The sequence below is a fragment of the Thauera sp. DNT-1 genome (genome assembly GCF_055393985.1).
The window spans coordinates 57672-167676 of the sequence record NZ_AP043752.1; the positions used below are offsets into that span (position 1 = coordinate 57672).

At 68.5% G+C, this 110005-nt stretch carries 105 protein-coding genes, 4 tRNA genes and 1 pseudogene (2 of these 110 only partly in view); 68 read left to right on the top strand and 42 right to left on the bottom strand.

Annotation, left to right across the window (positions count from 1 at the left end):
- Positions 1-1532, top strand: partial view of a DNA repair protein RecN gene (gene recN / locus ACZ5PP_RS00265; RefSeq protein WP_012585163.1) — the 3' portion only. Its footprint begins 124 nt before the window's first position; the window shows 1532 of its 1656 coding nt (coding positions 125-1656); its start codon lies beyond the left edge, outside the window; the stop codon is at positions 1530-1532.
- Positions 1533-1600: 68 nt separating this feature from the next.
- On the opposite strand, the gene fur is transcribed toward recN, so the two are convergent.
- Entirely contained in the window at positions 1601-2041 is a 441-nt protein-coding gene (fur, locus tag ACZ5PP_RS00270; RefSeq protein WP_004303488.1) for a ferric iron uptake transcriptional regulator, read from the bottom strand.
- A 249-nt stretch (positions 2042-2290) separates the two neighbouring features.
- On the opposite strand from fur, the gene ACZ5PP_RS00275 reads away from it, so the two are divergent.
- The 6 genes from ACZ5PP_RS00275 (at position 2291) to greA (ending at position 11171) form a co-directional block, all read left to right on the top strand.
- Positions 2291-2698, top strand: a complete 408-nt coding sequence (locus ACZ5PP_RS00275) for an outer membrane protein assembly factor BamE (RefSeq protein WP_004303486.1) — start codon at positions 2291-2293, stop codon at positions 2696-2698.
- 66 nt (positions 2699-2764) lie between these two features.
- Positions 2765-3571: a 4-hydroxy-tetrahydrodipicolinate reductase gene (gene dapB, locus ACZ5PP_RS00280; protein WP_004303484.1), complete on the top strand. Its 807-nt coding sequence runs from the start codon at positions 2765-2767 to the stop codon at positions 3569-3571.
- An 8-nt stretch (positions 3572-3579) separates the two neighbouring features.
- The gene (locus tag ACZ5PP_RS00285) at positions 3580-6081 is read left to right on the top strand and encodes a response regulator (RefSeq protein WP_464826571.1); all 2502 of its coding nucleotides are present in this window, start codon (positions 3580-3582) and stop codon (positions 6079-6081) included.
- A gap of 160 nt (positions 6082-6241) precedes the next feature.
- Complete coding sequence (gene carA, locus ACZ5PP_RS00290) at positions 6242-7384, top strand: glutamine-hydrolyzing carbamoyl-phosphate synthase small subunit (RefSeq protein WP_004303480.1); 1143 nt, start codon at positions 6242-6244, stop codon at positions 7382-7384.
- Positions 7385-7467: 83 nt separating this feature from the next.
- On the top strand, positions 7468-10698 hold the full coding sequence (gene carB, locus ACZ5PP_RS00295; RefSeq protein WP_004303478.1) for a carbamoyl-phosphate synthase large subunit: 3231 nt from the start codon (positions 7468-7470) through the stop codon (positions 10696-10698).
- On the top strand, positions 10695-11171 hold the full coding sequence (gene greA / locus ACZ5PP_RS00300; protein WP_004303476.1) for a transcription elongation factor GreA: 477 nt from the start codon (positions 10695-10697) through the stop codon (positions 11169-11171). Before carB ends, greA begins: the two co-directional genes overlap by 4 nt.
- 94 nt (positions 11172-11265) lie before the next feature.
- On the opposite strand, the gene yhbY is transcribed toward greA, so the two are convergent.
- On the bottom strand, positions 11266-11718 hold the full coding sequence (yhbY, locus tag ACZ5PP_RS00305; protein ID WP_043745282.1) for a ribosome assembly RNA-binding protein YhbY: 453 nt from the start codon (positions 11716-11718) through the stop codon (positions 11266-11268).
- Between the two features lie 82 nt (positions 11719-11800).
- Here yhbY and ACZ5PP_RS00310 point away from each other — a divergent pair, with 82 nt between their 5' ends.
- The 24 genes and pseudogenes from ACZ5PP_RS00310 to ACZ5PP_RS00425 all read left to right on the top strand — a co-directional run bounded on the left by ACZ5PP_RS00310 (position 11801) and on the right by ACZ5PP_RS00425 (position 34178).
- Positions 11801-12424 (top strand): RlmE family RNA methyltransferase, encoded by a 624-nt coding sequence (locus ACZ5PP_RS00310; protein ID WP_043745285.1) that lies wholly within the window; start codon positions 11801-11803, stop codon positions 12422-12424.
- 122 nt (positions 12425-12546) lie between these two features.
- Positions 12547-14439: an ATP-dependent zinc metalloprotease FtsH gene (gene ftsH / locus ACZ5PP_RS00315; protein ID WP_004304508.1), complete on the top strand. Its 1893-nt coding sequence runs from the start codon at positions 12547-12549 to the stop codon at positions 14437-14439.
- Between the two features lie 100 nt (positions 14440-14539).
- Positions 14540-15370 carry a dihydropteroate synthase gene (gene folP / locus ACZ5PP_RS00320; RefSeq protein ID WP_012585166.1) on the top strand — a complete coding sequence of 277 codons (831 nt, stop codon included), beginning with the start codon at positions 14540-14542 and terminating at the stop codon, positions 15368-15370.
- Positions 15371-15426: 56 nt separating this feature from the next.
- The gene (gene glmM, locus ACZ5PP_RS00325) at positions 15427-16779 is read left to right on the top strand and encodes a phosphoglucosamine mutase (RefSeq protein WP_004304504.1); all 1353 of its coding nucleotides are present in this window, start codon (positions 15427-15429) and stop codon (positions 16777-16779) included.
- Positions 16780-16928: 149 nt separating this feature from the next.
- A pseudogene (locus ACZ5PP_RS00330) lies at positions 16929-17171 on the top strand (phosphate ABC transporter ATP-binding protein); the annotation flags it as partial.
- Between the two features lie 122 nt (positions 17172-17293).
- On the top strand, positions 17294-18031 hold the full coding sequence (gene tpiA, locus ACZ5PP_RS00335; protein WP_043745288.1) for a triose-phosphate isomerase: 738 nt from the start codon (positions 17294-17296) through the stop codon (positions 18029-18031).
- 32 nt (positions 18032-18063) lie between these two features.
- Entirely contained in the window at positions 18064-18414 is a 351-nt protein-coding gene (gene secG, locus ACZ5PP_RS00340) for a preprotein translocase subunit SecG (RefSeq protein ID WP_004304499.1), read from the top strand.
- Between the two features lie 65 nt (positions 18415-18479).
- Positions 18480-18564, top strand: a tRNA-Leu gene (locus tag ACZ5PP_RS00345).
- A gap of 107 nt (positions 18565-18671) precedes the next feature.
- Entirely contained in the window at positions 18672-19046 is a 375-nt protein-coding gene (ndhC, locus tag ACZ5PP_RS00350) for an NADH-quinone oxidoreductase subunit A (RefSeq protein WP_004304497.1), read from the top strand.
- 3 nt (positions 19047-19049) lie between these two features.
- Positions 19050-19526, top strand: a complete 477-nt coding sequence (locus tag ACZ5PP_RS00355) for a NuoB/complex I 20 kDa subunit family protein (protein WP_002926530.1) — start codon at positions 19050-19052, stop codon at positions 19524-19526.
- A 14-nt stretch (positions 19527-19540) separates the two neighbouring features.
- Positions 19541-20146, top strand: coding sequence for an NADH-quinone oxidoreductase subunit C (locus ACZ5PP_RS00360; protein WP_043745293.1), 606 nt, complete (start codon positions 19541-19543; stop codon positions 20144-20146).
- On the top strand, positions 20139-21392 hold the full coding sequence (locus ACZ5PP_RS00365; protein ID WP_004304493.1) for an NADH-quinone oxidoreductase subunit D: 1254 nt from the start codon (positions 20139-20141) through the stop codon (positions 21390-21392). The genes ACZ5PP_RS00360 and ACZ5PP_RS00365 overlap by 8 nt, the downstream gene beginning before the upstream one ends.
- An 88-nt stretch (positions 21393-21480) precedes the next feature.
- Positions 21481-21960: an NADH-quinone oxidoreductase subunit NuoE gene (gene nuoE / locus ACZ5PP_RS00370; RefSeq protein WP_004363482.1), complete on the top strand. Its 480-nt coding sequence runs from the start codon at positions 21481-21483 to the stop codon at positions 21958-21960.
- An 11-nt stretch (positions 21961-21971) separates the two neighbouring features.
- Complete coding sequence (gene nuoF / locus ACZ5PP_RS00375; protein WP_004304489.1) at positions 21972-23276, top strand: NADH-quinone oxidoreductase subunit NuoF; 1305 nt, start codon at positions 21972-21974, stop codon at positions 23274-23276.
- A complete protein-coding gene (gene nuoG / locus ACZ5PP_RS00380; RefSeq protein ID WP_464826572.1) occupies positions 23270-25609 on the top strand; it encodes an NADH-quinone oxidoreductase subunit NuoG in 2340 nt (779 codons plus the stop codon). Before nuoF ends, nuoG begins: the two co-directional genes overlap by 7 nt.
- A complete protein-coding gene (gene nuoH / locus ACZ5PP_RS00385; protein WP_012585170.1) occupies positions 25609-26658 on the top strand; it encodes an NADH-quinone oxidoreductase subunit NuoH in 1050 nt (349 codons plus the stop codon). The genes nuoG and nuoH overlap by 1 nt, the downstream gene beginning before the upstream one ends.
- A gap of 7 nt (positions 26659-26665) precedes the next feature.
- A complete protein-coding gene (gene nuoI / locus ACZ5PP_RS00390) occupies positions 26666-27151 on the top strand; it encodes an NADH-quinone oxidoreductase subunit NuoI (RefSeq protein ID WP_004304483.1) in 486 nt (161 codons plus the stop codon).
- Between the two features lie 33 nt (positions 27152-27184).
- Complete coding sequence (locus ACZ5PP_RS00395; protein WP_004304481.1) at positions 27185-27790, top strand: NADH-quinone oxidoreductase subunit J; 606 nt, start codon at positions 27185-27187, stop codon at positions 27788-27790.
- Between the two features lie 62 nt (positions 27791-27852).
- Positions 27853-28158: an NADH-quinone oxidoreductase subunit NuoK gene (nuoK, locus tag ACZ5PP_RS00400; protein ID WP_004304479.1), complete on the top strand. Its 306-nt coding sequence runs from the start codon at positions 27853-27855 to the stop codon at positions 28156-28158.
- A gap of 12 nt (positions 28159-28170) precedes the next feature.
- Complete coding sequence (gene nuoL / locus ACZ5PP_RS00405; protein WP_004304477.1) at positions 28171-30198, top strand: NADH-quinone oxidoreductase subunit L; 2028 nt, start codon at positions 28171-28173, stop codon at positions 30196-30198.
- Positions 30199-30272: 74 nt separating this feature from the next.
- Positions 30273-31754: an NADH-quinone oxidoreductase subunit M gene (locus ACZ5PP_RS00410; RefSeq protein ID WP_273422096.1), complete on the top strand. Its 1482-nt coding sequence runs from the start codon at positions 30273-30275 to the stop codon at positions 31752-31754.
- A 48-nt stretch (positions 31755-31802) separates the two neighbouring features.
- Positions 31803-33272 carry an NADH-quinone oxidoreductase subunit NuoN gene (nuoN, locus tag ACZ5PP_RS00415; RefSeq protein WP_004304473.1) on the top strand — a complete coding sequence of 490 codons (1470 nt, stop codon included), beginning with the start codon at positions 31803-31805 and terminating at the stop codon, positions 33270-33272.
- Positions 33273-33279: 7 nt separating this feature from the next.
- Complete coding sequence (locus tag ACZ5PP_RS00420) at positions 33280-33612, top strand: DUF2818 family protein (RefSeq protein WP_012585175.1); 333 nt, start codon at positions 33280-33282, stop codon at positions 33610-33612.
- Positions 33609-34178: an NUDIX domain-containing protein gene (locus tag ACZ5PP_RS00425; protein WP_004304469.1), complete on the top strand. Its 570-nt coding sequence runs from the start codon at positions 33609-33611 to the stop codon at positions 34176-34178. The genes ACZ5PP_RS00420 and ACZ5PP_RS00425 overlap by 4 nt, the downstream gene beginning before the upstream one ends.
- 31 nt (positions 34179-34209) lie before the next feature.
- On the opposite strand, the gene ACZ5PP_RS00430 is transcribed toward ACZ5PP_RS00425, so the two are convergent.
- Positions 34210-35490 carry a GNAT family N-acetyltransferase gene (locus tag ACZ5PP_RS00430; RefSeq protein ID WP_276659212.1) on the bottom strand — a complete coding sequence of 427 codons (1281 nt, stop codon included), beginning with the start codon at positions 35488-35490 and terminating at the stop codon, positions 34210-34212.
- A gap of 296 nt (positions 35491-35786) precedes the next feature.
- Here ACZ5PP_RS00430 and ACZ5PP_RS00435 point away from each other — a divergent pair, with 296 nt between their 5' ends.
- Together ACZ5PP_RS00435 and ACZ5PP_RS00440 are read left to right on the top strand one after the other, a co-directional pair.
- The gene (locus tag ACZ5PP_RS00435; protein WP_004304465.1) at positions 35787-37415 is read left to right on the top strand and encodes an NAD+ synthase; all 1629 of its coding nucleotides are present in this window, start codon (positions 35787-35789) and stop codon (positions 37413-37415) included.
- Positions 37416-37431: 16 nt separating this feature from the next.
- Entirely contained in the window at positions 37432-37770 is a 339-nt protein-coding gene (locus ACZ5PP_RS00440) for a P-II family nitrogen regulator (RefSeq protein WP_004304463.1), read from the top strand.
- A 17-nt stretch (positions 37771-37787) separates the two neighbouring features.
- On the opposite strand, the gene ACZ5PP_RS00445 is transcribed toward ACZ5PP_RS00440, so the two are convergent.
- Both ACZ5PP_RS00445 and trxB read right to left on the bottom strand, forming a co-directional pair.
- Positions 37788-38894 carry a Smr/MutS family protein gene (locus tag ACZ5PP_RS00445; RefSeq protein WP_273422080.1) on the bottom strand — a complete coding sequence of 369 codons (1107 nt, stop codon included), beginning with the start codon at positions 38892-38894 and terminating at the stop codon, positions 37788-37790.
- Between the two features lie 8 nt (positions 38895-38902).
- A complete protein-coding gene (gene trxB, locus ACZ5PP_RS00450; protein ID WP_273422077.1) occupies positions 38903-39856 on the bottom strand; it encodes a thioredoxin-disulfide reductase in 954 nt (317 codons plus the stop codon).
- Positions 39857-40125: 269 nt separating this feature from the next.
- Between trxB and ACZ5PP_RS00455 the strand changes: the two genes are divergently transcribed.
- From ACZ5PP_RS00455 to ACZ5PP_RS00470, 4 genes are all read left to right on the top strand, one after another.
- Complete coding sequence (locus tag ACZ5PP_RS00455) at positions 40126-40797, top strand: Crp/Fnr family transcriptional regulator (protein ID WP_004304457.1); 672 nt, start codon at positions 40126-40128, stop codon at positions 40795-40797.
- Between the two features lie 110 nt (positions 40798-40907).
- The gene (locus ACZ5PP_RS00460; protein ID WP_004304455.1) at positions 40908-43199 is read left to right on the top strand and encodes a DNA translocase FtsK; all 2292 of its coding nucleotides are present in this window, start codon (positions 40908-40910) and stop codon (positions 43197-43199) included.
- Positions 43196-43855, top strand: a complete 660-nt coding sequence (lolA, locus tag ACZ5PP_RS00465) for an outer membrane lipoprotein periplasmic chaperone LolA (RefSeq protein ID WP_043745308.1) — start codon at positions 43196-43198, stop codon at positions 43853-43855. Before ACZ5PP_RS00460 ends, lolA begins: the two co-directional genes overlap by 4 nt.
- 70 nt (positions 43856-43925) lie before the next feature.
- The gene (locus ACZ5PP_RS00470; protein WP_004310060.1) at positions 43926-45350 is read left to right on the top strand and encodes a replication-associated recombination protein A; all 1425 of its coding nucleotides are present in this window, start codon (positions 43926-43928) and stop codon (positions 45348-45350) included.
- On the opposite strand, the gene ACZ5PP_RS00475 is transcribed toward ACZ5PP_RS00470, so the two are convergent.
- Positions 45322-45585: a hypothetical protein gene (locus ACZ5PP_RS00475; RefSeq protein WP_004310062.1), complete on the bottom strand. Its 264-nt coding sequence runs from the start codon at positions 45583-45585 to the stop codon at positions 45322-45324. The two genes, ACZ5PP_RS00470 and ACZ5PP_RS00475, sit on opposite strands and share 29 nt — an antisense overlap.
- Positions 45586-45826: 241 nt before the next feature.
- Here ACZ5PP_RS00475 and serS point away from each other — a divergent pair, with 241 nt between their 5' ends.
- Complete coding sequence (gene serS / locus ACZ5PP_RS00480) at positions 45827-47119, top strand: serine--tRNA ligase (RefSeq protein WP_004310064.1); 1293 nt, start codon at positions 45827-45829, stop codon at positions 47117-47119.
- A 109-nt stretch (positions 47120-47228) separates the two neighbouring features.
- On the opposite strand, the gene ACZ5PP_RS00485 is transcribed toward serS, so the two are convergent.
- Complete coding sequence (locus tag ACZ5PP_RS00485) at positions 47229-48227, bottom strand: DnaJ C-terminal domain-containing protein (RefSeq protein WP_004310065.1); 999 nt, start codon at positions 48225-48227, stop codon at positions 47229-47231.
- 196 nt (positions 48228-48423) lie between these two features.
- Between ACZ5PP_RS00485 and ACZ5PP_RS00490 the strand changes: the two genes are divergently transcribed.
- Complete coding sequence (locus tag ACZ5PP_RS00490) at positions 48424-49263, top strand: alpha/beta fold hydrolase (protein WP_012585182.1); 840 nt, start codon at positions 48424-48426, stop codon at positions 49261-49263.
- A 141-nt stretch (positions 49264-49404) separates the two neighbouring features.
- Here ACZ5PP_RS00490 and ACZ5PP_RS00495 read toward each other — a convergent pair.
- From ACZ5PP_RS00495 to ACZ5PP_RS00530, 8 genes are all read right to left on the bottom strand, one after another.
- Positions 49405-49481 (bottom strand) — tRNA-Arg (locus ACZ5PP_RS00495).
- A gap of 42 nt (positions 49482-49523) precedes the next feature.
- Positions 49524-49600 (bottom strand) — tRNA-Arg (locus ACZ5PP_RS00500).
- 62 nt (positions 49601-49662) lie between these two features.
- Positions 49663-49752: transfer RNA gene (locus ACZ5PP_RS00505), tRNA-Ser, on the bottom strand.
- Between the two features lie 140 nt (positions 49753-49892).
- On the bottom strand, positions 49893-50243 hold the full coding sequence (locus tag ACZ5PP_RS00510) for a carboxymuconolactone decarboxylase family protein (protein WP_187283041.1): 351 nt from the start codon (positions 50241-50243) through the stop codon (positions 49893-49895).
- 126 nt (positions 50244-50369) lie between these two features.
- A complete protein-coding gene (gene folE2 / locus ACZ5PP_RS00515; RefSeq protein WP_464826573.1) occupies positions 50370-51179 on the bottom strand; it encodes a GTP cyclohydrolase FolE2 in 810 nt (269 codons plus the stop codon).
- A gap of 114 nt (positions 51180-51293) precedes the next feature.
- Positions 51294-53162, bottom strand: a complete 1869-nt coding sequence (gene dxs, locus ACZ5PP_RS00520; RefSeq protein ID WP_464826574.1) for a 1-deoxy-D-xylulose-5-phosphate synthase — start codon at positions 53160-53162, stop codon at positions 51294-51296.
- A 48-nt stretch (positions 53163-53210) separates the two neighbouring features.
- Positions 53211-54119, bottom strand: a complete 909-nt coding sequence (locus ACZ5PP_RS00525; protein ID WP_464826575.1) for a polyprenyl synthetase family protein — start codon at positions 54117-54119, stop codon at positions 53211-53213.
- The gene (locus ACZ5PP_RS00530; protein ID WP_138860375.1) at positions 54116-54370 is read right to left on the bottom strand and encodes an exodeoxyribonuclease VII small subunit; all 255 of its coding nucleotides are present in this window, start codon (positions 54368-54370) and stop codon (positions 54116-54118) included. The genes ACZ5PP_RS00525 and ACZ5PP_RS00530 overlap by 4 nt, the downstream gene beginning before the upstream one ends.
- Positions 54371-54496: 126 nt before the next feature.
- Here ACZ5PP_RS00530 and ACZ5PP_RS00535 point away from each other — a divergent pair, with 126 nt between their 5' ends.
- Positions 54497-55603 carry an aromatic ring-hydroxylating oxygenase subunit alpha gene (locus tag ACZ5PP_RS00535; RefSeq protein WP_004310081.1) on the top strand — a complete coding sequence of 369 codons (1107 nt, stop codon included), beginning with the start codon at positions 54497-54499 and terminating at the stop codon, positions 55601-55603.
- A gap of 195 nt (positions 55604-55798) precedes the next feature.
- Here ACZ5PP_RS00535 and ispH read toward each other — a convergent pair whose 3' ends face one another.
- The 7 genes from ispH to tsaE form a co-directional block, all read right to left on the bottom strand.
- Complete coding sequence (ispH, locus tag ACZ5PP_RS00540) at positions 55799-56737, bottom strand: 4-hydroxy-3-methylbut-2-enyl diphosphate reductase (RefSeq protein WP_004310083.1); 939 nt, start codon at positions 56735-56737, stop codon at positions 55799-55801.
- Between the two features lie 32 nt (positions 56738-56769).
- A complete protein-coding gene (locus tag ACZ5PP_RS00545) occupies positions 56770-57198 on the bottom strand; it encodes an FKBP-type peptidyl-prolyl cis-trans isomerase (RefSeq protein WP_004310084.1) in 429 nt (142 codons plus the stop codon).
- Positions 57195-57731: a signal peptidase II gene (lspA, locus tag ACZ5PP_RS00550; RefSeq protein ID WP_464826576.1), complete on the bottom strand. Its 537-nt coding sequence runs from the start codon at positions 57729-57731 to the stop codon at positions 57195-57197. The genes ACZ5PP_RS00545 and lspA overlap by 4 nt, the downstream gene beginning before the upstream one ends.
- Before the next feature lie 13 nt (positions 57732-57744).
- Positions 57745-60573 (bottom strand): isoleucine--tRNA ligase, encoded by a 2829-nt coding sequence (gene ileS, locus ACZ5PP_RS00555; protein ID WP_004310088.1) that lies wholly within the window; start codon positions 60571-60573, stop codon positions 57745-57747.
- 44 nt (positions 60574-60617) lie between these two features.
- A complete protein-coding gene (locus ACZ5PP_RS00560) occupies positions 60618-61556 on the bottom strand; it encodes a bifunctional riboflavin kinase/FAD synthetase (RefSeq protein ID WP_004310090.1) in 939 nt (312 codons plus the stop codon).
- Positions 61557-61649: 93 nt separating this feature from the next.
- Positions 61650-63041 (bottom strand): N-acetylmuramoyl-L-alanine amidase, encoded by a 1392-nt coding sequence (locus ACZ5PP_RS00565; protein ID WP_464826577.1) that lies wholly within the window; start codon positions 63039-63041, stop codon positions 61650-61652.
- Positions 62981-63511: a tRNA (adenosine(37)-N6)-threonylcarbamoyltransferase complex ATPase subunit type 1 TsaE gene (gene tsaE / locus ACZ5PP_RS00570; protein WP_004310094.1), complete on the bottom strand. Its 531-nt coding sequence runs from the start codon at positions 63509-63511 to the stop codon at positions 62981-62983. The genes ACZ5PP_RS00565 and tsaE overlap by 61 nt, the downstream gene beginning before the upstream one ends.
- Before the next feature lie 15 nt (positions 63512-63526).
- Between tsaE and queG the strand changes: the two genes are divergently transcribed.
- Positions 63527-64627, top strand: coding sequence for a tRNA epoxyqueuosine(34) reductase QueG (gene queG, locus ACZ5PP_RS00575; RefSeq protein ID WP_012585184.1), 1101 nt, complete (start codon positions 63527-63529; stop codon positions 64625-64627).
- A gap of 36 nt (positions 64628-64663) precedes the next feature.
- On the top strand, positions 64664-64864 hold the full coding sequence (locus ACZ5PP_RS00580) for a SlyX family protein (protein ID WP_004317769.1): 201 nt from the start codon (positions 64664-64666) through the stop codon (positions 64862-64864).
- Positions 64865-64912: 48 nt separating this feature from the next.
- On the opposite strand, the gene ACZ5PP_RS00585 is transcribed toward ACZ5PP_RS00580, so the two are convergent.
- Together ACZ5PP_RS00585 and ACZ5PP_RS00590 are read right to left on the bottom strand one after the other, a co-directional pair.
- Positions 64913-65206 (bottom strand): cytochrome C oxidase subunit IV family protein, encoded by a 294-nt coding sequence (locus tag ACZ5PP_RS00585; RefSeq protein WP_004317766.1) that lies wholly within the window; start codon positions 65204-65206, stop codon positions 64913-64915.
- Between the two features lie 10 nt (positions 65207-65216).
- Positions 65217-65744 carry a cytochrome c oxidase subunit 3 family protein gene (locus ACZ5PP_RS00590; protein ID WP_004317764.1) on the bottom strand — a complete coding sequence of 176 codons (528 nt, stop codon included), beginning with the start codon at positions 65742-65744 and terminating at the stop codon, positions 65217-65219.
- A 320-nt stretch (positions 65745-66064) separates the two neighbouring features.
- Here ACZ5PP_RS00590 and ACZ5PP_RS00595 point away from each other — a divergent pair, with 320 nt between their 5' ends.
- Together ACZ5PP_RS00595 and ACZ5PP_RS00600 are read left to right on the top strand one after the other, a co-directional pair.
- Complete coding sequence (locus tag ACZ5PP_RS00595; RefSeq protein WP_464826578.1) at positions 66065-67513, top strand: tryptophanase; 1449 nt, start codon at positions 66065-66067, stop codon at positions 67511-67513.
- Positions 67514-67665: 152 nt separating this feature from the next.
- Positions 67666-68184, top strand: a complete 519-nt coding sequence (locus ACZ5PP_RS00600; protein WP_004317760.1) for a CreA family protein — start codon at positions 67666-67668, stop codon at positions 68182-68184.
- A gap of 100 nt (positions 68185-68284) precedes the next feature.
- Here ACZ5PP_RS00600 and ACZ5PP_RS00605 read toward each other — a convergent pair whose 3' ends face one another.
- From ACZ5PP_RS00605 to ACZ5PP_RS00625, 5 genes are all read right to left on the bottom strand, one after another.
- Positions 68285-68761 carry a thioredoxin family protein gene (locus ACZ5PP_RS00605; protein WP_374615906.1) on the bottom strand — a complete coding sequence of 159 codons (477 nt, stop codon included), beginning with the start codon at positions 68759-68761 and terminating at the stop codon, positions 68285-68287.
- Between the two features lie 117 nt (positions 68762-68878).
- Positions 68879-69148, bottom strand: a complete 270-nt coding sequence (locus ACZ5PP_RS00610; protein WP_004317758.1) for a hypothetical protein — start codon at positions 69146-69148, stop codon at positions 68879-68881.
- Positions 69149-69260: 112 nt separating this feature from the next.
- A complete protein-coding gene (locus ACZ5PP_RS00615) occupies positions 69261-71228 on the bottom strand; it encodes a peptidase U32 family protein (RefSeq protein WP_043745326.1) in 1968 nt (655 codons plus the stop codon).
- A 137-nt stretch (positions 71229-71365) separates the two neighbouring features.
- On the bottom strand, positions 71366-72244 hold the full coding sequence (locus ACZ5PP_RS00620; RefSeq protein WP_043745329.1) for an ATP-grasp domain-containing protein: 879 nt from the start codon (positions 72242-72244) through the stop codon (positions 71366-71368).
- Between the two features lie 62 nt (positions 72245-72306).
- On the bottom strand, positions 72307-72663 hold the full coding sequence (locus ACZ5PP_RS00625; protein ID WP_043745332.1) for a VanZ family protein: 357 nt from the start codon (positions 72661-72663) through the stop codon (positions 72307-72309).
- A 163-nt stretch (positions 72664-72826) separates the two neighbouring features.
- Between ACZ5PP_RS00625 and ACZ5PP_RS00630 the strand changes: the two genes are divergently transcribed.
- Complete coding sequence (locus tag ACZ5PP_RS00630; RefSeq protein ID WP_004317754.1) at positions 72827-74005, top strand: PQQ-dependent sugar dehydrogenase; 1179 nt, start codon at positions 72827-72829, stop codon at positions 74003-74005.
- A 48-nt stretch (positions 74006-74053) separates the two neighbouring features.
- Here the strand turns inward: ACZ5PP_RS00630 and ACZ5PP_RS00635 are convergent, their stop codons facing one another.
- Positions 74054-76429, bottom strand: a complete 2376-nt coding sequence (locus ACZ5PP_RS00635) for a protein kinase domain-containing protein (protein WP_464826579.1) — start codon at positions 76427-76429, stop codon at positions 74054-74056.
- A 123-nt stretch (positions 76430-76552) separates the two neighbouring features.
- Here ACZ5PP_RS00635 and ACZ5PP_RS00640 point away from each other — a divergent pair, with 123 nt between their 5' ends.
- Entirely contained in the window at positions 76553-76918 is a 366-nt protein-coding gene (locus ACZ5PP_RS00640) for a diacylglycerol kinase (protein ID WP_004317751.1), read from the top strand.
- 30 nt (positions 76919-76948) lie between these two features.
- On the opposite strand, the gene ACZ5PP_RS00645 is transcribed toward ACZ5PP_RS00640, so the two are convergent.
- The gene (locus ACZ5PP_RS00645) at positions 76949-77512 is read right to left on the bottom strand and encodes a peptidoglycan L,D-endopeptidase MepK (protein WP_012585192.1); all 564 of its coding nucleotides are present in this window, start codon (positions 77510-77512) and stop codon (positions 76949-76951) included.
- 43 nt (positions 77513-77555) lie between these two features.
- Here ACZ5PP_RS00645 and ACZ5PP_RS00650 point away from each other — a divergent pair, with 43 nt between their 5' ends.
- From ACZ5PP_RS00650 to ACZ5PP_RS00660, 3 genes are all read left to right on the top strand, one after another.
- Entirely contained in the window at positions 77556-79205 is a 1650-nt protein-coding gene (locus ACZ5PP_RS00650; RefSeq protein WP_082047843.1) for a L,D-transpeptidase family protein, read from the top strand.
- An 88-nt stretch (positions 79206-79293) separates the two neighbouring features.
- Positions 79294-80520, top strand: a complete 1227-nt coding sequence (locus tag ACZ5PP_RS00655; protein WP_004310660.1) for a glycosyltransferase family 4 protein — start codon at positions 79294-79296, stop codon at positions 80518-80520.
- A gap of 3 nt (positions 80521-80523) precedes the next feature.
- Positions 80524-81378: a UDP-2,3-diacylglucosamine diphosphatase gene (locus ACZ5PP_RS00660; protein WP_004310661.1), complete on the top strand. Its 855-nt coding sequence runs from the start codon at positions 80524-80526 to the stop codon at positions 81376-81378.
- A 152-nt stretch (positions 81379-81530) separates the two neighbouring features.
- Here ACZ5PP_RS00660 and ACZ5PP_RS00665 read toward each other — a convergent pair whose 3' ends face one another.
- Entirely contained in the window at positions 81531-81740 is a 210-nt protein-coding gene (locus ACZ5PP_RS00665) for a hypothetical protein (protein ID WP_004310662.1), read from the bottom strand.
- A 205-nt stretch (positions 81741-81945) separates the two neighbouring features.
- On the opposite strand from ACZ5PP_RS00665, the gene ACZ5PP_RS00670 reads away from it, so the two are divergent.
- From ACZ5PP_RS00670 to ACZ5PP_RS00695, 6 genes are all read left to right on the top strand, one after another.
- Positions 81946-83997 (top strand): TonB-dependent receptor plug domain-containing protein, encoded by a 2052-nt coding sequence (locus ACZ5PP_RS00670; protein WP_004310664.1) that lies wholly within the window; start codon positions 81946-81948, stop codon positions 83995-83997.
- A 1-nt stretch (position 83998) separates the two neighbouring features.
- The gene (locus ACZ5PP_RS00675) at positions 83999-85045 is read left to right on the top strand and encodes an ABC transporter substrate-binding protein (RefSeq protein ID WP_231570746.1); all 1047 of its coding nucleotides are present in this window, start codon (positions 83999-84001) and stop codon (positions 85043-85045) included.
- The gene (locus tag ACZ5PP_RS00680) at positions 85042-85833 is read left to right on the top strand and encodes an ABC transporter permease (protein ID WP_004310667.1); all 792 of its coding nucleotides are present in this window, start codon (positions 85042-85044) and stop codon (positions 85831-85833) included. The genes ACZ5PP_RS00675 and ACZ5PP_RS00680 overlap by 4 nt, the downstream gene beginning before the upstream one ends.
- Positions 85830-86744: an ABC transporter ATP-binding protein gene (locus ACZ5PP_RS00685; RefSeq protein WP_043745340.1), complete on the top strand. Its 915-nt coding sequence runs from the start codon at positions 85830-85832 to the stop codon at positions 86742-86744. Before ACZ5PP_RS00680 ends, ACZ5PP_RS00685 begins: the two co-directional genes overlap by 4 nt.
- Positions 86745-86851: 107 nt before the next feature.
- A complete protein-coding gene (locus ACZ5PP_RS00690) occupies positions 86852-88156 on the top strand; it encodes an NnrS family protein (protein ID WP_043745343.1) in 1305 nt (434 codons plus the stop codon).
- A gap of 156 nt (positions 88157-88312) precedes the next feature.
- On the top strand, positions 88313-88756 hold the full coding sequence (locus tag ACZ5PP_RS00695) for a bacteriohemerythrin (protein ID WP_004310670.1): 444 nt from the start codon (positions 88313-88315) through the stop codon (positions 88754-88756).
- A gap of 10 nt (positions 88757-88766) precedes the next feature.
- Here the strand turns inward: ACZ5PP_RS00695 and ACZ5PP_RS00700 are convergent, their stop codons facing one another.
- Positions 88767-89969 (bottom strand): MFS transporter, encoded by a 1203-nt coding sequence (locus ACZ5PP_RS00700; RefSeq protein WP_043745346.1) that lies wholly within the window; start codon positions 89967-89969, stop codon positions 88767-88769.
- 180 nt (positions 89970-90149) lie between these two features.
- Here ACZ5PP_RS00700 and ACZ5PP_RS00705 point away from each other — a divergent pair, with 180 nt between their 5' ends.
- Positions 90150-90626 (top strand): hypothetical protein, encoded by a 477-nt coding sequence (locus ACZ5PP_RS00705; RefSeq protein WP_012585198.1) that lies wholly within the window; start codon positions 90150-90152, stop codon positions 90624-90626.
- A gap of 5 nt (positions 90627-90631) precedes the next feature.
- Here the strand turns inward: ACZ5PP_RS00705 and ACZ5PP_RS00710 are convergent, their stop codons facing one another.
- The gene (locus tag ACZ5PP_RS00710; protein ID WP_052484438.1) at positions 90632-91417 is read right to left on the bottom strand and encodes a Mut7-C RNAse domain-containing protein; all 786 of its coding nucleotides are present in this window, start codon (positions 91415-91417) and stop codon (positions 90632-90634) included.
- Between the two features lie 98 nt (positions 91418-91515).
- On the opposite strand from ACZ5PP_RS00710, the gene ACZ5PP_RS00715 reads away from it, so the two are divergent.
- From ACZ5PP_RS00715 to ACZ5PP_RS00730, 4 genes are all read left to right on the top strand, one after another.
- Positions 91516-91767, top strand: a complete 252-nt coding sequence (locus ACZ5PP_RS00715) for a hypothetical protein (RefSeq protein ID WP_043745349.1) — start codon at positions 91516-91518, stop codon at positions 91765-91767.
- Between the two features lie 13 nt (positions 91768-91780).
- A complete protein-coding gene (locus ACZ5PP_RS00720) occupies positions 91781-92206 on the top strand; it encodes a VOC family protein (RefSeq protein ID WP_043745352.1) in 426 nt (141 codons plus the stop codon).
- 149 nt (positions 92207-92355) lie between these two features.
- Positions 92356-93564 (top strand): efflux RND transporter periplasmic adaptor subunit, encoded by a 1209-nt coding sequence (locus ACZ5PP_RS00725; RefSeq protein WP_464826580.1) that lies wholly within the window; start codon positions 92356-92358, stop codon positions 93562-93564.
- A 3-nt stretch (positions 93565-93567) separates the two neighbouring features.
- The gene (locus tag ACZ5PP_RS00730) at positions 93568-96639 is read left to right on the top strand and encodes an efflux RND transporter permease subunit (protein WP_043745356.1); all 3072 of its coding nucleotides are present in this window, start codon (positions 93568-93570) and stop codon (positions 96637-96639) included.
- Between the two features lie 61 nt (positions 96640-96700).
- Here the strand turns inward: ACZ5PP_RS00730 and ACZ5PP_RS00735 are convergent, their stop codons facing one another.
- The 5 genes from ACZ5PP_RS00735 to ACZ5PP_RS00755 all read right to left on the bottom strand — a co-directional run bounded on the left by ACZ5PP_RS00735 (position 96701) and on the right by ACZ5PP_RS00755 (position 99972).
- Positions 96701-96922 (bottom strand): YdcH family protein, encoded by a 222-nt coding sequence (locus tag ACZ5PP_RS00735; protein WP_004310683.1) that lies wholly within the window; start codon positions 96920-96922, stop codon positions 96701-96703.
- A gap of 214 nt (positions 96923-97136) precedes the next feature.
- Positions 97137-97682, bottom strand: coding sequence for a DUF1415 domain-containing protein (locus ACZ5PP_RS00740; RefSeq protein ID WP_004310685.1), 546 nt, complete (start codon positions 97680-97682; stop codon positions 97137-97139).
- A gap of 14 nt (positions 97683-97696) precedes the next feature.
- On the bottom strand, positions 97697-98680 hold the full coding sequence (gene miaA, locus ACZ5PP_RS00745; protein ID WP_012585201.1) for a tRNA (adenosine(37)-N6)-dimethylallyltransferase MiaA: 984 nt from the start codon (positions 98678-98680) through the stop codon (positions 97697-97699).
- Positions 98681-98893: 213 nt separating this feature from the next.
- Positions 98894-99457 (bottom strand): FlgO family outer membrane protein, encoded by a 564-nt coding sequence (locus ACZ5PP_RS00750; RefSeq protein WP_464826581.1) that lies wholly within the window; start codon positions 99455-99457, stop codon positions 98894-98896.
- Positions 99457-99972, bottom strand: coding sequence for a hypothetical protein (locus ACZ5PP_RS00755; RefSeq protein ID WP_464826582.1), 516 nt, complete (start codon positions 99970-99972; stop codon positions 99457-99459). The genes ACZ5PP_RS00750 and ACZ5PP_RS00755 overlap by 1 nt, the downstream gene beginning before the upstream one ends.
- A gap of 389 nt (positions 99973-100361) precedes the next feature.
- On the opposite strand from ACZ5PP_RS00755, the gene ACZ5PP_RS00760 reads away from it, so the two are divergent.
- On the top strand, positions 100362-100943 hold the full coding sequence (locus tag ACZ5PP_RS00760; RefSeq protein WP_004326584.1) for a YqaA family protein: 582 nt from the start codon (positions 100362-100364) through the stop codon (positions 100941-100943).
- Positions 100944-100985: 42 nt separating this feature from the next.
- On the opposite strand, the gene mutL is transcribed toward ACZ5PP_RS00760, so the two are convergent.
- Positions 100986-102872, bottom strand: coding sequence for a DNA mismatch repair endonuclease MutL (mutL, locus tag ACZ5PP_RS00765; protein WP_464826583.1), 1887 nt, complete (start codon positions 102870-102872; stop codon positions 100986-100988).
- A gap of 215 nt (positions 102873-103087) precedes the next feature.
- Here mutL and purN point away from each other — a divergent pair, with 215 nt between their 5' ends.
- The 5 genes from purN (at position 103088) to ACZ5PP_RS00790 (ending at position 107749) form a co-directional block, all read left to right on the top strand.
- Complete coding sequence (gene purN, locus ACZ5PP_RS00770) at positions 103088-103744, top strand: phosphoribosylglycinamide formyltransferase (protein ID WP_004329949.1); 657 nt, start codon at positions 103088-103090, stop codon at positions 103742-103744.
- Positions 103744-104481 carry a DUF3108 domain-containing protein gene (locus ACZ5PP_RS00775; protein ID WP_464826584.1) on the top strand — a complete coding sequence of 246 codons (738 nt, stop codon included), beginning with the start codon at positions 103744-103746 and terminating at the stop codon, positions 104479-104481. Before purN ends, ACZ5PP_RS00775 begins: the two co-directional genes overlap by 1 nt.
- 1 nt (position 104482) lies before the next feature.
- Positions 104483-105826 (top strand): RsmB/NOP family class I SAM-dependent RNA methyltransferase, encoded by a 1344-nt coding sequence (locus tag ACZ5PP_RS00780; RefSeq protein WP_012585204.1) that lies wholly within the window; start codon positions 104483-104485, stop codon positions 105824-105826.
- 49 nt (positions 105827-105875) lie between these two features.
- The gene (locus tag ACZ5PP_RS00785; RefSeq protein ID WP_004316714.1) at positions 105876-106430 is read left to right on the top strand and encodes a phospholipase D family nuclease; all 555 of its coding nucleotides are present in this window, start codon (positions 105876-105878) and stop codon (positions 106428-106430) included.
- Positions 106431-106579: 149 nt separating this feature from the next.
- Entirely contained in the window at positions 106580-107749 is a 1170-nt protein-coding gene (locus ACZ5PP_RS00790; protein ID WP_012585205.1) for a DesA family fatty acid desaturase, read from the top strand.
- Positions 107750-107775: 26 nt separating this feature from the next.
- Here the strand turns inward: ACZ5PP_RS00790 and queD are convergent, their stop codons facing one another.
- On the bottom strand, positions 107776-108219 hold the full coding sequence (gene queD, locus ACZ5PP_RS00795; protein ID WP_004316710.1) for a 6-carboxytetrahydropterin synthase QueD: 444 nt from the start codon (positions 108217-108219) through the stop codon (positions 107776-107778).
- 87 nt (positions 108220-108306) lie between these two features.
- Here queD and ACZ5PP_RS00800 point away from each other — a divergent pair, with 87 nt between their 5' ends.
- Positions 108307-109185 carry a radical SAM protein gene (locus ACZ5PP_RS00800; protein WP_464826585.1) on the top strand — a complete coding sequence of 293 codons (879 nt, stop codon included), beginning with the start codon at positions 108307-108309 and terminating at the stop codon, positions 109183-109185.
- Between the two features lie 17 nt (positions 109186-109202).
- Here the strand turns inward: ACZ5PP_RS00800 and ACZ5PP_RS00805 are convergent, their stop codons facing one another.
- On the bottom strand, positions 109203-109496 hold the full coding sequence (locus tag ACZ5PP_RS00805; RefSeq protein WP_004316704.1) for a helix-turn-helix domain-containing protein: 294 nt from the start codon (positions 109494-109496) through the stop codon (positions 109203-109205).
- A 254-nt stretch (positions 109497-109750) separates the two neighbouring features.
- On the opposite strand from ACZ5PP_RS00805, the gene ACZ5PP_RS00810 reads away from it, so the two are divergent.
- Positions 109751-110005, top strand: the start of a protein-coding gene (locus ACZ5PP_RS00810; protein WP_012585207.1) for an aspartate kinase. Its footprint extends 978 nt past the window's final position; the window shows 255 of its 1233 coding nt (coding positions 1-255); the start codon lies at positions 109751-109753; the stop codon falls past the right edge of the window.

The window sequence follows — 110005 nt, forward strand, 5'->3', positions numbered from 1 at the left end:
TCGGGCTCGCGCTCGGCGGGCGCGGCGAGGCAGCCATGGTGCGCAGCGGCCGCGAGCGCGCCGACGTGGCCGCCGAATTCGACCTGCCCGCCGGCGAGGGACTCGCTGCCTGGCTCGTCGAGCAGGAACTGCCCGCCGACGAGGGCATGCTGATCCTGCGCCGCACGATCGATATGGGCGGCCGCAGCCGCGCGTGGATCAACGGCGTGGCGGCCACGCTCGCTCAGCTGCGCGCCGCCGGCGAGTGGCTGGCCGACATCCATGGTCAGCACGCCCACCACGCGTTGCTGCGCACCGACGCGCAGCGTGCCCTGCTCGACGCCCAGGCGGGCGCGGGGGCGCTGGTCGCCGAGGTGGCCGCGCGCCACCGCGAGTGGCAGCGCCTGCTGCGCCTGCAGCGCGAAGCGGAGGCCGACTCGGCGAGCTCGGCGCGCGAGCGCGAGCTGCTCGCCTGGCAGCTGCGCGAGCTCGAGCAGGTCGGCTTCGACATCGAGGAATGGGCGGAGATCAATGCCGAGCACGCTCGCCTGGCCCACGCCGCGAGCCTGATCGAGGGGGCGGAGGCGGCGGTGGTGGCGCTCGGCGAGGGTGAACTTGCGGTGTGCTCCGTGCTGGGCCGCCTCGACGGCCGCATCGCCGCGCTGGCCGACTTCGACGCCGGGCTGGCGGATGTGCGCGAACTGATCTCCGCCGCCGCCATCCAGGCCGACGAGGCCCTGCACGCCCTGCGCCGCTATCGTGACCGGCTCGACCTCGATCCGGGACGTCTCGCCGAGCTCGAGCGCCGCATTGCCGCGGTCATGGAGGCGGCGCGCAAGTATCGCGTCCAGCCCGAGGAGCTGCCCGCGCTCGCGCAGCAGTGGCGCGAGCGCCTGGACACATTGGAAGCGACCGCCGATCCGGCGCGCCTTGCCGCGGCGGCGCAGGCGGCGCGGGCCGCCTTCGAGTCCGTCGCGGCCGAGCTCACCGCGGCGCGCCTCCCCGCCGCGCGCCGGCTGTCGGAGGAGATCGCCGCCGCGATGCAGGACCTGGCGATGGCGGGTGGCCGCTTCGAGGTCGCGCTCACACCTTGCGCACCCTCCGCGGCAGGCGTCGAGGAGGTGGAGTTCCGTGTTGCCGCGAATGCCGGCCAGCCGCTGCGCAGCCTCGCCAAGGTGGCTTCCGGCGGCGAACTGTCGCGCATCGGGCTGGCCATCCAGGTCATCACCAGCCGCGACAGCGCGGTGCCCACGCTGATCTTCGACGAAGTGGACGTGGGCATCGGCGGTCGCGTCGCCGAGATCGTCGGCAAGCTGCTCGCCCGCCTCGGGCAGGATCGCCAGGTGCTTTGCGTCACCCACCTGCCCCAGGTGGCGGCCTGCGCGGACTGGCAGTGGCGCATCGCCAAGCGCGAGCAGGGCGGCGAGACGCTGAGCGAGGTCGCGCCGCTCGACGACGCGGCGCGGGTGGAGGAGGTCGCGCGCATGCTCGGCGGCGTGAATATCACCGCGACCACCCGCGAACACGCGGCCGAGATGCTCGGCCGGCGCTGATTTTCGCGTCGTCCACACGCCCTCGGCGCTGGCGCGCATCCGTCGCGTTGCCTCGGTCTGGCGCGGCTTCAGTCCTTCTCGCGCCCGAGGTTGGGGCAGTTCTCGCGCTGGCAGTCGGCGTAGATGTAGAGCGCGTGCTCGCGGATCGCGAAGCCGCGTTCGAGCGCGATCTGGTTCTGCCGACGTTCGATCTCGGCGTCGAAGAACTCCTCGACCTTGCCGCACTGCATGCACACCAGATGGTCGTGATGGCCGCCTTCGGCGAGTTCGAACACCGCCTTGCCCGACTCGAAGTAGTGGCGCTCGAGCAGTCCGGCCTGCTCGAACTGCGTCAGTACGCGGTAGACCGTGGCCAAGCCGATGTCCATGCCTTCGTTCATCAACGTGCGGTATACATCCTCCGCGGTCAGGTGGCGCTGCTCCGAGCTCTGGAAGAGGTCGAGGATCTTCAGGCGGGGGTAGGTCGCCTTCAGGCCGATGCTTTTCAGGTTCCTGGAGTTGTCGGACATGGGCTCTGGATGAGGTTGACTTGCGGGAGATCGGGTTGCGGGAGCCTGCGAAGGCCGTTTGGCCGACCGTTGTCCAGGGACTCGCGGGAGGTCGATGCCAGCCCGTTACGGTGTGCGCCGCAGCAGGCAGGAGCCCCCGCGGGCAGTCTCCGGCAATGGCGGTCGAGCGCCGTCGATCGCGGCTATGTTATATTTTTTGCCCCTAACTGAGAACTGCGACCCCGGTCGCATCCCGGCGCCCACTCTCCCATGCGTTCCCTCCTCGCTGCGCTCATCGTCTCTTCCGGCCTGCTTGCAGGCTGCTCCTTCGACTCCGTTGTCGGCCTGGTCGACCCCTACCGGATCGACATCCGCCAAGGCAATTACGTCGACCAGGAGATGGTCGCGCAGCTTCGCCGCGGCATGACCCGCGACCAGGTGCGCTACGTGCTCGGCTCCCCCCTGGTGGTCGACATGTTCCGCAAGGACCGCTGGGATTACGTCTATCGCTTCCGCCCGGGCAGTGGCGAGGCGCAGCAGCGCGTGATCTCGCTGTTCTTCACGGGCGACGTGCTCGACCGCATCGAGGGCGACGTCGCTGCCGCCTCGGGTACGCCCGCCGCGGCGGCGCAGGAGCGCTCGCGCGTGGTCGAGATCCCCCCCGCCAGCGCGCGCTGAGGCGGCGCCCGGGTTCATCCCGGGTCGGCCGTCCGCGCCGGCCCATTGATGCAGGAAAACAATCCGATGTCCCAGATTCGAGTCGCGATCGCCGGTGCCTCCGGGCGCATGGGCAGAATGTTGATCGAGGCCGCGCTGAAGGAGGAGGGCGTCGTGCTCGCCGCCGCCTTCGATCGCAGCGACACCCCCTTCATCGGTCGCGATGCCGGCGAGATGGCCGGCGTGGCCACCGGCGTGCTCATCACCGACGATGCCGCCGCCGCGATCGGCGCGGCCGATTGCGTGATCGACTTCACCCGACCCGAGGGCACGCTCGCGCACCTCGCGCTCGCGCGTGCCGCCGGCAAGGCGATGGTGATCGGCACGACCGGTTTCGATGCCGCCGGCAAGACCGCGATCGCCGCCGCTGCCGAGCACGTTCCCGTGGTCTTCGCGCCCAACATGGCGGTGGGCGTGAACGCGGTGTTCCGCTTGCTCGAGGTCGCCGCGCGCATCCTCTCCGAGGGCTACGACGTCGAGGTCATCGAGGCCCACCACCGCTTCAAGGTCGATGCCCCCTCCGGCACGGCACTGCGCATGGGCGAGGTCGTCGCCCGCGAGCTTGGACGCGACCTCGAGACCTGCGCTGTCTATGGCCGCGAGGGCCACACCGGCGAGCGCAGCGCCGAGACCATCGGCTTTTCGACGATCCGTGGCGGCGATGTGGTGGGTGACCACACGGTGCTGTTCGCCGGCATCGGCGAGCGCATCGAGATCACCCACAAGTCGGGGAGCCGCATGCCCTATGCGCTCGGCTCGATGCGGGCGGCGCGCTTTCTCGCCGGTCGTGCGAAGGGGCTCTACGACATGCAGGACGTGCTCGGCCTGCGCTGAGGCCTGCCATGAGCGGCGCGGCCGAATCGCGCGGGAGTCCTCCCGATCCCGGTTCCGTCGAGGCGGAGCTCTCCCGCCTGCGCGCCGAGCGCGATGCGGCGCTGCGCAGCTTGGCGCGCGCGCGCCGGCACCTCGACCTGGTGTCGGCGAATGCGGGTGCCGGCGTGTGGTACATGGACCTGCGTGGCGGCTCGATCCGGCTCGACGAACGCTGGCGCAGGCTGCTCGGTTACGACGGAGGGGATGCGGGCGACTGGATGGCGCTGGTGGACGACGAGGGCAGGGCGGCGCTGCAGCAGGCGCTGCGCGCCCACCTCGGCGGAGAAGCGGCCGAGCTGCGCGCGGAGATCCGCATTCGCGCGCAGGACGCGAGCTGGCACTGGATCGAGGTGTGCGGCAACGCGAGCGGCCGCGGCGAGGACGGGCGCTGGGCGCGCGTCGAGGGCACCTACCGTGATGTCACCGAGCGCAAGCTGCGCGAGATCGAACTGCTCCAGGCCAAGGAGGCAGCCGAGGCGGCGAGCCGGGCCAAGGGCGACTTCCTCGCCAACATGAGCCACGAGATCCGCACGCCGATGAACGGCATCATCGGCATGACCGACCTGCTGCTCGACTCCACGATCGCGGGCGAGCAGCGCGAGTACCTGCAGACGGTCAAGTCCTCGGCCGAGGCCTTGCTGACCATCATCAACGACATCCTCGACTTCTCGCGCATCGAGGCTGGCCGCCTGAGCGTCGAGCAGATCGACTTCTCGTTGCACTCGGTGGTGTCGGAGACCTGTCGCGCGCTCGCGCTGCGTGCTTCGCAGAAGGGGCTGGAGCTCTACTATGACGTCGCGCCCGACGTGCCCTCGGTGCTGCGCGGCGACCCCACCCGGCTGCGCCAGATCCTGGTGAATCTCATCGGCAACGCGATCAAGTTCACCGAGCACGGCGAGGTCGAGGTGCGCGTGCGCTGCGTCCAGCGCAACGGCGGCGCGGCCAGCATCGAGTTCCTCGTGCGCGACACCGGCTGCGGCATCGCGCCCGACAAGCTCGAGGCGATCTTCGGTGCCTTCTCGCAGGCGGACAATTCGACCACGCGCAAGTACGGCGGCACGGGCCTCGGTCTGGCGATCTGCCGCCAGCTCACCGAGCTGATGGGGGGCCGGATCGGTGTCGATAGCGTGCCGGGTGCGGGCAGCCGCTTCGAGGTGACCCTGCCGCTGCGCGCGGTCGCCGACCCGACCCCGCTGCGCGTCGGCGCACTCGCCGGGACGCGGGTGCTGGTGGCGAGCGCGAACGCCGCCTTCGCCGATTTCCTGTGCGCGACCCTGCAGGAGGCCGCCCTGCGTGCCGAGGCGGCCTGCAGTGGCGTGGCGGTGGAGCAGGCGCTGGCGCGCGCCGCGGACGGCAGCGATCCCTTCGCGTTCCTGCTGATGGATGCGGACCTGCCGGAGCCGGGCGGCTTCGCGCTGGCGCAGCGCTTCGCCGCCGCGTGGCCGCGGCCGGACCGCATCATTCCGATGATGGCGAGCCACTCGCAGCGCAACGATGCCCTGCGCTGCGAGGAGCTCGGGCTCGGCTACCGCCTCGCCAAGCCCTTCTCGGCCGAGGACCTGCTGGCCGTGCTGCGCATGGCGCAGGGCGGCGAGCGCGAGGCTGCCGAGCCGCCGCCCTTCGAGCTCGCACCGGTCGAGCTGCGCTCCACGGTGGGGATGGAGCCGCCGGCGCGCGTGCTCGAGGTATTGGTGGTCGAGGACAACCCGGTCAACCAGACCGTGGCCAAGCGCATGCTCGAGCACGTCGGCCACAGCGTGACGGTGGCGAACAACGGTGAGGAGGCCCTCGAGGCGATCGACAACCGTCACTTCGACGTGGTGCTGATGGACGTGCAGATGCCGGTGATGGGCGGCATCGAGGCCACGCAGGCCATCCGCGCGCGCGAGGCGCGGCGCAGCTGGGTGCTCGCGGGCGACTGGAAGCCGGTGCCGATCATCGCGATGACCGCGCACGCGATGGAGGGCGACCGCGAGCGCTGCCTGCAGGCGGGGATGGACGACTACGTCGCCAAGCCGGTCCGCCCCGAGGCGCTGTTCGCCGCGATCGAGCGCGTGCTGGGTCCGGCGGATGCCGACGAGGCCGCCGGCGACATCACCCTGCTCGAGCTCGATCCTGCCGACCGTCGCCGCATCGCCTGCCTCGACGACGCGCGCGCGATGTTCGCAGGCGAGGACGGGGTGGTCGAGCAACTGGTCGAGGTCTTCCTGCGCGATCTGCCGCGCACGGTCGCCGACTTGCACAAGGGCGCCGCCGACATGGATTTCGCGCGCCTGCGCGAGCTCGGGCACATGATCAAGGGCTCGGTCGGGGTGTTCTCGGCGCAGCGTGCGGTGGATGCCGCGCGCCGTCTGGAGGAGCTGGCCGCGGCGGGCGATCCGCGCGCGCTGACCAGCCAGGCGGGCCTTGCGGCGCGCGAGATCGAGCTGCTCGGCGAGGTTCTGCGGGAAGAAACGGCCTGCGGCAGGTGAGCGGAGGTGCGCGGGCGATTTGCCTTGAATCCGCCGGAAATATACAATTGAAAGGTTTTCGAAGCGGGATCGGCCCGGAGGCCCGTCCCGCTTTTTGTACATATCGGGCGCGTCGTTCGCGTGCCCGCATGACTTCCCAAGCAGATTCCAGGAGCTTCTCGTGAGTGCATTCCCGCCCGCCCTTCTTGCGCTCGCCGATGGAACCGTCTTCCACGGCAAGGGTATCGGCGCGGTTGGCAGCACGGTCGGCGAGGTGGTGTTCAACACCTCGATGTCGGGGTATCAGGAAATCCTGACCGACCCGAGCTATTGCCGCCAGATCGTCACCCTGACCTATCCGCATATCGGCAACACCGGCATCAACCCCGAGGACATCGAGTCCTCGCGCGTGCAGGCGGCCGGTCTGGTCATCCGCGACCTGCCCATCCTGCCGTCCAACTTTCGCATGACCCAGCGCCTGGACGCCTACCTGCGCGCCGAGAAGGTGGTCGCGATCGCAGGCCTCGACACCCGCAAGCTCACCCGCGTGCTGCGCGAGAAGGGTGCGCAGGCGGGCTGCATCGTCACTGCGGCCGCGGGCCAGGCGCTCGACGCCGAGGCTGCCGTGGCCCAGGCGCGCGCCTTTCCCGGCCTCGCGGGCATGGACCTCGCCAAGGTCGTCAGTGTCGCCGAGCGCTATGAATGGAAGCAGGCCGAGTGGGCGCTCGGGAGCGGCTACAGCGACCGCGCCGACGGGCGCTTCCACGTCGTCGCCTACGACTTCGGCGTCAAGTACAACATCCTGCGCATGCTGGTCGAGCGCGGCTGCCGCCTCACGGTGGTGCCGGCGCAGACGCCGGCATCCGAAGTGCTGGCGCTGAATCCGGATGGGGTGTTCCTGTCCAACGGCCCCGGCGACCCCGAGCCCTGCGACTACGCGATCGCCGCGATCCGCGAGCTCGTCGCCGCGCGCATGCCGACCTTCGGCATCTGCCTCGGCCACCAGCTGCTGGCGCTGGCCTCGGGCGCGAAGACCATGAAGATGCCCACCGGTCACCATGGCGCCAACCATCCGGTCAAGGATCTCGACACCGGCAAAGTGCTGATCACCAGCCAGAACCACGGCTTCGCGGTCGATCCGGCGACCATGCCGGCGAACCTGAAGGTGACGCACGTATCCTTGTTCGATGGCACCAATCAGGGGATTGCGCGCACCGACGTGCCCGCCTTCTCCTTCCAGGGACACCCGGAAGCGAGCCCCGGGCCGCATGACGTCGCCTACCTGTTCGACCGCTTCATCGGTCTGATGGAAGCCGCCAAGTAACCCGGCCCGCGGCAGGCTGCGGCCTGCCCCCCAGTTTTTGACGCGCGACAGTCGCGGCGTCGAGGAATCATCGAGGCAAGACAATGCCGAAACGTACAGACATCAAGACCATCCTGATCATCGGCGCCGGCCCGATCATCATCGGCCAGGCCTGCGAGTTCGACTATTCCGGCGCCCAGGCCTGCAAGGCCCTGCGCGAGGAAGGCTACAAGGTCATCCTGGTCAACTCGAACCCGGCGACCATCATGACCGACCCGGAGACGGCCGACGTCACCTACATCGAACCGATCACCTGGCAGGTGGTCGAGCGCATCATCGACAAGGAGCGTCCCGACGCGATCCTGCCGACCATGGGCGGCCAGACCGCGCTCAACTGCGCGCTCGACCTCGGTCGCCACGGCGTGCTCGCCAAGTACGGCGTCGAGCTCATCGGCGCTTCGGAAGAGGCGATCGACAAGGCGGAGGACCGCCTCAAGTTCAAGGACGCGATGACCAGGATCGGTCTCGGCTCCGCGCGCTCGGGCATCGCCCACAGCATGGAAGAGGCGCTCCAGGTCCAGGGTGGCATCGGCTTCCCGGTGATCATCCGCCCGAGCTTCACGCTCGGCGGCACCGGCGGCGGCATCGCCTACAACATGGAAGAGTTCCAGGAGATCTGCAAGCGCGGCCTCGAGGCGAGTCCGACCAACGAGCTGCTGATCGAGGAGTCGCTGCTGGGCTGGAAGGAATACGAGATGGAGGTCGTGCGCGATCGCGCCGACAACTGCATCATCGTGTGCTCGATCGAGAACCTCGACCCGATGGGCGTGCACACCGGCGACTCGATCACCGTCGCGCCGGCGCAGACGCTCACCGACAAGGAATACCAGATCATGCGCAACGCCTCGATCGCGGTGCTGCGCGAGATCGGGGTGGACACGGGCGGCTCGAACGTGCAGTTCGCCATCAATCCCCAGGACGGTCGCATGATCGTCATCGAGATGAACCCGCGCGTGTCGCGTTCGTCGGCGCTGGCCTCCAAGGCCACCGGTTTCCCGATCGCAAAGGTCGCGGCCAAGCTGGCGGTGGGCTACACCCTCGACGAGCTGCGCAACGACATCACCGGTGGCGCCACCCCGGCGTCCTTCGAGCCTTCGATCGACTACGTCGTCACCAAGATCCCGCGCTTCGCGTTCGAGAAATTCCCCCAGGCCAACGACCGCCTGACCACCCAGATGAAATCGGTGGGCGAGGTCATGGCGATGGGCCGCAGCTTCCAGGAATCCTTCCAGAAGGCGCTGCGTGGGCTGGAGGTCGGCGTGTATGGCCTGGACGAGGTCGAGGCCGACCGCGAGGATCTCGAGCACGAGATCGCCAGCCCGGGCGCGCAGCGCATCTGGTACGTGGGCCAGGCTTTCCGCGAGGGTATGAGCCTCGAGCAGGTTTTCAACCTGTCCAAGATCGACCCCTGGTTCCTCGCCCAGATCGAGGACATCGTGCTCTCCGAGAAGGCGCTCGCCGGGCGCTCGCTGAAGGCGCTGCAGGCCGCCGAGCTGCGCGAGCTCAAGAAGAAGGGCTTCTCCGACCGCCGCCTGGCCAAGCTGCTCAATGCTGACGAGACCGCGGTGCGCCTGCATCGGCATACGCTGGGCGTGCGCCCGGTGTTCAAGCGCGTCGACACCTGCGCGGCCGAGTTCGCCACCTCCACCGCCTACCTGTATTCGTCCTACGAGGACGAGTGCGAGGCGATGCCGACCGAGCGCAAGAAGATCATGGTGCTCGGCGGTGGTCCCAACCGCATCGGCCAGGGCATCGAGTTCGACTACTGCTGCGTGCATGCGGCGCTCGCCCTGCGCGAGGATGGCTACGAGACCATCATGGTCAACTGCAACCCGGAGACGGTGTCCACCGACTACGACACCTCGGACCGCCTGTACTTCGAGCCGATCACGCTCGAAGACCTGCTCGAGATCGTGCACATCGAGAAGCCGGTCGGCGTGATCGTGCAGTTCGGCGGCCAGACTCCGCTCAAGCGCGCGCAGGCGCTCGAAGCCAACGGCGTGCCGATCATCGGCACCAGCCCCGACATGATCGACGCCGCCGAGGACCGCGAGCGTTTCCAGCAACTGCTCGTCGAGCTCGGTCTGCGTCAGCCGCCCAACCGCACCGCGCGGACGCCCGCCGAAGCCGTGCGCCTCGCGGCCGAGATCGGCTATCCGCTGGTGGTACGCCCGTCCTACGTGCTGGGTGGCCGCGCGATGGAGATCGTGCACGAGCAGAAGGACCTCGAGCGCTACATGCGCGAGGCGGTCAAGGTCTCGAACGAGTCGCCGGTGCTGCTCGACCGCTTCCTCAACGACGCCACGGAGGTGGACGTCGATGCGCTGTCCGACGGCAAGCAGGTGATGATCGGCGGCATCATGGAGCACATCGAGCAGGCCGGCGTGCATTCGGGCGACTCGGCCTGCTCGCTGCCACCCTATACCCTGTCGGCGAGGCTGCAGGACGAGTTGCGCCGCCAGACCGAGGCCATGGCGCGCGCGCTGAAGGTCGTCGGCCTGATGAACGTGCAGTTCGCGATCCAGGGCGAGGGCGACAATGCGGTCGTCTATGTGCTCGAGGTGAACCCGCGCGCCTCGCGCACCGTGCCCTTCGTCTCCAAGGCCTGCTCGCTGCCGCTGGCCAAGATCGCCGCGCGCTGCATGGCGGGTCAGAGCCTGGCCGAGCAGGGCGTCAGCGGTGAGATCGTTCCGCCTTACTACTCGGTCAAGGAGGCGGTGTTCCCGTTCGTGAAGTTCCCCGGCGTGGATACCATCCTCGGGCCCGAGATGAAGTCCACCGGCGAGGTCATGGGCGTGGGCCGCAGCTTCGCCGAGGCCTTCGTGAAGAGCCAGATGGGCGCGGGCGTGCGCCTGCCAACCGCGGGCACGGTGTTCATCAGCGTGCGTCCGACCGACAAGCCGGTCGCGATCGAGGTCGCGCGCGAGCTGCACGAGATGGGCTTCGCGCTGGTGGCCACCCGCGGCACCGCAGCGGCGATCGAGGCCGCCGGGATCCCGGTTGGCGTGGTCAACAAGGTCAACGAGGGCCGTCCGCACATCGTCGACATCATCAAGAACGAGGAGATCGTGCTGGTGATCAACACCGTCGATGAGAAGCGCCAGGCGATCGCTGACTCGCGCTCGATCCGCACCAGCGCGCTCGCCGCAAAGGTGTCGATCTTCACCACCATCGAGGGCGCGCGCGCCGCGTGCATGGGCATGCGCCACCTTTCGAACGGTCTCGAGGTGTATTCCGTGCAGGGCCTGCACGCCGAACTGAAGCAGCAAGCATGAACAAGACCCCGCTTACCGTCGCCGGCGCCGAGAAGCTGCGCACCGAACTCCATCGACTGAAGACCGTCGAGCGCCCCAACGTGATCGCCGCGATCGCCGAGGCGCGGTCGCACGGCGACCTCTCCGAGAACGCCGAGTACGAGGCTGCCAAGGATCGCCAGGGCTTCATCGAGGGCCGCATCATGGAGGTCGAGTCCAAGCTCGCCAACGCGCAGATCATCGATCCGACACTGCTCGATGCGGACGGTCGCTGCGTGTTCGGCGCCACGGTCGAGCTCGAAGACCTCGAGTCCGGCCAGGTCGTGACCTACCAGATCGTCGGCGACGATGAAGCCGACATCAAGGACAACAAGATCTCGATCAGCTCGCCGATCGCGCGTGCGCTGATCGGAAAATACGCGGGGGACATCGCCGAGGTGCAGGCGCCCGGCGGGGTGCGCGAGTACGAGATCCTGGACGTGCGCTACGTCTGATCTGCACCTTGCCGGCGTGGCGATGAAGAGGGCGGTGCGATGCACCGCCCCTTTGTTTGCAGCCTCGACGCAAGGCGAGCCGGGCGGGTGCGGCTCAGCGGCCGCGTGCGGCGCCGCGTCCGCGCGGGGCGGGCGCACGTGCCGGCGAGCGGCGCGACTCGGCGCTCGCCTTGGCGAGCGCGGCACGACGCGCGGCGGCGGCGAAGGCGGCGGCCGACTTGGCGGTGGAAGCGCGCACAGGCTTCTTCTCTGCGGGCGCGGAGCTCTTGTCGTCCTCGCGGCGCGCACGCCAGACGACGAGGATGCTGCCGATGTGCTGCACCGGGGCGGCGTCCACCGCGGCGCACAGCTCCTGCATCAAGGCCTCGCGCTGCTCGCGTTCGGCGCCCTGGACCTTGACCTTGATGAGCTCGTGCGCCTGCAGGGCGCGTTCGATCTCGGCGAGGACGGCCGGCGTGAGGCCGTTGCCGGCTACGGTCACGACGGGGTTCAGGTGGTGGGCACGGGCGCGCAGCTCGCTGCGCTCGGCCGGGGAAAGCTCGGTCATTGCAAATCTCTGGATGGGTGAAGCCCGGGACGCGGATTCTACCCCGTACGTGCCAAGGATGGCCGTCGCGGATGGAGCGAGGATGAAGAAGAACAAGACCAGCCGTGCCTGGGTGCACGATCATGTGAACGATCCCTGGGTGCAACGCGCCCAGGCCGAGGGTTATCGCGCACGCGCCGCCTTCAAGCTGCTCGAGATAGACGAGCGCGACCACCTGCTGCGTCCGGGCGCGGTGGTCGTCGACCTGGGAGCGGCGCCCGGCTCGTGGTGCCAGCTTGCGGTGAAGCGCTGCGGGCCCAAGGGACGCATCTTCGCGCTCGACCTCCTGCCCATGGAGCCGGTGGCGGGGGTGGAGTTCCTGCTCGGCGACTTTACCGAGGATGCCGTGCTCGAGGAGCTCGAAGCGCGCCTTGGTGGCGCGAGCGTGGATGTGGTGCTGTCGGATATGGCGCCGAACCTTTCAGGGGTTGCGACGGTCGACCAGGCACGTTCGCTACATCTTTGCGAATTGGCGCTGGACTTCGCGGTGCGTCATCTCAAGCCGGGTGGGCAGTTCGTGGTCAAGGTGTTCCAGGGCGAGGGCTTCATGGAGTATCGCAAGCAGATGGAGGCGGCGTTCGTCTCGGTGCAGGTGCGCAAGCCCAAGGCTTCGCGCGACCGTAGCGCCGAGGTCTATCTCGTCGGCCGGGGGCCGCGCCGGCCTTGAGTTCGCATGCGGGAGTGGCGATTGGGTTGCGCTATGTGCCCCATTGGTTTGCCCGTGGGAACAATCGCCACTAGAATCGGTCAGTCGCGTACAGGCCGGAATGGCTTTCGGGGAACAGAAAGTTGAACAATCTCTTCAAGAATCTCGCGATCTGGATGGTTATCGGCGTCGTGCTGATGACGGTATTCAACCAGTTCAACACGCGCCAGACGCCGGCCAGCACCATGGAGTATTCCCAGTTCCTGGAGGAGGCCAAGGCGGGACGGATCGCGCGCGCGACCGTCGATGGCCGCGTGCTCAAGGCCACCACCCAGGAAGGGCGCACGATCACGGTGTATACGCCGGGCGTGCAGGACATCTGGATGATTTCAGACCTGATGCGCTACGGCGTTCAGATCAACGCCAGCAAGCCCGAGGAGGAGCAGTCCTTCCTCGCCAGCGTATTCGTGTCGTGGTTCCCGATGTTGCTGCTGATCGGCGTGTGGATCTTCTTCATGCGCCAGATGCAGGGCGGGGGCAAGGGCGGGGCGTTCTCCTTCGGCAAGAGCAAGGCGCGCATGCTCGACGAGTCGGCCAATTCGGTGACCTTTGCCGACGTTGCCGGCTGCGACGAGGCCAAGGAAGAAGTTGCCGAGCTGGTCGAGTTCCTGCGTGATCCGTCCAAGTTTCAGAAGCTCGGCGGCCGCATTCCCAAGGGCGTGCTGATGGTCGGTTCGCCGGGTACCGGCAAGACCCTGCTCGCCAAGGCGATCGCCGGAGAGGCCAAGGTGCCCTTCTTCTCGATCTCCGGCTCCGACTTCGTCGAGATGTTCGTCGGCGTAGGCGCGGCGCGCGTGCGCGACATGTTCGAGCAGGCCAAGAAGCAGGCGCCCTGCATCATCTTCATCGACGAGATCGACGCGGTCGGCCGCCAGCGTGGTGCGGGTCTGGGCGGCGGCAATGACGAGCGCGAGCAAACGCTCAACCAGTTGCTGGTCGAAATGGACGGTTTCGAGGGCCAGACCGGCGTGATCGTGATCGCCGCGACCAACCGCCCCGACGTGCTCGACCCGGCTCTGCTGCGCCCGGGCCGCTTCGACCGCCAGGTGGTGGTGGCGCTGCCCGACATCCGTGGTCGCGAGCAGATTCTCAAGGTGCACATGCGCAAGGTGCCGATCGCGCCCGACGTCGATCCGCAGGTGCTGGCGCGCGGCACGCCGGGCTTTGCCGGTGCCGACCTCGCCAACCTGGTGAACGAGGCTGCGCTGTTCGCCGCGCGCGCCAACAAGCGTCTGGTCGACATGGAGGACTTCGAGCGCGCCAAGGACAAGATCATGATGGGCGCCGAGCGCCGCTCGGTGGTCATGCCCGAGGAGGAGCGCCGCAACACCGCCTACCACGAGTCCGGTCACGCGGTGGTGGCGCGTCTGCTCGACAAGACCGATCCGGTGCATAAGGTGACCATCATCCCGCGCGGCCGTGCGCTGGGCGTGACCATGCAGTTGCCGACCGAGGATCGCTACAGCCAGGACCGCGATCGACTGCTGCAGACCATCGCCGTGCTGTTCGGTGGCCGCATCGCCGAAGAGATCTTCATGAAGCAGATGACGACCGGTGCGTCTAACGACTTCGCCCGTGCCACTGACCTCGCGCGCCGGATGGTGACGCAGTGGGGCATGTCCGACACGCTCGGACCGATGGTGTATGGCGAGGAGGAGGGCGAGATCTTCCTCGGCCGCCAAGTCACCACGCACCGCAACGTGTCCGAGGCGACGATGCAGAAGGTCGACGCGGAGATCCGCCGCATCATCGATCAGCAGTACTCGCTGGCGCGGCGCTTGCTCGAAGAGAACAGCGACAAGGTCGAGGCGATGACGGCCGCGTTGCTGGAATGGGAAACCATCGACGCCGAGCAGGTGAATGACATCATGGCCGGCCGCCCGCCGCGTCCGCCGAAGCCGGCATCGGCGCCGTCCAGCCGTCCGAAGGACGACGCGCCGGGTGCGGCGCCCACCGCGCCAGCACCTGCCGCCTGAGTTCGACAACTTCCGTTTCAAGGGGCCGGCCGGACCGGCCCCTTTCCATTCCGGCGTCCGCGCGCCTGCGCCCGGACGCCTTGCTTTTCCCGAGGTCTCGATGTCCGTCCTGCAATGCGGCCGCTTCCGGCTCGATCTGTCCCAGCCCAGGGTGATGGCGATCATCAACCTGACCGACGACTCCTTCTCCGGCGACGGTTTGCGTGGCGACCTCGCCCGTGCGCTCGCGCGCGCCGAGCGTGCGCTGGAGGAAGGGGCGGAGATGCTCGATATCGGCGCCGAGTCGACCCGGCCGGGATCGGACCCGGTGCCCGAGGCGCAGGAGCTCGAGCGCGTGGTGCGCTTCGTCGAGGCCGCGCGCGGCTGGAAAGTGCCGCTCTCGATCGACACCCTGAAGCCGACGGTGATGCGCGCCGCGCTCGCGGCGGGTGCGGACATGATCAACGACATCAACGCGTTCCGCGCATCGGGTGCGATCGAGGCGGTTGCCGCGGGCGAGTCCGGCTTGTGCGTGATGCACATGCTCGGCCAGCCGCGTACGATGCAGCAGGATCCGCGCTACGCCGACGTGGTCGGCGAGGTGACCGGCTTCCTCGACGAGCGCGTTGCCGCCCTCGTGGCCGCAGGCGTGGCGCGCGAGCGCATCGTGCTCGACCCTGGCTTCGGCTTCGGCAAGAGCGTCGGCCACAACTATGCGCTGCTGCGCGAGCTCGCGCGTGTCGGCGTCGGCGGGTTGCCGGTGCTGGCGGGGCTGTCGCGCAAGTCCATGCTCGGCGCAGTCACCGGTCGCGCGGTCGGCGAGCGGCTTGCGGCCAGCGTCGCCGGGGCGCTGATCGCGGTGCAGAACGGCGCGCGTATCGTGCGGGTGCATGACGTCGCCGCCACTCGCGACGCGCTCGCGGTGTGGAAGGCGACCGTGACGGGATGCTGAGCAAGGCACCGCCCGCGGTGTCATAATCCGCGCTTTCGAAAGCTGCTGGAGCGAAGATGGCGCGCAAGTATTTCGGCACCGATGGTGTGCGTGGCAAGGTCGGCGATACGCCGATCACGCCCGAGTTCGTGATGAGGCTGGGCTATGCGGCCGGCGTGACCTTGGTCGCGCGCGAGAAGCTGCCCGCGGGCGAACACCCCGCGGTGCTGATCGGCAAGGACACGCGCATTTCCGGCTACATGCTCGAAGCCGCGCTCGAGGCCGGGTTCGCCGCGGCTGGTGTGGACGTGATGCTGGCCGGACCGATCCCCACCCCGGCGGTAGCCTATCTCACGCGCGCACTGCGCCTGCAGGCCGGCGTGGTGATCTCGGCCTCGCACAACCCCTTCTACGACAACGGGATCAAGTTCTTCTCCGCCGACGGCAGCAAGCTGCCCGATGCGGTCGAGGCCGAGATCGAGGCCCACCTCGACGAGCCGATGGGTTGTGTGGACTCCGCCCGCCTGGGCAAGGCGCGCCGCATCGACGACGCCGCCGGGCGCTACATCGAGTTCTGCAAGAGCACCTTTCCCAACGAGCTCGACCTGCGCGGCCTGCGCATCGCGGTGGATTGCGCGCACGGCGCGGCCTACCAGATCGCCCCCAAGGTCTTCCACGAGCTCGGCGCGGAGATCATCCCGGTGGGCGTCGAGCCCAACGGCCTCAACATCAACGACGGCGTCGGTGCGACGCGGCCGGAGAACCTGCGGCAGGCGGTGCTCAAGCATGGCGCGGACCTGGGCATCGCGCTCGACGGCGACGCCGACCGCCTGATCATGGTGGACCATCGGGGCGAGATCTACGATGGCGACAAGCTGCTCTACGTGGTGGCCTGTGCGCGCCACGCCGAAGGCCGGCTGGAGGGCGTGGTCGGCACGCTGATGAGCAACCTCGGCTTCGAGCACGCGATCCAGCGCCTCGGCACGCCCTTTGCACGCGCCAAGGTGGGCGACCGCTACGTGCTCGAGCTGCTGCAGGAGCGCGGCTGGAAGATTGGCGGCGAGAACTCCGGTCACATCATCTGCCTCGACCGCCACACGACCGGCGACGGCATCGTGTCGGCGCTGCAAGTGCTCGCCGCGCTCAAGCAGCGCGGACTTTCGCTGGCGGACGCCTGCGCGGATCTGGTGTTCTACCCCCAGCGCCTGATCAACGTGCGCATGCCTGCCGGCTTCGACTGGCGTGCGGACGGCTCGATCGCGAGCGCACAGGCCAGAGCCGAACAGACGCTCGGCGATAGCGGGCGCGTGCTGCTGCGCCCTTCGGGCACCGAGCCCCTGCTGCGCGTGATGGTGGAGGGCCGCGACGGCGAGCTGGTCGAGCGTCTCGCGCGCGAGATCGCCGGCGTCGTCGAGGAAGCGATCGCCTGATTCGGGCTGCATGAGATGGGAGGACGGGGCGCAAGGCTCCGTCCGGACGCGGGAAGAAGGCAGATCTGCCCGTTCGATGACACGCAGCGTGGCTGCGACAATCGCTGGCTACCTGACGGGCTCGGTCTTCAACCCCGAGGGGCATCCCGGCGGAGGAGCCGACTTCGGCGCTCGATCCGATCTCGACGGCGCGTATCGAAGAACTGATCGACGAACTGGAGGAAGAGTCCATCATCGTCGTCGTCACCCACAACATGCAGCAGGCGGCCCGGAGCTCGGACTACACCGCCTGCATGTACCTGGGCGAGATGGTGGAGTTCGACGTCACCGACGAGCTCTTCGTGAAGCCGAACAAGAAGGAGACCGAGGACGACATCACCGGTCGCTGCGGCCGAGCAACGATCCCGGGCGGAAGAGTGCGCGCCCCGCGCTGCGCGAGGCTTGGTCGCATTGCGGGTGATCGTCCGCAAGCCGTATAATCCTGCGGTTTATCTGCACGGATATTCCCTCTCCCATGACCAGACTCGTTGCCGGTAACTGGAAGATGAACGGCAGCCTCGCCGCCAATCGCGAGCTGCTCGACGGCCTCGTGTCGATCCCGGGCGTGGAAATCGCCGTGTGTGTGCCGTATCCCTATCTCGCCCAGGCGCAACAACGGCCCGAGGGCGTCGCCCTCGGTGCGCAGGACGTGTCGGAGTACGCGGCCGGCGCCTATACCGGCGAGGTGAGTGCGGCCATGCTCGCGGAGTTCGGCTGCCGCTACGCCATCGTCGGTCACTCCGAGCGCCGTGCCCTCTTCGGCGAGGAAGATGCCACGGTCGGGCGCAAGGCGCTCGCCGCGCTGCAGGCTGGCTTGGTGCCGATCGTGTGCGTGGGCGAGACGCTCGCCGAGCGCGACGAGGCGCGTGCGGTCGAGGTGATCGGCCGCCAGCTCGAGGCGGTGCGCGAGGTGCTCGGCGCCGCGGCGATGGGTGCGGTGGTGCTAGCCTACGAACCCGTGTGGGCGATCGGCACCGGGCGCTCCGCGAGCGTGGCGCAGGTGGCCGAGGTGCATGCTGCGATCCGCGCGTGGCTGAAGGTACACGGCGTGGCGGCGGGTGGCGTCCGCATCCTCTACGGCGGCAGCGTCAAGGCGGACAATGCCGCGGCGCTCTTCGCCGTGGAGGATGTTGACGGTGGGCTGATCGGCGGCGCCTCGCTCGTCGCTGCGGATTTCTTGGCCATCTGCCGCGCCGCGGCGGGTGGGGTCTGAGTTTCAACGATTCGTATCTTTCAGGATTCAAGATGGGTGAATATCTTTTCTCTCTCGTGCTTACCGTGCATGTGCTGGTGGGCCTCGGCGTGATCGGGCTCGTGCTCGTGCAGCACGGCAAGGGTGCAGACATGGGTGCAGCCTTCGGCAGCGGCGCATCGGGCAGTCTCTTCGGTGCATCGGGTTCGGCGAACTTCCTCAGTCGCACCACTGCGGTACTCGCCACGGTTTTCTTCCTGACCAGCCTCGGGCTCAGCTTCCTTGCCAGCAACAAGCCGGCGGCACCGGGCAGCGTGATGGAAGGGGCGCAGACTGCGCCCGCAACGAACCCGGCTCCGGCCGCGCCCGTCGAGTCCTCGCCGGCCCAGTCGATCCCGAAATAATTGGTTGCGAGCCCTTTGCGCAGTGCGGGAAAACACTTATAATTATCGCGCTGTCAGAACGAAGCGCCGACGTGGTGAAATTGGTAGACACGCTATCTTGAGGGGGTAGTGGCGAAAGCCGTATGAGTTCGAGTCTCATCGTCGGCACCACATTCCGGGAACGCCCGCAGAAGCGGGCGTTTCTACGCAGAGCTGAGCAATAACAATAATTGCGGCGCGCCAATGACGCCGCGGACTTCAAATGGGGGTTTCCGGACATGCTGGAAAATTATTTTCCCGTCCTGATGTTCATGCTCGTCGGCCTCGGCTTCGGCCTTGCGCCGGTCATCCTCGGGCGACTCCTCGCCCCCTATCGTCCCGATTCCGAAAAGAATTCTCCCTACGAGTGCGGCTTCGAGGCGTTTGAAGACGCCCGCATGAAGTTCGATGTCCGCTACTACCTGATCGCCATTCTCTTCATCCTGTTTGACCTCGAAATCGCCTTCCTCTTTCCGTGGGCGACGGTCTTCCAGGAGTTCATCGCCGCCGGCGAAATCGCTTGGTTCGTATTCGGCTCAGTGATGGTTTTTCTGGCGATTCTGGTCATTGGCTATATCGTCGAGTGGAAAAACGGCGCACTCGACTGGGAGTAATGCATGAGCATTGAGGGCGTCTTCCGCGAGGGGTTCGTCACCACCTCGCTCGATGCGGTCATCAACTGGACGCGCACCGGCTCGTTGTGGCCGATGACCTTCGGTCTGGCCTGTTGCGCGGTCGAGATGATCCACGCGGGCTGTTCCCGCTACGACTTGGATCGCTTCGGTGTTGTGTTCCGGCCGAGTCCGCGCCAGTCCGACCTGATGATCGTCGCCGGAACCTTGTGCAACAAGATGGCGCCGGCACTGCGCAAGGTCTATGACCAGATGTCGGAGCCGCGCTGGGTCATCTCCATGGGCTCCTGTGCCAACGGCGGTGGCTATTACCACTATTCGTACTCGGTCGTGCGCGGTTGTGACCGCATCGTGCCGGTCGACGTCTATGTGCCGGGCTGTCCGCCCACCGCCGAGGCGCTGATCTACGGCATTCTCCAGCTCCAGAACAAGATCAAGCGCACGAACACGATTGCGCGCTGACGGGTGTCCCAGACATGAGTGCCAAGCTAGAACGCCTCAGCCAGACCTTGCGCGACGTTTTCGGTAACCGGATCCAGTCGCTCGTACTCGATCGCGGTGAAGTGACGATCGAGGTCTCCGCTGCCGAATATCCCCGCGTCGCACGCCAGCTTCGCGACCATGCCGATTTGCGCTTCGAGCAGTTGATTGACCTTTCGGGTCTCGACTACTCCGCCTACGGTAACGCGATCTGGGAGGGCAAGCGCTTCGCTTCCGTCGCCCTTCTGACCTCGGTCAAGCACAACTGGCGCCTGCGTGTTCGCGTGTTCGCCGACGACGACGCCTTCCCGGTGATCGATTCGGTGGTCGATGTGTGGCCGAGCGCTAACTGGTACGAGCGCGAGTCCTTCGATCTGTACGGGATCCTGTATTCGGGCCACCCGGATCTGCGCCGCATCCTGACCGACTACGGTTTCGTCGGTCATCCGTTCCGCAAGGACTTCCCGGTTTCGGGGTACGTCGAAATGCGCTACGACCCGGAGCAGGGCAGGGTCGTCTATCAGCCGGTGAGCATCGAGCCGCGCGAGAACACGCCGCGCATCGTGCGCGAAGAGAAATACGGGGACGTCGGCCATGGCTGAGATCCGCAACTACACGATCAACTTCGGTCCGCAGCACCCCTCGGCGCACGGCGTGCTCCGCCTCGTGCTCGAACTCGACGGCGAAGTCGTCGAGCGCGCCGACCCGCACATCGGCCTCCTGCACCGCGGCACCGAGAAGCTCGCCGAGACGCGCACCTGGGTGCAGTCCGTGCCGTACATGGACCGTCTCGACTACGTGTCCATGATGTGCAACGAGCACGCCTACTGCATGGCGATCGAGAAGCTGCTCGGGGTCGAGGTTCCGCTGCGGGCCCAGTACATTCGGGTGATGTTCGACGAGATTACCCGCGTCCTGAACCACCTGCTCAACATCGGTACCCATGCCCTCGACATCGGCGCGATGACCATGGTGCTGTATACGTTCCGCGAGCGCGAAGACCTGATGGACGTCTATGAGGCAGTCTCGGGTGCGCGCATGCATGCGGCGTACTACCGTCCGGGCGGCGTCTATCGCGATCTGCCGGACCGCATGCCCAAATACGAGGTCAACAAGTTCAAGAACGAGAAGACGGTTCGCGAGCTCAACGCCAACCGCGAAGGCTCGATGCTCGACTTCCTCGAGGACTTCACCAACCGCTTCCCGACCTACTGCGACGAATACGAGACACTGCTGACCGACAACCGCATCTGGAAGCAGCGTACCGTCGGCATCGGCGTGGTATCGCCTGAGCAGGCGCTGGCCTGGGGTTTCACCGGTCCGATGCTGCGCGGCTCGGGCATCGCCTGGGATCTGCGCAAGAAGCAGCCCTACGAGGTCTATGATCGCGTCGATTTCGATGTGCCGATCGGCAAGAACGGCGACTGCTACGACCGTTACCTGTGCCGCATGGAAGAGATGCGCCAGTCGAACCGCATCATCAAGCAGTGCATCGACTGGCTGCGCAAGAACCCCGGTCCGGTCATCACCGACAACCACAAGGTCGCGCCACCTTCTCGCGAGGCGATGAAGACCAACATGGAAGAGCTGATCCACCACTTCAAGCTCTTTACCGAAGGCATGCACGTGCCAAAGGGCGAGGTGTACGCGGCGGTCGAGCATCCGAAGGGCGAGTTCGGCGTGTATGCGGTGTCGGACGGGGCGAACAAACCCTACCGGCTCAAGCTGCGCGCGCCGGGCTTCGCGCACCTCGCGGCCATGGACGACATCGCCCGTGGCCACATGATTGCCGACGTGGTCGCGATCATCGGCACGATGGACGTGGTGTTCGGCGAGATCGATCGCTGAGCGCGCCCGCGCGCAACAGCGGATGGGCGCCTGCGGGCGCCGCGGTATCAAACAAGAATCGGCAGGCTATCCGGAAGATCAAGACGACATGCTGAGCCAGGAATCGCTGCAACAGATCGATCGAGAGATCGCCAAGTATCCGCCCGATCAGACGCAGTCTGCGGTCATGGCCGCGCTGCGGATCGCGCAGGTCGAGAAGGGCTGGCTGCCCAAGGAACTCATCGAGTTCGTGGCCAGGTACCTCGGCATGCCGCCGATCGCCGCCTTCGAGGTCGCGAGCTTCTACAACATGTACGACCTCGCGCCGGTCGGACGGCACAAGATCACCGTGTGCACGAACCTGCCGTGCGCGCTGTCCGGCGGCGTCCATGCGGCGGACTACATCAAGGAAAAGCTCGGCATCGACTTCAACGAGACCACGCCCGACGGCAAGTTCACGCTGAAGGAAGGCGAGTGCATGGGCGCCTGTGGCGACGCCCCGGTGCTGCTGGTGAATAACCATCACATGTGCAGCTGGATGACCACCGAGAAGATCGACCAGATGCTGGCCGAGCTGGACAAGAAATGAGCACGCAAGGAATGATCCTCGCCGGCTGCGACGGCGACCGCACCTGGCGGCTCCAGGACTACGTCGCCCGCGGCGGTTATTCGGCGCTTCGCAAGATCCTCGCCGAGAAGATACCGCAGGACGCGATCATCGCCGAGCTCAAGACCTCGGTGCTGCGCGGTCGTGGCGGAGCAGGCTTCCCGACCGGACTGAAGTGGAGTTTCATGCCGCGCTCCTTCCCGGGCGACAAGTACCTCGCGTGCAACTCCGACGAGGGCGAGCCGGGGACCTTCAAGGACCGCGACATCCTGCGCTACAACCCGCACAGCGTCATCGAGGGCATGGCCATCGCCGCCTACGCGATGGGTGCCGCGCGGGGTTACAACTACATCCACGGCGAGATCTTCGAGACCTACTCGCGCTTCGAGGAGGCGCTTGCGGAGGCCCGCGAGGCCGGTTTCATCGGCCGCAACATCCTCGGCAGCGACTTCTCCTTCGAACTCTTCGCGCATCACGGCTACGGCGCCTACATCTGTGGCGAGGAGACCGCGCTGCTCGAGTCGATCGAGGGCAAGAAGGGCCAGCCGCGCTTCAAGCCGCCTTTCCCGGCGAGCTACGGCCTCTATGGCAAGCCGACCACGATCAACAACACCGAGACCTTCGCGTCCGTCCCGTTCATCATGAACATGGGCGGCGAGGCCTTCCTGAACCTCGGCAAGCCCAACAACGGCGGCATGAAGCTCTTCTCGGTCTCGGGCCACGTCAATCGCCCGGGCAACTACGAGATCCCGCTCGGCACGCCCTTCGCCGAGCTGCTCGAGATGGCTGGCGGCATGCGCGGCGGGCGCAAGATCAAGGCGGTCATCCCTGGTGGTTCGTCCGCTCCGGTCGTTCCCGGCGGCGTGATGATGGACTGCACGATGGACTACGACTCGATCTCCAAGGCGGGATCGATGCTCGGTTCCGGCGCGGTCATCGTGATGGACGAGACCACCTGCATGGTCAAGGCCCTCGAGCGACTGTCCTACTTCTACTTCGAGGAGTCCTGCGGCCAGTGCACGCCCTGCCGCGAGGGCACCGGCTGGCTGTACCGTGTGGTGCATCGCATCGAGCACGGTCTTGGCCGCCCGGACGACCTCGACCTGCTGAACTCGGTGACGACCAACATCATGGGCCGCACGATCTGCGCGCTCGGTGACGCCGCCTCGATGCCGGTGCAGAGCTTCGTGAAGCACTTCGGCAGCGAGTTCGAATACCACATCGAAAACAAGAAGTGCCTCGTGCCGCCCGAAGTGCAGCGCGCTGGCAGTCAAATCTACGTGAGCCCGTCATGCTAGAGATCGAAATCGACGGCAAGCAGGTCCAGGTCAACGACGGCAGCACGGTGATCGAGGCTGCAGCGGTTGCCGGGTCCTACATTCCGCACTTCTGTTACCACAAGAAGCTGTCCATCGCGGCGAGCTGTCGGATGTGCCTGGTGCAGGTCGAGAAGGCGCCCAAGCCGCTGCCCGCCTGCGCGACGCCCGTTACCAATGGCATGAAGGTATGGACGCACTCCGAGCTCGCCGTGAAGGCGCAGAAGGGGGTGATGGAGTTCCTGCTGATCAACCACCCGCTCGACTGTCCGATCTGTGACCAAGGCGGCGAGTGCCAGCTGCAGGACCTCGCAGTGGGCTACGGTTCGACCGCCTCGCGCTACCAGGAAGAGAAGCGCGTGGTGTTCAACAAGAACCTTGGCGCGCTGGTGTCGACCGACATGACGCGCTGCATCAACTGCACGCGCTGTGTTCGCTTCACCACCGAGATCGCCGGCGAGATGGAGCTCGGCCAGGCCTTCCGCGGCGAGCATGCGGAGATCATGCCCTTCATCGAGAAGACGGTCGATTCCGAGCTCTCCGGCAACATCATCGACCTCTGCCCGGTCGGTGCGCTGACCTCGAAGCCTTTCCGCTTCGCCGCTCGTACCTGGGAGCTCTCGCGCCGCAAGTCGGTGAGCCCGCACGACTCCCTCGGCGCCAACCTGATCGTCCAGACCAAGCACGACGTGGTGAAGCGCGTGCTGCCGTTCGAGAACGAAGACGTCAACGAGTGCTGGCTGTCCGACAAGGACCGCTTCTCCTACGAGGCCCTGTCCAGCGAGCAGCGCCTCGGCGCGCCGATGATCCGCCAGGGCGGGCAGTGGAAGCAGGTCGATTGGCAGGCCGCCCTCGAGTTCGTCGCCACCGGCCTGCGCGGCGTCGAGCGCGATCATGGTGCCGCCTCGATCGGCGCGCTGGCCTCGCCGCACGCCACGGTCGAAGAGCTCTACCTGCTGCAGAAGCTGATGCGCGGGCTCGGTAGCGAGAACATCGATTTCCGCCTGCGCCAGGTCGACTTCCGTGCCGACGGTAAGCGCGCCGGCGCTCCGTGGCTGGGGATGCCGATCGCCGGCGTCAAGGATCTGACCCGCCTGCTCGTGGTCGGCAGCTTCCTGCGCAAGGATGCGCCGCTGCTGGCGCAGCGCGTGCGCCAGGCCGCAAAGAAAGGCCTGCACGTCAGCGCCATCGGCCCGAACGCCGAAGAGTGGTTGCTCCCGGTGCGCAACCGCGCGCTGGTCGCGCCTTCGGCGATGGTGGCCACGCTCGGCCAGGTCGTGGTCGCGCTGGCGAAGGAGAAGGGCGCCGAGGTCAGCGTCGCGCTGCTCGGCAAACTGCCCGAGATAGTGAGCGATGAAGCGCTCGCCATCGCGCAGAGTCTCGCCAGCGGCCGCAAGGTTGCGGTTTGGCTCGGCAATCTCGCCGTCCAGCACGCCCGCGCTTCCGAGCTGCAGATGCTCGCGCAGGAGATCGCGCGCCTCACCGACGGTAGCTTCGGCTTCATCGGCGAGGCTGCCAACAGCGTCGGCGGCTATCTTGCCGGCGCGGTTCCCGGCGCGGGTGGCCTGAACGCCGCCGCGATGATCGAGCAGCCACGTGCGGCCTACGTGACCCTGAACCTTGAGCCCGATCTCGACCTTGCCAATCCGGCGGCGGCGATGGCTGCGCTCGACGGTGCCCAGCTCGTGGTGGCGCTCACGAGCTTCGACTCGCCGTCGCTGCGGCAGGTGGCCGACGTGATGTTGCCGATCGCCCCCTTCACCGAGACCTCGGGCACCTTCGTGAACTGCGAGGGCCGCGCGCAGAGCTTCACCGCGGTGGCCAAGCCCTTCGCCGATGTCCGTCCGGGCTGGAAGGTGCTGCGCGTGCTCGGTAACCTGCTCGCGCTCGAGGGTTTCACCCACGCCGACTCCGAGGCCGTGCGTGCCGAGGCGCTCGCGGGTGATCTCGCCAGCCGGTTGGACAATGGCGTGGAAGGTATCGTGGTCTCTTCGGCTACCGGTCCGGCAGGCGTGCTCGAGCGTGTAGCCGACGTGCCGATCCACTTCGCCGATCCGATCGCGCGCCGCGCCCCGTCGCTGCAGAAGACGCGCGACGCAGCGGCACCCACGGCGCGCATCGCGCCGGCAACGCTCGCGGCGCTCGGCCTCGCGGCCGGGGACCGTGTGCGCGTGGCACAGGGTACGGCGAGCGTGGAACTCGTGGCCCAGGCGGATGATGGATTGGCTGCAGGATGCGTGCGCGTCGCCGCCGCGCATCCCTCGACCGCGGCGCTCGGCGCGATGAGCGGTGATCTCAGCGTGGAGCGTGCGTGATGGAAGCGATGCTGCAACCCGTGGCGGATTTCTTCGGCCCCTCCTGGACGGCCATCTGGACGCTGCTCAAGATCGTCGCGATCATCGCGCCGCTGATGATTTGCGTCGCCTACCTGACGCTCGCCGAGCGCAAGGTCATCGGCTACATGCAGGTCCGCATCGGCCCTAACCGGGTCGGTCCGAAGGGCCTTCTGCAGCCGATCGCCGACGGCATGAAGTTGCTGTTCAAGGAGATCATCGTTCCGAGCGGGGCCAGCAAGGGCCTCTTCATCCTCGGTCCCATCCTGGCGATCGCGCCCTCGCTGGCAGCCTGGGCAGTGGTGCCCTTCGACGACGGCCTGGTGCTCGCGGACGTCAATGCCGGTCTGCTCTTCCTGCTCGCCATTACTTCGATGGAGGTGTACGGGGTGATCGTCGCAGGTTGGGCGTCGAACTCGAAGTATCCCTTCCTCGGCTCGATGCGTGCCGCGGCGCAGATGGTGTCCTACGAGGTGTCGATGGGTTTCGCGCTGATCTGCGTGCTGCTCATCTCGGCCAGCCTCAACCTCACCGACATTGTCATGTCGCAGAACGAAGGCCGCTTCGCTGACATGGGCCTGGGCGTCCTGTCGTGGAACTGGATTCCGCTTTTTCCCATGTTCGTGGTGTACGTGATCTCGGGCATCGCCGAGACCAACCGCGCGCCCTTCGACGTGGTCGAAGGCGAGGCCGAGGTGGTCGCGGGGCATATGGTCGAGTACTCGGGCATGACCTTCGCGCTGTTCTTCCTCGCCGAATACGCGAACATGATTCTGGTGTCGATCCTGACCTCGATCCTGTTCCTCGGTGGCTGGCTGTCGCCCGTGGGCTTCCTGCCTGACGGTTTCCACTGGCTGGCGGTCAAGACCGCGTTCATCCTGCTGCTGTTCCTGTGGGCGCGAGCCACCTTCCCGCGCTTCCGCTACGACCACATCATGCGTCTGGGCTGGAAGGTGTTCATCCCGGTCACCCTCGTGTGGCTGTTCGTGGTGACCGTGTGGATGATGTCGCCGCTGTCGATCTGGAGTTGAGAAGACCATGGGTGCCAAGGATTACATCGGCAGTCTGTTCCTGAAGGAACTTGTCAAGGGCATGGCCCTGACCGGACGGCATTTCTTTCAGCGCAAGATCACCATCCTCTTCCCGGAAGAGAAGACGCCGCAGAGCAACCGTTTCCGTGGCCTGCACGCGCTGCGCCGCTACCCGAACGGCGAGGAGCGCTGCATCGCGTGCAAGCTGTGCGAGGCGATCTGCCCGGCAATGGCGATCACGATCGAGTCCGATCAGCGTGACGACGGATCGCGCCGCACGACGCGCTACGACATCGACCTGACCAAATGCATCTTCTGCGGCTTCTGCGAGGAAGCCTGTCCGGTGGACGCGATCGTCGAGACTCGCGTGCTGGAGTACCACGGAGAGCAGCGCGGCGATCTGTACTACACGAAGCAGATGCTGCTCGCGGTGGGGGATCGACACGAGTCGCAGATTGCGGCAGACCGCCAACAGGACGCCAAGTACCGCTAAGGGGAGGGCGCCTCGGCGCCACGAGTCAAGAACATGGAATTCAAGACCTTCGTCTTCTACTTTCTCGCCGCGATCATGGTGCTCGCGGCGCTGAGGGTGATCACCGCGCGCAACCCGGTACACGCCGCGCTCTTCCTCGTGCTCACCTTCTTCAACGCTGGCGGTCTCTGGCTGTTGCTGCAGGCCGAGTTCCTCGCGGTCACGCTCGTGATGGTGTATGTCGGCGCGGTGATGGTGCTCTTCCTGTTCGTGGTCATGATGCTCGACATCAACCTCGACCGTCTGCGTGAAGGCTTCTGGAGCTATCTCCCGGTGGGAGCCCTGGTGGGCATCCTGATGCTGGTCGAGATGGTGATGGTGCTCGGCGGCGGCTACTTCGGTCTCGAGGCGATGCCTGCGCCTGCGCCGGTTGCCGCGGACTACAGCAACACCCGCGAACTCGGCCGCGTTCTCTACACCGATTATGTGTATGCCTTCGAACTCGCCTCGCTCGTGCTGTTGGTGGCGATGGTCTCCGCAGTGGCGCTGACCTTGCGCAAGCGCAAGGGGCTGAAGTCCATCCCGCCGTCCGAGCAGGTCGCCGTCAGGCGAGAGGGCCGGGTCGAGCTGGTGAAGATGCAGGCCGAGAAAGACGACTGACAACGTACGCGAACAAAACAAGAACCGCGCCGGCGGCAGCCGGCGCGATCAGGGGGTCACTGATGCTTTCGCTTTCCCATTTCCTCATCCTGGGCGCGATCCTGTTCGCGATCAGCGTGGTCGGGATCTTCCTCAACCGGAAGAACCTGATCGTGCTGCTGATGGCCATCGAGCTGATGCTGCTCTCGGTCAACATGAACTTCGTTGCGTTCTCGCATTACCTCGGCGACATCGCCGGCCAGGTCTTCGTTTTCTTCATCCTCACCGTGGCGGCGGCCGAATCGGCGATCGGCCTCGCGATCCTGATCGTGATGTTCCGCAACATGCGCACGATCCACGTGGATGATCTGGACAGCCTCAAGGGTTAAGGAAGCGTCACGATGTCGGACATGAAAGCAATCTATCTCCTCGTGCCGCTGGCGCCGCTGGCGGGAGCGATCCTCGCAGGCCTGTTCGGAAAGCAGATCGGGCGTGCCGGGGCGCATGTGGTCACGATCCTTGGTGTGGCGATCGCCTTCGTGGCCTCGCTCTTCATCTACCAGGATGTGGCGGCCGGAAACACCTTCAACGGCACCGTATATACCTGGATGCAGGCGGGTGGCATCGACTTCGAGGTCGGTTTCCTGATCGACTCGCTGACGGTGATGATGATGCTGGTCGTTACCTTCGTGTCGCTGATGGTGCACATCTACACCATCGGCTACATGTCGGAAGATCCGGGCTACCAGCGCTTCTTCAGCTACATCTCGTTGTTCACCTTCTCGATGCTGATGCTGGTGATGTCCAACAACTTCCTCCAGCTCTTCTTCGGCTGGGAGGCGGTTGGCCTGGTGTCCTACCTGCTGATCGGCTTCTGGTACGAGCGTCCGACGGCAATCTACGCCAACATGAAGGCCTTCCTGGTCAACCGTGTGGGCGACTTCGGCTTCCTGCTCGGCATCGGCCTCGTCGCCGCCTATGCCGGCAGCCTCGACTACGCTGAGGTTTTCGCCAAGGCGAAGGAACTCTCCGTGACCGAGATGGCGGTGACCGGCTGGCCGCTGCTCACCGCGATCTGCATCTGCCTGTTCATCGGTGCGATGGGCAAGTCCGCCCAGGTGCCTCTGCACGTGTGGCTGCCCGACTCGATGGAAGGCCCGACCCCGATCTCCGCGCTGATCCACGCGGCGACCATGGTGACCGCGGGCATTTTCATGGTGGCGCGCATGTCGCCGCTGTTCGAGCTGTCCGACACCGCGCTGTCCTTCGTCCTCGTGATCGGTGCGACCACCGCGCTCTTCATGGGCTTCCTCGGCATCGTGCAGAACGACATCAAACGCGTCGTGGCCTACTCGACGCTGTCGCAGCTCGGCTACATGACGGTCGCGCTCGGCGTCTCGGCCTACTCGGCCGCGGTCTTCCACCTGATGACGCACGCCTTCTTCAAGGCGTTGCTGTTCCTCGGCGCCGGCTCGGTGATCATCGGCATGCACCACGATCAGGACATGCGCAACATGGGCGGCTTGCGCAAGTACATGCCGATCACCTGGATCACCTCGCTCCTGGGTTCGCTTGCGCTGATCGGTTTTCCGTTCTTCTCGGGCTTCTACTCCAAGGACTCGATTATCGAAGCGGTGCATTCCTCGACGATCGCGGGCTCGGGCTATGCGATGTTCTGCGTGCTCCTCGGGGTGTTCATCACCGCGTTCTACTCCTTCCGGATGTACTTCCTCGTGTTCCACGGCGACGAGCGCTTCGGCAAGGCGCATGATCACGCACATCACGATCATCACGGCGACCACGACGACGAGGAACCCTCGGCGGATCATCACCACGGCCTGGCGCCGGGGCAGAAGCCGCACGAGTCGCCCTGGGTGGTGACCCTGCCGCTGGTGCTGCTGGCGGTGCCCTCGGTCCTGATCGGCTTCTTCACCATCGACCCGATGCTGTTCGGCGAGTGGTTCAAGGGTGTGATCCTCGTCGGCGACAACCACGTCGGCCTGCGGGAGCTCGCAGCCAACTACCATGGCCCGGTCGGCATGGCGATCCACGGTCTCCAGACGGCGCCGTTCTGGCTGGCGATGGGCGGAGTCGCGCTTGCCTGGTTCTTCTACATGAAGCGTCCGGATATCCCGGCGGCGATCCAGCGCACCTTCAAGCCGATCCACACGCTGTTGGAGAACAAGTACTACTTCGATCGCTTCAACGAGATCTTCTTCGCGGCAGGTGCGCGTCTGCTCGGACGCGGCCTGTGGAAGGCGGGCGATCAGGCCCTGATCGATGGTGTCGCGGTGAACGGCTCCGCGCGCCTGGTGGGCTGGGTGGCGCAGATGTCGCGCCTCTTCCAGACGGGTCACCTGTACCAGTACGCCTTCATGATGATCATCGGCGTGTTCGTGCTGCTCACCTACTGGTTCAACCGGGGCTGAGACGGGCACGCAGGGACGGAAACACATAACAAGATCGAACGCGCCGCTCGCGGCGCACTGAACGGAAAGCAACGATGACGGACATTCCTCTCCTCAGTCTGGCGATCTGGGTACCGATTATCGGTGGCCTGCTGGTGCTCGCGACCGGCTCGGATCGCAACGCTCCGCTGGCGCGCATGCTCGCCTTGGCGGTCGCCGTGGCTGGCTTCGTCGTGACGATTCCGCTCTACACGGGCTTCGACGTCGGAACCAGCGCGATGCAGTTCGTGGAACTGCAGTCCTGGGTGCCGCGCTTCAACATCAACTACCACCTCGGCGTCGATGGCATCTCGGTGCTGTTCGTGCTGCTCAACGCCTTCATCACCATCATCGTGGTGGCGGCGGGCTGGCAGGTGATCGAGACCAAGGTCGCGCAGTACATGGCCGCGTTCCTGATCATGTCGGGCCTGATGAACGGCATCTTCTCGGCGCTCGACGCGGTGCTGTTCTACGTGTTCTTCGAAGCCTCGCTGATCCCGCTCTACCTGATCATCGGCATCTGGGGTGGCGCCAACCGGGTGTACGCCGCGATCAAGTTCTTCCTCTACACGCTGTTCGGTTCCCTGCTGATGCTGATCGCGCTGCTCTACCTGTTCATGCAGTCGGGCGGTAGCTTCAGCATCCTCGACTGGCACCAGTTGCCCCTGCCGATCGAGCCGCAGATCCTCATCTTCCTCGCCTTCCTGATCGCTTTTGGCGTCAAGGTGCCGATGTGGCCGGTGCATACTTGGCTGCCCGATGCCCACGTCGAGGCACCCACCGGCGGATCGGTTGTACTTGCCGCGATCGCCCTGAAGCTCGGCGCTTATGGCTTCCTGCGCTTCTCCCTGCCGATCGTGCCCGACGCGGCGAACGAGCTCGCGCCGCTGGTGATCACCCTGTCGCTGATCGCGGTTGTGTATATCGGCTTCGTCGCGCTGGTACAGGCCGACATGAAGAAGCTCGTCGCCTACTCGTCGATCTCCCACATGGGCTTCGTGACCCTGGGCTTCTTCATGTTCAACAGCCTCGGCGTCGAGGGCGCTCTGGTGCAGATGATCTCTCACGGCTTCGTTTCGGGCGCGATGTTCCTGTGCATCGGCGTGCTCTACGACCGCCTTCACTCGCGCCAGATCGCCGACTACGGTGGCGTGGTGCACACCATGCCGAAGTTTGCAGCCTTCTTCATGCTCTTCACGATGGCCAACTCTGGCCTGCCGGCCACCTCCGGTTTCGTTGGCGAGTTCATGGTGGTGCTTGGGGCCGTGCAGTACAACTTCTGGATCGGCTTCGTCGCCGCCACCACGCTGATCCTCGGCGCTGCGTATTCGCTCTGGATGTACAAGCGGGTGGTGTTCGGCAAGGTGGCCAACCCCCATGTCGCCGAGCTCGAGGACATCAACGGCCGCGAGTTCGCCTTCCTTGCGGTGCTGGCGGCGTGCGTGCTGGCGATGGGCCTGTATCCCTTCCCCTTCACCGAAGTGATGCACGCCTCGGTCAATGAACTCCTGCGGCATGTTGCCGTGAGCAAGCTCTGAGCGCTGCCCGGCGCGAGCGCACGAGACACTTTACGGACTGGTCAGAAGATGAATTTCGTCGTCCCCGACTTCTACCCCGCAGCGGCCGAGATCTTCGTGGCCGTGATGGCCTTGGTGATCATGCTGGCGAGTACCTTCGCGCGCAGCGTCGCTCGCAACTTGGCTTATCTGCTTACTCAGGCGACCCTGATCGCCGCGGCCTTCATCACGATCTTCACGATGGAGGGGGAGGTGGTCCATACCTTCAGCAATCTGTTCATCAGCGATCTGCTGGGTGACGTGCTGAAGCTGATGATCTATTTCTCCACCGCGATCGCGCTGCTGTACGGGCGTGGCTACCTCGCCGACCGGAAGATCGACAAGCCCGAGTACTACCTGCTCGCGCTGCTGATGACGCTCGGCATGATGGTGATGGTCACGGCCAACCACATGCTGCCGATGTACATCGGCCTCGAGATGATGTCGCTAGCGCTGTATACGATGGTGGCGTTCGATCGCGACTCGGCGCGCTCGACCGAGGCGGCGATGAAGTACTTCGTACTCGGCGCGCTGGCTTCGGGCCTGCTGCTGTACGGCATGTCGATGGTGTATGGCGCGACCGGTACGCTCGAGTTCTCGGGTGTGGCGCAGGCGCTCTACAACCAGACCGCCAACCAGACCGTGCTGATGTTCGGCGTCGTGTTCCTGGTCGCGGGTATCTGCTTCAAACTCGGCGTTGTGCCCTTCCACATGTGGGTGCCCGACGTCTATCAGGGCGCGCCCACCGCAGTGACGCTGGTGATCGCCACGGCGCCCAAGCTCGCCGCGTTCGCGATGGCGGTGCGCCTGCTGATCTGGGCGCTGTTCGACATCGCCGAGGAATGGCAGATGATGCTGATGCTGGTGGCCGCAGCCTCGATCGTGCTCGGCAATCTGGCCGCGATCGCGCAGCAGAACATCAAACGCATGCTCGCCTACTCGGGTATCTCGCACATGGGCTTCATGCTGCTCGGCCTGCTCGCGGGCGTGGTCGAGGGCGACCGTCACTTTGCGCTCAACGCCTACAGTTCGGCGATGTTCTACGCGATCTCTTACGTGATCATGAGCCTGGCTTCGTTCGGCATGCTGATTCTGCTGTCGCGTGCAGGTTTCGAGGCCGAGAACATCGACGATTTCAAGGGGCTCAACAAGCGCAGTTCGTGGTACGCGCTGATGATGCTCTTCGTGATGTTCTCGATGGCGGGTGTGCCCTTCTTCATCGGCTTCTTCGCCAAGTTGTCGGTGCTGCAGGCGGTGGTCGCGGCCGGGTACTTCTGGCTGGCGGTGCTGGCGGTGGTGATGTCGGTGATCGGTGCCTTCTACTACCTGCGCGTGGTCAAGGTGATGTATTTCGACGAGCCGGTCGACTCCTCGCCGATTCATGCTGCGCCCGAAGTGCGTGTGATGCTCTCGGCCAACGGTCTTGCGATCGCGGCCCTCGGCCTCGCCCCGCAGGCGCTGATGTCCTTGTGCGCATTCGCGCTGCTGCGTTCGCTCTGATCCAGCGGTGGGTGCGGACGCCAGCGTCTTCCTGCTGTTGGCCATCGCCTTCACGATGGCCAACCTGCCCTTCGTCTTCGACCGCATCTTCCTCATCCGCAAGCCGCCAGCCGGGGTTCGCAAGGGGCTCGGCTGGCGGTTTGCCGAACTGCTCGTGCTGTATTTCGTGGTGGGTGGGCTCGCAGCATCGATCGAGGCGCAGTCCCACGGTCGGGTGTATGGGCAGGGCTGGGCGTTCTACGCGACCACCTTCTGTCTCTTTGTGGTGTTTGCCTTTCCGGGCTTCACTTGGGCCTACCTGTGGCGTTCGGCGCGCCGGACATCCGAGGTAGGTGCGTGAGCGGGCTCGAGCGGGACGCGCTACATGAGTACACCCTCGATAGCGAGTCGGTTTTCGACGGTGCACTGCTCAAGGTGTGGCGAGACCGCGTCGAATTGCCGGACGGCAGCCGCAGCGTGCGCGAGTACATCCGCCATCCCGGCGCTGTGGTCGTGGTCGCGCTGGAGGAGAGCGGGGCGCTGGTGTTCGAGCGGCAGTTCCGCTATCCGCTGCAACGCGCCTTCCTCGAGTTGCCTGCCGGGAAAATCGACGCCGGCGAGGACATCCTGGCCTGCGCGCAGCGCGAACTGCGCGAGGAAACCGGCTTCGCCGCTGCGAATTGGGAATATGTCGGGGTGATGCACCCGTGTATCGGCTACTCGGACGAGCGCATCGAAGTCTTCTTCGCCCACGAGCTCTCGCAGGTGGGGGGAGCGCTCGATGACGGCGAGTTTCTCGAAGTGCTGAGCCTGCGTGCGGACGAGGTGGAGCAGGCCATCCGGATCGGACGCATCACCGACGCGAAGACCATCACCGCTTATTACCTTGCGTTGCCGCATATCCAGGCGCGTCTGCGGGGACGCTAGCGCGCTTCGCCGCCGGGTCGCGCTTCTCTCTTCACTGCCGGCGCGAACCCCGCTGGGGCTCCGCGGCTCCTGCTGCGCCGGTCTCGATGCCGCCGGGTCCCTTCTCGCGAAGGAATGGGCTGTGCTCCGCCAGTTCGTCGAGATAGTGCCCCACGCCCGCACGCTCCCTTGCCAGCCAATCGTCGACCGCGCCGCGAAAGCGCGGATCCGCGAGCCAGTGCGCGGAGAAGGTACGCACCGGGAGCAGACCGCGGGCGAGCTTGTGCTCCCCCTGTGCGCCGCCCTCGAAGCGGGTCAGACCATGCTCGATGCAGTATTCGATGGCCTGGTAGTAGCACAGCTCGAAGTGCAGGAAGGGCAGGTCCTCGACGCACCCCCAGTAACGCCCGTACAGCGCCTCGCGATCGCACAGGAAGAAGGCGGCGGCGATCGGCTGGGTGTCGCGGCGAGCCACCAGCAGACGGACGGCCTCGGGCATGCTGTGCGCGAGCCGCACAAAAAAATCTGCTGCGAGATAGGGCGTGGAGCGGTGCTGCGCGTAGGTGTTGGCGTAACAGTGCGCGAAGAACGCCCAGTCCTCGTCCCGCGCTTCATGCCCGTCCAGCCACTGCAGATCCAGACCGTGTGCGGCTGCGCGGCGGCGTTCCTGGCGGATCTTCTTGCGCTTGGCGCCGGACAGGCTGGCGAGGAAATGCTCGAAGTCGGCCCAGCGCCGCTGCCGGACGGAGATAGGCGCGCTGGATTCCGCGGGCGTCGGCTCGGTCTCGGTGGAGGCGGGTGGATTTCTCCAATGGAACTGCACGTCCTCGCGGATCATTAGCCCGGCGGCCTCGAGCAGCGGGCGCTCGCGATCGAGCGGGAAAAGCAGGTGCAGCGACGACAGCCCGCTCTCCAGCGCCTTCGCGAGCAGGGCGGCGAGCAGTTCCCGGCGTGCGCCGTGGTCGTGGCCGAGCAGGCGTGGCCCGGGGATGGGCGTGAAGGGCACGGCCGCGAGCCACTTCGGGTAGTAGTCGAGGCCGTGGCGCTGGTAGGCCTCGGCCCAGGCCCAGTCGAAGACGTACTCGCCCCGGGAATGCGTCTTCACATAGAGCGGCATGGCCGCGCCCAACGTGCCGCCGCGCCACAGGGTGGCGTGCGCGGGCGTCCAGCCGCTGCGCCCGCCCACGCAGCCGCTCTCTTCGAGGGCGTGCAGGAAGGCGTGGCGGATACAGGGCGCGGCGCTTGCGCAGCTCGCGTCGACCAGGGCATCCCACTGGCGTGCGTCGATACGGGCGATGCGGGGGATGAAGTGGAATCCGTCGGGCTGGCTCATGGTGGCTGGGGCAGGGGGCACGGCTGCCTGTTTTTTGTGCAGTGCGACGATACGTTGCCGCGACAGCGACTTGCAAGCGCTATCCACGCCTTGTCCACAGGCTTGCGCACCCGGGCTGTGGGTTTGTACGCGGGCATCCACGGTCGCGCTTCGCTCGCGAGACGGCCGCACGGTTCGAGTCGGGGCAAACCATCGCGTAGCGGAGCGCGCTTGGGCGCGAGAGCGTGCTCAGGCGCGCGGTCCGGCGCACGCAGAGCCTGTCGTGGAGCTTCGCCGAAGCGGTATAGTTCCGCTCCATGAACGCACATGCCCAAGCCCCCGTTTCCATCGCTGTCGCCCAGCTCAACCTGACCGTGGGCGATCTGGTCGGCAACGCCGACCACATCATCGCCGCGCTCGACGACGCACGCGCGGCCGGCGCGCAACTGCTGCTCACGCCCGAGCTTGCGCTGTCCGGGTATCCGCCCGAGGACTTGCTGCTGCGACCGGATTTCTATCGCGCCTGCGCGCGTGAGGTCGAACGCATCGCCGCTGCTGCGCGGGGGGTCACGGTGGTGCTTGGCCACCCGGTGGAGGACGGCGGCGAGCGCTACAATGCGGCCTCGGTGTTGCGCGACGGCGCGGTGCTGACGCGCTATCACAAGAGCCTGCTGCCCAACTACGAGGTCTTCGACGAGGAGCGCTACTTCGAGGCCGGCGGCACGGCTTGCGTGTTCGAGTGCGCTGGCGTGCGCTTCGGGGTGAACATCTGCGCCGACGTCTGGGAGCGCGGTCCCGCGGAGGCCGCGCGGGCGGCCGGGGCGCAGGTTCTGCTGGCGCTCAACGCTTCGCCCTACCACATGAACAAGCAGGCTCAGCGCCTGGAGGTGCTGCGCGCGCGCGTGGCCGAGACCGGCCTGCCCGTGCTGTACTGCAACATGGTGGGCGGCCAGGACGAGTTGGTCTTCGACGGCGCCTCCTTCGCGCTCGACGCCGGCGGCGCGGTCGGGCTGCAACTCGGCAGCTTCGTCGAGCGCGTCGCGATCGTCGACTACGCCTCGGGCGGTTGGTCGGGCGGTGAGCACGTTCCTGCGCGGACGCTCGAGGCCGAGGTGTACGAGGCGCTGCGCATCGGGGTGCGCGACTATCTCGCCAAGAACCGTTTCCCGGGCGCGATCATCGGCCTGTCGGGCGGGATCGACTCGGCGCTGACCCTGGCGATCGCGGTCGATGCGCTCGGCGCCGACAAGGTGCGTGCGGTGATGATGCCTTCGCCCTACACCGCTCAAATGAGCCTCGACGACTCGCGCGACATGGTGGCGCGGCTGGGCGTGCGCTATGACGAGATCGCGATCGAGCCGGCGATGAAGGTCTTTGCCGAGCTGCTTGCCGACCAGTTTGCCGGCCTGCCCGCCGACACCACCGAGGAGAACCTGCAGGCGCGCATCCGCGGCATGCTACTGATGGCGCTGTCGAACAAGACCGGCGCGATCGTGCTCACCACCGGCAACAAGAGCGAGATGGCCACCGGCTACGCCACGCTCTACGGCGACATGGCCGGCGGCTTCGCCGTGCTCAAGGACCTCTACAAGACCTTTGTCTTCCGCCTGTCGAACTGGCGCAACACGGTGAGCCCGGTGATCCCGCAGAACATCATCGACCGACCGCCCTCGGCCGAGCTCAAGCCCGACCAGAAGGACCAGGACAGCCTGCCGCCCTACGACATGCTTGACGCCATCATCCAGGCCTACATGGAGCGCGACGAGTCGCCGCGCGACATCGTCGCCGCGGGCTTCCCCGAGGGCGAGGTGCGGCGCGTGGTGGGTATGCTCAAGCGCAACGAGTACAAGCGCCGCCAGGCCCCGGTGGGCATCCGTGTGACCCAGCGCGGTTTCGGCAGGGATTGGCGTTATCCGATAACATCCCGCTACCAGGACGAATTCTGAAAGAGGAGCAAGCCGGATGAAGAAGATCGAGGCGATCATCAAGCCGTTCAAGCTGGACGAGGTGCGCGAGGGCCTGTCCGAGGTGGGGATCACGGGCCTGACGGTGACCGAGGTCAAGGGTTTCGGCCGCCAGAAGGGCCACACCGAGCTCTATCGCGGTGCTGAATACGTGGTCGACTTCCTGCCCAAGATCAAGGTCGAGGTCGTGCTTGCCGATGACATCGTCGACCAGGCGGTGGAGGCGATCGTGAAGGCCGCGCACACGGGCAAGATCGGCGACGGCAAGATCTTCATCACGCCGGTGGAGCAGGTCATCCGCATCCGCACTGGCGAGACCAACGAAGCGGCGATCTGATATTCGGGCGGCGGCACTCAGGCGGGTAACGGCATTCGGGCGCGCGGCGCGGCGTTCTGCGCGCGCAGCAGCACCAGCAGGGCGCCGCCGCCGCCATCGTGGGGGCCGGCCTGGCAAAAGGCGAGGATCTCCTCGCGCTGCGCCAGCCAGCCGCGCGACAGCTGTTTCAGGATCGACACCTTCCCGGGCGAGCCGTGGCCCTTGCCGTGGATCACCCGGATGCAGCGCTTGCCCTGGGCAAGCGCGTCGTGCAGGAAGTTCGCCAGCGCGGCGCGCGCCTCGTCGCGGGTGAGACCGTGGAGGTCGATCTGGCCCTGCAGCACCCAGCGCCCGCGGCGCAGATCGGTCAGCACCCGGCGCGGCAGCCCGGTCCGCAGGAAGGCCGCCTCGTCGCCCATGTCCAGGCGATCCTCGAAGGTGAGCGGTGCGGCGAGCGATTCGCCGAGCGCCGCGCGCTCGTCCTCCTCGCGCTTGAGCGGCGCAGGTGCCGGCTGCGGGCGCTCCAGCTCCACGCGGTTGCGGTCGGCAACCGGGCGGGCATTGCCCACCACCGCAAGAAAGAGCGCTGCCGGATCGCTGACGTCGGCGTCCGCGGGCAGCACGATCGCGTCGGGTCGCAGCGCCGGCGCGGGATGCGTACCGCCTGCATGGCGGGCGTGGTGACGCAGCGGTGTGTCGAGCGCCACTCGGCCGGTATCCCTCAGCGGCATCACGCCCTCGTAGGCCGCGCGCAGCGGGTCGGTCTCGGGTCGCGCACGGACGGGCTCCTCGGTTTCCTCGTCCTCCACGGCTTGCGTGCGCGGCCGCGGGGCAGGGCGGGGGCGGTGGATCTCGACGCGGTCCGTGCCGCGCACCGGGCGCACCGCGCCGACGCTGCGCCGGAAGAGCTCGAGCGCCTCCGCGTCGGGCTCCTGTGCACGATCGGCACCGGCGCTGGAGGAGTCTTCCTCAAGCGGGTGGCGGATACGCCTCGCCGGGGCGGGCGACGACACGGGTGCCGGGAGCGCGCGCTGCTGCAGCTGCTTGCGCAGGGCTGCGAAGGGCGAGGCGGGCTTCGGCACCGCGCCCTGCGCGTCGCGTCCTGGGTTGCCGGCCGGACCCGGCGCGGGAGCGCGGCGGCTCATCGGCCTGCTCAGACGCCGAGGGCGTCGAGGTAGCGCTCGGCGTCGAGTGCGGCCATGCAGCCGGTGCCGGCCGAAGTCACCGCCTGGCGGTAAATGTGGTCCTGCACGTCGCCGGCAGCGAACACGCCGGGAACGCTTGTCTGCGTCGCGTTGCCGTTCCGTCCGCCCTGGGTGACGATGTAGCCGCCCTCCATCTGGAGCTGGCCTTCGAAAATGTCCGTGTTGGGCTTGTGGCCGATGGCGATGAACACGCCCTGCAGCGCCACCTCCCGGGTGGCGCCGTTGTTCACGCCCTTGATGCGCATCCCCGTCACGCCGGTGTTGTCGCCCAGCACCTCGTCGAGCGTGGCATTGAGCGCGAGCTCGATCCTGCCGGCGGCGACCTTCTCCATCAGCTTGTCGATCATGATCTTCTCGGCGCGGAACTTCTCGCGGCGGTGCACCAGGGTGACCTTTCTCGCGATGTTGGCGAGGTAGAGCGCCTCCTCGACCGCGGTGTTGCCGCCGCCGATCACCGCGACGTCCTGGTTGCGGTAGAAGAAGCCGTCGCAGGTGGCGCACGCCGACACGCCGCGCCCGGCGAATTTTTCCTCCGAGGGCAGGCCGAGGTACTTGGCGGTGGCGCCGGTGGAGATGATCAGCGCATCGCAGGTGTATTCGCCGCTGTCGCCGACCAGGCGGAAGGGCTTCTCGCCCAGCTTCACGGTGTGGATGTGGTCGAAGATCATCTCGGTGTTGAAGCGCTCTGCGTGCTTCTGGAAGCGCGCCATCAGGTCCGGACCCATCACGCCGTCTGCATCGGCCGGCCAGTTGTCGACCTCGGTCGTGGTCATGAGCTGGCCGCCCTGGGCGAGGCCGGTGATCAGCACCGGGTTCAGGTTGGCGCGCGCGGCATAGACGGCGGCGGTGTAGCCGGCGGGGCCGGAGCCGAGGATCAGCAGACGGGCGTGTTTGGTGGTCATGGACGAAGCTTCCTGCGGGTGGATTGCGAGGCGCCGATTATAGCGGAGGGGGCGGCGGGGGTTGGAGGTGGTCGCCGGAGTCCGGGCGTTCGCGCGTGATTCCGATGGGGAGACGCGCGTTCCTGTCTGTGGTGCAGCGATACGCATCGAATTCCCGCTGGATGCGGAAAGTGTGATCTCCGTCACGAAATCGAGAATAAGCCCGGGGTGATCGTATAAACTTGAAAATGCATGTTTCAACTGTTCCACTCCTCGTGCCTGGAGCGCGCATGACCCAAGCCACCGCCGTTTCCGTCGTCGCCCTGAAGACCTTCCCGCTGTTCCATGGCCTGTCCGACGAGTCGTTGGCCAGCATCGCGCGCGTGTCGATGATGCGTCGCTTCCCCCGCGGGCAGTCCGTGGTGTGCGCGGGCGACCGTCCCGACTACGTCTATCTCGTGCTCACCGGCAGCCTCAAGGTCGTGGTGAGCGACGAGGACGGCCGCGAGGTAATCCTGTCCATCCTCGGCCAGGGCGAGCTCTTCGGCGAGATGGGCATGTTCGACGAGCGGCCGCGCTCGGCCTCGGTGATCGCCGTGGTGCCGGCCGATCTGGTGCTGATCTCCAAGCAGGATTTCCGCCGCATCATGCAGGACAGCTTCGACGTGTCCTGGCGCATCATGTGCAACCTCGCCGAGCGCCTGCGCAACGCCGATCGCAAGATCGAGAGCCTCGCGCTCATGGATGTCTACGGCCGTGTTGCGCGCCTGCTGATCGAGATGGCCGAGGACGTCGGTGGCCAGTCGGTGGTGGTCCGGCGCATCTCCAAGCAGGACATCGCCAAGATGATCGGCGCCTCGCGCGAGATGGTGAGCCGGGTGATGAAGGACCTCGGCCAGCAGGGTCTGATCGAGGAAGGGCCCGACGGCATCCTGTTGCGTGAGCGCCTCAACGACGTGTGAACGCGCGCTCGCCGCTCGGCCGTTTGTGAGCATCCGCAAGCGCGGCGGCGGGGTGGGGACCGATCCCGTATAATCCGGGGTTGTTCCACTCTCCCTGCGGCCGCAACGCAATGCTGTCTCGTTCGTCCTCCCGTTCCCAGCCGCTGCCCGAAAAGATCTCGCTGTTGCTGCAGGAGGCCCGCTGGCTGATCCTCGGCGTGGTCTCGCTCTACGTCGGCATGATCCTCGTCGGCTACAGCGAGTCCGACCCGGGCTGGTCGCACGCCTCCGACGTCACCCGCGTTGCCAATCCGGGCGGGCGTTTCGGCGCTTGGCTGGCGGACCTCCTGCTCTATCTCTTCGGCATTTCCTCGTGGTGGTGGGTGGTCTTCCTCGGCTACAGCCTGCTGTGGGGTTTCCGCCGCCTCAAGAACAGGCTCGAGCTCGACCACCGCTCCTTCATCTTCGTGATGATCGGCTTCTTCGTGGTGCTGATCACCAGCAGCGCGCTCGAATTCCTGCGTTTCCACTCCCACGGTGCGGCGCTGCCGCTCGAGCCCGGCGGCTTGATCGGCATGGAACTCGCCCAGTTCGTGCGGCGCAGCTTCGGCTTCACCGGCGGCACGCTGCTGCTGCTCGCGCTGCTGGCCACGGGGCTGTCGCTGTTCACCGGGGTGTCGTGGCTGGCTCTGATGGAGCGCATCGGTCTTGGCATCGAGCAGGCGGTGCTCGGCGTGCAGCAGGCCTGGCTGCGCTGGCAGGACCGCCGTGTGGGTCGCGAGGTGGCGCACAAGCGCGAGGAGGTGGTGCAGACCCGGCGCAAGAAGGTCGAGAAGGCCGAGCCCGCGCCGCTGCGCATCGAGCCGGCGGTGGTCGCCGTGACCAAGTCCGAGCGGGTGGAGAAGGAGCGCCAGCAGACCCTGTTCCAGGATGCGGCCGAGGGCGTGATCCCGCCGGTGGCACTGCTCGATCCGGCCAGCGGTGGCGTGGAGCCGCCTTCGCCCGAATCCCTCGAGTTCACCTCGCGCCTGATCGAGACCAAGCTCGCCGACTTCGGCGTCGAGGTCAAGGTGCTCGCCGCCTACCCCGGCCCGGTGATCACTCGCTACGAGATCGAGCCGGCAACCGGGGTCAAGGGCAGCCAGGTGGTGAACCTTGCCAAGGACCTCGCGCGCGCGCTGTCGCTGGTGTCGATCCGCGTCGTCGAGACCGTGCCGGGCAAGTCCTGCATGGCGCTCGAGCTGCCCAACCCGAAGCGGCAGATGGTGCGCCTGTCGGAGATCATCGGTTCCAAGGTGTACCAGGACGCGCATTCGCCGCTTACCGTGGTGCTCGGCAAGGACATCGGTGGCCAGCCGGTGGTGGCCGACCTGGCCAAGATGCCACACCTGCTGGTGGCGGGTACGACGGGCTCGGGCAAATCGGTCGGCATCAACGCGATGATCCTGTCGCTGCTCTACAAGAGTGAGCCCGATCGGGTGCGCTTGATCATGGTCGACCCGAAGATGCTCGAGCTGTCGATCTACGAGGGCATCCCGCACCTGCTCGCACCCGTCGTCACCGACATGAAGCACGCCGGCAACGCGCTCAACTGGTGCGTGGCGGAGATGGACAAGCGCTACAAGCTGATGGCGGCGGTGGGCGTGCGCAACCTCGCCGGCTTCAACAAGGCCGTGCAGGAGGCGCGCAAGGCCGAGCAGCCGCTCACCAACCCATTCTCGATCAGCCCCGAGAACCCGGAGCCGCTCGAGCCCTTGCCCTACATCGTGGTGGTGGTCGACGAGCTTGCCGACATGATGATGGTGGTCGGCAAGAAGGTCGAGGAGCTGATCGCCCGCCTGGCGCAGAAGGCGCGCGCCGCCGGCATCCACCTCATCCTCGCCACCCAGCGCCCTTCGGTTGACGTGATCACCGGCCTGATCAAGGCCAACGTACCCACGCGTATCGCTTTCCAGGTCTCCAGCAAGATCGACTCGCGCACCATCCTCGACCAGATGGGCGCCGAGACCCTGCTCGGCATGGGCGACATGCTCTACCTCGCGCCCGGTACCGGGCTGCCGGTGCGCGTGCACGGTGCCTTCGTCGCCGACGACGAGGTGCACAAGGTGGTCGACCACCTCAAGAAGATCGGTCCGCCCGACTATATCGAGGGCATCCTTTCCTCGGCCGAGGACGATGTCGACGCCGCGCTCGGCAGTGGCGGGGAAGGCGATGACGGCGAGTCGGACGCGCTCTACGACCAGGCCGTGGAGATCGTGGTGAAGACGCGCCGGCCCTCGATCTCGCTGGTGCAGCGCCACCTGCGCATTGGCTACAACCGCGCCGCGCGCCTGATCGAACAGATGGAGCGCGCCGGCCTGGTGTCGCCGATGGGCAGCAATGGCAACCGCGAAGTGATCGTGCCGGCCAAGGAGAGCGAATGATCCAGTTCAACACGCGACCGGCCGCGCTGCTGCGCGGCGTGGCGGGCGTCGTGCTCGCGCTGGCGGCCCTGGGCGCCACGGCGGCGGGTGGCGTGCAGCAGCTGCGCGACTTCGTCGCCGGCGCGCGCAGCGCGGAGGGCGAGTTCGAGCAGGTCGTCACCGCGCAGTCCGGGCGCCGACCTCAGGAGGCCTCGGGCAGCTTCGCCTACGCCCGCCCGGGGCGCTTCCATTGGGAGTACGACCGGCCTTATCGCCAGGTGCTGGTGGGCGACGGCAAGACCCTGTGGTCCTGGGATCCCGACCTCAACCAGGTGACCGTACGCGCGATCGGCGAGGCGCTCGGCGCCACCCCGGCGGCGATCCTGTTCGGCAGCGGCGCGCTCGACGACAATTTCGAGCTCGCCGACGCCGGCGAGCGGGACGGTCTGGCCTGGGCCGAGGCGCGTCCGAAGCGCACCGAGAGCGGCTTCGAGTCGCTGCGCATCGGGCTGGCTGAAGGCCAGTTGCGGCGTATGGAGATGCGCGACCACTTCGGCCAGACCACGGTGATCCGCTTCACCCGCCTGCGCGCCAACCCGGTGCTCGCCGAGGACCGCTTCCGCTTCGAGCCGCCCGCAGGCGCCGACGTGATCGGCGAACTGCCCGGCGCGCGCTGACTCCCCACGCACGCGTGCGCACGCCGCAATCGATCCCCGAGTCCATGGGCCGTCTGCAAGGGGGCTCCGCATGACCGACCTGTTCGACGCCCTCGAGCCGCCGCAGGTGCCGCTCGCTGAGCGCATGCGGCCGCACACCCTCGACGAGGTCGCCGGCCAGTCACACCTGTTGGGACCGGGCAAGCCGCTGCGACTGGCCTTCGAGTCGCGCCGGCCGCACTCGATGATTCTGTGGGGCCCGCCCGGCGTCGGCAAGACCACGCTCGCACGGCTGATGGCGCGCGGCTTCGACGCCGAGTTCGTCGCCCTGTCCGCGGTGTTCTCCGGGGTCAAGGAGATCCGCGAGGCGATCCAGCAGGCCCAGGCCGCCAAGGCGCGCGGTCGCCACACCATCCTCTTCGTCGACGAGGTGCACCGCTTCAACAAGGCGCAGCAGGACGCTTTCCTGCCCTACGTCGAGCAGGGCCTGGTGACCTTCATCGGCGCCACCACCGAGAACCCTTCGTTCGAGGTCAACTCCGCGCTGCTGTCGCGCGCCGCGGTGTATGTGCTGGAGTCGCTCGACCACGATGCCATGCTGCGCCTGTTCGAGCGCGCGCACGCGATCGCCTGCCCGACGCTCGGCTTCGACGAGGATGCGCGCGAGCGCCTGATCGGCTTTGCCGACGGCGACGCGCGCAGGCTGATGAACCTGATCGAACAGGTCCAGGTTGCCGCCGAGACCGCCAAGGTCGATCCGGTGAGCGCCACCTTCGTCGACCAGGCCCTGTCGCGCAACCTGCGCCGCTTCGACAAGGGCGGAGAGGCCTTCTACGACCAGATTTCCGCCCTGCACAAGTCGGTGCGCGGCTCGGATCCGGATGCCTCGCTGTACTGGCTGTGCCGCATGCTCGACGGCGGCGCCGATCCGCTCTACCTCGGCCGGCGGCTGATCCGCATGGCGGTGGAGGACATCGGCCTGGCCGATCCGCGTGCGCTCGAGATCGCGCTCAATGCCTGCCACACCTACGAGCGCCTCGGTTCTCCCGAGGGCGAACTCGCGCTCGCCCAGGCGACGATCTTCATGGCCTGCGCGGCCAAGTCCAACGCCGCCTACAAGGCCTACAAGGCCGCGCGCGCCTTTGTCGCCCACGACGGCTCGCGTCCGGTGCCGCTGCACCTGCGCAACGCGCCGACCAAGCTGATGAAGGCGCTCGACTACGGCAAGGCCTACCGCTACGCGCACGACGAGCCCGAGGCCTATGCAGCGGGCGAGAATTATTTCCCCGAGGGAATGCAGTCGCCCGGGTGGTACCAACCCACTCCGCGCGGCCTCGAAGGCAAGATCGGCCAGAAGCTCGCTTGGCTGCGCGAACTCGACCGCAAGGCGGCGGAGGGCGGAAAACAATACGCGAGGCCGTCGCCATCTGCGGGCGGCGCCTCGCGCGAAGTCCCGGCGAGCAAAGGTACGCCGGGCGAGGAGAGAATCAGTGGGGGAGGGGATGATCCTTCATGAAACGCTCGCAGACGGAAGCCGCCAGTTTGGCCTTGCGCACGTCCCCGCATGCATTGGCACGCTCGATGAGTTCGCGCATGTAGTGCGTGAGTGCCAGCACGCCCTCCGGCGTCTGCACGAGCCCGCAGCAAAGCTGCGCGGCGGCGGCATCCGGGATGTCCTCATGCTCGGCAATCAACAACACCTCCTCGTCGGTGAGATCGCAGTAGTCCAGGCAGTCGCGAATGGATAGCATGCCGTTTCCTCCAGGTCCGGGCCGTCTGATGCGGCTTTGTTGTCAACTCAAGGATAGTGGACCGATCCGCTTTTACAAGTTCGATAGAAATTCAGAACCAGAACCAAGTCGTTGATTAAGAAAGCCGATTTTGCGAAGCGCGAGGTCTTGTCGCGCGACCCCGCCATGTAATCAGTCGCCTGCGACGGTTTTCCGAGAATCCGCATCAACTTTTGCCGATCGCTTTTCAGGAACGTTTCCGATGCTCGATATCCAGCTTCTCCGCACCCAGCTCGACCACGTCGCCGCACGCCTCGCCACGCGCGGGATGCAGCTCGACACCGCCGCCTTCCAGGCCCTCGAGGACGAGCGCAAGCAGTTGCAGACCCGCACCCAGGAACTGCAGGCCCGCCGCAACGCGCTGTCCAAGCAGATCGGCATGCTCAAGGGCAAGGGCGAGGACGCCTCCGCGGTGATGGCCGAGGTCGCCCAGCTCGGCGACGGGCTCAAGGCCTGCGAGCAGGCCCTGCCGATGCTGCTCGAGCGCATCAACGCCTTCCTGGCCACCCTGCCGAACCTGCCGCAGGACGATGTTCCGGCGGGCGCAGACGAGACCGGCAACGTCGAGGTGCGGCGCTGGGGTACGCCGCGCGCCTACGACTTCGAGGTGCGCGACCACGTGGACCTCGGCGCTCCGCTCGGCCTCGACTTCGAGACCGGCGCCAAGCTGTCGGGCTCGCGCTTCGCCTTCCTGCGCGGTCCGGTGGCGCGCCTGCATCGCGCGCTCGCGCAGTTCATGCTCGACACCCACACCCGCGAGCACGGCTACACCGAGTGCTACACGCCCTACATCGTCAATGGCTCGGCGCTCTACGGCACCGGTCAGCTGCCCAAGTTCAAGGAGGATCTGTTCTGGGTGCTGCGCGGCGGCGACGAGGAGGGCCTCGAGCAGTACCTGATCCCGACCGCAGAGATCACGCTCACCAACAGCGTGCGCGAGGAGGTGCTCGCGCTCGAGAGCCTGCCGATCCGTCTTACCGCGCATAGCCCCTGCTTCCGCTCCGAGGCGGGCAGCGGCGGGCGCGACGTGCGCGGCATGATCCGCCAGCACCAGTTCGACAAGGTCGAGATGGTGCAGATCGTCGAGCCGGCGAAGAGCAAGGAGGCGCTCGAACAGATGGTCGGCCACGCCGAGGCCATCCTGCAGAAGCTCGAGCTGCCCTACCGGGTGATCACGCTGTGCACCGGCGACATGGGCTTCTCGGCTGCGAAGACCTACGATCTCGAGGTGTGGCTGCCGGCGCAGAACACATACCGCGAGATCTCCAGCTGCTCGAACTGCGAGTCCTTCCAGGCGCGTCGCATGCAGGCCCGCTTCAAGAACGCGCAGGGCAAGAACGAGCTGGTGCACACGCTCAACGGGTCCGGTCTGGCGGTGGGGCGCACCCTGGTTGCGGTGCTGGAGAACCACCAGCAGGCCGACGGTTCGATCGTGATCCCGCGGGCGCTGGTGCCCTACATGGGTGGCATCGAGCGCATCGAAGCGCCGCTCTGAGCGGCGATCGGCGGTTGGCGCGGGTCCGACCTTGCGGCCCGCGCCAGCCGCCTCCTGGCGGGGCCGTGCCGTGTGCGATGCCGTCCCGCTCCGCCGCTTGCACCCGCGCTCAGTGCTCGTCCAGCCACACCGACTCCCAGCGCGCGAGCTCGGGGAAGTGGTGCTCGGCGCGCGCGGCGAGCGCGCGGTCGAGTTCGTCGATCAGGCCGTGCAGCGAGCGTTCGGGGGCGTGGGGGAGTTCGGGCTCGAACTCCACGACGAGGTCGCCACGTGCGCGCCGGCCGTGCGCCGGAAAGCCGGCGCCGGGTACGCGCAGGCTGCGCGGATGGGCGAGGCCGGGCTCGAGTTCGATGCTGCGCACGCCCGTCGGGTGGGGCACGCGCAGGGTCCCGCCGATCAGCAGGCGCAGCGCGCTGACCGGGCGGCGCAGCACCAGGTCGCGGCCCTCGCGGCGAAACAGCGGATGACTGGCGAGGCGGATCTGCAGGTGCAGGTCGCCAGCGCGATGGCGCGGCTCGGGGTGCGCCTCGCCCTCGCCGGCGAGACGCAGTTCGTCGTCGTCCACCACCCCGGGTGGAATGAGCACCTCGAGATGACGAGTCTGCATTTGTTCCCCGCTGCCGCCACAGCCGCCACACGGTCCCGTGTTGCGATAGCCCCGCCCCTCGCAGTCCGGGCAGCGCTCCAGCCCCGCAGGTCCGTGCAAGCGGCCCGAGCCTCGGCAGGGTGTGCATAGGCGGCTCACGCTGAGCTTCTCGATGCCGCTGCCGCCGCACAGCACGCAGGGGCTGCGGCGCTCGACCTCGACCGTCCGCCGCGCCCCGGTGAAGCTCTCCTCGATGCTGATCTCCAGTGTCTGCCAGCGGTCCGCGCCGCGCTGCGGCGGAGGCTGGGTGGCAGCCGCGTCCTCGTGTGCCTTCTCCTTGCCTTCGAGCAGGGCGGCGAGCAGGCGGTCGTGCGCATCGCGCAGCCGCCTGAACTGATCGGCGGCGGCGGGGTCGGGATTGCGATCGGGATGCCATCGCATGGCGAGCTTGCGGAAGGCGCGCTTGATCTGTTGCGCGCTCGCGCCGGCTGGCAGGCCGAGCAGTGCGTGGGTGTCGGACATGGACGAATGGGTGAGGACCGCGAGGGCATCAGCTTAACCGAGCTTGCCCGCGGATGCTGCGCCCGCACTTGACGGATCTCCCAAGGATGAAAGAATGTGGCGCCGTGTTCAATACGGAATCGTATGGCCTGGTGCTCCGGCAGAACTCGCCGGAGCGCGAACACGCGGAAAATGAATACATGGAGACGACGAAACGATGAGCCCAAGCCGAGCTTCCGAAACCCAGCCCCGCGACTCGTGGGTGCATCATCCGCAGGGGCGCATCTTCGCGCGGGAATGGACCCCGTCCGGGGCGGCCGGCGAGCGGCCGGCGAGCCCGATCGTGCTGCTCCACGACTCGCTCGGCTGTGTCGAGCTGTGGCGCGACTTCCCGGCGGAGCTGAGCGCCGCGAGCGGGCGCCGGGTGATCGCCTACGACCGCCTCGGGTTCGGCCGCTCGGATGCGCGCGAGGCGCTGCCGGCGCTGGACTTCATCGCCGAGGAGGCGCAGGCGTATTTTCCGGCGGTGCGCGAGCAGCTCGGCCTGGAGCGCTTCGTGGTGTTCGGCCACAGCGTCGGCGGCGGCATGGCGGTGAATTGCGCGGCTGCATTTGCCGGGGCCTGCGACGCCCTGATCACCGAGTCGGCCCAGGTCTTCCCCGAGGACCTCACCCTGAGCAGCATCGCCGAGGCCAAGGAGCAGTTCGTCGATGAATCGCAGCTGCAGCGCCTGGCGCGCTATCACGGCGACAAGGCGCGCTGGGTGCTGGATGCGTGGACCGAGAGCTGGTTGCATCCCGGCTTCGCGGCCTGGTCGCTGAGGTCGGTGCTGCCGCAGGTGCGTTGCCCTGTGCTGGCCATCCATGGCATGCATGACGAGTACGGCACGAGCGTGCACCCCGAGACGATCGGCGAGCTCTCCGCGGGCCCGGCGCAGGTGGCGATCCTGCCGGACACCTTCCACGTGCCGCATCGCGAGCGTCCGGCCGCGGTCATCGAACTCGTCTGCGCCTTCCTCGAGCCGGTGCGGCAGGGCGGGGCGGTGTGCGTGTCCTGAGCGGTCGGCGCGGTGCATCCGGGCGGGTCCCGGATGGGCCGCTCGGGTATCGGGCGGGGGCGCGCCGATGCGACGAGGAGGGACGGAAAAGGAGGACGAAAAAAAACGCCGACCCGGTGAAGAGTCGGCGTTTTTCGAAACTGGCGCGCCCGGAAGGATTCGAACCTCCTACCCCCTGGTTCGTAGCCAGGTACTCTATCCAGATGAGCTACGGGCGCGTTGCCGAAATCGTTTAGAGCCCGAAATCGGAAGGCTTTTTTTGGCGCGCCCGGAAGGATTCGAACCTCCTACCCCCTGGTTCGTAGCCAGGTACTCTATCCAGATGAGCTACGGGCGCTTCTTGCTGCACTGCGAAGAACCGGGATTATAACGACTGTTCCCGCAACTTCAAGTTTAAATTGGCGGAGAGGGTGGGATTCGAACCCACGGTAGGCTTGCACCTACGCCTGATTTCGAGTCAGGTACATTCGACCACTCTGCCACCTCTCCGCTCGAAGGTCGGCATTATAGTGTTTTTTTCCGGGAAGTGAACAGTTTTTTGCGGGGGGTAAAGTGAAGAGACCCCGTCGCCGGCCCCGACCCGGCGCATCGGGACGGGCAAGGCGGCCGCGGTCGGGCCCGGGCTGCGCTCACCTGGCCTGCGGCAGCATCTCCTCGTAGGCGCGCACCGCTTCCGCGGCGTACATCAGGGCCGGGCCGCCGCCCATATAGGTGCACACGCCCAGGGTCTCCATGATCTGCTCGCGGGTCGCGCCGAGGCGGATCAGCGCCTTGATGTGGAAGCCGATGCAGGCGTCGCAGCGCTGGGTGACGGCGATCGCGAGTGCGATGAGTTCCTTCTGCAGCTCGCTCAGCACGCCGTCCTGCAGCGAGCTCTTGGCCATCGCGCCGAAGCCCTGCATGGTCTCGGGGATCTCCTTGCGCAGCGTGGCGAGCGCCTTGGAGACATCGCTCACGATCTGGACGTGGGACTTGGACATCATGCGTTCTCCTATTTCAGAAAACGCTTATCTTACTCCGCCGACGCGCTTGCGACCATCGCGTCGCGGCGCCGGGCGTGCGTGCCCGAGCGCACCCGCGACACGGCCCCGCTAAAGGGGCGGGGGTCAGGCCCCGCCGCGCTTGTCGCGCTCGATCAGCGCGTAAGCGGAGTGGTTGTGGATCGACTCGAAGTTCTCGGACTCGACCACGTAGGCGTCGATGCGCGGCTCGCGGTTCAGCTGGCCGGCGACGTCGCGCACCATGTCCTCGACGAACTTAGGGGTGTCGTAGGCGCGCTCGGTGACCCACTTCTCGTCGGGGCGCTTGAGCAGGCCGAAGACCTCGCACGAGGCCTGGGCCTCGACCATCTGCACCATCTCCTCGATCCATAGGTGGTCGTTGAGCACCGCGGTGACGGTGACGTGAGAGCGCTGGTTGTGCGCGCCGTACGCGGAGATCTTTTTCGAGCATGGGCACAGGCTGGTCACCGGCACCACGACCTTCATGGTGAACTCGTAGGCGCCGCCCTCGCCGATGCTGCCGATGAAGCAGACCTCATAGTCCATCAGGCTCTGCACGCCGGACACCGGCGCCGTCTTGTTGATGAAGTAGGGGAAGCTCATCTCGACGTGGCCGGTCTCGGCCTCGAGGCGCTCGACCATGGTGCGCAGCATGGGCTCGAAGTTCTCCACCGAGATCTCGCGCTCGCGGCCGTTGAGGATCTCGATGAAGCGCGACATGTGGGTGCCCTTGAAGTTGTGGGGCAGACCAACGTACATGTTGAAGCTGGCCACCGTGTGCTGCACGCCGCCGCGCTTGTCGGCGACCTTGATGGGGTGGCGGATCGACTTGATGCCGACCTTGTCGATCGCGATCCGGCGGCTGTCGGCGCTGCTCTGCACGTCCGGGATGGCGATTGCGTTGGGGGTGTTCATGGGCAGGTTCCCTGCGGGTGGTCGGGGGAATGGGCGTGCCGGAGCCGCCAGCAAAGTGCAATCGTGTTGCACTTTGCTGGCGATCTTATCTTTCCCGACAAAAATGCTCAACCTTTAGGCGCGCTCCGGGGCTCCGGTCGCGCGTGCGATGCTGGCGAGGATGCCGTCCTGATCGAGGCCGACCGAGGCGAGCAGTTGTGCTTGGTCGCCGTGGTCGATGAAGTGGTCGGGCAGGCCCAGGCGCAGCACGCGTGGGCGCGTGGCGAGGCCGTCGACGAGCCGTGAGACCTCGGCGCCGGCGCCGCCGATCACCGCGTTCTCCTCGAGGGTGACGATGAGGTCGTGGCTGGTGGCGAGTTCGGCCACCAGCTCGACGTCGAGCGGCTTGACGAAGCGCATGTTGGCCACCGTGGCGTCGAGCGTCTCGGCGACCTCGCGCGCCACTCCGAGCAGGCTGCCGAAGGCGAGCAGGGCGATGCCGCGGCCACGGCGCACGACCTCGCCCTTGCCGATCGGCAGGGCGCGCATCTGTGCCCGGGGCGCGGTGCCGTTGCCGCCGCCACGCGGATAGCGCACCGCGCTCGGGCCCGCATGCTGCACCGCGGTGTAGAGCATCTGGCGGCATTCGTCCTCGTCTGAGGGCGCCATCACCACCATGTTGGGCACGCAGCTGAGGAAGGAGAGGTCGAAGGCGCCATGGTGGGTCGCGCCGTCGGCGCCCACCAGGCCGCCGCGGTCGATCGCGAACACGACCGGCAGGTTCTGCAGCGCGACGTCGTGGATGAGCTGGTCGTAGGCGCGCTGAAGGAAGGTCGAGTAGATCGCCACCACCGGCACGAAGCCCTCGCAGGCCAGCCCGGCGGCGAAGGTGACCGCGTGCTGCTCGGCGATGCCGACGTCGAAGTAGCGCTCGGGGAACTCCTGCGCGAAGCGCACCAGGCCCGAGCCCTCGCGCATCGCCGGGGTGATGCCGACGATGCGCGGATCGGCCTTGGCCATGTCGCACAGCCAGTCGCCGAACACCTGGGTGTAGGTGAGCTTGCCACCGCCCTTGGCGGCCTGGATGCCGGCGGTGTGATCGAACTTCGACACCCCGTGGTAGAGCACCGGGTCGGCCTCGGCGAGCTTGTAGCCCTGGCCCTTGCGGGTGATCACGTGGAGGAACTGCGGTCCCTTGAGCTTGCGCAGGTTCTGCAGGGTCGGAATCAGTGCGTCGAGGTCGTGGCCGTCGATCGGACCGTAGTAGTGGAAGCCGAACTCCTCGAACAGCGTGCCCGGGCCGATCATGCCCTTGGCGTACTCCTCGACCTTGCGCGCGAGCTCGGCCACCGGCGGGGCGACGCCGAGCACCTTCTCGCCGACCCGGCGCGCGGTGTTGTAGGTCGAGCCCGACATCATGCGGGCGAGGATCTTGGTGAGCGCCCCCACCGGTGGCGAAATCGACATCTCGTTGTCGTTGAGGATCACCAGCAGGTTGAGGTTCTCCATGTCGCCGGCGTTGTTGAGGGCCTCGAAGGCCATGCCGGCCGACATCGCGCCGTCGCCGATCACCGCGATCGCGTGGCGGTCCTCGCCGCGTGCGCGCGCCGCCACGGCCATGCCGAGCGCAGCCGAGATCGAGGTGGAGGAGTGTGCGGTGCCGAAGGTGTCGTACTCGCTCTCGCAGCGCCGCGGGAAGCCGGAGATGCCGCCGAAGTGGCGCAGCCCGGTCATCGCCTCGCGGCGGCCGGTGAGCACCTTGTGGCCGTAGGTCTGGTGGCCGACGTCCCACACGATGCGGTCGTGAGGGGTGTTGAAAACGTGGTGCAGCGCGATCGTCAGCTCGACGGTGCCGAGGTTGGAGGACAGATGGCCGCCGGTCTTCGATACCGACTCGATCAGGAAGGCGCGCAATTCGGAGGCGAGGGCGCCGAGTTCGCGGCGATCGAGTGCACGGACGTCGGCGGGACAGCCGACGCGTTCCAGGTTCGGGTAGGGGGCCATGGGGGATCCGGCTTTTGGGTTGTTCTTGGGGGCCGCAGTCAGGCGCGATCAGAAGGCGCGATGCACGATGTAGTCCGCGAGCTGCTCAAGGCGCAGCGCACGCGCGCCGAAAGGGCGCAGGCTGGCGCGCGCCTCGTCGAGCATCTCCTCGGCGAGGCGGCGGGCGTCGACCAGGCCGAGCAGGCTCACGTAGGTCGGCTTGTCGTTGTCGGCGTCCTTGCCCGCGGTCTTGCCCAGCGTGGCGGTGTCGGCCTCGGCGTCGAGGAGGTCGTCGACCACCTGGAAGAGCAGGCCCACGACCTTGGCGTAGTGGTCCAGGCGTGCGTGCTCGTCGGCACCCAATGTGCCGCCGGCACGCGCGCCGAGCAGCACCGCGGCGCGGATCAGCGCCCCGGTCTTGTGGATGTGCATGAACTCGAGCTCTTCGCGCCCCAGCCGCTTGCCCACCGAGGCGAGGTCGATCGCCTGGCCGCCGGCCATGCCGCGCGAGCCTGACGCGATGGCGAGCTGGTTCAGCATCGCGAGCTGGTTCGCGGGGTCCGTGCCGAGCGGACGCTCGGCGAGCACCTGGAAGGCCAGCGTCTGCAGCGCGTCGCCGGCGAGCAGGGCGGTGGCCTCCTCGAACTCGACATGCACGGTAGGCTTGCCGCGACGCAGCACGTCATCGTCCATGCAAGGGAGATCGTCGTGCACCAGCGAATAGGCGTGGATCAGCTCGACCGCGCAGGCGATGCGGTCGAGGTCCTCGGCAGCGGCGCCGGCGAGTGCGCCGGCCGCATGCGCGAGCAGCGGACGCACGCGCTTGCCACCGCCGAGCACCGCGTAGCGCATCGCCTCGTGCAGGCGATGCGGGGCGATCGCGGCATCGGGCAGCACGCCGGCGAGCGCGACCTCGGTGCGCTGCTGGATCTGCGCCGTCCATTCGGAGAAGGAGGGGAGCTTGCTGTCTGTGTTCATGCGCCTGCCTCGTCGCCGTCGCGGGTCGGTTCGGTCGGGAAATCGGTGAGGCCGTCGCCTTCGAGCATGCGCACGCGCTGCTCGGCGTCGCCGAGCGTGGTCTGGCAGTGACGCAGCAGGCCGACGCCACGCTGATAGCGCGCGAGGGCATCCTCGAGCGGCAGATTGCCGGATTCCATTTCCTGGACAATGGCCTCGAGCTCGGAGACCGCCGCTTCGAACGACTTGGGGGAGGATGCCGACTTTGGCATGGATCGATATCTGGCGCGGCAAAAGCGGAAAAATAACCGAAGGCGGGTATGGCGGTCAAACGGGGGGTGTCTTACACTAAACCCTTTATTTTTCCGGATTTCTTGTCCGCAAGAGGAGGTTCGGGGATGTCCGACATCGCTTCCAAGGCTCGACTGGCCCAGGCAGCCTCCCAGCTGCCTGTCTCGTGGTACTTCGACCAGCAGGTTTTCGAACTGGAGAAGAAACTCCTCTTCGATGCCGGTCCGGGGTACGTCGGCCATGAGCTGATGGTTCCCGAGGTCGGCAACTACCGCTCGCTGGAGTGGCTCGACCACGCCAAGCTGCTGTTCCGCACCGAGGCGGGTGTGCACCAGATGTCCAACGTCTGCCGCCACCGCCAGGCGATCATGCTGCAGGGCAGCGGCACGACCAAGCTCGTGGTCTGCCCGGTGCACCGCTGGACCTACGACCGCCAGGGCAACCTGCTCGGCGCACCGCACTTCCCCGAGAAGCCCTGCCTGGGCCTCAGGCGCGACGAGCTCGAACGCTGGAATGGCCTGCTTTTCAAGGGCCCGCGCTCGGCGAGCGCCGACCTTGCCGGGATGCAGGTGGCGGGCGAATTCGATTTCTCGGGCTACAAGCTCGACAAGGTCGAGGTCCACCATTGCAATTACAACTGGAAGACCTTCATCGAGGTCTATCTGGAGGACTATCACGTCGTGCCCTTCCACCCCGGACTGGGCAACTTCGTGACCTGCAAGGACCTGAGCTGGCAGTTCGGCGACTGGTATTCGGTACAGAAGGTGGGCATCACCTCGCTCGCCAAGCCGGGCTCGGAGACCTACGCCAAGTGGCACAAGGCGGTGATCGACTACTACGGCGAGAAGAAGCCGACGCATGGTGCGATCTGGCTCACCTACTACCCGAATGTGATGGTGGAGTGGTACCCGCACGTGCTAGTGGTGAGCACGCTGATTCCGACGGATGTGGATAAGACGACCAACGTGGTGGAGTTCTACTACCCGGAGGACATCGTCGAGTTCGAGCGCGAGTTCGTCGAGGCCGAGCAGGCCGCCTACATGGAGACTGCGATCGAGGACGACGAGATCGGCGAGCGCATGGATCGCGGCCGCAGGGCGCTGCTGAAGGAGGGGCGCAACGAGGTCGGCCCCTACCAGTCGCCCTTCGAGGACGGCATGCAGCATTTCCACGAGTTCTACCGGCGCATCATGGAGCCGCACATCGGCGGGTGAAGCGGAGAGAAGCGAGGCGCGACTTGCGGCTCGCGCATTCCATCACGCGCGGCGCCGATTCAAGGCGCCACGATCGCGACTTGCGTCGCTCCCACAGGAAAGTACACGCGACTCGACCGCCAAGTACACGCGACTCGACCGCCGCCTTGCAGAAGCGACGCAAGGCGCGATTCTCTCCCGCCTTGCGCCGAAGCTTCAGCGCGGGTCCTGCAACTCCTTGGGCAGCGCGAAGGTCACGCGCTCGGGCACGCCGTCGAGGTTGCGCACCGCGCCGCCGCTCAGTTCTTCCAGGCGCGCGATCACCTCGGCCACCAGCACCTCGGGCGCCGAGGCCCCCGCGGTCACGCCGATGCGGCGCTTGCCCTCGATCCAGGCGGGGTCGATGCCGGCGGCGTTGTCGATCAGGTAGGCGGGCACGCCGCGCAGCGCGGCGACCTCGCGCAGGCGGTTGGAGTTGGAGCTGTTCTTCGACCCGACCACGAACACCACGTCCGCGTATGGGGTCATGAACTTCACCGCGTCCTGGCGGTTCTGCGTGGCGTAGCAGATATCGTCCTTCTTCGGGCCGACGACCCGGGGGAAGCGGGTGCGCAGGGCATCGACGATCGCGGCCGCGTCATCCACGGACAGCGTGGTCTGGGTCACGTAGGCGAGCTGTTCTGGGTCGGCCACCTGCAGGCCGGCGACGTCGGCCGGGGTCTCGACCAGATGGATGCCGCCGTCGACCTGGCCCATCGTGCCCTCGACCTCGGGGTGGCCCTTGTGACCGATCATGACGATCTCCTTGCCCTGGTCGCGCATGCGCGCCACCTCGACATGGACCTTCGTCACCAGCGGGCAGGTGGCGTCGAAGACGCGCAGCCCGCGGCGCTCGGCTTCCTCGCGCACCGCGAGCGAGACGCCATGGGCCGAGAAGATCACCGTATTGCCGGTAGGGACCTCGTCGAGTTCGTCGACGAAAATCGCACCCTTGGCGCGCAGGTCGTCCACGACGAACTTGTTGTGCACGACCTCGTGGCGCACGTAGATCGGCGCGCCGTAGCGCTTCAGGGCGCGTTCGACGATCTCGATCGCGCGCTCGACCCCGGCGCAGAAGCCGCGCGGGTTGGCGAGCAGGATTTCCTTGTCGTTCATCTTTCGTCTCTGTGGGGTGTCGCGGGCGGCGCTCAGGAGATCCCGATCACCTGCACCTCGAAGCGGATCGCCTTGCCCGCCAGCGGGTGGTTGAAGTCGATCAGCGCCGACTGCGCGTCGATCTCGCGCACCAGGCCGGAGTAGCGTGAGCCATCGGGTGCGGTGAACTCCATGATGCTCATCGCTTCGATCTCCTCGTCGGGCATGTGTTCGCGCTTGACGCGCTCGACCAGCTCGTCGCGATAGGGGCCGAAGGCTTCGTCTGCCGCCAGTTCGAAGATGTGGTGCGTGCCCGGCATCAGGCCGATCAGCAGCCGCTCCATCGCCGGCAGCATTTCGCCTGCGCCCAATTGCAGCGTGGCGGGGGTGGCGTTGAAGGTGCTGATCAGCGGCTGACCGCTCGGCAGCGAGATGCGGTAGTGCAGGGTGACGAGGCTGTTGGCCTGGATCGCTTCGCTCAAGATGGTGCTCCCGGTCGGGGCGGGTCGCCGGCTTTGGGACCAAAGAACTGGCCCCAGAGCATCATCGCGACACCCACGGTGATGGCCGAGTCGGCCAGGTTGAACGCCGGCCAGCTCCAGCCGGCGTAGTGGAAGTGCAGGAAGTCGACCACCGCGCCATGCACGAGGCGGTCATAGACGTTGCCGAGCGCACCGCCGATGATCAGGGCGAAGGCGGTCGGCAGCAGCTTTTCGTGGCGATGGTGGTGCATCAGCGTCAGCAGCCAGGCGCTGATGCCGAAGGCCAGTATGGTGAAAAACCAGCGTTGCCACCCGCTGTGGTCGGCGAGAAAGCTGAACGCGGCGCCCGTGTTGAACACCAGCACCAGATCGAAGAAGCCTGTGATCGGAATCAGCTCGCCGAGGCGCAGATTCGCCATCACCATCTGCTTGGTGACCTGGTCGAGCACGCCGACCACCACGGCGAGGATCAGCCAGGGCAGCATCAGAGACAGCGCACTGCGCGCGTGCGGCGTCGGGTAAGGTGTCGTCATCGTGCGGACTGCCTCAGGCATGGGCGCGGGTTTCGCCTTCGCCGAACAGGTTGCTCGCACAGCGCCCGCACAGGGTGGGGTGCTCGGCGTCGCTGCCGACCGTGTCGACGTAGTGCCAGCAGCGCTCGCACTTCTGCGCCGCGCTCGGGGTGGCGACGACGCGCTCGTCCTCGGCGCGGGCCACCTCGGACAGGGTGGCCGCCGAGGTCATGGTGACGAAGCGCAGGTCCTCGCCCAGGCTGGCCATCGCGGCGAACTTGTCGGCGGTGAGCGCGAGCTCCAGTTCCGCCTGCAGCGAGGCGCCGACCTTGCCTTCGGTGCGCAGCGCCTCGATGACCTTGAGGCCTTCTGCACGCACGGCGCGGATGGTCTCCCAGCGCGCGATCAGCCCGGCTTCGCCTTCCTGCGCGGGAAGGGCGTGGAAGGTGTGCAGCATCACGCTATCCTGCGTACCCTCGTCCTTGCCGGGGTGGATCACCGTCCAGGCCTCCTCGGCGGTGAAGGACAGGATCGGCGCCATCAGTTTCAGCAGCGTCTGCGTGATGTGCCACAGCGCGGTTTGCGCGGCGCGACGCGGCAGGCTGCCGGCGGCGGTGGTGTACAGGCGATCCTTCAGGATGTCGAGGTAGAAGGCGCCCAGGTCCTCGGCGCAGAACACCTGCAGCGCCTGCACGACGCGATGGAACTCCATCTTCGCGTAGTCGGCCTCGGCCTGCTGCGCGAGCTGGCGGGTGAAGGCGAGCGCGTAGCGGTCGATGTCCAGCCACTGTTCGAGCGGCACCGCGTCCGTGGCGATGTCGAAGTCGGCGGTGTTGGCGAGCAGGAAGCGCAGGGTGTTGCGCACGCGGCGATAGACCTCGACCACGCGGTCGAGGATTTCCTTCGAGATCGACAGCTCGCCGGAATAGTCGGTGGACGCGACCCACAGGCGCAGGATCTCGGCGCCGAGCTTGCCGGTGACCTCCTGCGGCACCACCACGTTGCCGAGCGACTTGCTCATCTTGCGGCCGGCCCCGTCCACCGCGAAGCCGTGGGTGAGCAGGCTGCGGTAGGGGGCGTGGCCGTCGATCGCGCAGCCGGTGAGCAGCGAGGAGTGGAACCAGCCGCGGTGCTGGTCGGAGCCTTCCAGGTACATGTCGGCACGCGGGCCTTCGGGGTGGCCGTCGTTGTGCGAGCCGCGCAGCACGTGCTTGTGCGTGGTGCCGGAGTCGAACCAGACGTCGAGCGTGTCGCTGATCTTCTCGTACTGCGCGGCCTCGGCACCGAGCAGCTCGGCGGCATCGAGCTTGAACCAGGCCTCGATGCCCTCCTGCTCCACGCGCAGCGCGACCTCCTCCATCAGCTCGACGGTGCGCGGATGCAGCTCGCCGGTCTCCTTGTGCAGGAAGAAGGGGATCGGTACGCCCCAGTTGCGCTGGCGCGAGATGCACCAGTCGGGGCGGTTGGCGATCATCGCGTGCAGGCGCGCCTGGCCCCACGCGGGGTAGAACTTGGTGGCCTCCACGGCGCGCAGCGCGCGCTCGCGCAGTGTGGAGCCGTCGGCGGCGACCCTGTCCATGCCGACGAACCACTGCGCGGTGGCGCGATAGACGAGCGGCGTCTTGTGGCGCCAGCAGTGCATGTAGCTGTGGGTGATCTTGCCGTGCGAGAGCAGGGCGCCGACCTCGGCGAGCTTGTCGACGATCGCCGGGTTGGCCTTCCAGATGTTCATGCCGCCGAAGAAGGGAAGGTCGGACACGTACTGGCCGCCGCCCGTCACCAGGGACAGGATCTCGTCGTTGCTGCGGCCGTACGCGTGCCACGAGTTGAAGTCGTCCACGCCGTGCGCTGGCGACGAGTGCACGATGCCGGTGCCGGCGTCGATGCCGACGTATTCGGCGAGATACACCGGCGAGACGCGGTCGTAGAAGGGGTGGCGGAACTCGATGCGTTCGAGCGCCGCGCCCTTGGCGGTGGCGATGATGGTGCCTGCGAGCTGGAAGCGCTGCAGCGCGGATTCGACGAGTTCCCTGGCGAGCACGAGCAGACGATCGCCGACATCGACCAGCGCATAGTCGAACTCGGGGTGGGCGTTGAGCGCCTGGTTGGCGGGGATGGTCCACGGGGTGGTGGTCCAGATCACCGCGGCGGCGGGCTTGTCGAGCCTGGCCAGGCCGAATGCGGCGGCGAGTTTACGCAAATGAGTGCCGGCGTCCGCGTCGGATACCGGGAACGCGACATCGATCGTCGGCGAGGGCTTGTCGGCATATTCCACCTCGGCCTCGGCCAGCGCCGAGCCGCAGTCGAAGCACCAGTTCACCGGCTTCAGGCCCTTGAACACGTAGCCGTTCTTCGTCATCTCGGCGAGCGCGCGGATCTCGTTGGCTTCGTTGGCGAAGTCCATCGTGCGGTAGGGGTTGTCCCAGTCGCCGAGCACGCCGAGGCGGATGAAGTCGGCCTTCTGGATCTCGATCTGCTCGGCGGCGTAGGCGCGGCACAGCTCACGCACGCGGTCGGCGGGCAGGTTCTTGCCGTGCGTCACCTCGACCTTGTGCTCGATCGGCAGGCCGTGGCAGTCCCAGCCCGGAACGTAGGGCGCGTCGAAGCCGGCCAGCGTCTTCGAGCGCACGATGATGTCCTTGAGGATCTTGTTCAGCGCGTGGCCGATGTGCAGGCTGCCGTTGGCGTAGGGCGGGCCGTCGTGGAGCACGAACTTGGGCCGGCCGGCGCTGGCCTTGCGGATGCGCTGGTAGAGCTTCTTCTGCTGCCAGTCGGCGATCCAGTTCGGCTCGCGCCTGGGCAGGTCGCCACGCATCGGGAAGGGGGTGTCGGGCAGGTTGAGCGTCTTGCGGTAGTCGGCCATGGCGGGATCGGAAGTCGGTGGGATCGGCGGGGTTCGTCGGGCCTTCAGGCGGGCAGGGGGTTCGCGGCCAGCCAGTCGCGGGCCGTCTGGCTGTCGAGGGCGATCTGCGCGCGCAGCGCGTCGAGCGAGGGGAATTTTTGCTCGGCGCGCAGGCGATGCAGGAAATGTACGCGGATGTGGGCGCCGTAGCAGTCCTGCGTCCAGTCGAAGAGGTGGACCTCGAGGCGGGCGCGGCCGTTCGCGGTCGCGGTCGGGCGCAGGCCGATGTTGGCGACGCCGGCCACCGGGCCGGATGCGAGGCCTTCGACGCTTACCACGTAGACACCGCCCAGCGCCGGGCGGCGGTGCTTCATCTGGATGTTCGCGGTCGGGAAGCCGAGCTGGCGGCCGAGCTTGTCGCCGTGGCTGACGCGACCGGCGATGCTGTAGGGGCGGCCGAGCAGGCGCGCGGCGTGGGCGAGGTCGCCCTCCGCGAGCGCGGCCCGCACCGCCGAGCTGGACACCCGCTCGCCCGCGACGGCGAGCGTGGGCATGGACTCGACCCCGAAGCCGCCCTCGGCGCCGGCCGCGCGCAGCATCGCGAAGTTGCCCTGGCGGCGGGCGCCGAAGCGGAAATCGTCACCGATGAAGAGATGGCGCACGCCGAGGCCGCGCACCAGGATGTCGTCGATGAAGGCCTGCGCGGGCTGAGCGGCGAAGCGAGCGTCGAAGCGGCAGACGTGGCAGCGGTCGACGCCGGCGGCGGAAAGCAGCAGCAGCTTCTCGCGCAGCGAGGCGAGGCGGGCAGGGGCGTCGGCGGGGCTGAAGTATTCGCGCGGGTGCGGCTCGAAGGTGAGCACCACCGCCGGCAGGCCGAGCGCACGGGCCTTGTCGGTGAGCAGCGAAAGCAGCGCCTGATGGCCGAGATGCACGCCATCGAAGTTGCCGATGGTGAGCACCGCAGCCGTGTCGGCCTGCTCGGGAATCCCGCGGTGAACCTGCATAAGCGCCTGAAAAAGCCGCGATTATAGCGGCAAAGCCCGCTATTGCGGGCCTTGCGGGCAGACTTGCTCGGGATGCGGGCGGTGCGCTCGCCCTCAGTCGAGCCGCGCCACGCGGGTCGGCCCGCTCGGGGCGTGCTCCTCGAAATAGCGCTTGACGCCGCGCATCAGCGCCATCGCCATCTTGTCCTGGTAGGCCTCGTCGTTGAGACGGCGCTCTTCCTGCGGGTTGCTGATGAAGGCGGTTTCGACCAGCACCGAGGGGATGTCGGGTGCGCGCAGCACCGCGAAGCCGGCCTGTTCCACCTCGGGCTTGTGCAGCCGGTTGATGGTGCCGAGCTCGCCGAGCATGGCGCGCCCGAGCTTGAAGCTGTCGTTGATCGTGGCGGTCTGCGACAGGTCGAGCAGGGTGCGGGCGATGTGGCCGTCCTGGCGGGCGAGGTTGACGCCGCCCACGAGGTCGGCATCGTTCTCCTTCTGCGCCAGCCAGCTTGCCGCCGAGCTCGAGGCGCCGCGCTCGGAGAGCACATAGACCGAGCTGCCGTTGGCCTCGGGGCGAACGAAGGCGTCGGCGTGGATCGACACGAAGAGATCGGCGCGCACCCGGCGGGCGCGCGCCACGCGCTGGTGCAGCGGCACGAAGTAGTCGCCGTCGCGCGTGAGCACCGCGCGCATGCCGGGCATGGCGTCGATCTTGCGCTTGAGGCGTTGGGCGATCGACAGCGTGACGTCCTTCTCGTAGCTGCCGCCACGACCGATCGCACCCGGATCCTCGCCACCATGGCCGGCGTCCAGCACCACGGTGTACAGGCGATCGACCGCCGGCTCGTTACGCTTGCCGCGGCGCACCGGCTCGCGCGGCTCCTCGCGCGCCACCGCGGTGGTGTTGCCGCCGGCGTCGCCCATCGCGGCGTCCATCGGCGAGTCCTTCATGATCAGCGCCATCAGCGGATCGTGGGCCTCGGTCGGGTGCAGGTCGAGCACGAGGCGGTGGCCGTAGTTGCCCACCGGGTCGAGCGTGAAAACTTGCGGATTGATCGCGGCCTTGAGCTCGATCACCACCCGCACCACACCCGGTCGGTTCTGCCCGGCGCGGATCAGGCGGATGTAGGGGTCGGAGTCGAGCACCTTCGAGGGCAGGGACTGCAGCACGCTGTCGAGCTGCACGCCCTCGAGGTCGACCACCAGGCGCTGCGGGTCCTCGACCAGCATGTGGCTGTGGCGCAGGCGCGAGGAGCCCTCGAGGGTGATGCGGGTGTATTCGGCCGAGGGCCATACGCGCACCGCGAGCAGGCTTGCCGAACTCGCCAGCCCGACCGGGCTCACCAGCATGGCGAGCGAGGCGCCGGCGAACTTGAGCAGGCCGCGGCGATCGATGCGCCCCGCGGCGAAGGCCTCGACCGCAAGCCCCGGAGTCTGGCCGAGACTCAGGTCGTCCCGGGCGCCGGGTCCGCGCCCCGCAAAGCTTTCACCAGTCCGATCACGCATGTTCGCCCCGCTTCCGTGTTTGCGCTGATCGCCACATCCCGCCCGGATTCACCGGCCTGCAGGACGATTTCGACGTCGGGAGAGGGCAGATGGGGCGAGGCCTTGTCCGGCCATTCCACGATGCAGACGCCCTCACCGGCGAAGTATTCGTCCAGCCCCGCGTCGAGATATTCGTCGGGCGAGGTGAAGCGATAAAAATCAAAGTGATATAAGTTTAAGCTAGAAACCACGTAAGGTTCAATCAAGGTGTAGGTCGGACTCTTCACCTTGCCCTCGTGGCCGAGCGCGCGCAGCAGGCCGCGGGTGAGGGTGGTCTTGCCGGTGCCCAGGTTGCCCTGCAGCCAGATCTGCAGTCCGGGCGCGAGAACGCCGGCGAGCGCGCCGCCAAGCGCCACGGTGGCCGCCTCGTCGGGTAAATGCGCCTGCAGGCGCGCGCCGTTATCATCGGCAGTCTGGATCGACTCGATCATCGGGACCTCTGACAAATGGAAACAAAATTGCCGACGCCGGACGGGGCGGCGGTCGACGGGACCGTCCTCGACGGTGCGGCACTTGTTGCGCGGATCAGACAGTGGGGGCGCGAACTCGGCTTCGACGCGGTCGGCGTGGGCGGGGTCGATCTCGCCGACGCCGAACCCGGCCTGGTCGCCTGGCTGGAGGCCGGCTTCCACGGGGACATGGATTATATGGTGCGCCACGGCATGAAACGCGCGCGCGCCGCCGAACTCCTGCCCGGCAGCGTGCGCGTGATCAGCGTGCGCATGGGCTACTGGCCGGATGCCGCGCCGGCCATGGACGTGCTCGGCGACCCCGAGCGCGCCTATGTGTCGCGCTACGCGCTCGGCCGCGACTACCACAAGCTGGTGCGCAACCGCCTGCAGAAGCTCGCCGACCGCATCAGCGCGGAGGTGCCGCACCAGTACCGCGTGTTCACCGACTCGGCGCCCATCCTCGAAGTCGAGCACGCCAGTCGCAAGGGCCTGGGCTGGCGCGGCAAGCACACCCTGCTGCTCGATCGCACCGCCGGTTCGTGGTTCTTCCTCGGCGAGATCCTCACCGACCTGCCGCTGCCGGTGGACGCGCCGGTGGCGTCGCACTGCGGGCGCTGCACGGCCTGCATCGACGCCTGCCCCACCGGCGCCATCGTCGCGCCCTACCGGCTCGACGCACGGCGCTGCATCTCCTACCTCACCATCGAGCTGCACGGCGCGATCCCCGAGGAGCTGCGCCCGTTGCTCGGCAACCGCATCTACGGCTGCGACGACTGCCAGCTCGTGTGCCCGTGGAACCGCTTCGCCCAGCTTGGCCGCGAGCCCGATTTCGCCCCCCGCCAGGGCCTCGACGACGCCCGGCTGGCCGAGCTCTTCGCGTGGACCGCGGCGGAGTTCTCCGAGCGCACCGCAGGCAGCCCGATCCACCGCATCGGCCACGCGCGCTGGCTGCGCAACATCGCGGTCGCGCTCGGCAACGGCCCGGCGACGCCCGCCGCGCGCGCGGCCTTGCAGGCGCGCGCGGACGACGAGGATGCGGTGGTGCGCGAGCACGTCGCCTGGGCGCTCGCCCGCCTGGCCGCCGCCGCCGGCTAGAATGCGTGCCCGCAAACCGATTCAGGACCGCCCGCCATGGAAGAGCGCATCGTCGTGCTGGAGACCAAGCTGATGGCCGCCGAGGACCTCCTCGACGAGCTCAACCGCACGGTCTGGCGCCAGCAGCAGGAACTCGACCTGCTGCGCCAGCATCTGCATCAGCTCGCCCAGCAGGTCAAGACCCTGCAGCCGGGCGACCCCCTTCGCCCCGAAGACGAGATCCCGCCGCACTGGTGAGCGCGGCCGGCTTGCACGAGGCGGCGGCCTGCTGCGCCGTCGGCCGGCCTAGCCGAGCAGCGCGCCGGTGAGGCTGGAGAGGGTGTCGCCGAAGGCGGTGGTGAGGATGACCAGGATCGGCATGCCGTGGCAGAAGGCGAGCACGGCCCGGCGGATGCGCGGGTGGGCTTCGTGGAGCTCGAGGAAGTAGTTGCACACCAGACGCAGCTTGATCGCCATCACCAGCGACACGCCCACCGCAACCAGCACGGCGTTCGCGTCGGAACGGGCGATGCCCGCGCCGCCCACGCTGAGCAATACCAGCATCAGCCAGGCGAGATCGATCTTGCGTTCGGGGCTCATGCGGGTTTCCTCATCCGAGCAGGTAGAAGAGCGGGAAGATCATCAGCCAGATCATGTCGGTGACGTGCCAGTAGCAGGCGAAGGCCTCCAGCCCGCTGTGCTCTTCGGGGGTGTAGGCGCCCAGGCCCGTACGCGCGATCACCCACATCATGCCGAGCAGGCCCCAGAACACATGCACCAGGTGGGTGAAGGTCAGGTAGTAGTAGCTGACGATGAATACCCCGGCGCTGCCGTCGAGCCCGAGCGCAAAGTTGCGCTGCAGCTCGAAGATCTTGATCGCCGGGTAGCCCAGCCCGAACACGAAGCCGGCGAGCATCCAGCGCACCGTCGCGCGTCGGTCGCCGCGTCGCATCGCGTGCAGCGCGCGCGCCACGCACCAGCCGCTGGTGAGCAGCATCAGGGTATAGCCGGTGCCGGCCAGCAGCGAGAGCCGCTCGGGGCCCGCCTGGAAGGCTTCCGGGTGGTGGGCGCGGGCGATGAAGAAGACCGCGAACAGCAGGGCGAACTCGGTGATCTCGCAGAAGATTCCCACCCACATCGCCTTGCTGCCGGGGATGCGCCCCGCGGCCGCCTGCGGCGGTCGGGGAGCCAGGGTCGGGACTGGAGCGGTCGGGGAGAGGGGCACGGCAAGGGTCACGGCGGGGCGGGCGGCGCAGGGCCGCGTCGATGAGGCACTGAGCGCAAGTCTGCCAGCCTGGCCGCTTCCTTCCCTTGATTCCGCTCAGGAAGCGAAGCGGATGCCGCGGCCATGTTTCCGTTCGCGTCAACGACTCTTGCGCTGCATCAACATCCGCTGATCCCCGTCGTGGTCCGATGGCGACCTTCATCCACGCAAGTCGCACGAGGAGGCAGCCCGTCATGGCGAAAGTGAAGTTCTTCGGAGAAGAGTCGATCCCGCTCGAGATGCACAAGGTCCGCATCGTCCAGAAGCTGAACCTGCCGCCGGTCGAGCGCCGGCTCGAGGCGATCACCGAGGCGGGCAACAACACCTTCCTGCTGCGCAACGCCGACGTGTTCATGGACATGCTCACCGACAGCGGCGTCAATGCGATGAGCGACCAGCAGCTGGCGGCGATGATGATCGCCGACGACAGCTACGCCGGCAGCGCCACCTACACCCGGCTGGAGAACAAGCTGCGCGAGATCTTCGGCATGCCCTTCTTCCTGCCCGCCCACCAGGGCCGCGCGTGCGAGAACATCCTCGCCCAGGTGCTGGTGTCCCCGGGCTCGGTGGTGCCGATGAACTACCACTTCACCACCACCAAGGCGCACATCACGCTCAATGGCGGCAAGGTCGAGGAGCTCGTCGCCGACGTGGGCCTCGAGGTGGTCAGCGTGCATCCCTTCAAGGGCAACATGGACGTCGCCAAGCTGCGCGACGTGATCGGCCTGCACGGTGCCGACAAGATCGCTTTCGTGCGCATGGAGGCCGGCACCAACCTGATCGGCGGCCAGCCCTTCTCGGTGCAGAACCTCGCCGACATCCGCAGGGTGTGCGACGAGTTCGGGCTGATGCTGGTGATGGACGCCAGCCTGCTCGCCGACAACCTGCACTTCATCAAGGAGCGCGAGGAGGCCTGCAAGGGCCTGAGCATCCGCGACATCACCCGCCGCATGGCCGACCTGTGCGACGTGATCTACTTCTCCGCGCGCAAGCTTGGCTGCGCGCGCGGCGGCGGCATGTGCATCCGCAGCGAGGAGCTGTACCGCCGCATGCGCGGCCTGGTGCCCCTCTACGAGGGCTTCCTGACCTATGGCGGCATGTCGGTGCGCGAGATGGAGGCGCTCACCGTGGGCCTCGAGGAAACCATGGACGAGGAGGTCATCAACCAGGGTCCGCAGTTCATCGGCTTCATGGTCGACGAGCTCGTCAAGCGCGGCATCCCGGTGATCACCCCCGCCGGCGGCCTGGGCTGCCACATCAACGCGATGCAGTTCGTCGACCACGTCCCGCAGGCGCAGTACCCGGCGGGCGCGCTCGCCTCGGCGCTCTACATCGCCGGCGGCATCCGTGGAATGGAGCGCGGCACGCTCTCCGAACAGCGCGAGCCTGACGGCAGCGAACTCTTCGCCAACATGGAGCTGGTGCGCCTGGCGATGCCGCGGCGGGTGTTCACGCTGTCGCAGGTCAAGTACGCGGTGGACCGTCTCGAGTGGCTGTACGCCAACCGGCGCCTGATCGGTGGTCTGGTATTCACCGAGGAGCCGGAGATCCTGCGCTTCTTCTACGGCCGCCTCGCGCCGGTATCCGACTGGCAGAACGAACTCGTCGCGCAGTTCCGCAAGGACTTCGGCGACAGCCTCTGACGCCGTCCGGCGGCGCCGTCAGGCGCGGAGCCGCCGGGCACCGACCGCCGGCGGCACGATGCCGCGGCATGCCGCCCGGATGCGGACGCGCGCATCCCGATGGTGTCTTGGGGGTGCGATAATGTCGGTCTCGCAGCCTTCTGGAGGCCTTCATGCTGAAGTCCCATGCGGTACTTGAATCGCGTCGTCCGTCGCTGTCCGCCTCGGTCGCAGCCGCAGTGCTCGCGCTGGGTGTCGCCCTGCCCGGAGTGGCCGTGGCCGAGACGGTGGGCCACGTCGACACGGCGTTCAAGCTGATCGGCCGCAACCACCAGGTCGTGGTCGAGGCTTTCGACGATCCCTCCGTCAAGGGCGTGGCCTGCTACGTCTCGCGCGCGCGCACCGGCGGTCTCAAGGGAACCTTCGGCCTCGCCGAGGACACGTCCGACGCCTCGGTCGCCTGTCGCCAGGTCGGCGACATCTCCTTCTCCGGTCCGCTGCGCGAGCAGGAGGAGGTGTTCTCGCAGAGCGCCTCGATCCTGTTCAAGAAAGTGCGCATCGTGCGCATGGTGGACCCGAAGCGCAACACGCTGGTCTATCTCGTCTACAGCGACAAGCTGATCGAGGGCAGCCCGCAGAACAGCGTCACCGCCGTGCCGGTCCCGGCTGCGCTCGCCATCCCGCTGCGTTGAGCGCCCCGCACGCGAGGCCTGTGCGCGGTGCGCCGCGCCGGCTTGCGGCTGCGGCGAAGGCGCGAACCCATGCGGAGGCGCGGGTGCGCATGTCGGCGCCTCAGCCGCCGCCCGGCTGCGACAGGCGGCGCGCGAGTGCTCCGATCTCCGCCGCCAAGCCCGGCGCGGCGCGGGGTGCTGCGGCGGCGAAGGTCTCGACCAGGCGCGCCACCACGCTCTCATGCGGCAGGCTGACGCCATAGTGCAGCGCGACGCCGGCGCGGAACAGCGCCAGGGTAGGGAAGTTCTCCACGTCGAGATCACCGACGAGTTCGGCATCGTCTTCCACGTCCGCCCAGGCGAAAACGACGTCGCGCCTTGCCTCGGCGAGGCGCTCGAGCGTGGGGCGGAACTCGCGGCAGGTGCCGCACCACTGCGCGCACAGTGCGAGCACCACGAGGGGGGCGTCGGTCGCAGGCTGTGCGGCGAGCTGGTCCACCGGCAGGACCCGGGTGGGCGAGGCGGCGGTCGTGGCAGAAACGGTCGGCTGCGCAGGCGCGCCAGCGGGTGCGCCGCAGGGCGTGGCTCCGGAAGGCATGGGCGAGGAGCGCCCGGACTCCGCGGTGGAGGGGGCGGAAGACGCGGAGGGCTCGGCTGCGGGGGGGACGGGCGTGGCGTTCATGGCTCGGGCTTGGCGCCCGCCCGCGCGTGAGGCTCAGGCCGGGCAGACTTCCTGCATGCTGCACTTGGCGATGCCGAATTCGGTCTCGACCAGCAGCGGATAGGCGGCGCCGCCGAAGCGGCCCGAACTCGCGATGTTATAGCCGATCACGCTTCCGGGCACGCGTCCGACGAGCACGCGACAGCCGATGCGGAAACCGGCGCCGATCGCGTGGCGGATCGCACGTTCGGCGGTGTCCAGGGCGGAACGGGCGCCGGCGGCCTTGCGGCGACCCTCGAGGACGGTGAGCGAGCGGGGGTACATGGTCTCCTCCTGCTGGGCGATTGGCGGAACGCCGTGATTTAACGTTGACGTTAACGTTAAATCCGCTCCACATCAAGAGCCTTGTCCACCGGCGCGGGCGGGACGGCGGGGGTCAGCGCACGGAGGCGTTGGTCTTGCGCTGGGGTACGAAGCTCACCTTGTGCGCCACCACGGTGTCGCGCATCTTCGCCACGTGGGGACGCAGCGCGCCGATGACGTGCATCTCGCAGCGCTTGCAGTCGAACTTCAGCGTCAGCGTCTCGTCGCCATTGACCAACTGCATCGGGTCGGGGCGGATGCCCTTGACCTCCTTCGGACACAGATTGAAGCTGTAGCGCAGGCAGTGCTTGGTGATCATCAGCGAGACGTCGTCGCGCTCCTCGTTGGCCTCGTATGCGGCGTCGATCAGCTTGACGCCGTGGCGGGCGTAAAAGGCGCGCGCCTTGTCGTTCGACACGTTGGCGAGGTAGCTCAGCGCGTCCTGCGGGTAGGGCACCGGCGGCTCGACCGGCGCGGCCCGCAGCGGGCGGGCGTGGGCCGCGAGGCGGCCGGCCTCGAGCCGCTCCACGGCATCGCGGCGCAGCGCATTGAGCTGTCCGGCGGGCAGGAAGGGCGCGGCGGGCAGGTCGAGCACGAGCTCGCCTGCGCTGAAGATCGTGTTGCCCAGCTTGCCGAGGTGCTCGCGCAGGGTGGCGAGTGCACGCTCGGCGTTCTGTGCCGGCTCGAAGGCGGCGGCAAGCGTCGCGGTGACGGCGACGCCGTCCTCGTCGGTCAGGGTCAGCGCGAAGCCGTCGTGGGTGGCGGCGAAACGTGCATCGACACGGATGCGGCGCTCGGCCGACTTCTTCCCCAGCGCGCGCTCGAATTCGTGGTCATGGTTGCGGAACAGCGAGGTGCCGGGGACCAGGTCGGTCGGCAGGGGGTCGGCAGGGAAGATGCGGTCGATGCCTTCGCCGCCGCCGTCCGCCTCGGCGCGGTTCACCCGCAGGCCGGTGAGCTCGCCCTTGGGGTCGTACCAGGTCAGGCCGTCGGCGTTGTGGATCGGCGCCGCGCGCTCGACGTCGAAGAACTTGCGCCCCTTGGTGTCGATCTTCTTTACGCGGCCGATGGGCTCGCCGACGAACTTGGGCGATTCGAACGCCTCGATGCCGTGGCGGCGATCGTTGGTGAAGTAGTCCGTGTAGCCGCGGTTGAAGGTCTTGTCGGCCTGCGGGGTGAAGAAGAAGAAGGTGCGTCCGCTGGAGGCGCGGCGATATCGGGCGCCGTCGGTGTCCGGGTGCTCGAGGATCTCGTCGATCAGCGTGCGGTAGTGCGCGGTGATGTTCTTGACGTAGGAGAGATCCTTGTAGCGGCCCTCGATCTTGAACGAGCTTACCCCCGCGGCGGCGAGCGCGCGCAAGTTGGCGCTCTGGTTGTTGTCCTTCATCGACAGCATGTGCTGGTTGCTGGCGACGGTGTGGCCGTCCTTGTCCTTGAGGTCGTAGGGCAGCCGGCAGGCCTGCGAGCACTCGCCGCGGTTGGCGCTGCGCCCGGTGTGCGCGTGGCTGATGTAGCACTGGCCGGAGAAGGCCACGCACAGTGCGCCGTGCACGAAGTATTCGAGCTGGCAGGTGGTGGCCGCGGCGATCTTCTTCACCTCGTTCAACGACAGCTCGCGCGCCAGCACGATCTGCGAGAAGCCCACGTCCTGCAGGAAGCGCGCCTTGCTCGCGTCGCGGATGTCGGTCTGGGTGCTGGCGTGGAGCTGGATCGGCGGCAGGTCGAGCTCGAGCAGGCCCATGTCCTGCACGATGAGCGCGTCGACGCCGGCATCGTACAGTTGCCAGATCAGCTTGCGCGCCGGCTCGATCTCGTGGTCGAAGAGGATGGTGTTGGTGGCGACGAAGACCTCGGCGTGATAGCGGTGGGCGTGCTGCACGAGGCGCGCGATGTCCTCCACCGAGTTGTCCGCGGAGGAGCGCGCGCCGAAGGCCGGGCCGCCGATGTAGACCGCGTCCGCGCCGTGGTCGATGGCCTCGATGCCGAAGTCGGCGGTCTTGGCGGGGGCGAGGAGTTCGAGGGTGTGGCGGTCGATGCTCATCGGTGGTTGAAGTGCGCAAGCGCTTGATTGGAAAGGCCGCGATGATAACAAGGTGTGCGCCGGCAGGTGCGCCCGACCGCAAAAAAGGCGCGCCGCCGGTGCTGGCGGCGGATCGCACGGTGCGCCCGTGCCCGCGCCTATCCTTGCGCCTGCGCCACTTCGAGCCGGCGTGCCAGTTCGGCGGCGAAGTTCGCGGCCGCGTCCGGGGTTGCGCCGAGGAAGAGTTCGGGCTCGATGGCCTCCAGCTCCATCAGTGCCGGCCGACCCTCGTGGCTCACCAGGTCGACCCGGGCATAGGTGGTCGCCGCGGGCGCCTGCGCGAGCACGGCCTCGGCCAGCCTGCGCTCGGCCGCGCTCGGCGTGTGCGCATGCACCGTGCCGCCGTACAGGTCCTGCACACGATAGTCGCCTGCGGCAGGGCGTTTGCAGATGGCATGGGAAAAGACCCCGCCGAAGTAGATCATCGACACCTCGCCCGCCTCTGCGATGCTGTGCACGAAGGGCTGGACCATGACGTCGCCCGCTGCGACCAGGTCCTCCAGATGCGCGCGGCAGGCGGGGTCGTCGGCCCTGGCGCGTAGGGCGCCGATGGCGCCGATGGACACCGCAGGCTTGACCACCACCTCGTCCCAGCCCTGCGCGGTCAGCCGTGCGCCGGGGGCGGTGTCACCGCGTTCGATCCACAGCGTGGGCACGGTGGCGACGCCGCCGGCCGCGAGTTCGCGCAGGTAGCCCTTGTGGCTGTTCCACGCGATCACGGCTACCGGGTTGACGAGATGGGTGAGCGCGCTGGTGCGCTCGGCCCAGGCCAGGAAAGCGTCGAGGTGGCGGAAGTAGTCCCATGGCGTGCGTACCACCACGAGGGGGTACGCGGCCCAGTCCTGTTCGCTGTTCCAGGGCGGCACGTCGGCGACGATGCCGCGCTGCGCGAGGGCGTCGACGAGCAGGTGGGTTTCGGGATCCGGCTTGGCCATCGTGGCGCCGGTGACGAGGGCGATGCGCGGGTGGTGGAGCATGGGCAGGCCTGTTCGGGAGGTGTCGAGCGCGGACCGCATGGGCCCGCGTGCCGGCAGGGAGTTTACCGGGCGTTCGCCGTGTTCGTTTTCCGGTTGCGGAGGAAGGGCAGCAAGACCAGCAGCCCGACCGCGTCGGCGAGCCAGTCGAGCGGATCGCCGACGCGGTAGGCGGTGGTCGACTGCGCCACCTCCATCGCCGCGCCGTAGGCCAGCAGCCCGGCCGCGAGCAGGCCGACGCGTCGCGGCCAGGCGGCGACGCCGAGGATCGCGAGGCCGGCGAAGAGCAGGGCGTGCTCGACCTTGTCCTGCCAGGAGAACAGCTTGATCACCGGCTCGATCGGCATCAGCGCGAGCCAGAAGGCGCCACCGAGGGCGGCGATGAAGAGCACGCGCAGCAGCGTGCGAACGGATGTGGGCATCTGTGGTCCGAAAAAAGCGGTTGGCTGCCTGTCGGTGGTGCGGCGCGCGCAGCAGCGCTGGGAAGGTGGCGGCGGTTCGGTGTCGTGCGTCGATGGCTGGCGGAGCTTAGCGGCAAATGCGCGGCGCGTGGTGCGGCGCGCAATAACCTGGGGAGATGACCCGATGCAGGATGGCAAAGTTCGCGAACTTTCGAGCTCGCGCACGCGCGCAGCGCTGCGCGTCGCGCTGCTCGCCGGCATGCTCGCCGCCGGCAGCATGCACGCCCCGCTCGCGGGCGCGACCGGCATGGTGTATCCGAGCGAGACGGGGCCGCTGCGCGTGACCGAGGTCGCGCGCGGTCTGGAGAGTCCGTGGGCGCTCGCCTTCCTCCCCGACGGTCGCATGCTGGTGACCGAGCGCCCGGGGCGGATGCGCATCGTCGATACGGCAGGGCGGGTGTCGGAACCCATCGCCGGCGTGCCCGAGGTCCATGCGCGCGGGCAGGGCGGCCTGCTCGACGTTGCGCTCGCGCCCGACTTCGACCGTGACCGCCTGATCGTGTTCTCCTACGCCGAGCCGACCGCGCGGGGAGCGCGCACCGCCGTGGCGCGCGCGCGGCTCGACGTCGACGGCCTGCGCCTCGAGGACGTGCGCCGCATCTTCGCGCAGGACGAGGATCCCGCGGGCAATCACCACTGGGGCTCGCGCCTGGTGTTCGGGCGCGACGGCCGCCTGTTCGTGACCCTGGGCGATCGGTTCCACCACCGCGAGCGCGCGCAGGCGCTCGACAGCCATCTCGGCAAGGTGGTGCGCATCGATCCCGACGGCGGCGTGCCCGCCGACAACCCGCTCGTGGGGCGCGCAGGCGTGCGCGGCGAGATCTGGTCCTGGGGCCACCGCAACGTGCAGGGTGCGGCCTTGCACCCGCGCACCGGCGAGCTGTGGACCCACGAGCACGGCCCGCAGGGCGGCGACGAGATCAACCGCACCCTGGGCGGGCGCAATTACGGCTGGCCGGAGATCACCTACGGCCGCGAATACGTCACCGGCCGCAAGATCGGCGCCGGCAGCGAGCGCGAAGACGTGGCGGCGCCGGTGCTGCAATGGACACCCTCGATCGCCCCCTCGGGCATGGCCTTCTATACCGGCGATGCCTTCCCGCAGTGGCAGGGCAACCTCTTCGTCGGCGCACTCAAGTTCCAGCTGCTCGCCCGCCTGGTGCTCGATGGCGAGCGCGTGGTGCGCGAGGAGCGCCTGCTCGAAGGCCTGGGGCGGATCCGCGACGTGCGCCAGGGGCCGGACGGCCGCCTGTGGCTGCTCGACGAGAGCGCCGGGCGGGTGCTGCGGATCGATCCGCAGTGAGCGGGGCTCGCGTGCTCGTCCCCGGAAGCCTCGCGGGGGCGATTCACCTTAGCCCGCCTGCTTGATCGCCAGCACCGCCTGGTTGCGCAGGGTGCGCAGCATGGCGAGCTCCTGCTCGCCGATGCGCAGCTCTCCGGCGCGATCCTTGTCGGCGTAGATCATCGCCACCGGGCGGCCCTTGATCGTGAGTGGAAAGAGCACGAAGGTGCGCGCCGCCACCGACCTGCGGTACCAGGCCGGCACGCGGGCGGCGATCTTGGGGTCGTCCACATCGCTGATCAGCACGTCCACGCCGCGTGCGGTGGCCACGTTGAAGACGTTGTCGGGCTGGGCCGAGAGGCTGAAGCGCAGCTGCTTGGCGAGCTCGCCTACCTCGGGGCCGAAGCCGAAGCGCCCGCACATGGCGTTGCTGCGCGCGTCGCGCACGCACAGCAGCACGCGCTTGAAGCCCATCGCGCGGTACATGGTCTCGAGGATGATGCGCAGCACGTCGTTGAGGCGGAAATCCTCGACCAAGCTGTTGCTGATGTCCTGGATGCCTGCGCTCAGCACGGCCTGCGGGTCGGCGGCGCGCTGGCCTTCCGCACCGCCCTCGGCGGGCAGCGACTGCTCGAGCAGCGCGGAGGCGGGCATCAGCGTGGCGTCGACCCGTGCGCCCTCCGCCGGCGTGCTGCCGTCGATGAAGTGACGCAGGTTGCGCCCGAAGCGCGTCTGCGCGAGGCTTACCTTGACCACGCGGGCGAATTCGCCGATCTCGTCGACCGCGCTGCGCAGGTGCTCGCGCGCCTCGCGCGCAGGCACCGGCACGGCCTCGTCGAAGCGCGCGGCGATGTCGGCCAGCGCACGCTCGCGCTCCGCGGGGGCGAGGCGCGACACCGCATCGCAACACGCGTTGGCGCAGGCGGCCAGGCTCTGCAGGCGCTCGTCGGCACTGCGCGGCGCATGGACCGGGCCCTCGGGCAGGGTGCGCATGCTGTTCTGGATCAGCTCGGGGAAGCCCCAGGCGCGCGCGAGCGCGATGCCGAGTTCCTCGTAGCCGGCGCCGAGCACGCGCTGCGCCGCGCTCTCCTCGCTGCAGCCGTGCTGCTGCACGACGCGGCGGATGTCCTCGCTCTCCTCCGGGAAGTAGAACTGGCACAGCAGCCTGCCCAGATTGTGGAACACCGCGCAGATGTAGCTCTGCTCACCGTCGCGCAGGCGCAGGCGCCGGGCGAGTTCGCGCGCGAACAGGCCCGCCAGGCAGGCGCGCAGGAACTCCTCCTGCAGTTGGCTGGCGTTGGACTTGTTCTGCAGGTGCTCGAAGAGCAGCACGGTGATCGCGATGTTGCGCACCGCATCGAAGCCGAGCACCACCACCGCGCGCGAGATCGTGCTGATGCGCCCGCCGCCGGCGGGGCGGAAATGCGCGGAGTTCACCACCCGCAGCAGCTTGTTGGTGAGGCCGAAGTCGCGCAGGATCAGTGCCGACAGGGTGCCCACGCTCTCCGATTCGCTGGCCGCGATGCGGTTGATCGCCACTACCGATTCGGAGAGTGCGGGAAAGTCGCCGCGGTGCTTCATGCGGCGCATCAGGAAATCCACCGCGCCCGGCCTGGCCTCGCTGCCGGCCTCCGGGTCGGTCTCGGCGGGCTGGCGCCAGGCTTCGAGCGCGAGGCGGAACTCGGCGGCGTCGGCAAAGCGCGCGAGCGGGTCGAGCGCGGCGGCACGCAGCGCGATCGCGGCCAGGGCCTCGTCGACCGGGGGGCCGTCCGCGGGCAGGGTGACGGGTGTGCTGCGCGTGCGCTCGAGGACCCTCTTCACGCCGCCCTCGCGCGCCAGCGGACGACCGGCGAGCAGCTCGATCAGCAGCACGCCGGCGGCGAAGACGTCGTTGCGCGGGCCGATCTCGCGGCGCTCGATGTACTCCGGCGCCATGTAGCCCGGAGTGCCCGAGAGGCCTTCGCTGGCCCCCGCGGCCTCGATGCGGCGGGCGATGCCGAAATCCATCACGCGCGCATGGCCGCCGGCGTCGAGCAGCACGTTGCTGGGCTTGAGGTCGCGATGGATCACGCCCTGCGCGTGCGCCTCGGCGAGCGCGGCGAGTATCTCCAGCATGCGCTCCACGGCCTCGCCGGCAGGTAGCGGCCCGCGCCGGTCGAGCAGCGCGGCCAGGCTTTCGCCGGGCACGTACTCGAACACCAGGTAAGGATCGCCGCCGTCCTCGCCGGCCTCGAACACCGGGACGATGCCGGGGTGGCGCAGCCGGCTCACCGCGCGCGCCTCGGCGAGCAGCGAGGCGTTGTCGTGGCCGGGGCGGGGGCCGAGGTGCAGCGCCTTGAGCGCCACCTCGCGCTCGAGCTGCGGGTCCCACGCCAGGTGCACCACGCTCTGTGCGCCGCGGCCGAGTTCGCGGCGGATCTCGAAGCGGCCGATCGTGCGCGTCATCGTACCCCCTCCGCCGCCGTGCCGGCGCCGGATCGGGAGCGTCGGAGCCGCGCAACGGCGCGGGTCGTGCCGCGCTTTCGTGGCATGATCGCGAACCTTTCGAGCACGGATGGATGAGCCAGGATGGAAAGTCCCTTCAAAGGCAAGACCGGTCTGCGCCGGATCTTCAACGCGGCCCGCTATTCGATGGACGGACTGCGCGCAGCCTACCGGCACGAGGATGCCTTCCGCCAGGAAATATGGCTCACCCTGGTCGCGGTTCCGCTCGCGCTGTGGCTGGGCGAGGGTGCGGTCGAGCGCGCGCTGATGATCGGCAGCGTCCTGCTGGTGCTGGTGGTGGAATTGCTGAACTCGGCTGTGGAGGCGACGGTCGACCGGGTGTCGCTGGAGCGGCACGAGCTGGCCAAGCGCGCGAAGGACGTCGGCAGCGCGGCGGTGCTGCTCGCACTGCTCCACGCTGCCGTGGTGTGGGGCTTGCTGCTGTTCTGAAAGGGCCGATGCGGGCCGGGTGCGACGGGATCAGGCCGACCGCGGACCCCAGCTGCGCACCGGACCGGTGTCGATGTGCACGAAGTCGGAGTCGGGGTAGTAGCCGACGCCGCCGCCGCCGAGCGCGAGCGCGGCGTCGCGCAGGCGGGCGGTATCGACGCCCACCAGGCGGATGTCGATCGCCTTGCCGTCCATGTGCAGGCTGCGCCTGGCCACCCCGCCGCCGCGTGTCTTGCGCAGCATGGTGTTGGTGGTCGGCGAGCGGTAGCCCGAGATGATCTCGAAGGTGTTTCCGCCGCACGCGAGGCTCAATGCGTGAAGCATGTCATAGAGGCGCGGATCCATCCGTGTAGACTCTCCGGTCCGAAAGTCGCGCAAGAGCCAGTCGATGCGCTGCAGGGCGGGCTGGATGTAACCCTGGCGGTTGCGGAAGGCGACGCTCAGGCGCTCGTCGGTGTGAGTGTGGCGGAAGTCGAGTTGCGGGTCGCGCTGGGCGGCCTGGGCGGCGGCCGAAAGCCCCAGCGGCAGCGTGGCGAGGCCCTTGAGTAACAGGCGGCGGTGCGGCACGACCTGATTCCGGACGATCTTAGACATGGATAATAAGCAATCCGAACAAGTACTTGAGGCCGGAATCCTAATGCAAAGCAAGCCCGGTCTGGGCAAATGTTTTGTAACTGCCGCGGCCCTCGCCGCGCTGGCCCTCATGGCGTCCTGCGTGCATGCGACAGCGGCTGGCGAGGCCGCGGTGGTCGCGGTCGAGCCGGCCGCGAGCGACTCCGCGCTCGCGCTGCGCATCGAGCAGCGCCTGCGCGAGCGCGCCGCGACGGCCGACGACCCCATCGCGCTGTTCTACCTCGCGCGTGCCTACCGCTCGGTGTGGACCGAACCTGCGCGCGTGCACGCCCTGCTCGCGGCGGTCGAGGCGGTACGCGGGCATGGGCTGGATGCGGCGGATTTCGCCCCCGCCCGCCTGCGCGCCGGTGCCGTCCCCGCGGCCGATCCCGAGCGTGCGGCCGAGCGCGAGCTCTTGCTCACCGACACCCTGGCCGCGCTGCTCTTCCAGCTCCGCCATGGCAAGGTCGACCCGCGCGCGCTCTACCGCGAGTGGAACTTCACCCCGCCGCCCAGGCCCTACGAGCGTGCGGCCGAGCTTGCACGCGTGCTGCAGGCGCCCGATCTGGCCGCCGCGGTCGACGCGTACGCGCCGGACCTGCCGCTCTACCGCGCGCTGCGCGCCGAGCTGCTCGCCCAGCAAGGCCGGCTCGCCGTGGGCGACTGGCCCAAGGTCGCCGCCGGGCCCACCCTCAAGCCCGGTGCAAGCAGCTCGCGCGTGGCCTCGTTGCGCGCGCGCCTGGCCGCCGCGGGCGAGCGCGTGTCCGAGGCGCGCGACAAGTCCCACTACGACGAAGCTCTGGTCGAGGCGGTCAAGCGCTTCCAGGCCGCGCACGGCCTGCAGGCCGACGGCGTGCTCGGGGCGCAGACCCTGGAGGCGCTCAACGCCAGCCCGGCGCAGCGCGTGGCGCAGATCCGCGCCAACCTCGAGCGCCTGCGCTGGGTGGCGAGCGACCTGCAGGGCGACCGCCTGCTGGTGGACATCGTCGGCTACCACGCCGACCTCGTGCTCGACGGCCAGCCGGTGTGGTCCTCGCGGGTGATCGTCGGCAAGCCCAAGCGGCGCACCCCCTCGCTGCTCGACAGCGTCACCCATCTGGTGCTCAACCCGAAGTGGGTGGTGCCACCCACCATCCTGCGCGAGGACGTGATTCCGGGCGCAGCGCGCAACCCGTCCTATCTCGCCAACCGGCGCCTGCGCGTGGTCGATCGCAGCGGGCAGACGGTGGACCCCGCCACCATCGACTGGAGCGGGGCGCGCCAGAGCGGTTTTCCCTATCGCGTCGAGCAGCAGTCCGGTGCCGACGGCTCGCTCGGGCGGATCAAGTTCTCGCTCTCCAACCCCTACGTGATCTACCTGCACGACACCAACGCGCGCTCCCTGTTCAAGCGCGCCGAGCGTGCGCTCAGCTCGGGCTGCGTGCGCGTGGAGAAGCCCGAGGAGCTGGCGGTGCTGCTGCTCGCCGACAGCGGGCGCTGGAGCGCGCAGGCGCTGCAGGCGGCGCTCGACAGCGGGCGCACGCGCACCGTGGACGTGGGGCGCGACGTCAAGGTGTTGCTGCACTACGCCACCGCGGCGCTCGACGAGGCGGGCAGGGTGCTGCTGCGCAACGACATCTACGGCTACGACGCGGCGATCGTGGCCGCGCTCGATGCGCCCGCGCCGGCGCGCTGAAGCTGTGGCCCCCGGCACGCGCCGCGGTAAGCTCGCGGCAATGCCGGCGTAACACCGCTGTCTTGCGGCCCCCCTAGTCTGCGGGGCCATGAGAACGCTCGACTACACCACCGAAGACCTCTGCCGCGCGCCGCGCCTGCGCATCGCGCTTGTGACCGAGACCTGGGCGCCCGAGGTCAATGGCGTGGCCATGACCCTGGGGCGGATGGTCGACGGCCTCATCCGCCGCGGCCACGGCGTACAGCTCATCCGCCCGCGCCAGCGCCCCGGGGAGACCGCGGCGCACGGCGAGGGCCTGGAAGAGGTGCTCGCCCGCGGCCTGCGCCTGCCGCGCTACGACGGCCTCAAGCTCGGGCTGCCGGCGCGGGTGCGTCTCGTGCGCGAGTGGTCGCGCCAGCGCCCGGACCTGGTGCACGTGGCGACCGAGGGGCCGCTCGGGTGGACCGCGGTCACCGCGGCCAACAAGCTGCGCATCCCGGTCAGCTCCGACTTCCACACCAATTTCGACCACTACAGCGGCCACTATGGCATGGGCTGGCTGCGCCAGCCGGTGGCGGCCTACCTGCGCCGCTTCCACAACCGCAGCGCGGCGACCTTCGTGCCAACCGCGGCGCTCGCGGCGCAACTCTCGGCGCAGGGTTACCGCAGCGTGGAGGTGATCTCGCGCGGGGTCGACACCGCGTTGTATTCGCCGGCGCGCCGCGACGAGGCCTTGCGCCGTGCCTGGGGCCTACCCCCGGGCGGGCTGGCGGTGATCAGCGTCGGCCGCCTGGCGCCGGAGAAGAACCTCGGCCTCGCGATGCGCGCCTTCGCAGCGATCCGCCGCCTGCGCCCGGACGCGCGCATGGTCCTGGTCGGCGACGGCCCCCAGCGTGCGGCGCTGGCGCGCGCCCACCCCGACGCCGTCTTCGTCGGCATGCGTCACGGCGAGGACCTCGCCGCGCACTATGCGTCGGCCGATCTGTTCCTGTTCCCCAGTCTCACCGAGACCTTCGGCAACGTCACCCTCGAGGCGATGGCGAGCGGCGTGTGCCCGGTGGCCTACGACTACGCCGCCGCCGCCGAGGTGATCCGCGACCTCGGCAACGGTGCCAGCGTGGCCTGTGGCGACGAAGAGGGCTTCATCGCGCGTGCCGTACAGATGGCCGGGGCCGATGCGCTGCGCGCGGAGCTCGCGCGCGCCGCGCGCCGCAGCGCCGAGGCGATCGATTGGGAGCGGGTGAACGATCGCTTCGCCGCGGCCCTGCTGCGCGTGTGGCGGGCGGGCAGCGGCCGGCCCCTCGATTTGTCCGAACCCCGCCCGGAGGAGACCTGAACCATGAGCAGCGTGCGCGCGATCTTCCTCTCCGATGTCCATCTCGGCACCCGTGCCTGCCAGGCCGAGCGCCTGCTCGACTTCCTGCGCGAGCACGAGTCGGATTACCTTTTCCTGCTCGGCGACATCGTCGACTTCTGGGCGATGAAGCGCAGCGTGCAGTGGGCGCCCAGCCACAACACCGTGGTGCAGAAGGTGCTGCGCCGCGCCCGCCACGGCTGCCAGGTGATCTTCATTCCGGGCAACCACGACGAGGCCTTGCGCGAGCATGCCGGCGTCGCCTTCGGCGACATCCGCGTCGAGTCGGAATGGATCCACCACGCCGCCGACGGCCGGCGCTACTGGCTGGTGCACGGCGACGAGTACGACCAGGTCACCCGCCACCACCGCTGGGTGGCGCTGCTGGGTGACGTCGCCTACAACGCGCTGGTGCGCATCAACCTGCTGCTGTCGCGTGCGCGTCGCCTGCTCGGCGTGCCGGGATACTGGTCGCTCGCGGGCTACGCCAAGCAGAAGGTGAAGAAGGCGGTGAGCTTCATCTTCGACTTCGAGGATGCGGTCGCCCACGCCGCGCAGCAGCGCGGGGTGGACGGGGTGATCTGCGGCCACATCCACTGGGCCTCGGATCGCCGCATCGGCGACATCCGCTACCTCAATTGCGGCGACTGGGTGGATAGTTGCAGCGCCGTCGTCGAGCACCACGACGGCCGCATCGAGGTGCTGCAGTGGGGCGCGCTGGGCGCGCACGCGCTCGCTCCGCTGCCGGCGCTGCCTGCACCGAGGCCCGCGTCCGTTCGACCGCAATCGGCGCCGGTTCCGGCGGGTGCCGAGCGCATCTACCTGATGCCGGACATCTGAACCCGCGAGGCCCCTCGGCCGCCGCATTCGCGCCTTGCGGCGCTCCTGCATCGGCAGGGACCGTGGCGGTTTTCGGTAGGAGCGCCGCAAGGCGCGAAACTGGCCGCCGCGATGTACCGCTTCCCGCTGCCTGGGGCCAGCGGCCAGTCGGCTCAATCCTCGCGCTCGTCGCGCAGCAGATCCCAGGCGATGAACATTCCGAGCGCGGCGTTGCCGAGCGCGAACAGCGCCACCACCACGGTCGCCAGCGGAACCAGCGGCCAGCTGCGCAGGAGCCAGGCAAGGATGGCCGAAAGCAGGTTGAGCACGATCATCAGCCAGAAGCGGCGGTCTTGCGGGCGGTAGAGGCGAGAGAGCTTCATCGGCGGGGGCGGGAGAGATCGAGGGGAGGGTTTGCGTACGCATGATAGCGGCGGCTGGCGAAAAGCCGGGTCGCGCGGGCGGAATTTGATAAAACGCAAGTGCGAACAATTCGCATTACGATAATATCGCTCCCTGATCTTCCTGTTCGGGCAAGCCAGCCGTCGCCAGCCAGCCCGGGAACCCGACTTCCTGGAGCTTTCCATCGTGCTTCGTCTGCGCCCGCTCGCGGTGGCCGTCCTCGGCCTGTCCGCCTTCCCCGTTTCCAGCCTCGTCCATGCCGAGACCCTGCTCGGCGCCCAGACCGTCACCGCCAAGGGCTACGCCGCCGACACCCTGGAGACCCCGCAGGCGGTCGAGATCCTGCAGGCGCCGGCGGCCGGCGGCACGGTCGCGGGCGCGCTGCTGCGCGGCAAGCCCGGCCTGGCGGCGCAGTCGGACGGTGCCTGGGGGCAGAACCCGGTGCTGCGCGGGCTCAAGAAGGAAAGCGTGGTGGTGATGGTCGACGGCGTGCGCATGAACTCGGCGCAGCCGCAGGGCGCGATCGCCTCCTTCCTCGACCTCGGCCTGCTCGAGCGCGCCGAGGTGGTCAAGGGGCCGGGCTCGGTGCTGTACGGCAGCGGCGCGATGGGCGGGGTGGTCAACCTGATCACGCCCGATGTCGGCTTCAGCGCCGAAGAGGCGGTGGGCGGGCGCGTCGGCGCGCGCTTCTCCAGCGTGGACAAGGGCGTCGCCGGTGCCGCGCTGCTGACGCGCTCGAGCGCGCACGGCGCGCTGGTGCTGGGCGTGGCCGGGCGTGACGTGGACGACTACCGCAGCCCGGACGGCCGCGAGGATCGCACCGGTTACCAGTCCGACACGCTGCTGGCAAAGTACAAGCACAAGCTGAGCGAGGACCTGACCCTGCGGGTGAACCTGCAGCGGCATGAGGACGAGGATGTGTGGTATCCGGGATCGGCGCGCACCGGCGCCGGAATCCCCAAGCCGCTCGGCACCGCGACCATCCATTCTCCCGAGCAGCGCCGCGAGCTCTACGAGCTTGGCGTGGACGCGAAGCTGGGCGAGGGCACGCTGTCGGCCGAGCTCTACCGTCAGGAAGTGTTCCGCCAGATCCGCGCGTTCTCGTCGGCCAAGCAGCGCGACTATGTGCGTAACGACGTCCGCTTCGTCACCGATGGCGCGAAGGCGAAGTACCTGTTCCCGTTCGGCGCCGACCACCTGCTGACCGTGGGTGCCGACCTCTGGCGCATGCGCGGCGATCCGGAGCGCTACATCGACAACAATCCGCCGGCCTTCGACAACAACCTGCGCAACGATCCTTTCGACAAGGGCGAGATCGAGTCGGCGGGCGTCTTCGTGCAGGATGAGTTCAGTCTCGGCGATACCCGGATCGTCGCTGGGGCGCGTTTCGATCGCGTCACCGGTGACGCTGAACGCAAGGGCATGACGCAGACCACCGGGCTGGAGAACGCCGACAACAACCTGTCGTGGTCGCTCGGTGCGATCCAGCCGCTGAGCGAGCGCCTGAGCGCCTACGCCAACCTCGGCCGCGCCTACCGCGCGGCGGACATGCGAGAGCGCTTCGAGGACTCGGCGCGCGGCGACGGCTACTTCCATGTCGGCAACCCGCAGCTCGACCCGGAGGTGTCGACCAGTCTCGAACTCGGCCTGAAGCGGGGCGGCGCCGGCCTGCGGTACCAGCTTGCCGCCTTCTATACGCGCATCGACGACTACATCGCCGGCCGTGTCACCGGGGCCGTGCATCCGCAGAACGGCCTGCCCTTCAAGCTCACCGAGAACCTCGACAAGGTCACGATCTACGGCATCGAGGGCAGCGCCAGCATGCCGGTCGGCGCCTTCGTCGCCGACGCGGGCTTCACCTGGCTGCGCGGCGAGAACCATCAGGACGACGAGCCGCTGTTCCAGATGCCTGCGCCCGAGCTGACCCTGGGGCTTGGCCAGGCGGCCGAACGTGGCTTCTGGTGGCGCGCGCAATTGCGCGCGGTCGCCGAGCAGGACCGCATCGCGACCCGGTTCTCCAACGGCACCGAAAACCCCACCGCCGGCTTCGTCACCGCCGACGCCGAGTTCGGCTGGCGCTTCGGCAAGCTCGGCGCCTTCGAATCCGCCGGGCTGGCCGTGCAGCTGAGCAACCTCGCCGACAAGCGCTATCACGAGCACCAGACCGAGGGCGTGTCCGGCAACGAACTCGCCGCGCCCGGCCGTGGCGTGGCGCTCAGCCTGAACGGGAGCTTCTGACATGGGCCAGGATCGTCGCCGCCCGACGGCGCCCCCGGCGTGGATGCGCGCGGTCATGCACGTCTGCGTGGTGTGCGCCTTCCTGCTCGTGACCGGCATCGTCCATGCGCAGGGGCAGAAGCTTGCCAAACTGACCCTGGCCGGTCCGTCGGCCGCGGTGTCGAACGCGCTCATCCACATGGTCGACTCGGGTGCGCTCGCCGACCTCGCCGAGGTGGTCGAGTTCGTGCCGTGGCGCGACCCCGACCAGTTGCGCGTGATGGCGCTCGACGGGCGCGCCGACGTGCTGGCGATGCCGACCAACGTCGCCGCCAACCTCTACAACCGCGGCGCGAAACTGCAGCTGATCAACGTGTCGACCTGGGGTGTGCTGTGGCTCGTGTCGCGCGATCCGGCGCTGAAGTCGCTGGCCGACCTGCGGGGCAAGGAGCTGGCGATGCCGTTTCGCGGCGACATGCCCGACATCGTGCTGCAACTCCTTGCCGAAGGGCAGGGCATGGACGTGAGGAAGGACCTGAACCTGCGCTACGTCGCCAGCCCGGTGGACGCGATGCAGCTGCTGGTGATGCGCCGCGTCGACCACGCGCTGCTCGCCGAGCCGGCGGCCTCGATGGCGCTGCGCAAGACCGGGTCCTTCCCGCTCAGCGTGATCGCGCCCGAGCTGCACCGCAGCGTGGACCTGCAGAAGGAGTGGGGCCGGGTGTTCGCGCGTGCGGCACGCATCCCGCAGGCGGGCATCGCGGTCATGGGCGCGCTGCGCGAGCGCCCCGAGCTGGTGGCGCGCATCGAGGCCGAGTACGCGCGCGCGCTCGCGTGGTGCAAGGTCAACGCCGCGGCCTGCGGCAAGGCGGTGGCGGCGCGCATCGACGTGCTCAGCGCCGAGGCGGTGACCGATTCGATCGCGGTGAGCCAGCTCGAGGTGGTGCCGAGCCGCGATGCGCGTGCCGAGCTCGAGCACCTGTTCGCCAAGCTGGTGGCGAAGAATCCCGCACTGGTCGGCGGCAAGCTGCCGGACGATGGCTTCTACGGCGGAGCGAAGGCGCCATGAACCTGCTGCGCGCCTGGCTGGCCGGCTTGCCGGCCTACCTGTGGAGTGGCTGGGGCGCGATCGCCAGCCTCTGTCTGCTGCTCGCCGCCTGGGAGGCGGTGAGTCTCGCCTACGGCCCGCTCGTCATGCCCGACCCGCGCGCGGCCTTCGCCACGCTGTGGGGCCTGATCGACAGTGGCGCGGCGTGGCCGGAACTGGCCGCCACCGCACGCCGCGCGCTTACCGGCTACGCGCTGTCGGTGGTCGCCGGCAGCGTGCTCGGCCTGGTCGCCGGGCTGTCGATGACCGCCTCGATGATGGCGCGTCCGCTCGTCACCGTGCTCATGGGCACGCCGCCGATCGCCTGGCTGGTGCTGGCGATGCTGTGGTTCGGCGCGAGTGATGGAACACCCGTGTTCACCGTGTTCGTGGCGTCCTTCCCGGTGATCTTCATCGGCGCACTGCAGGGCACGCGCACGCTCGACAACCAGCTCCACGGCATGGCCGCGGCCTTCCGCCTGCCACGCCGCATGATGCTCACCGACGTGTACCTGCCGCACGTGGTGTCCTACCTGTTCCCGTCCTGGATCGCCGCGCTCGGCACGGCCTGGAAGGTGGTGGTGATGGCCGAGCTGCTCGCCACCCAGGACGGTGTGGGCGCGGCGCTCGCGGTGTCGCGCTCGCACCTGGACACCGCCGCGACCATGGCCTGGATCGCCGCGGTGGTCGGCCTGCTGCTGGCGGTGGAGTACCTGGTGCTGGAGCCGATCAAGCGTGAGGTCGAGCGCTGGCGGGAGCAGGGTGCATGAACGCGATTTCGACTGCCGAGCTGCGCGTGCACGGGCTCTCCCATGCCTTCGCGCGCGACGAGGTGCTCTCTGGCATCGACTTCCGCGTGCGTGCGGGCGAGGTCGTGGCCCTGGTCGGACCCTCGGGCTGCGGCAAGACCACGCTGCTGCACCTGGCGGCTGGCCTGCTGACGGTGCAGCAAGGCCGGGTGGACAGCGGCTTCGCTTCCACCGCCTTCATGTTCCAGCAGCCGCGCCTGCTGCCCTGGAAGAGCGCGCTCGACAACGTCGCGCTCGGCCTCAAGGCGGCCGGCGTCAAGCGCGCCGAGCGCCACTTCCGCGCGCGCGCGCTGGCCTTGCGCCTCGGACTCGCCCACCGCGACCTCGACAAGTTCCCCCACCAGCTCTCGGGCGGCATGCAGAGCCGGGTGGCGCTGGCGCGCGCGCTGGTGCTCGCGCCCGAGCTGCTGCTGCTCGACGAGCCGTTCTCGGCACTGGACGTCGGCCTCAAGGAAGAGCTTTATCGCCTGCTGCTCGACCACCAGGCCGAGCGCGGCATGGGCGTGCTGATGATCACCCACGACCTCATGGAGGCGGTGCGGCTGTCGGATGCGATCCTGGTGATGGCGCCCGCGCCCGGGCGCATCGTGTGCCGCTTCGAGCTCGACCGCCCGGCGGCCCGGCGCGATGACGCCTGGGTGTACCGGCACACCGCAGAGCTGCTGCAGGTGCCGGACGTACGCGCGAGCTTCGGCTTGCCACCGGCGGTGGCGGTGGCGAGGGATCGAGCGGGATCTGCGCCGCGGCCAGAGTTCGTGCGGCAAGGCGGGCTGGCCGCCGCCGCACGCGCTGAGCCGCTGTCCGGGCTGCGCCTGGCGAGCCCGACTTCCAGACCGATCCCGGTGCAGGGCGGCAAGCGTTGCGGGGCATGAGCATGGGTGACAGGACGATGAATGCTGGACGCGGGGCCGTGACCGGGAAGGGGGCGGGCAATGCGCAATCGGGCTGGAGCGTGCGGCTTGCGGCACGGCCACTGTTCATGTGCGGCTTCCGGCCCTTCTTCCTCCTCACCGCGCTCCATGCGGTGCTGGTGCTGCTCGCCTGGGGCGGCTTCCTCGGCTTCGGCCTGGCGCTGCCGGCGGTCGCGGGCGGCCCCTTCGTGTGGCACGCGCACGAGCTGATGTTCGGCTTCGGGCTCGCCGCGGTGGCGGGCTTCGTGCTCACCGCGGTACCGGAGTTCACCGCCACGCCGGCGTTCGCGCCGCGGGTTGTGCTGCGTCTGGTACTGCTGTGGCTGGCGGCGCGCGCGGCTTTCTGGCTGTCGGGCGGGCTCGCCGCCGTCGCGGAGAGCTGGCTCGGCGGGGAGGAGGGGCAGGCCGTTGCGCGATGGATCGGGCACCTGCCCGCGGCCCTGCTCGAGATCGGCTTCGCCTGCGCATTGCTGGCCGCGGTGGCGCCGCGGCTGTGGCGCGACCCCGAGCGTCGCCACCTCGGCTTTCAGTGGGGCCTGGCGGCGATGGCGATGGCGGTGGCGGGCTTCCACCTCGCTGTGCTGCGCGGCGAGTACCCGATGCGCTGGGTGCTGGTGGGGCTGGGCGTGATGATGACGCTGGTGGTGGTGGCGATGAGCCGGATCTCGATGCGCGTCATGAACGACGCGCTCGACGCCGCGCGCGCGCGCCGCCTGCCCGCGCATACGTTGCGCCGGGACGAGGAGGCCGAGCTGGAACTGCCTTCCTACCGCGCGCGGCCGCCGCGGCGCAACCTGGCGATCGCGGCGATCGCGGTCCATACGGTGGCCGAATACCTCCTGCCGGGCTCGCCGATCACCGGTTGGCTGGGGCTGGGCGCGGCGGCGGCGGTGTTCAACCTGCTCAACGACTGGCACGTCGGGCGCGCCTTGTTCACGCGCTGGGCCTTCCTGCTCTATGCGGTGTACTGGCTGCTGGCGCTCGGCTACCTGCTGCTCGGCCTCGCCCGTCTGGGGGCGCCGGCGGGACCGAGCGCCGGGACTCACCTGCTGGCGATCGGCGCGATGGGCCTGTCCATCCTGGCGGTGCTCTGCATCGCCGGGCGCACGCACGCCGGCTACCCGCTCGACGAGCGTCCGTGGGTGGGGGCGGCGGCAGTCTCGATCGTGCTCGCGGCCTTGCTGCGCGCGGCCGCCGGCCTGCCCGACATGCCCGCATCCGCCTTGCAGTTGCTTGCCACGCTGGCCTGGATCACAGCCTTCGCGCTGGCCGCGTGGCGGTTGGGCGTGTTGTTCGTGGCCGCGCGGGTGGATGGCGGTGCCGGGTGCGAGGAATACCACGCTCCCCGGGCAGCCGAGGCCGTCCCGCCCTGATGCGGGCACAGGCCTGCGGTGATGGCGCCACGCTCGGGTCGGACCGACGCAGGCCAGCGTGACCGGGTTCGTGGCAGTGCTGGCACCGAACGCGCTAAGCTGGCGGCCGTGGATGGCTCCGCAGCGGAATCGCCGTCCGAGCCCGGAGACCCGACGATGGCGCTGCTCAACTGGAAAGCCGACTATTGCACCGGTAACGCGAAGATCGACGAGGATCACCGCGCCTTGTTCGAGCGCGTCAACGATTTTCACTTTGCGTGGCAACAGAACCGCGACCGCAAGGACATCGCGCGCGTGCTCAACCGCCTGGTCGAGTACGCCGAGGAACACTTCGCGCGCGAGGAAGAGATCATGCGCGCCAGCGGCTACCCGGGACTGGCGCGCCACCAGGCGATCCACGAGGCACTGTTCGAGCAGATCTTCGTGCTGCAGGGCCACTTCGAGGACGGGCGCATCCGCATCGATCGCGACACGGTCGACTTCCTGCGCGGCTGGCTGGTGGATCACATCGTCGGCGAGGACATGAAGTTTGCGGCCTATGTCGAGAGCGGCGACGAACCTGCGCCGGCCCGGCAGGCGAGCGACATCGACGTCGTCTGAACCCGGGCCCTCAGGCCGTCGCGGCGCCGGCCTGCAGCCGGCCGCGGCGCACCAGCAGCAGCACCGCGAGGGCGAGCACGACCTCGATCAGCCCGATCGCCACGAAGACCGGCGGGTAGGGGCGTTCCAGCACCAGGCCGAAGAAGGCGAGCAGCGCGCTGCTGAGCAGCGGGCCGGCGGCAAAGCCGAGCGAGCCCGCCATGTTGAAGGCGGCCAGCGCGCTGGCGCGGCAGTCGCTGCCGCCATATTGCGCGGCCAGCACCAGCGAGGGCGCATACATCAGCGCCGCGATCACGCCGCCCGCGGCCATCGTCGCCACCACCCGATCGCCCGGGACGAAGCCGAGCACGGCGAGGAAGACGCCGTAGAGCACGCTGCCGATCACCATCATCCACAACGGATCCCAATGCCGCGACAGGTGGCCGGCGGGCCAGGTGAGCACCGAGAAGGGGATCAGGAAGGCCGCCATCGCGATGCCGATCTGGCGCGCATCGAAACCGATCACCAGGCCGAGGTAGAGCGACAGCGTCGACACGATGAAGCCTACGGTGAGGCGGTCGGCGAAGGAGAACGCGAGCGGGATCAGCAACTGGCGACGGTTGCGCAGGGTGTCGACGATCTCGGATGCCGCCATGCGCGGCCGCGTGCCGCCGCCCTCGGCGAGGCGGACGAAGCCGAGCGCGGCCATCGCCAGCGAGAGCAGGCCGCCGCCGAGGGGCACCCAGAAGGGGTCGATGTCGCCGATGATGCCCCCGAGCGGCGCGCCGGTGGCCACCCCCAGGCTGATCGAGGCGCCCACCGCGCCCATGCGCGCGCCCAGCCCGGCCTTGCCGGCGTGGTCGGCGGCGAGCGCCATCAGCAGCGACAGCGCCGACATGTGGGCGAAGCCCTCGACGAGGCGCAGCGCGAGGAGCAGCGCGTAGCTCTCCGTGCTGCGCCAGGCCCAGGCGATGCCCAGCAGCGCGATGCCGTTCACGGCGAGCGCGCCTACCGCGAGCAGGCGGCGCTTGCCGAGGCGGTCGGAGAGCAGGCCGGCGATCGGCGCGCCGAGCAGCGCGCCGATCATGTTGATCGACATGAAGAAGTGGCTGGCGAACTGGCCCAGACCGGGAAAGCGCTGCGCGGTGAACTCGGGCAGCACCGGCACCATGCCGGTGACCGGCAGCATCAGGGCGTAGAGCAGCAGCAGCGGCAGGAGATGAGGTCCGGTCATGGTGTCGGCGCGGTGTCGGCGCGCTGGGTTCGGAGGCGGGTGCGCCGCATGATACTTCGACCTCCGCGACCGTCGTCTGTTGCCGATCAAGGCCCGGCTACAATCCTGGCGACCCGCCGCCGCCGCCGCGGCCGGGTTCGTGTCGGCACCCCGTGTGCGTCTCACTTCGGAGGTTCGCGCATGCGCGCCGTGTATCTGTCGGGACTGCTGGTGGTTGTGCTCGCCGTCGTCACCTTCTGGATGACCGCGGGGCTTCAGCCGGGCGTGACCGTGCTGCAGTTCGCGTGGACGCCGCGCGGCTTCGGCGAGATCGTCCATGTGTGGTCGCCCGAGGATCTTGCCCGCTACCGCCTCCACCTTCCGGTCGACAGCCTGCTGCTGCTGGCCTACGGCAGCTTCGGCTGGCTGCTCGCGACCCGCACGGCGCTGTTCGCGTCGCTGCCCGGGCGGGCACGCGTTGCGGCACGCTTCGTCCTGCCGCTCGCGGCCGTGTTCGACGCGGTGGAGAATGCGCTCCACGCCTGGTTGACCGAGATGCCGCGCTTCGGCATGCATGGGCTGTACCTGCTGTCGACCACCTGCTCGGCGCTCAAGTGGGCGCTGCTGTTCGGCTTCGCCGCGCTGGTGTTGTGGGCGCTGGCGCGCGAAGCAGACTGAGGCGCTCAGTCCGCGGCTTCGTCCTGCGGCGCCGCGCGCGCCTGCGCGAGCAGGGCGTCGATGCGCGCGCGCAGGCGCTGCCAGTGCGAGCCTTCCCAATACACCCGGCCGCAGCCGGCGCAGGCGGAAAAGTGTGTGTGACGCGCGCGCACCGCGGGCGGCAGGCGCTGCACCACCGCCGCTGGCGAGACTTCCTGTAGTGCCGCGTTGCATTCGAGGCAGCGCGAGAACGGGCGGGCGTGTCCGGCGAGTCCGAGGCGGCGGAGGATCTCGACCGCCTGGCGCGCCGGCTCGAGCGCATGCACGAAGCAGCCCTCGGCGACGTCCCGGCGCTTGAGCAGTTCGCGGTCGCGGGTCAGCACGACGCGCCGCTCGCGCACGGCGGTGGCGACGAGCGTGGCGTCCTCGATGTGATTGTCGTAGAGCGTGTCGAAGCCGGCCAGGCGCAGCAGTCGCGCCAGGCCGCCGAGATGGGCGTCGGCGATGAGGCGCGGCGGCGGGGACGGGCAGGGCTTCCCGCAGCGCGCGGCATGGGGATGGACCGACACCCGCTCGCCCGGGCACAAGCGGCGCTCGAGGGACGCCGGGCGACCGTCGACCAGCACCCTTCCGACCTCGGTGTGCGGGACGCCGAGCGCTTCGATCACGTGCTTGAGGCTGGAGTCGGCCGCGCAGCGGACCTCGAAGCTGCGGTCGCGCCGTGCCGGGGCGAGGAAGGCCGCCAACTCGCCATGGAAGCGGAAGGAGACGAGCCGTGCGGGGGAGAGGGGCACGGGGGTGGCGTCGGACATGGGCAGGGCATTCCCTCGATCGAGCACCGCCACAGCATAGCGCGCGCCGCAGGCGCTTGCTGCTACGCTGTCGGCTGGTTCGTCCGAGGAGATCGAAGATGAAGATCCGCGCCCTGTTCGTCACGCTTTCCGGGCTCTCTGCCGCCGCTGTGGCCGTGCTCCTCCTCGCCGCGGTCCCGGCACCCGCCGGCGCGATCGCCCAGCCGGTGGGCCCGGCGATGCCGGAGGAATGCGTCTGTTCGCGCGGCCTGCGCCTCGCGGAGGCGCCGCCCTCGGTCCTGCACAACTGCCAGTGCGGTCCGCTGCAGTGCGTGGTGCACGCGCAGTCCGGCCAGCTGCAGTGCCGCTGAGCCGCGTGTGCGCATGAAGCCGCGCCTCAGCGTGATCACGCTCGCGGTGGACGATCTCGAGCGCGCCGTCGCCTTCTATCGCGACGGCTTGGGCTGGCCGACGCAGGGCATCGTGGGGAGTGCGGCGCAGCATTCGGCGGTCGCCTTCTTCACGCTGCAGCCCGGGATCCGGCTGGCGCTCTTCCCGCGCACGAGTCTCGCGGTCGAGGCCGGCGTCGCGGAACCGCCGTCGGGCACGAGCGGCTGCCTGCTGAGCCACAACGTCGCCCGGCGCGAGCAGGTCGCCGAGGTGATGGCCGAGGCCGCGGTGGCGGGTGCGCGCATTCTGCGTCCGCCACGCGACACCGCCTGGGGTGGCCATGCGGGCTATTTCGCGGATCTCGACGGGCATCCGTGGGAGGTGGCGTGGAACCCGAAATGGCCGCTGGCGGACGACTGAGTCCCGCGCAGGCCGGCTGAGCGGATGCAGCCCGGCGCAACGCGACCGTCCCGCGGCGCGGAACCGGACAGCGCGCGCCTTTGTCCCTAAACTGGCGGTTCGCGCCGAGCCACGCTCTCCACCCCTCACGCCCGACTCCTCGTTTCCCGATGCCTTCCAGCCGCCGCTTCGTCCTCTCGCTCAGCCTCGTCGGTCTCGCCGCGCTGGGCGCCTATGCCTGGTATGCAAACCGTCCGCCGGCCTTGCCGCCGGGGGGCGCGCGGGCGCAGGCGCAGGCGGCAGGCGTGCAAGCGGTGCCGCCTGCGGCGGGGACTGCGGGTGCGAAGGGGACTGCGGGTGCGAAGGGGGCCGCGGGTGCGAAGGGGGCCGCGGGTGCTGCAGGTGGCTCGCAGGGCGGGCCGGTGGTGGTGGAGACGCACACCGTGGGCGTGCGTGCGCTCGCCGACGACGTCGGCGCGGTCGGCTCGCTGGTGTCGAACGAGTCGGTGGTGCTGCGTCCCGAGGTGTCGGGGCGGATCGAGGCGATCCGCTTTCGCGATGGCGAGGCGGTGCGGCGCGGCGAGGTGCTGATCGAGTTCGACGCCGCGGTGCAGCGCGCCGAGCTGCAGCAGGCGCGCGCCAGCCTGACCTTGGCCGAATCGAACTTCCGCCGCAGCCAGGACCTCTTCTCGCGCAGCTTCGTGAGCCGCAGCAGCCTGGACAACGCGCGCTCGCAGCTCGAGGTGGCGCGCGCCGGGGTGGCGCTCGCGCAGGCCAGGCTCGCGCGCATGCAGATCCGCGCGCCGTTTGCCGGCGTCGTGGGCATCCGCAGCGTGAGCCCCGGCGACTTCGTCAAGGACGGCGAGGCCATGATCAACCTCGAGGACATCGCCACGCTGAAGGTGGATTTCCGCCTGCCCGAGCTCTACCTCGACCGCGTGCGCCCCGGGCAGACGGTGGAGATCGCGAGCGACGTGCTGGCGGGCGAGCGTTTCGCCGCCACGGTCGAGGCGATCGATCCGCTGGTCGATGCGCAGGGGCGCGCGCTCAGGCTGCGCGCGAGCCTGCCCAACCCCGAGCTGCGCCTGCGCCCGGGCGTGTTCGTACGCGTGCGCCTGATCCTCGCCGAGCGCGCCGACGTCGTGATGGTGCCCGAGGCCGCGCTGGTGCCGGCGCCGGGCAACACCCAGTTCGTATACCGGGTCGCCGAGGGCAAGGCGCAGCGCGTCGAGGTGCGCACCGGCACGCGGCGCGACGCGATGGTGGAGGTGGTCGAGGGCGTGCAGGCGGGCGAGGTGGTGGTGACCGCCGGCCAGCTCAAGCTGCGCGACGGCGCGGCGGTGAAGCTGGCCACGGGCGGCGTGGCGCGGGCGGACTGAGCGATGGTCCTCTCCGAGCTCTGCATCCGCCGCCCGGTGTTCGCCACCGTGCTGTCGCTGCTCGTGCTGCTGGTGGGCCTGATGTCGTACTCGCGGCTCACCGTGCGCGAGTACCCCAACATCGACGAGCCGGTCGTGACGGTGGATACGCGCTACCGTGGCGCCAGCGCCGAGATCGTCGAGTCGCAGGTCACCAAGCCGCTGGAGGACTCGCTCGCCGGCATCGAGGGCGTGGACGTGCTGTCCTCGATCAGCCGCCAGGAGCGCAGCCAGATCACGGTGCGCTTCCGCGTCGAGCGCAGCGCCGATTCGGCTGCGGCTGACGTGCGCGACCGCGTGTCGCGCGTGCGCCAGCGCCTGCCCGACGACATCGACGAGCCGGTGATCGCCAAGGTCGAGGCCGACGCCAGCCCGATCATCTGGGTGGCTTTTTCCTCCGACCGCCACGCGCCGATGGAGATCAGCGACTTCGCCAACCGCGTCATCAAGCCGCGTCTGCAGACCTTGCCCGGTGCGGCCGATGCGCGCCTGTTCGGCGACCGCCGCTCGGCGATGCGGGTGTGGCTCGATCGCGACCGCCTCGCCGCCTTCGGCCTGACCGTGCAGGAGGTGGAAGACGCGATCCGGCGCCAGAACGTGGAACTGCCCGCCGGGCGCATCGAGAGCCGCGAGCGCGAGTTCGCCGTCGTGGCGCAGACCGACCTCGCCCGGCCCGAGCAGTTCGGCGCCATCGTGCTGCGCCAGGGCGACACCGCCGACGCCTACCCGGTGCGCATCCGCGACGTCGGCCGGGTGGAGGTGGCACCCGAGAGCGAGCGCACCTCGGTGCGCTTCATGGGGCGGCCGGCGGTGTCGATCGGCCTCATCAAGCAATCGGTGGCGAACCCGCTCGACCTCAAGCGTGGCCTGGACGAGATGATGCCGCGGCTGCAGGCCGAGCTGCCCGAAGGCATGTCGATGACCATCGCCAACGACACCACGGTGTTCATCGAGCGCTCGATCGACGCGGTGTTCTCCACCATCTGGGAGGCGGTGCTGCTGGTGGCCGCGGTGTGCCTGTTCTTCCTGCGCAACTGGCGGGCGATGCTGGTGCCGCTGGTGACGATCCCGGTGTCGCTGGTGGGCGCGTTCACGCTGATGCTGGTGCTCGGCTTCTCGATCAACACGCTCACGCTGCTCGCGCTGGTGCTGGCGATCGGGCTGGTGGTGGACGATGCGATCGTGGTGCTGGAGAACATCTACCGCCACATCGAGGACGGCATGGAGCCGGTCGCCGCCGCCTTCAAGGGCGCCAGGGAGATCGGCTTCGCGGTGGTGGCGATGACGATCACGCTGGCCGCGGTGTACGCGCCGGTGGCCTTCATGAGCGGGCGCACGGGCAAGCTCTTCACCGAGTTCGCGCTCACGCTCGCCGGCGCGGTGATCGTGTCGGGCTTCGTCGCGCTGACGCTGTCGCCGATGATGTGCTCGAAGCTGCTGCGTCACGAGCCCACGCACGGACGGATCTACAACGGCATCGAGCGTTTCCTGGCCTGGCTCACCGGCGGTTATCGCGCTGTGCTCGAGCTGGCGCTGGGCGCGCGCTGGCTGGTGATGCTGGTGTTCGCGGTGGTGGCGGGGAGCTCGGTCTGGCTGATGGGGCAGTTGAAGAGCGAGCTCGCGCCGCTGGAGGACCGCGGTCGGGTGATCGGCATGTTCACCGGCCCGGAGGGCGCCACGCTCGACTACATGGCGCGTTACGCCGAGGAGATCGAGCGCATCTACGCCGGCCTGCCGGAAGTCGATCGCTATCTGGTGATCGCCGGCAACCCGACGGTGTCGCAGGGCATCTCCTTCGTCGGCTTCGCCGACTGGTCGGAGCGTACGCGTACGGCCGGGGAGATCTCAAGCGGACTGCAGCCCAAGCTGCGCGCCGTGCCGGGCGTGAATGCCTTCCCGATCATGCCGGCTTCGTTCGGGCAGAGTGCGCGCTCGCGGCCGGTGAGCTTCGTGGTGGCGACCTCGGAGAGCTACGACGCGCTCGCGCGCGTGACCGACACCTTCCTCGACGCGATGCGCGACAACCCCGGCTTCCTGTCGCCGGACACCGACCTCAAGCTGACGATGCCCGAGCTTGCGGTGGAGGTGGATCGCGACCGCGCGGCCGACCTCGGGGTCGACGTCGATGTGATCGCGCGCACGCTCGAGAGCATGCTCGGCGGTCGCCAGGTCACGCGCTACAAGCAGGACGCCGAGCAGTACGACGTGATCGTGCAGGTCGGCGCCGGCGAGCGCCGCGACCCGCGCGACATCCGCGACATCTACGTGCGTGCGCGCACCGGCGAGATGGTGCCCCTGACCAGCGTGGTGCAGGTGAGCGAGCGCGTGGCGCCGCGCGAACTCAACCACTTCGGCCAGCGCCGCTCGGTGACCATCTCGGCCAATCTGGCGCCCGATTACGCCCTGGGCGAGGCGCTGCAGTGGATGGACGACACCGCGGCGCGCATCCTGCCGCCGGGCTCCAGCACCGACTACGACGGCCAGTCGCGCGAGTTCAAGACCAGCGCGGAGAGCCTCGCGCTGGTCTTCCTGCTCGCGCTCGCCTTCATCTACCTGGTGCTGGCAGCGCAGTTCGAGAGCTTCCGCGACCCCTTCATCATCATGCTGACGGTGCCGCTGTCGATGACCGGCGCGCTCGGCGCGCTATGGCTGACCGGCGGCACGCTCAACGTCTACAGCCAGATCGGCCTGGTGACGCTGGTCGGGCTGATCACCAAGCACGGCATCCTGATCGTGGAGTTCGCCAACCAGCTGCGCGAGCACGGACATGCGCTGCGCGAGGCGGTGGTGGAGGCGGCGGTGCTGCGCCTGCGGCCGATCCTGATGACGACCGGGGCGATGGTGCTGGGCTCGCTACCGCTTGCGCTGGCGACCGGGGCGGGCGCCGAGAGCCGCCAGCAGATCGGCTGGGTGATCGTGGGGGGCTTGCTGATCGGCACCTTCTTCACGCTCTTCGTGGTGCCGACGGTGTATACGCTGCTGGCGCGGCGCGAGCGCGAAGCGCCGGTCGCGGTCGCGCAGGGAGCCGCCTCCTGAAAACGAAGAACCCCGCCGCGCCGGTCGCGCTTGCGGGGTTCGTCACGGTGCCGGGAGGGGATCAGCTTTCGGTTTCGACCCTCTTCAGGTACGCGTAGATCTGGTCCTTGATCGCCAGCTTCTCCTTCTTCATGACCTCGATCTCGAGACTGGTGCCGGGCACGACGTGGGTCTCGATGTTGTGGATCTTCTGGTCGAGCTCGTTGTGCCTCTCGAAGAGCTGGGTGAAGTGGCGGTCGTTGTGCTTGAGACGGGTGATCAGGTCGCGATACTCGGGGAACATAGGAACAACTCCTTGGTTCTGGATTGCAAAGGCTACGAACTGGGGCAAAGGAAAAACTTTCCGCTTGGCACCAGTCTACTCCCGCTTCCGGTGCGCGGCCAGCGTGGCGGGCGGGTGTGGCCCGTGGTCCGCGACCCGCTTCGGGCCGCTTGCGGATGGCATTTGCCGGACTGTTGCGGCGAGCAGGAAAACTGATCGAAAGTTCCTCGGTGCCTCATCCGAACAGGTGGGGGAACAGCTTCGCGCGCTCCTCGCCACTGAGTGCGTTCATGCGCGCGATGTTGCGCTCGGGGATGCGGTCGACCTCGGGGTAATGCTCGATCGCCTTCTCCAGGCTCTCCTCGCGGATGATGTGCAGCAGCGGCCAGGGCGAGCGGTTGGTCAGGTTGCCCGGGTCGTCCGCCTCGGTGTCGGCGAACTGGTACTGCGGGTGGAAGCTCGCCACCTGCAGCTCGCCCTCCCAGCCGAACTGCTCGACCCACAGGTCCACCGCGTCGAGGAAGTCGTTGTAGTCGGCGAAGTCCTCGAGCATGTCGGGGATCGCCAGCAGGGTGGTCTCGAGCTCCGCCACCGGGGTGTCGGACAGGCGCTCGAGCTCGGCCTGCAGGTCTTCGAGCAGGGCGTCGGCGGTGGTGGCGTGGCTGACCGCGATGCGCACGCGCTTCTCGCGCCGCGGGCGGGCGGCGAAGGGGCAGAGGTCGAGGCCGATGACGACCTCGTCGAGCCACTGCTCGACGTCGGCGATGATCTGTTCATCCATTGGAGCGGTTCCGTTCAGGCGGGATGCAGGGGAAGGTCGTGCAGCAGCCGCAAGGCGGTGTGCAGCACGGCCTCGGGGAGGTCGGGGCGCAGGCAGTCGAGCTCGACGAAGCCCGGCCAGGTCTCGCGGAACTGGCGCTGCCAGGTGAGCTGGCGCTTGGCGAGCTGGCGGGTGGCGGCGACGCCCTTGAAGCGCAGCTCGTCGTAGCCGGTGCCGCCGTCGAGGTATTCCCACACCTGGCGGTAGCCGACGCAGCGCATCGAGGGCATGGACGGGTCGAGCCGATAGCGCGCGCGCAGCTGGCGAACCTCGTCGACCAGGCCGGCGTGGAGCATGGCGTCGAAGCGCTCCTCGATGCGCGCGTGCAGCGCGCCGCGATCCGAGGGCGCGAGCGCGATCGGCAGCAGCCGGCAAGGCAGCGGGTCGTCTTCCTTCTTCGCGTAGCTGTCCGCGAGCGGGCGGCCGGTAAGGCGGACGATCTCGAGCGCGCGCTGGATGCGCTGCGCGTCGCCCGGCTCCAGGCGTGCCGCGGCCTCGGGGTCGAGGCGGGCGAGCTCGGCGTGCAGCGCCGGCCAGCCGCGCCCGGCGGCCTCGTCGTCGAGCGCGCGGCGCAGCTCGGGGTCGGCCGCGGGCAGGTCGGAGAGCCCGTCGCGCAGCGCCTTGAAGTACAGCATGGTGCCGCCGGCCAGGAGCGGAATATTGCCGCGTGCGACGATCTCGCCCATCAGGCGGATCGCGTCGGCGCGGAAGCGTGCGGCCGAATAGCTCTCCTCGGGCGTCACCACGTCGATCAGGTGGTGCGGGCACACCGCGCGTTCCTCCGCGTTCGGCTTGGCGGTGCCGATGTCCATGTCGCGATACACCAGCGCCGAATCCACGCTGATCACCTCCACCGGCAGGGCTTGCGCGAGCGCAAGCGCGCTCGCGGTCTTGCCGCTGGCGGTGGGGCCGAGCAGCAGCAGGGCGGGCGGCAGGGGGGCGGGGATGGGCGGAGGCAGTTTGGGCGAGGCCGAAGTGTGCGCTCGGGCGCGGGATTCGCGACGGCGCGGGGCGCGCGGATTATCTCCCAGGCCGTCGTGATCCGCCAGCGCGCGACCCGCAACCCCTCAGGTTTGCCGAGAACGGCGGCGCATTTCCAGGCTGATGGGGCCGGTGCCGAAAAGCTTGCGGTCGGCGGGGGCGCGCGTTCGCCCGCCCCCGGGATGCAGCGATCAGCGGTGGCCGCGCAGCATCGAGCGCGTCATCGGGTCGAGCGGCAGGGCGTAGTCGTGCACCGCCAGCACCACGTTGGTCTCGGGCTGGATGACCTTGAGGTTCACGAACACCATCTCGCTGCTCTGCGCGTAGGTGCCCACCACCACCGCCTGCGCGTCGTGCGTGCTGGCAAGGTCGCGGATCTCGCGGGTGAGCATCAGCTCGCCCTGGTCGCGCGCCATATAGACGTTGTTGCGGAACTTCATCTCGATCATCCGGTAGCCGGCGAGCGTTAAGCGCGCCGAGACCTGTTCGGAGATGAGGCGGCCGAGGGTGGAGGATTGCTCGAGCGCGTCGATGTTCACCACGGTGGCGGCGATCAGCGCCTGCGTCGGCGCGAGCTGGCCGCGCAGCTGCGCGAGCAGGCTGTCGGCCGCGGCGTAGTTGGACGGGATCAGCGGGTTGGCGGCGGCGGCGTCGAAGCTGATGTCCTTGCGCGACGCGACCGGTTCGGTGGCGCAGCCGGCGGTGACGAGCACGGCGGCGGCGAGGGCTGCGGCGAGGATTGCGGGCTTGCGCATCATTCGCCTCCGACGATCTGGAAGGACTTGGTGCGCGCCTGCGGGGCGGCGAGGTAGAGCGCCTCGTCGGCCGCGTCCGCGCGGAACACGCCGGTCTCGCGCGCGATGAACCGGCTGTTGTCCGTCACGCTGGTGCTGACGATGATCTCGAGCGAGCCGGTGGCATCGACGCCGGGCTTGACCTGGGTATCCACGCCGACGCGCAGGGCGCCGGCCGGGGTGCGCAGCACCGGGTGGCCGGCCTCGAGCAGGGCGGTGATCAACTGCGTGGAAAAGGCGCGGTCGAAGGCCGAAGCGTCGGCATGCTGATTGACGAACAGCGCGGTCTGCGGGGCCAGGCGGGCGGACAGGCGCTGCGCGACGTCGCGGGCGAGGCTGTTCCAGTGCGAGGCGGAGTGCAGTGCGCGCTGCGAAACAGCTGCCTGGGCGTTCGCCGCGGGGGCGTGATGGACGGGCGTGGCGCAGGCGCCTGCCAGCAGGGCCGCAGCGCTGGCCGCGGCGAGGGTCTTCTTCATGGAGCGCATTCTCCGGGACGGGGCACCGCGTCGGTCGCAGGCGGCGAGGACGGTGCCGGGCAAGTGAAACGGCGTATGTCGCAGCTATGCCGAAAGCTAGCAGAAGCCCCGCTCCGACTCAATTGCGCCGCATCGGCGGATGAGACATAGTTCCGCGCCGTGGCGCTGCACAAAAAACGGGCAGCGGGGGAATACGCCTGTCCGTCAGCGCCTTGCGGAACTTATCCACAGCTTGTCCCGGGAGCTGCCCACGGGTGCTGGGGACAACGCCGGCGGTCGCCATGGTGAGCGATGCGTGGATGAGCGTGCCCGCAAAGGAGAAGTGGCTTGCAGGTATGATTGCGCGCGCTGTGCACGGGGCGTCCGTGCAATCCTGTCGAGGTGCTTTCTTGAAGATCTTTTCGCCGCTGTACGAGCGCACGATGGTGTGGTCGCGTCATCCGCGCGCGCCCTGGTTCCTGGGGGGGCTGAGTTTCGCCGAGTCGTCGTTCTTTCCGATCCCGCCGGACGTCATGCTCGCGCCGATGTGCCTGGCGAATCCGCATCGCGCCTGGTGGTTCGCGCTCCTGACCACCCTGACCTCGGTGGCGGGGGGACTTTTCGGCTACCTCATCGGCTACTACGCCTTCGACCTCATCGAGCCCTGGCTGCGCGGCAGCAACTACTGGGGCGCCTACGAGCAGGCGGTGGCATGGTTCGATGCCTGGGGCTTCTGGGCGATCTTCATCGCCGGCTTTTCGCCGATTCCCTACAAGGTGTTCACGATCGCCGCAGGCGTGGCGTCGATGGCCCTGCTGCCATTCACGCTGGCCTCGTTGATCGGGCGCGGCGCGCGCTTCTTCCTCGTCGCGGGCCTGATGGCCTGGGGGGGCGAGCGCATGGAGGGTGCGCTGCGCAAGTATGTGGACCGCATCGGCTGGGCCACGGTGGCCGCGGTGGTGGTCGGGGTGCTGGTGTATCGCGCGGGATGATGCAGGCGCGCCGACGGGCGCGCATTCGGCTCCGGGGGTGCGCTACTGCCCGCGCATGAAGAAGCGGTCGAGCTCGGCCAGGCTCAGCTGCGTCCACGTGGGGCGGCCGTGGTTGCACTGGTCGGCGCGCTCGGTCGCCTCCATGTCGCGCAGCAGGGCGTTCATCTCGGGCAGGGTGAGCTGGCGATTGGCGCGCACCGCGCCGTGGCAGGCCATGGTGGCGAGCAGCTCGTTGCGGCGCGCGGTGACGACCTCGGTGGCGGGGAATTCGCGCAGCTCCTGCAGCAGCTCGCGCACCAGTTCGGCCACCGGCGCGCTCGCCAGCAGCGCGGGCACGCTGCGCACCACGAGCTCCTGCGGACCGGCGGCGGCGATCTCGAAGCCCATGCCGGCGAGTACCTCGGTGCCTTCCTCGGCCGCCGCCATGTCCTTCGCGCCCACCGAGAACACCGCCGGGATCAGCAGGCGCTGCACGGCCGGGCGGCCGTCGATCACGGTCTTGAGCTTCTCGTAGAGGATGCGTTCGTGGGCGGCGTGCATGTCCACCAGCACGAGGCCGGCGGCATTCTGGGCGAGGATGTAGATGCCGTGCAGCTGGCCGAGCGCGTAGCCGAGCGGCGGCGCCTCGCCCGTGGCGGTCTCCGTCGGCGCCGGGCGCGGGCCCGACTGGATCTCGCCGGGGCGGTCGGGCAGGCTGGCGCCACCGCTATCGCGTGCGCCCGCGGCGAAATCAAAGTAGGCGCGGCTCGCCGACTCCATCGCCAGGCGTCCTTGGCGGGCGTCTGCGGGCGGCCAGGACCGCAATGCGGGGTGGTGGGCGGCCGTCGGGACGGAAAGCGGGGGGAGGGCGCTCGAGAAGCCCCCTTGCGGGACGGTGCCCGATGCCGGGGAGGCCGCGGGGCCGGCACCGACGCCAATGGCTGCGGGCGCGTGCAGCTCCGCAGCGCGTCCCGCTCCGCTCTCGGCCAGGGTGCGGCGCACGGCGTGGAAGACGAACTGATGCACCGCGCGCGACTCGCGGAAGCGCACCTCGATCTTGGCCGGATGCACGTTCACATCCACCCCGGCGGGGTCGAGCTCGAGGAAGAGCACGTAAGCCGGATGGCGCGCGCCGTGCAGGATGTCGGCGTAGGCTTCGCGCACCGCGTGGGCGAGCAGCTTGTCGCGCACGAAGCGGCCATTGACGAAGAAATACTGCGCGTCGCGGCTGGCGCGCGAATAGGCGGGCAGCGACGCGAAGCCGGCCAGGCGCAGTATCCCGGCGTCGGCCTGGACCTCGCGGGCGTGCTGCAGGAAGTCGTCGCCCATCAGCGCCGCCACCCGCGCGGCGGGCGGTGAGGGAGGGAGGCGGTGGATCACGCGGCCGTTGTGGGCGAGCTGCAGGCCGATGTCGGGGCGCGCGAGCGCGACGCGGCGGAACATGTCGTCGCAGTGGGCGAACTCGGTGGATTCGGTCTTGAGGAACTTCCGCCGCGCGGGGGTGTTGTAGTAGAGGTCGGCGACGTCGACCACTGTGCCCTGGTCGAGCGCCGCCGGCTCGGGCTCGCGCCCGGCCTCGATGCGCCAGGCGTGGCTCGCGCCCTCGGCGCGGCTGGTGATGCCGGTGCGCGCCACCGCGGCGATGGCCGCCAGCGCCTCGCCGCGAAACCCCATCGTGCCCACGCGCTCGAGGTCGTCGAGGGTGGCGATCTTGCTGGTGGCGTGGCGCTCGAGCGCGAGCGCGAGCTCGTCGCGCGCGATGCCGCAGCCGTCGTCGGCGACGCGGATGCGCCGCACGCCGCCCTGCTCGAGCTGCACCTCGATCGCGCGCGCGCCAGCATCGACCGCGTTCTCGAGTACTTCCTTGAGCACCGAGGCCGGGCGCTCGACCACCTCGCCGGCGGCGATCTGGTTGACCAGCAGGTCGGAGAGGCGGTGGATGTGGGGCATGGGGGGGGCGGCGACGCAAAAGCGGGATTATACGGGGGTGCGGGGGCGGCACAGCCTTCCGCCGCTCGTGCAGAAAACCGGCGATTTTCCTTGCCCGTGCCGGGAGCGTGGCGCGGGTCGGGTATCATCGCGGCCATGCTCCGGGGCGGGCGCCCGCCGGTCCGCGCGCCCAAGCCCTGTCCTCCGCCAGGATCTTTTCATCGTTCCAGCATCCCATGAAGTCCATCGTCATCCTCATTTCCGGCCGCGGCAGCAATATGGAAGCCATCGTGCGTGCGGGCATCCCGGGCGCGCGTATCGCCGCGGTGATCAGCAACCGGCCGGGCGCCGGCGGGCTCGAGTTCGCACGCGCGCACGGCATCGCCACCGCGGTCGTCGACCACAAGTCCCACCCCGACCGCGCCGGCTTCGACCAGGCGCTCGCCGAGTGCATCGACGCCCATGCGCCCGACCTGGTCGTGCTCGCCGGGTTCATGCGCGTGCTCGGCGACGGCTTCGTGCGCCGCTACGAAGGCCGCCTGCTCAACATCCACCCCTCGCTGCTGCCGGCCTTCCCGGGGCTGCACACCCACCGCCGCGCGCTCGAGACCGGGGTGAAGGTGCATGGCGCGAGCGTGCATTTCGTCACCGCCGAGCTCGACGACGGGCCGATCGTGATCCAGGCCGCGGTGCCGGTGCTGACGGGCGACGACGAGGACAAGCTGGCCGCGCGCGTGCTGGCGCAGGAACACCTCATCTACCCGCAGGCGGTACGCTGGTTCGTCGAGGATCGGCTCGAACTCGTCGCCGGCCGCGTGAGCCTGCGCGACGCGCCGGCCCAGGACGGCGAGGCGCTGCTGGTGCCTGCGCCCGAGGGCGGAGGGCGGGCGTGATGCGCGGGCTGGTCGTGGGCCTCGCGCTCGCCGCCTGCGCGAGCGCGGCGGCGCTGCCCGTCGGCGCAGCGGCCGAGCCGCCCGCGCAGGGCCACATCGTCTATGACGTGCACTATGGCTCGTCCGGCTTCAAGGTGGGCGAGGCGCGCCACGAGTGGAAGCTGGACAAGGGGCGCTACGCGCTCTCGCTCGCGCTTCAGGCCAAGGGGCTCGCCGGCCTGTTCGGCCTCGAATACGAGCAGCGCAGCAGCGGTACGGTGGACGCAAAGGGCATGCGCCCGGAACTGTTCGAGGTCGACCAGCGCGGGCGCAAGCCCGAGCGCGCCGAGTTCGACTGGACTGCGGGCAAGGTCAGCATCCGCCGCGGCGGCGAGGAGCGGCGCAACGGCGAGATCCGCGCTGGCGACCAGGATCTGCTCAGCCTGTGGCACCAGGCGCGCAAGGTGGTCGAGTCCGGCAAGCCGGCGCGCTTCGCCGTGGTCACCAACAAGAGCATCAAGCAGGCGGTGGTCGAGCCGCGCGGCGAGGAGCGCCTCGAGCTCGCCGGCGAGCAGCTCGACACCGTGCGCCTGCACGCCTTTGCCGAGAAGGACGACCTCGACATCGACATCTGGCTGTCCAGGCGCCATAGCCTGCTGCCGGTCCGCATCCGTATCACCGACGACAAGGGCGGCGTGCTCGACCAGCGCGCTGCGCGCATCGAGGCGGGCGTGCCCGCCGCCAGGAACCCGAACTGAAATGAAACCCAAGACCGAAAAGCCCCGGACCCGGGCGATCAAGCGGCAGGAGCCGGCCGCGGCCGAGCGCCCGGCCGAGGGCGCGGTGTCGCGCACGCTCTTCATCCAGGCCACGCAGGCGCTCGGCGCCGTGCTCGCCTTCGACTACCCGGCCGACGCCGTGCTGTCGCGCCATTTTCGCGACAACCGCGAGCTCGGCCACCGCGACCGCGGCTTCATCGCCGAGGCGGTGTACGGTGTGCTGCGCCGGCTGCGCTGGCTGCGCCGCATCGCCGGCGCGGAGGCCACGCCGCGCATGCTGCTGCTGGCCTGGTTCGCGCGCGGCGAGGGCTGGCCGATGCGCAACTTCGAGGGCCTGGCGAGCGCCACGGAGCGCGACTGGATCACCTCGATCAAGGCCGCCGAGGCGGGCGAACCCAGCCTGGCCGAGCGTGCCGACCTGCCCGACTGGCTGGCCGAGCGCCTGCTCGCGCAGATGGACGGGGACGAGCTGCTCGCGCTCGCGCACGGGCTCAACCGCCCGGCGCCGCTCGACCTGCGGGTGAACCTGATCAAGAGCGACCGCGACGCGCTGCTCGAGCGCCTGCAGGCCGACGGCGTGCGTGCCGAGCCCGGCCGGCTGTCGCCGCAGGCGATCCGCCTGGCGGGCAAGCCGGCGCTGCAGAAGCATCCACTCTTCCTCGATGGCAGCTTCGAGGTGCAGGACGAGGGTAGCCAGCTGCTCGGCCTGCTCGTGCAGCCGCGCCGCGGCGAACTGGTGGTGGACTTCTGCGCCGGCGCCGGCGGCAAGACCCTGCAGCTGGGCGCGATGATGCGCTCGACCGGGCGCCTGTACGCCTTCGACGTTTCCGAGAAGCGGCTCGCCAAGCTCAAGCCGCGCATGGCGCGTGCCGGCCTGTCGAACGTGCATCCGGTGCTGATCGCCCACGAGGCCGACGCCAAGGTCAAGCGCCTGGCGGGCAAGGCCGACCGCGTGCTGGTCGATGCGCCCTGCACCGGGCTGGGCACGCTGCGCCGCAACCCCGACCTCAAGTGGCGCCAGTCGCCGGCGGCGGTCGAGGAGATGGTCGCCAAGCAGGGCGCGATCCTCGCCGCGGCGGCGCGCGTGGTGCGCCCGGGCGGCCGCCTGGTGTATGCCACCTGCAGCCTGCTCGCCGAGGAGAACGACGGCATCGTCGACGCCTTCCTGGCCGCGCATCCCGAGTTCCGCGCGCTGTCGGCGCAGGAAGTGCTGGCGGCGCAGGGTGTGGCGCTGGAGACCGGCGAGCGCCTGCGCCTGCTGCCGCATGTGCACGACACCGACGGCTTCTTTGCCGCCGTCATGGAGCGTGCCAAGGGTGGGTGAGCGCGGACATGAGCGGGCGCATCGGCGGGCAGGCAAGCGCCACGCGCCGATGCTCGGGTGGATGGCGGCGCTCGCCCTCCTGGCGCTTCCCGGCGTACACGCGAGCGAGCGTTTCGCGGGCAAGGGCGAGATCGAACTTGCCTTCGCTCCGAGCGACGACACCGAGAAGGTGGTGATCAACCTGATCCGCGGCGCGCGCAAGAGCCTGGAGGTGCACGCCTACGCCTTCACCAGCCGCAACATCGCCGACGCGATGGTGGCGGCGCAGCGGCGCGGGGTGCGCGTCGAGGTGCTCGCCGACGCGCAGATGAATCGCCGCGAGAAGGGCAATGCGATCCCGCGCCTGCTCGCCGCCGACGTGCCGGTGGCCTTCGAGACGCGCTACAACGCCGCGCACAACAAGGTGCTGATCGTGGACGCCGAAGGCCCGCGCTGCGCGGTGCTGACCGGCTCCTACAACTTCACCTGGTCGGCTGACAACCGCAACGCCGAGAACATCCTCATCGTGCGCGACCACTGCGAGCTTGCCCGCGCCTACCGCGCCAACTGGCTGCGCCACCGCAAGGACGCGACCCGCGTCACCTCCCTGCCGTGGCGGGAGTAAGGTTCTCGTAGCAGCGACGCAGGTCGCGATGCGGGCACCGGAAGACCCCTCCCGCGGTATGGCGGGGTAACAAAGGCTGGACTGCATCCAATCCGGAACGGCCTTGCGTAGAATCGTCCTGCTGTTTTCTCTTGTGGACGTTTCCTCGCATGTACAACGGTCTCTTCGATCTCCCCTGGTGGGGCTACGTGCTGGTGGCGCTCGCGCTCACCCACGTCACCATCGTCTCCGTCACCGTCTTCCTGCATCGCCATCAGGCGCACCGCGCGCTCGAGCTGCATGCGCTGCCCAGCCATTTCTTCCGCTTCTGGCTATGGCTGACCACCGGCATGGTCACCAAGGAGTGGGCGGCGATCCACCGCAAGCACCACGCGAAGTGCGAGACTGCGGAGGACCCGCACAGCCCGCAGACGCGCGGCCTGCACAAGGTGCTGTGGGAGGGCGCGGAGCTCTACCGCGCCGAGGCGAAGAATGTCGAGACGCTGCAGCGCTACGGCCACGGCACTCCCGACGACTGGCTCGAACGCAAGGTCTACCGCCACTCCATCCTCGGCGTGGCCATCATGCTGGTCATCGACCTCGTCGCCTTCGGCCCGCTCGGGCTGACGATCTGGGCGGTACAGATGGCCTGGATCCCGTTCTGGGCGGCGGGGGTGGTCAATGGCGTGGGGCACTTCTGGGGCTACCGCAACTACGACTGCGACGACGCCTCGCGCAACCTCGTGCCCTGGGGCATCCTGATCGGCGGCGAGGAGCTGCACAACAACCACCACAGCTTCGCGACCTCCGCCAAGCTGTCGGCGAAGTGGTACGAGTTCGACATCGGCTGGATGTACATCCGCCTGCTCGAGCTGCTCGGCCTCGCCAAGGTCAAGAAGACGATCCCCCGGCCCAGGTTCGGCGAGGTCAAGCCGGTGCCCGACCTCGACACCCTGCAGGCGATCGTGACGCACCGCTACGACGTGATGACGCGCTACGTGCGTTCGCTGCGCGAGGTCTTCGTCGACGAGGCGCGCCGGCTGGGCGAGGTGCACGGGCTGGAGCTGAGCGCCCGTCGGCTGCGGCGCTGGGTGCTGGGTGGCGAGCTGCGCGGACTGGACGACACCCAGCGCAGGCGGCTGGAGCAGGCCGTCGAGGGCAGCCCGGCGCTGCGCACGGTGGCGGCGATGCGCGACGAGCTCGCTGCGTTGTGGTCGCGCTCGAACGCCAGCCGCGAGCAGCTGCTCGCGCAGCTGCAGGACTGGGTGGCGCGCGCCGAGCGCAGCGGCATCCGTCCGCTGCAGGAGTTTTCGCTGCGGCTACGCAGCTATGCGGCGTGAGCGAGGGGTGGGGCGTCAGGCGCGACTCAGTCGCGCAGGGCGTCGGCCCAGCAGTTGGGGGTCTCGTACAGGCGCACGCGCTCCAGCCTGAGGTGGTTGCCGTAGGTGTCGCGATAGGCCGGGTCGAGGATGCGGAAGGCCTCTGCGGCGAGGTTCTCGGCGGTGGGCACGACGTCGAGCACGACGGTCTTGTGGCCGGGGATCGCGGCCAGCAGTTCGAGCACCAGGTGGTCGCCCCGGTAGGCCAGGAAGGCGTGGTCCCAGGGGCCGACGACGTATTCGTTGGCGATGCGCTTGACGTCGGCGAAGTCCATCACCATGCCGTTGACCGGTACGCCGTCGGCCTTGATGATGTCGCCCGACAGCGTCACCTCCAGCGCGTAGCGGTGGCCGTGCAGATGCCGGCACTGGCTGGCGTGGTCCGGAATCCGGTGTCCGGCGTCGAATTCGAGGCGGCGGGTGATGCGCATGGCGGGTCTCTCTGGAAAGGCGCCGGAGTATAGCACCGGCGCGCCCGCGCCGACTCCGCGTATTTTCCGCAAGTGGTTGAACAAACGATGAATTCTTCCCAAGGACAGCCCCCCGGCACGCTCGCGACCCTGACGGTGGGCAAGCACGATCGCGACCTCGCCGGGCTGACCTACGTCTATCCAGTGCTGTCGCGCCGCGCCGGCGGGGTGTCGGTCGGCATCAACCTGAACCCGAACAACGCCTGCAACTGGCATTGCGCCTACTGTCAGGTGCCCGACCTGGTGCGCGGCAAGGCGCCGGAGATCGACCTCGCCCGGCTCGAGAGCGAGCTGCGCGGCTTCCTCGCCGACCTCATTCACGGCAGCTGGATGGAACGCCACGTGCCCGAGGGCGCGCGGGTGATCCGCGACATCGCCTTTTCCGGCAACGGCGAGGCGACCAGCGCCGAGGTCTTCCCCGAGGCGGTCGCGCTGGTGCTGCGGCTGCGCGACGAGTTCGGGCTGTCACCGCAGGCGGTGCCGGTGCGCCTGATCACCAACGGCAGCCTGCTCGCGCAGGCGCGCGTGCAGGAGGGCGTGCGCCGGCTGGGCGAGGCGGGCGGCGAAGTGTGGTTCAAGGTGGATGGCGGCAGCGTCGAGGCGATCGAGCGCATCAACGGGGTGCGGCTCGAGCCCGCGGCGGTGGCGCGCAACCTGACGCGCTGCGCCGAGCTGTGCCCGACCTGGGTGCAGACCTGCATGTTGCGCTGGGACGGCGCGCTGCCGTCGAGCACGGACATCGACGCCTGGCTCGCGCTGCTGGAGGCTGCCGGAACGGAGCGCCTGCGCGGCGTGCTGCTCTACGGTGTGGCGCGGCCGTCGATGCAGCCGGAGGCGCCGCGGATCGCGACGCTGGCGGCGGAAGAACTCGAGGCGATCGCCGAGCGCGCCCGAAAAAAAGGGCTGACGGTGCGCGTCAGCCCTTGATCGCGCGCGGCATGCGCTCAGCGCTCCTTGCGCTTGGCGCGTGCTTCCTTCTTGAGGGTCTTGTAGAGCTCGGGGTTGGTCGCCTTGAGGTACTCGGCAACCTCGACGTCGTCGCGCTTGACCTTGTTGATGTCGATCTGCTCGACATGGACCAGGCGCAGCAAGGCCTGCACCGGGCGGGGAATGTTGCGGCCGCTCTCGTAGCGCGAGCCACCGCTCTGGGTCACGCCGATCTTGGACCAGAACTGCGACTGGTTCAGGCCGAGCTTGCGGCGAATTTCGCGTACATCCAGCTTTTCATTTGCTTTCATGGAGATTTCCTCGAGTTTGTATCCGTTCGGGCCTTCCCGGACTCGATGCGGACAGGATTCTGCCTATGACTAAGGTCATAGAACGCATGCAGTATAGGTTAGTATTCTCTCTACATACAAAATAGATTTTAGCAAATTCAGCAAATAAGTAATAAAAAACACGTCCTGGAGATTTTGTTTCGATCGGGCGAGCAAAACTTCACGCCGCCGGATAGCATCGCGGACCTTATTCACCTGTAGTTTTGGATACGACGATGGCGCTGATAGTTCAGAAGTACGGTGGAACCTCGGTGGGGACCCCCGAACGCATGCGGAGCGTCGCCCGCAGGGTGGCGAACTTCCGGGCGCAGGGCCATCGCGTGGTCGTCGTCGTGTCGGCGATGAGCGGCGAGACCAACCGCCTGATCGCGCTCGCCCGCGCAGTCGCGCCAAGTCCCCGCACGCGCGAGCTCGACGTCGTCGTATCCACCGGGGAGCAGGTCAGCATCGGCTTGCTGTGCATGGCGCTC

Bases quoted from the DNA above. Each gene is read 5' to 3' on its own strand.
- lolA (WP_043745308.1), top strand. From the start codon at position 43,196: ATGATCCAGTTCAACACGCGACCGGCCGCGCTGCTGCGCGGCGTGGCG.
- ACZ5PP_RS00785 (WP_004316714.1), top strand. From the start codon at position 105,876: ATGCTCGGGTGGATGGCGGCGCTCGCCCTCCTGGCGCTTCCCGGCGTA.
- ACZ5PP_RS00695 (WP_004310670.1), top strand. From the start codon at position 88,313: ATGGCGCTGCTCAACTGGAAAGCCGACTATTGCACCGGTAACGCGAAG.
- ispH (WP_004310083.1), bottom strand. From the start codon at position 56,737: ATGAACGACAAGGAAATCCTGCTCGCCAACCCGCGCGGCTTCTGCGCC.
- ACZ5PP_RS00710 (WP_052484438.1), bottom strand. From the start codon at position 91,417: ATGTCCGACGCCACCCCCGTGCCCCTCTCCCCCGCACGGCTCGTCTCC.
- ACZ5PP_RS00665 (WP_004310662.1), bottom strand. From the start codon at position 81,740: ATGAAGCTCTCTCGCCTCTACCGCCCGCAAGACCGCCGCTTCTGGCTG.
- greA (WP_004303476.1), top strand. From the start codon at position 10,695: ATGAACAAGACCCCGCTTACCGTCGCCGGCGCCGAGAAGCTGCGCACC.
- ileS (WP_004310088.1), bottom strand. From the start codon at position 60,573: ATGGCCGACTACCGCAAGACGCTCAACCTGCCCGACACCCCCTTCCCG.
- ACZ5PP_RS00755 (WP_464826582.1), bottom strand. From the start codon at position 99,972: ATGAAGAAGACCCTCGCCGCGGCCAGCGCTGCGGCCCTGCTGGCAGGC.
- ACZ5PP_RS00510 (WP_187283041.1), bottom strand. From the start codon at position 50,243: ATGTCCAAGTCCCACGTCCAGATCGTGAGCGATGTCTCCAAGGCGCTC.
- ACZ5PP_RS00640 (WP_004317751.1), top strand. From the start codon at position 76,553: ATGGAAAGTCCCTTCAAAGGCAAGACCGGTCTGCGCCGGATCTTCAAC.
- lspA (WP_464826576.1), bottom strand. From the start codon at position 57,731: ATGACGACACCTTACCCGACGCCGCACGCGCGCAGTGCGCTGTCTCTG.
- ACZ5PP_RS00595 (WP_464826578.1), top strand. From the start codon at position 66,065: ATGGCGAAAGTGAAGTTCTTCGGAGAAGAGTCGATCCCGCTCGAGATG.
- glmM (WP_004304504.1), top strand. From the start codon at position 15,427: ATGGCGCGCAAGTATTTCGGCACCGATGGTGTGCGTGGCAAGGTCGGC.
- ACZ5PP_RS00730 (WP_043745356.1), top strand. From the start codon at position 93,568: ATGGTCCTCTCCGAGCTCTGCATCCGCCGCCCGGTGTTCGCCACCGTG.
- ACZ5PP_RS00700 (WP_043745346.1), bottom strand. From the start codon at position 89,969: ATGACCGGACCTCATCTCCTGCCGCTGCTGCTGCTCTACGCCCTGATG.
- ACZ5PP_RS00625 (WP_043745332.1), bottom strand. From the start codon at position 72,663: ATGCCCACATCCGTTCGCACGCTGCTGCGCGTGCTCTTCATCGCCGCC.
- ACZ5PP_RS00750 (WP_464826581.1), bottom strand. From the start codon at position 99,457: ATGCGCAAGCCCGCAATCCTCGCCGCAGCCCTCGCCGCCGCCGTGCTC.
- ACZ5PP_RS00470 (WP_004310060.1), top strand. From the start codon at position 43,926: ATGACCGACCTGTTCGACGCCCTCGAGCCGCCGCAGGTGCCGCTCGCT.
- ACZ5PP_RS00630 (WP_004317754.1), top strand. From the start codon at position 72,827: ATGCAGGATGGCAAAGTTCGCGAACTTTCGAGCTCGCGCACGCGCGCA.
- ACZ5PP_RS00650 (WP_082047843.1), top strand. From the start codon at position 77,556: ATGCAAAGCAAGCCCGGTCTGGGCAAATGTTTTGTAACTGCCGCGGCC.
- ACZ5PP_RS00490 (WP_012585182.1), top strand. From the start codon at position 48,424: ATGAGCCCAAGCCGAGCTTCCGAAACCCAGCCCCGCGACTCGTGGGTG.
- ACZ5PP_RS00685 (WP_043745340.1), top strand. From the start codon at position 85,830: ATGAACGCGATTTCGACTGCCGAGCTGCGCGTGCACGGGCTCTCCCAT.
- nuoK (WP_004304479.1), top strand. From the start codon at position 27,853: ATGCTTTCGCTTTCCCATTTCCTCATCCTGGGCGCGATCCTGTTCGCG.
- ACZ5PP_RS00485 (WP_004310065.1), bottom strand. From the start codon at position 48,227: ATGTCCGACACCCACGCACTGCTCGGCCTGCCAGCCGGCGCGAGCGCG.
- ACZ5PP_RS00475 (WP_004310062.1), bottom strand. From the start codon at position 45,585: ATGCTATCCATTCGCGACTGCCTGGACTACTGCGATCTCACCGACGAG.
- ACZ5PP_RS00310 (WP_043745285.1), top strand. From the start codon at position 11,801: ATGAAGAAGAACAAGACCAGCCGTGCCTGGGTGCACGATCATGTGAAC.
- ACZ5PP_RS00355 (WP_002926530.1), top strand. From the start codon at position 19,050: ATGAGCATTGAGGGCGTCTTCCGCGAGGGGTTCGTCACCACCTCGCTC.
- ACZ5PP_RS00740 (WP_004310685.1), bottom strand. From the start codon at position 97,682: ATGGATGAACAGATCATCGCCGACGTCGAGCAGTGGCTCGACGAGGTC.
- folP (WP_012585166.1), top strand. From the start codon at position 14,540: ATGTCCGTCCTGCAATGCGGCCGCTTCCGGCTCGATCTGTCCCAGCCC.
- nuoF (WP_004304489.1), top strand. From the start codon at position 21,972: ATGATCCTCGCCGGCTGCGACGGCGACCGCACCTGGCGGCTCCAGGAC.
- ACZ5PP_RS00590 (WP_004317764.1), bottom strand. From the start codon at position 65,744: ATGTGGGTGGGAATCTTCTGCGAGATCACCGAGTTCGCCCTGCTGTTC.
- ACZ5PP_RS00680 (WP_004310667.1), top strand. From the start codon at position 85,042: ATGAACCTGCTGCGCGCCTGGCTGGCCGGCTTGCCGGCCTACCTGTGG.
- ACZ5PP_RS00565 (WP_464826577.1), bottom strand. From the start codon at position 63,041: ATGCGTGATCGGACTGGTGAAAGCTTTGCGGGGCGCGGACCCGGCGCC.
- dxs (WP_464826574.1), bottom strand. From the start codon at position 53,162: ATGGCCCCCTACCCGAACCTGGAACGCGTCGGCTGTCCCGCCGACGTC.
- nuoI (WP_004304483.1), top strand. From the start codon at position 26,666: ATGGGTGCCAAGGATTACATCGGCAGTCTGTTCCTGAAGGAACTTGTC.
- ACZ5PP_RS00675 (WP_231570746.1), top strand. From the start codon at position 83,999: ATGGGCCAGGATCGTCGCCGCCCGACGGCGCCCCCGGCGTGGATGCGC.
- ACZ5PP_RS00560 (WP_004310090.1), bottom strand. From the start codon at position 61,556: ATGCAGGTTCACCGCGGGATTCCCGAGCAGGCCGACACGGCTGCGGTG.
- ACZ5PP_RS00660 (WP_004310661.1), top strand. From the start codon at position 80,524: ATGAGCAGCGTGCGCGCGATCTTCCTCTCCGATGTCCATCTCGGCACC.
- ACZ5PP_RS00715 (WP_043745349.1), top strand. From the start codon at position 91,516: ATGAAGATCCGCGCCCTGTTCGTCACGCTTTCCGGGCTCTCTGCCGCC.
- ACZ5PP_RS00285 (WP_464826571.1), top strand. From the start codon at position 3,580: ATGAGCGGCGCGGCCGAATCGCGCGGGAGTCCTCCCGATCCCGGTTCC.
- ACZ5PP_RS00580 (WP_004317769.1), top strand. From the start codon at position 64,664: ATGGAAGAGCGCATCGTCGTGCTGGAGACCAAGCTGATGGCCGCCGAG.
- nuoG (WP_464826572.1), top strand. From the start codon at position 23,270: ATGCTAGAGATCGAAATCGACGGCAAGCAGGTCCAGGTCAACGACGGC.
- ACZ5PP_RS00775 (WP_464826584.1), top strand. From the start codon at position 103,744: ATGCGCGGGCTGGTCGTGGGCCTCGCGCTCGCCGCCTGCGCGAGCGCG.
- nuoH (WP_012585170.1), top strand. From the start codon at position 25,609: ATGGAAGCGATGCTGCAACCCGTGGCGGATTTCTTCGGCCCCTCCTGG.
- ACZ5PP_RS00440 (WP_004304463.1), top strand. From the start codon at position 37,432: ATGAAGAAGATCGAGGCGATCATCAAGCCGTTCAAGCTGGACGAGGTG.
- nuoL (WP_004304477.1), top strand. From the start codon at position 28,171: ATGTCGGACATGAAAGCAATCTATCTCCTCGTGCCGCTGGCGCCGCTG.
- queG (WP_012585184.1), top strand. From the start codon at position 63,527: ATGGAAACAAAATTGCCGACGCCGGACGGGGCGGCGGTCGACGGGACC.
- ACZ5PP_RS00805 (WP_004316704.1), bottom strand. From the start codon at position 109,496: ATGAAAGCAAATGAAAAGCTGGATGTACGCGAAATTCGCCGCAAGCTC.
- ACZ5PP_RS00705 (WP_012585198.1), top strand. From the start codon at position 90,150: ATGCGCGCCGTGTATCTGTCGGGACTGCTGGTGGTTGTGCTCGCCGTC.
- ACZ5PP_RS00360 (WP_043745293.1), top strand. From the start codon at position 19,541: ATGAGTGCCAAGCTAGAACGCCTCAGCCAGACCTTGCGCGACGTTTTC.
- carB (WP_004303478.1), top strand. From the start codon at position 7,468: ATGCCGAAACGTACAGACATCAAGACCATCCTGATCATCGGCGCCGGC.
- ACZ5PP_RS00735 (WP_004310683.1), bottom strand. From the start codon at position 96,922: ATGTTCCCCGAGTATCGCGACCTGATCACCCGTCTCAAGCACAACGAC.
- ACZ5PP_RS00615 (WP_043745326.1), bottom strand. From the start codon at position 71,228: ATGAGCATCGACCGCCACACCCTCGAACTCCTCGCCCCCGCCAAGACC.
- ACZ5PP_RS00645 (WP_012585192.1), bottom strand. From the start codon at position 77,512: ATGTCTAAGATCGTCCGGAATCAGGTCGTGCCGCACCGCCGCCTGTTA.
- trxB (WP_273422077.1), bottom strand. From the start codon at position 39,856: ATGACCACCAAACACGCCCGTCTGCTGATCCTCGGCTCCGGCCCCGCC.
- ACZ5PP_RS00530 (WP_138860375.1), bottom strand. From the start codon at position 54,370: ATGCCAAAGTCGGCATCCTCCCCCAAGTCGTTCGAAGCGGCGGTCTCC.
- ACZ5PP_RS00600 (WP_004317760.1), top strand. From the start codon at position 67,666: ATGCTGAAGTCCCATGCGGTACTTGAATCGCGTCGTCCGTCGCTGTCC.
- ACZ5PP_RS00725 (WP_464826580.1), top strand. From the start codon at position 92,356: ATGCCTTCCAGCCGCCGCTTCGTCCTCTCGCTCAGCCTCGTCGGTCTC.
- purN (WP_004329949.1), top strand. From the start codon at position 103,088: ATGAAGTCCATCGTCATCCTCATTTCCGGCCGCGGCAGCAATATGGAA.
- ACZ5PP_RS00455 (WP_004304457.1), top strand. From the start codon at position 40,126: ATGACCCAAGCCACCGCCGTTTCCGTCGTCGCCCTGAAGACCTTCCCG.
- ACZ5PP_RS00790 (WP_012585205.1), top strand. From the start codon at position 106,580: ATGTACAACGGTCTCTTCGATCTCCCCTGGTGGGGCTACGTGCTGGTG.
- ACZ5PP_RS00655 (WP_004310660.1), top strand. From the start codon at position 79,294: ATGAGAACGCTCGACTACACCACCGAAGACCTCTGCCGCGCGCCGCGC.
- ACZ5PP_RS00275 (WP_004303486.1), top strand. From the start codon at position 2,291: ATGCGTTCCCTCCTCGCTGCGCTCATCGTCTCTTCCGGCCTGCTTGCA.
- ACZ5PP_RS00720 (WP_043745352.1), top strand. From the start codon at position 91,781: ATGAAGCCGCGCCTCAGCGTGATCACGCTCGCGGTGGACGATCTCGAG.
- serS (WP_004310064.1), top strand. From the start codon at position 45,827: ATGCTCGATATCCAGCTTCTCCGCACCCAGCTCGACCACGTCGCCGCA.
- folE2 (WP_464826573.1), bottom strand. From the start codon at position 51,179: ATGAACACCCCCAACGCAATCGCCATCCCGGACGTGCAGAGCAGCGCC.
- ACZ5PP_RS00365 (WP_004304493.1), top strand. From the start codon at position 20,139: ATGGCTGAGATCCGCAACTACACGATCAACTTCGGTCCGCAGCACCCC.
- fur (WP_004303488.1), bottom strand. From the start codon at position 2,041: ATGTCCGACAACTCCAGGAACCTGAAAAGCATCGGCCTGAAGGCGACC.
- dapB (WP_004303484.1), top strand. From the start codon at position 2,765: ATGTCCCAGATTCGAGTCGCGATCGCCGGTGCCTCCGGGCGCATGGGC.
- tpiA (WP_043745288.1), top strand. From the start codon at position 17,294: ATGACCAGACTCGTTGCCGGTAACTGGAAGATGAACGGCAGCCTCGCC.
- ACZ5PP_RS00585 (WP_004317766.1), bottom strand. From the start codon at position 65,206: ATGAGCCCCGAACGCAAGATCGATCTCGCCTGGCTGATGCTGGTATTG.
- ndhC (WP_004304497.1), top strand. From the start codon at position 18,672: ATGCTGGAAAATTATTTTCCCGTCCTGATGTTCATGCTCGTCGGCCTC.
- ACZ5PP_RS00610 (WP_004317758.1), bottom strand. From the start codon at position 69,148: ATGTACCCCCGCTCGCTCACCGTCCTCGAGGGTCGCCGCAAGGCCGCC.
- ACZ5PP_RS00430 (WP_276659212.1), bottom strand. From the start codon at position 35,490: ATGAGCCAGCCCGACGGATTCCACTTCATCCCCCGCATCGCCCGTATC.
- mutL (WP_464826583.1), bottom strand. From the start codon at position 102,872: ATGCCCCACATCCACCGCCTCTCCGACCTGCTGGTCAACCAGATCGCC.
- nuoN (WP_004304473.1), top strand. From the start codon at position 31,803: ATGAATTTCGTCGTCCCCGACTTCTACCCCGCAGCGGCCGAGATCTTC.
- ACZ5PP_RS00460 (WP_004304455.1), top strand. From the start codon at position 40,908: ATGCTGTCTCGTTCGTCCTCCCGTTCCCAGCCGCTGCCCGAAAAGATC.
- ACZ5PP_RS00445 (WP_273422080.1), bottom strand. From the start codon at position 38,894: ATGAGCCGCCGCGCTCCCGCGCCGGGTCCGGCCGGCAACCCAGGACGC.
- secG (WP_004304499.1), top strand. From the start codon at position 18,064: ATGGGTGAATATCTTTTCTCTCTCGTGCTTACCGTGCATGTGCTGGTG.
- ACZ5PP_RS00620 (WP_043745329.1), bottom strand. From the start codon at position 72,244: ATGCTCCACCACCCGCGCATCGCCCTCGTCACCGGCGCCACGATGGCC.
- queD (WP_004316710.1), bottom strand. From the start codon at position 108,219: ATGCGCATCACCCGCCGCCTCGAATTCGACGCCGGACACCGGATTCCG.
- ACZ5PP_RS00395 (WP_004304481.1), top strand. From the start codon at position 27,185: ATGGAATTCAAGACCTTCGTCTTCTACTTTCTCGCCGCGATCATGGTG.
- ACZ5PP_RS00535 (WP_004310081.1), top strand. From the start codon at position 54,497: ATGTCCGACATCGCTTCCAAGGCTCGACTGGCCCAGGCAGCCTCCCAG.
- yhbY (WP_043745282.1), bottom strand. From the start codon at position 11,718: ATGACCGAGCTTTCCCCGGCCGAGCGCAGCGAGCTGCGCGCCCGTGCC.
- ACZ5PP_RS00605 (WP_374615906.1), bottom strand. From the start codon at position 68,761: ATGCCTTCCGGAGCCACGCCCTGCGGCGCACCCGCTGGCGCGCCTGCG.
- nuoE (WP_004363482.1), top strand. From the start codon at position 21,481: ATGCTGAGCCAGGAATCGCTGCAACAGATCGATCGAGAGATCGCCAAG.
- ACZ5PP_RS00800 (WP_464826585.1), top strand. From the start codon at position 108,307: ATGAATTCTTCCCAAGGACAGCCCCCCGGCACGCTCGCGACCCTGACG.
- ACZ5PP_RS00525 (WP_464826575.1), bottom strand. From the start codon at position 54,119: ATGAACACAGACAGCAAGCTCCCCTCCTTCTCCGAATGGACGGCGCAG.
- ACZ5PP_RS00635 (WP_464826579.1), bottom strand. From the start codon at position 76,429: ATGACGCGCACGATCGGCCGCTTCGAGATCCGCCGCGAACTCGGCCGC.
- ACZ5PP_RS00410 (WP_273422096.1), top strand. From the start codon at position 30,273: ATGACGGACATTCCTCTCCTCAGTCTGGCGATCTGGGTACCGATTATC.
- ACZ5PP_RS00435 (WP_004304465.1), top strand. From the start codon at position 35,787: ATGAACGCACATGCCCAAGCCCCCGTTTCCATCGCTGTCGCCCAGCTC.
- tsaE (WP_004310094.1), bottom strand. From the start codon at position 63,511: ATGATCGAGTCGATCCAGACTGCCGATGATAACGGCGCGCGCCTGCAG.
- ACZ5PP_RS00690 (WP_043745343.1), top strand. From the start codon at position 86,852: ATGTGCGGCTTCCGGCCCTTCTTCCTCCTCACCGCGCTCCATGCGGTG.
- ACZ5PP_RS00780 (WP_012585204.1), top strand. From the start codon at position 104,483: ATGAAACCCAAGACCGAAAAGCCCCGGACCCGGGCGATCAAGCGGCAG.